We start from the raw sequence: 107,652 nt of genomic DNA, 5'->3' as shown, positions 1-107,652 counted from the left end.
GCCGACGGCGTTCACCGCCATGCCGATGTCGCTCTGCGTCGTGGCCAATTGGTCGCGGGCATTCTTGGCCTCTTCCCCGGCACGCATCGCAAGCGCCGACACCAAGTCGGCGACGACCGCGAAACCCCGCCCGGCATCGCCCGCACGACCGGCTTCCACGGCGGCGTTCATGGCGAGCACCCGCGTCTGGAATGCGATCTTGTCCGGCCCATCGATGACCGTGTCGATCCCCTTGGCGCTGGCCGAGACGCGCTCCATGGCCTGCACCGCCTGAGTGGCGCAGCCGCGGCCGTCGCGTACCGCGAGCAGGGCCGCGCCCGATCCGGCTGCCGAGCGTCGGGCGGCCTCGGGCGTCTGCTTCAGCCGCGCCTCGACCTGGCTGACCGCGCTCGATGTCCGTTCCAGGCTGGCGGCGGCGCTTTCGGTGCGCCGCGCCAGATCCTCGAAGGCCGGGGCGATCTCGTTGGAACTGCCGTTGATCGCCAGCGCGCCGTCGGACACTGCACCGATCAGGGCACGGAGTTGCGACAGGGTCTCGTGGAAATCCGCCTTCAGCTTGGCGTAGCGCGGCGGCATGGCGGTGGTGATCGCGCCGGTCAGGTCGCCTCCGGACACGTGCGACAGATGCGGGCTCAGCGTGTCGACTGCCCGCTTCTGCTCGGCATCGTGGCGCGCCTGCTCGGCCTCGGCAACCTGCTTCGCCACGGCGGCGTCGCGGAAGACCAGCACGGCGCGGCCATGTCGCCCAGCTCGTCGGAACGCGCCGCCCCCTGGATCTCGACATCGTGGCGGCCGATCGCCAGCTCCGCCATGGTGCCGGTCAGGCGGGTGATTAGACGGGCGATGGTGCGGCTGAGCAGCACCGCCAGCAGGATCGCGGTCGCGATCAGCGCGATGCCACCGATCACCAGCGTCTTCATCCCCGTATGGATGGCGGCGGCCTGGCGTTCCGCTTCCCGCACCAGCCGTTTCGACTCATAGTCGCGAACGGCGCGCAGCGGCAGCACCGCCTTGCTGGTCATCACCGTCTGGCGGGCATCGCGCATCATCTGCTGCGCCTGTTGCTGGCCACCGCGCTCGACCAGCGCGATCAGCCGATCGCCCCAGTCCCGCCGCCACGCCAGCGTTTCCCGCTGCGAAGTGTAGATGTTGCGGAGCATTTCCGGGTCCGACAGCATCGGCCGCACGGCGGCATAGGTACTGTCAAATTCCGCTCGCGCCTCCCGGTAGGATTTGAGGTAGGTCGGGTCGGCGGTCACCATGAAGCCGCGGAACCGGCTGTTCTGCCGCAGGATGGACGTCTCTAGCGTCTGCACTTTGCTCAGCACCGTCTGGCTGGCGTTGCTGCTATCGGTCGCCCGTCGGATCGCGTCGAAGCTGCTATAAAATACCAGCATCATCGCGGCGGCCGAGGCGCAGAGCACCAGGAAGGAGACGGCCAGCTTGTGCGGGATGGTCATCGCACGGAACATCGATACCGGCCTATCGGAGGGGAGGGCGCGCGGACGAAGCCGGTTAGAAGGCGAGACGGGCCGTGGCCGACACGGGCCGGCCATTCAATATGCGGGCCCGGACGATGCCGGTCGCCGGGATCGAAGGATCGTCGATCGCTCCGACCGCCAGCGGGTCGAACAGGTTGTTGGCGCTCGCCATCAGATCGGGTGTCCCGGTCACGCCGTCACCGACAAAGCCGTCCGGGAGATCGGGCGGCCCCGTGCATCGATCGTGTCGGCAGGTGTCGGGCCTTACGGTTCCGCCGACGTGAGGGCGTTGGGTCCAGCCACCAATCGCTCCGTCATCGCCACCGCGCCGGCATGGGCCGCAGCGGGGACGGCGCTACAGACGATCGTGATCGCGAGCAGATGATAACGATACCGCAAACTGGATGCTCCCGAACGGTCTTATCTTCCACAGCCTGTTCTAGGACGCTGCCCGGGCGGACCTTGGGCATGGGCACGACATTTTGCGGTTCGGACGCTCGGTCGGTCTGAAACCCGGTCGCAGGCGAACACGTTCAGGCTGGCAAATGACGATGGAGGCAGGTGTGATCGCAGCGTTCAAGATGGGACTGGTCGGCGGGCAACGGGCGATGACGCCGCTCGCCGCCGTGGCGATCGGGATCGCGCGCGGCGAACTGCCGGCGCGGGACGGCTTGTCGACGCTGCTCGGCCAGCCGCTGGTGGCGGCGGGAACATTGGCGCTGGCGATCGGCGAGATGGCCGGCGACAAGCAGAAGACCGCCCCGGACCGCATCGTGCCGATCGGCCTTGCCGCCCGGTTCCTGACCTCGGCGATCGCGGGGGCGATGCTGGTGCCGAAACGGGAGCGCTGGTGGGGCGCGGCCCTGGCCGGGACCACGGCGGTGGTCTCGGCCTATCCCGGCTGGCGCCTGCGCATGGCGGCGCTCCACCGGCATGGACAGACGCCGACCGGCTTTGCCGAGGATATCGCGGTCCTCACCTCCGCCGCACGCATCGTGCGAGGCCGCGCGGCGGAGGCGTGATCGGGAGCGGCGTTCAGCCGCGCAGCGCGGCGGCGGCGCGGGCCTTGGCCTCGACCTCCGCCATGGTGCCGCCCGTCACCCAGCTGCCGCCGACGCATTCGACCTGGCCGAAGGCCAGCCAGTCGGGCGCGGACGCTTCGGTGATCCCGCCGGTCGGGCAGAAGCGGCACTGGTAGAAGGGCGCGGAGAGCGCCTTCAGCGCCTTGATCCCGCCGCTGGTCTCGGCCGGGAAGAACTTGAATGCGGTCAGCCCCAGGTCCAGCCCGCGCATGATGTCGCCGGCATTGGCGATGCCGGGCAGATAGGGGACGCCGGCGCCGGTGATCGCGCTGCCCAGCCGGTCGGTCAGGCCGGGGGAGACGATGAACTCCGCGCCGACCTTCATTACCTGCTCGAACTGGTCGGTGTTGATCACCGTGCCCGCGCCGACGATCGCGCCCTCGACCTTCTTCATCTCGACGATCGCGTCGAGCGCGGCCGGGGTACGCATCGTCACCTCGAGCACCTTCAGGCCCCCGGCGACCAGCGCCTCGGCCAGCGGCAGCGCGGTCGCGGCGTCGTCGATCACCAGTACCGGGATGACCGCGCTGGTGCGCATGATGGAAAGTATATCGGTCACTGGCTATGCTCCTGGGCGAAGGCGGCGGCGGCACCGAACAGGCCGGGCTGCGGATGGGTGATGAGCTTGACGGGCATCGCCGCCATCATCGACTGGAACCGCCCCTTGGCGACGAAGCGCTGATCGAAGGCGGAGCGGATCAGCTTGTCCTTGATGCGCAGGCCCAGGCCGCCGGCGATCACCACCGCCTTCGCGCCATGCGCCAGCGCCAGGTCGCCTGCAACCGCGCCCAGCGACAAGCAGAAGCGGTCGAGCGCGGCGAGCGCGATCGAGTCCGTGCCCTCCAGCGCCTCCTGCCAGATCGTCTTGTCGTCGCGACTGACGACGGGGCGGCCTTCCAGTTCGGCCAGCGTTTCGTAGATGGCGACGATGCCGGGCCCGGCGACGATCCGCTCGGCGGATACGCGGGTGAAGATCTTGCGCAGGCGACGCAGCATCGCGTCCTCCAGCGCGTCGAGCGGGGCGAAATTTATATGGCCGCCCTCGGTCGACAGGACCTGATAGCCGCCATTCTGCTTCAGCACCTGCGCCACGCCCAGCCCGGTGCCGGGACCGCAGACCGTCGTCACGCCCTCGGCCGGCAGCGGCGCGTTCGGGCCGCAGAGATGCTGGAAATCCTCATCCGGCAGCTGCGCCACGGCATGGCCGACCGCGCCGAAGTCGTTGATGATCGTGTAGATATCGGCGTTGAGCCGCTCGCCGATCAGCGACGGGCGGATGATCCAGGGATTGTTGGTCAGGCGGATGATGTCGCCGGTGATCGGCGAGGCGACCGAGATGGCGGCGGCGCGGGGCAGGGGCTTGCCATAGGCCGCCTCAAACGCCTGCCACGCGGTCTGGAGCGAGGCGTGCTCGGCGGTCTTCTGGGTCATCGGCTCGGACAGGGCGACGACACGGCCCCCTTCCACCTCGGCGATGGCGAAGCGGGCGTGCGTTCCCCCGATATCGACTGCGACGACCTGCATTGTCCCTCCCTCAAACCTATGTTTTCTTGGCGGCGATCAGAGCCCGGCGGCGGCCAGGATCGCCGAGGCGCCCCGTTCGGCTTCGTCCGCGTCGTGGCGGAACAGGGCAAAGAGCTCGCGCCCCATGCCGGTCGCGGCGTCGCCGCCCTGGGCCAGCGGTCGGGCCTCCCATTCGGCCGGATCGACCAGCGCGTCGAGCGTGCCGTTCACCGCGTCCAGCCGGATCATGTCGCCGTCGCGGATCTTGCCGATCGGGCCGTTGCCCAGTGCCTCCGGGCTGCAATGGATGGCGCAGGGCACCTTGCCGCTCGCGCCCGACATGCGGCCATCGGTGACCAGCGCCACCTTGAACCCGCGATTCTGCAGCACGCCGAGCGGCGGCGTCAGCTTGTGCAGTTCGGGCATCCCGTTGGCGCGCGGGCCCTGGAAGCGGACCACGACGACCACGTCGCGCTCCAGTTCGCCGGCCTTGAACGCCTCCAGCACGTCGAGCTGGTCGGCAAAGACACGGGCGGGGGCCTCGATCACCCAGCGCTCGCGCTCGACCGCCGACACCTTGATGCAGGCCCGGCCGATATTGCCCTGGAGGATGCGCATCCCGCCATCGGGCGAGAAGGGATTGGCGACCGGGCGCAGGATCGTCTCGTCGCCGCTCGGCCCCGGATCGGTCCAGGTCAGTACGTCGCCCTCGATTACCGGCTTCTCGCCAAAGGCGGTCAGGTCGCCGCCGGCGATGGTCAGGAGATCGCGGTGCAGATAGCCGCCGTCCAGCAGTTCGCGGACGACGAAGGGCATCCCGCCCGCCGCCTCGAAGCCGTTCACATCGGCCGAGCCATTGGGATAGACCCGCGCGATCAGCGGCACCACCGCCGACAACCGGTCCATATCCTCCCAGTCGATGATGATCCCCGCCGCCCGGGCGATCGCCGGCAGGTGGAGCAGGTGGTTGGTCGAACCGCCCGTCGCCAGCAGGCCGACCGCCGCGTTGACGATCGCCTTCTCATCGACGCAATGGCCGAGCGGGCGATAGTCGTCGCCGCGCACGCCGATCCGCGCCAGCCGGTGGACGGCGGCGCGGGTCAGTTCCTGGCGCAGCTTGGTGCCCGGATTGACGAAGGCCGCGCCCGGCATGTGCAGGCCCATCACCTCCATCATCATCTGGTTGGTGTTGGCGGTGCCGTAGAAGGTGCAGGTGCCCTTGGTGTGATAGGCCTGGATCTCGGCTTCGAGCAGTTCCTCGCGGCCGCACTCGCCCTCGGCATAGCGTTCGCGCACCGCGGCCTTGGCCTTGTTGGGCAGGCCCGACGGCATCGGCCCGCCGGGGATCAGGATGGTCGGCAAATGGCCGAAGCGCAGCGCCCCCATCAGCAGCCCCGGCACGATCTTGTCGCAGATGCCGAGCAGCGCCGCGCCCTCGAACGTGCCATGGCTCAGCGCCACCGCCGTCGACAGCGCGATCGTGTCGCGGCTGAACAGCGACAGCTCCATGCCCGGATAGCCCTGGGTCACGCCGTCGCACATCGCCGGCACGCCGCCCGCCACCTGCGCGGTCGCGCCGACCTCGCGCGCCCAGACCTTCATCAGTTCCGGATAGCGGTAATAGACGGCATGGGCTGACAGCATGTCGTTATAGGCGGTGACGATGCCGATGTTCATGCCGGCATCGGCCTTCAGCTGCTCGCGATCCTCCTCGGTGCCGGCATAGGCATGGGCGAGGTTCGCGCAGCCCAGGGCCGGGCGGCGGACGGCGCGCTCGCGCTCTCGCTCGATCAGGTCGAGATAGGTGCCGCGCGACGCGCGCGAACGTGCAATGATACGGTCGGTGACCGCCTGGATGTCCGCCTTCATCGGATGGGTCGCTCGCAATCGGGAGAGGGGAAACGGGCGGTCAGGGCGCCCAGTGGATGTCGATCGGCAGTTCCACGTCCGCCAGCACGCGGCCGATCGGATAGGCGGAGGACGGACCCTGTTCGATCGCGCGTTCCAGCACGTCGCGCTTGGCCTGGCCGGTCACCGCGATCATCATCGCCTTGGCGGAGATGATGCCGGCGCGCGACAACGACACGCGGGCGACCGGTGCTTCCGGCGGCAGCGGATCGGGCATCACGCCCAGCGCGCGGCGTTCCTTGGGACCGTTCAAGGCCTCGTCGAAATCGGGACCGGGGAAGATCGACGCGGTATGGCCGTCGCCGCCCACGCCCAGCAGGCAGAAGTCGAGCGGCCAGTGCAGATCCTGCATCAGCGCATCGGCCGAACGACCGGCCGCCTTATAGTCGGCGGTGGCTTCGGGCACGATCGGCATCACGCGCGCGCCCTTGGGCAGGAAGATCTTGGCCAGCGCGGTGACGTTCGACAGCGCGTCGCCCAGCGGCACGATCCGTTCGTCGGTCGGGACGATCGTCACCTTCTTCCAGTCGAGCTTGGCCTTGGCCAGCTTCTCATAGGCGGGGAAGGGGGTCTTGCCCCCCGCCAGCGCGATCACCGCCGATCCACGCGCGTCGAGCGCGCTTTCGATCACGAACTGGATATCGCCCGCGATCGCGTCGGCCAGCTCGGCCGCGTCGTCATATTCCCACCATTCGATCTCGGTCATCACAATCTCCGTGGCGGACGCTACGGCATCCGCAATCCCGCCGGAAGCCCGACCGGCTCCGACGCATACGTAAGTATACGGCTTTTACCAGACGCTTCCGCGGGTCAATCGTCCTGCCACGTCACCCCATCGCGCTCCGTGAGCGCGATCGCCGCGGACGGACCCCAGCTTCCCGAGGGATAGCTTCGCGGCTTGACGTTGTTCGCGTCCCAGCCCTCGCGGATCGCGTCGATGAAACGCCATTGCGCCTCCACCTCGTCGCGGCGGACGAACAGGGTCTGGTCGCCCTCGATCAGGTCGAGCAGCAGCCGTTCATAGGCGATGCGACGACGGCTGCCCGCGAACTCGGCGTCGAGCGACAGGTTGAGCGGGACTTCGCGCAGGCGGACGCCATTGCGGTCCAGGCCCGGCTCCTTGGCCATCACCAGCAGCTGGATATATTCCTCCGGCTGGAGGCGGATGATCAGCATGTTGGGCTGGAGCAGGCCGCCGCGCGCGCCGAACATCGAATGCGGCACGGCCTTGAACTGGATGGCGATTTCCGATCGGCGGGTCGCCATGCGCTTGCCGGTGCGCAGGTAGAAGGGCACGCCCTGCCAGCGCCAATTGTCGATATGCGCCTTGATCGCGACGAACGTCTCGGTGTTGGACGGCTGCCCCAGTTCCTCGGCATAGCTCTTGACGAACTGGCCCTTGACCGCGCCCTCGCCATATTGGCCGGTGACCGTCATCTGCGGCACCTCCTCGGGCTTCATGATGCGCAGCGAGCGGAACACCTTCGACTTTTCGTCGCGCACATCGGTGCCGTCGAAATGGGCCGGCGGCTCCATCGCGACCAGGGCGAGCAGTTGCAGGATATGGTTCTGCACCATGTCGCGCAGCGCCCCCGCCGTCTCGTAATAGCCAGCGCGCTCCTCCAGGCCCACCGTCTCGGCGATGGTGATCTGGACGTTGTCGATGCCCTGTGCATTCCACACCGGCTCGAAGAAGCTGTTGCCGAAGCGCAGCGCCAGGATGTTCTGGACCGTTTCCTTGCCCAGATAATGGTCGATCCGGTAGGTCCGCTCCTCCGGAAAGGCCTTGGCGACCGCGTCGTTGATCTCGCGGCTGCTGCCCAGGTCATAGCCCAGCGGCTTTTCCAGGCCGACCCGCACCGTGGTGCCGGCCAGACCGACGCTTTGCAGGCCGCTGATCGCGCTTTCGAACAGGGAGGGCGCGGTCGACAGGTAGATGGCGAGGCCACCAGCGATGTCGCCCACCTTTTCCGCCAGGGGGGCGAAGCTGGCGGGATCGGACAGGTCGGTCGGCTGGTAGAAGACCCGCTCCAGGAAGCTGGCGATCGCGCCTTCGTCCTTGCGATCCTCCGGCAGGAACTGGTCCAGCGCCTTGCGCGCAAAGGCGCGGTAGCCCTCATCGTCATGATCGTGCCGGGCCGCACCGAAGATCTTCAACTCGGTCGGCAGCAGATTGTCGGCGTGGAGGCCATAGAGCGACGGCAGCAGCATCCGCTGCGCCAGGTCGCCGGTGGCGCCGAACAGGAGGAGCTTGGCGACGGGATCACGCGGCATGGCGGTTCCTTTCAGCGATGGAGGCCGGCGAGGGGATCGAGCCCCGCCATGATGTTGAGGTTCTGGACGGCGGCGCCGCCCGCGCCCTTGCCGAGATTGTCGAGCGTCGCGATCAGCCGCGCCTGGCCGGTGGCGTCGTTGCCCAGCACCCGGAGCGTCAGCCGGTCGGTGCCGGCATTCTCCTCGATCGCGATACCCGTCGGCTGGTCGATGGCGACGGCGACGAGGGGCTGGCCGTCATAGGCGACGGACAATGCGTCGGTGAGGGCGGCCAGGGTCGGACGGCCGGGCAGGACATGGAGCGGCAGGGGCACCTCGACCACCATGCCTTGGCGGACATTGGCGACGGCCGGCGCGAAGATCGGCGCATGGTCCAGGCCCGAGTGACGCGTCATCTCCGGCACATGCTTGTGCGCCAGCGAGAGGGCATAGGGCCGGAAGGCGGAAGCGTCGCCGGCCTCATAGTCCGCGATCATCGCCTTGCCGCCACCGGAATAGCCGGAGGTGGCGTTGACGCTGACCGGCCAGTCGGCGGGGATCAGCCCGGCGCGGACCAAAGGTCGGACCAGCGCCAGGAAACCGGTCGGGTAGCAGCCGGGATTGGAGACGCGGGTGGCCGCCGCGATGCGGGCGGCGCCGTCCGGCTCCAGCTCGGGGAAGCCATAGGTCCAGCCATCGGCGACGCGGTGTGCGCTCGACGCGTCGATCACGCGGGTCCGGTCGTTGTCGATCAGGGCGACCGCCTCGCGCGCCGCATCGTCGGGCAGGCAGAGGATGACGAAATCCGCATCGTTCAGCGCCTCGCGACGCGCCGACGCGTCCTTGCGGCGGGCTTCGTCGAGCAGCAGGATCTCGACATCGGTACGCTCGGCCAGCCGTTCGCGGATGTCGATCCCCGTAGTGCCGGCCGCGCCGTCGATGAACAGCCGTGCGGTCATGCCAGCGCCGCCAGGGGCAAATAGCCGACGAGATCGTGATTCGCCGCACGACCCCAGGCGGTATCGCCGATCAGGTCGAGCAATTCGAACCGCTCGCCGGGGGCCAGCGTGACCAGCGGCTCGGATTGGGGATCGCGAGCGCTGCGCAGCACGGCGGTCGATGCGACCGCGCGCTCCACCGATGCCGCGTAATGGGGAGCAAACACCTGATCCGCGAGACGAATATCCGCCAGATCGGGGCGCACGGCATGGCTGCGGGGATCGAGCATGACCGAACGCCCGGTCAAGGCGAACGCCCTACGCGAGGGCGCGCTGGGCGGTGCTGGGGTCCTGGTCGCCGATGAACTGCCCGAACTCTTCAAGAAACTCTGCCCCTTCGGATGTGCGCGCGACGAAGATGTTGCGCTTGTCGCTATCGTCGCGTTGGCGGCGCAGATAGCCGAGGGCACCCAATCTGTTCAAGGCGCGCGTCACGACGGGCTTCGAGACGTTCAGCGCGCGCGCCAAGCCGCGCACCGTATGCGGTCCGGGCTTGAGATAGACGAGGAGGAGCAGAGCCATCTGGCGATTGGTCAGGTCGGGTTCGCCCGAGCGGACGTAGTCGACCAAAGCGGTCATCCAGATGGACAGGGAATGAGGGTCACTCGTGGGCACAGGCGATATTCCGAATGATCCACGTCCCCCGCAGGCGGGAGATCGTTTCGTTTCGTTGCCATAACGCCCCGTAACGCGGCAGGTTTCCGCCAATTTTACCGCTTTGCAACGTAGGGCGAAACGCATGGGTGCGGCGCGGCGGGACGAGGCCGGTTGATCGATGCGGGCGGCTCGCCTATGTGCCCCACTTCATTCCCTTTCGGACTGCACCCAGCCCTATGTTCGCCTTCCTCCTCGTCGTCCACGCCATCATCGCCGCGGCGCTCGTCACCGTGATCCTGATGCAGCGGTCGGAAGGGGGCGGTCTGGGCATGGGCGGCAGCCCGTCGGGCCTGATGTCGGCGCGCGGCGCGGCCGATTTCCTCAGCCGCGCGACGGCGGTATTGGGCAGCGCCTTCGTCCTGTTCTCGATCGTCCTCGCGGTTCTCGCGGCGACGCATCGCGGCACCCAGACGATTGACACTTCGCTCGCCCGCCAGGTACCGGCCGCACCGGCCGCCGGTGTGCCTACCGCTCCGGCGGCGGGCCAGCCCGCGACCCAGCCGGGTGTGGCGCCGACGGCGGCCCCGACCGATGCGACCGGCAACGCGTCGGTCCCGCTCGCGAACTAAAACCCTCCATCCGTCGCAATACGCACCCGTGATCGATCACGGGTGCTTGTCGTGCGTCCCCATTCCAAGCTAGGCGATTCTTCCCATGGCGCGGTACATCTTCATCACCGGCGGCGTGGTCTCGTCGCTCGGCAAAGGCCTCATGGCGGCCTCTCTCGCAGCTCTCTTGCAGGCGCGCGGCTACAAGGTCCGCATCCGCAAGTTCGATCCCTATCTGAACGTCGATCCAGGGACGATGAGCCCCTATCAGCATGGCGAAGTCTATGTGACCGACGACGGGGCCGAGACCGACCTCGATCTCGGCCATTACGAGCGCTTCACCGGCGTCGCGGCGCATCAGTCGGACAATGTCACCTCCGGGCGCATCTATCACACGGTCATCACGCGCGAACGGCGCGGCGATTATCTGGGCGCGACGGTTCAGGTGATCCCGCACGTCACCGATGCGATCAAGGCCTTCGCCCGCGCCGACACGGTCGACGACAATGGCGAAGAGCTGGACTTCGTCCTGTGCGAGATCGGGGGCACGGTCGGCGATATCGAGTCGCTACCCTTCATCGAATCGATCCGCCAGCTCAAGAACGAGCTGGGCCGTGGCCGCTCGATCAGCATCCACGTCACGCTGGTGCCCTATATCGCGGCGGCGGGCGAGCTGAAGACCAAGCCGACCCAGCATTCGGTGCGCGAGATCGCGGCGCTGGGCGTCGCGCCCGACGTGTTGGTCTGCCGCTGCGAACAGCCGCTCCCGCCGTCGGAGCGGTCGAAGATCGCGCTGTTCTGCAACGTACCGGCGTCCGCCGTCATCCCGGCGCTGGATGCGAAGAGCATCTATGCGGTGCCGCTGCAATATCATGCCGAGGGGCTGGACGAAGAGGTGCTGCGCGCCTTCGGGATCGAGCCGCAGGGCGCGCCCGACCTGTCGCGCTGGTCGGAGATCGTCGATCGCTTGACGAACCCGCAGGGCGAGGTGACGATCGGCGTGGTCGGCAAATATGTCGGCCTGCAGGACGCGTACAAGTCGCTCAACGAGGCGCTGGTCCATGGCGGCATCGCCAACCGCGTGAAGGTCAATGTCCGCTGGATCGACGCCGAGCTGTTCGAGGGCGACGATGTCGAGACCCTCGCGCAGCTGGAGCCGTGCGACGCGATCCTGGTGCCCGGCGCATTCGGCGAGCGGGGAGCCGAGGGCAAGATCGCCGCGATCCGCTTCGCGCGTGAGCGTCGTATCCCCTATTTCGGCATCTGCTTCGGTATGCAGATGGCCTGTATCGAGGGGGCTCGGAACCTGGCGGGCATCGCCGATGCGTCGTCGACCGAGTTTGGCCCGACCGAGCAGCCGGTCGTCGGTCTCATCACCGAATGGATGGGCCGCGACGGGCTGGAGAAGCGCGAGGAGCAGGGCGATATGGGCGGCACGATGCGGCTCGGCGCCTATGAGGCGAAGCTGACCGGCAACAGCGTCGTCGCCGGCATCTATGGCGGTGAGACGATCTTCGAGCGGCATCGTCACCGTTACGAGGTCAACACCCATTACAAGGACGCGCTGGAAAAGGGCGGCCTGGTGTTCAGCGGCATGTCGCCCGACGGTACGCTGCCCGAGATCGTCGAGCGGCCGGACCATCCCTGGTTCGTCGCGGTGCAGTTCCACCCGGAACTGAAGTCCAAGCCCTTCGATCCGCACCCACTATTCGCCAGCTTCGTCGAAGCGGCGGTCAAGCAGAGCCGGCTGGTCTGATCCGGACCAGCCGTCGCCATCTCCACACGGGATGATGACGAGGTAAAAGGAAAGCGCCCGGGCCTTGCGGCCCGGACGCCCCTGCGACGCCGGGAAAAGGGAGCAACCGGCGTCGAGCGCTTCAGGCGGCCTGAGCCTCGCTGCCCGAGTCCGTGCGGTTCTCGACAGCGGAGAGCGGCGCGCCGGTCTTGATCGCGATCTGCTTCGGCTTCATCGCTTCGGGAACCTCGCGCACCAGATCGACGACCAACAGGCCATCGTTCAGCCGCGCATCCTCGACGAACACGAAGTCCGCCAGTTCGAAGCGACGCTCGAAGGAGCGGTTCGCGATACCGACATGGACGAAGGTCGCGCTGGGCTTCTCGTCCTTCTTGCCGGTCACGAGCAGCAAGTTCTGCTGCGCCGTGATCTCGATCTCATCCCGAGAGAAACCGGCCACCGCCAAGGTGATGCGGTAGCGATCGTCGGCGAGACGCTCGAGGTTGAAGGGGGGATAATTCTCCGCCGACGCGTTGCGCGCGTTGGTCTCGAGAAGATCAAACAGACGGTCGAAACCGATGGTCGAACGTCGATAGGGAGTCAGGTCGAGGCGCATTTCAAATCCTCCGATGAGCGAGTTGACTACGACCGAAGCCCGCCTGTGCGCGGCTCCGGCATACGGCCCGTTTGGCACCGTATGCCGCATAGATGGTTCGCCATCGCCCTCTTTCAAGAGGATTTTACATCCAGCTAAAGTACTGAAATATCAGAATAAATAGAGAAACTTTCCTGGCGCGAACATTTTGCTTGGTTCATATCCCAGCAATATGGTGGAGTTTGGGCGCAAAGCGAAAACACGCACCAGGGAGCCTCCTTCATGACCCCCACTTTGACGCTGCTGCTCGCGCTGCAGATCGCCGCGCCGGCCACCGACGCGCAGACTGCGCCGTTCACTGCGGAGGCGTCGCCCCAGGCGGAGGATGCTTCGACCGGTCGCACCGGTCCCGCGGTCGCGACATCGGGCGGCGATATCGTGGTGACGGCGCGCCGCCGCACCGAGTCGGTGCAGACCGTGCCGATCGCCGTGTCGGTGATCGGCGGGACCGCCCTGGCGGAGACGGGCACCTATAATGTCAGCCGCCTGACCCAGATCCAGCCGACGCTGCAATTCTATTCGACTAATCCGCGCAACTCGGCCGCGAACATCCGTGGCCTCGGCGCGCCGTTCGGCCTGACCAATGACGGGATCGAGCAGGGGGTCGGCATCTATGTCGACCAGGTCTATTACAGCCGCATCGCCTCCGCGACGTTCGACTTCACCGATACCGAGCGGATCGAGGTGCTGCGCGGGCCGCAGGGTACGCTCTATGGCAAGAACACCACCGCCGGCGCGATCAACATCATCACCCGCAAGCCCAGCTTCACGCCCGAGGCTCGGGTGGAACTGACCGGCGGCAATCTCGACTTCTTCCAGGGCAAGGCATCGGCCTCCGGGCCGCTGGTCGACGACAAGGTCGCGATCCGTCTCTCGGCCTCGGTGACGACACGGCGGGGCACGATCTACAATGTCCGGCAGAACGAGTGGCAGAACAGCCAGGACAATAAAGGTGTCCGTGGCCAGATCCTGTGGAAGGCCACGCCCAATCTCGACCTGACGCTGAGCGGCGATTATGCGCGCCAGAACCCCAATTGCTGCGTGCAATATTATGCGCGGGTCGGCGCGACGCAGCGTCCGACCAACCGGCAATACGCCGAGCTGGCTGCCGCGCAGGGCTATCAGGTGCCCTCGACCGATGCCTTCGATCGATTGACCGATGTCGATACCGACCTGCGCGCCAAGCAGGAACTCGGCGGCCTGTCGCTGCTCGCCAATTGGGACCTGGGCGGGTCGACGCTGACCTCGGTCAGCGCCTGGCGTTTCTGGCACTGGGACCCGTCGAACGACCGCGACTTCATCGGCCTGCCGATCACCACCGTCTCGGCCAATCCGTCGCAGCAGAGCCAGGTCAGCCAGGAACTGCGCATCGCTTCGAACGGCAAACGCACGCTCGATTATGTGCTGGGCGCGTTCTATTTCTATCAGACGATCGACACGCAGGGTTTGCAGGTGCAGGGGCCGGCCGCCAGCGCCTTCCTGCTCAATCCGACCAGCGCGGCGGGGCGTAATCCCGCGACGCTGAACGGCCTGACTGCGCGCAACACGATAGGCTTCAAGAACACCTCCGCGGCGCTGTTCGGCAAGCTGACCTGGCATGTCGACGATCGCCTGTCGATCGCGCCCGGCCTGCGGCTCAATTACGACCAGAAGAGCGGGTCCTATCTGTCGGTGGTGACGACGGGCAGTGGTTCGACCAACCTGACCAGCGATCAGCGCGGCGTCCTCGCGCCGCAGCGCTACGACCCGGACTTCCACAACTGGAACCTGTCGGGCGACCTGACCGTGTCCTATCAGTTCACGCCGGACGTCTTCTATTACGCCACCTATGCGCGCTCCTATAAGTCGGGTGGCATCAACCTGTCGGGCCTGCCGCTCGACGCGGCGAACCAGCCGATCCTGGCGTCGGCGACGGTGAAGCCGGAGAAGGTCAATCATTTCGAACTCGGCTTGAAGACGCGGCTTGCGGACCGGCGGGTGACGCTGAACCTGGCCGGCTTCTGGACGGTGATCGACGATTATCAGGCGACCGTCACCAACGGCCAGCTTGGCGTGCTGCGCGGCTATCTGGCCAATGCCGGCCGGGTACGGACGCGCGGCATCGAACTCGACTCGGCCGTCCGCCCGACCGATCGACTGAACGTCTATGCCAATGCGGCCTTCACCGACGCCAAATATGTCCGCTTCACCGACGCGCCATGCCCGCCCGAACTTTCCGGCGGCAGCGCCGCGTCGGCCACCAATCCGGCGAGCCCGGCCGGACGCCCCGGCACAAGCACGCAACCGTCCTACAGCCCGGCCAATTGCGACATTTCCGGTCAGTGGCTGCCGGGCGTGTCCAAATGGGCCTTCTCTTACGGCGCGGAGTATCAGCTCCCCGCGACCGCCGTGGGGTTGGAGGGCGATTTCTACGCGGGATACGACGGCAGCTACCGGTCAAAATTCTCGTCCAATCCGTCCCGGTCGCGCTATACCGATATCGCCGGCTATGCGCTGAGCAACATCCGGGTCGGTTACCGCGAGGGCGGGACGTGGAACGCCTTCGCCTGGGTGCGCAACGTCTTCGACAAGGATTATTACGAGTTGCTCGCCACCCAGTCGGGGAGCACCGGCCTGATCGTCGGCCAGCCCGGCGACCCGCGCACCTACGGCGTGACCGTATCGCGCAGCTTCTGACCGATTGACGCGCATCCTGCCCGGACCGGCAGGATGCGCGGATCGGGGGAGGAATACACCCGCCGCTCATTCGCGGTTAATCTCGATCGTGTCATAGGAACGATGCCGACGGGAAGTGGCAGTCCGGAAGCTCCCGACTTTCCGCCGGCCTAGGGCGTTCGACGGTCCGGGCCGAGCCGCAATGGCAAACGCCCGGACCGTTTCCGATCCGGGCGCCTGCGTGACGATCGCTCGTCAGCCCCCATTTCTGTTGCTTCCGCTCCAGCCTCGTTGGGCGGGCGTTGAAGCTGTTCCCCGAACCACGGCCATTGCCTGTGTCTCAGCACGAGTGTTGCTATGCCTTTCCGTTGGGTCTGTCACCAGCCGCCGCAACCCTCCGTTACGATTGAGTAACCGTTGTGGATTTGATGCAACAGCACCGATCTGGTTGCACCCGGCCCCAGTGCCGCCTAGAGCCGACCCGACATGATCCTCTCGTCCTATGAACGCATGATCGCCCGCCGCTATCTGCTGCCGGGCAAGGGCGAGGCCTTCATCTTCCTCGTCGCCTCGATCAGTCTCGTCGCCGTGATGCTCGGCGTCGCGGCGCTGGTGATCGTGATGAGCGTGATGAACGGCTTCCGCGCCGAACTTTTCGACAAGATCGTCGGGCTGAACGGCCATGCGGTCGTGCAGGGCTATGGCGGCCAGCTGACCGACTGGCGCGAGATCGTCCGCGAGGCGAAGGCGACGCCGAACGTGACCTCCGCCGTGCCGCTGATCGAACAGCCGCTGATGGCCAGCTATAATGGCCGAGTCGAGGGCATATTGGTGCGCGGGATGCGGGTGGCCGACATCCGCAACAATTCTACGCTCCATGCCAAGGTCGTGATCGGGTCGCTGGATCGCCTGACGCCGGGCAGCGGCAATATCGCGATCGGCAGCCGGCTGGCGGAGGCGCTGGGCGCCCAGATCGGCAGCGACATCACGCTGATCAGCCCGCAAGGCCAGACGACACCGTTCGGCACGGTGCCGCGCATGGTCAGCTACAAGGTTGCGGCGATCTTCGAGATCGGCATCTACGACTATGACAAAGCGTATGTGATCATGCCGATCCAGGATGCGCAGACGCTGCTCCTGATGGGCGACTCGGTGGGGATGGTCGAGCTGACGACGATGAACGCGGACCGGGTCGGCGAAATCTTGCGCCCGCTTGCCGACAAGATCGGCAATGGCGCGGTGATCGCCGACTGGCGCAGCATGAACGCGCAACTGTTCGAGGCGCTGGCGGTCGAGCGGGTGGCGATGTTCACCGTCCTGTCGATCATCATCCTGGTGGCGGTGTTCAACATCCTGTCCTCGCTGATCATGCTGGTCCGCGCCAAGACGCGGGACATCGCCATCCTGCGCACCATGGGCGCGACGCGGGGCGGGCTGATGCGCATCTTCATGGTGGTCGGCACCACGATCGGCGCGCTCGGCACGATCGCGGGGCTGGGGCTGGGGGCGCTGTTCCTCTTCTACCGCCAGGGGGTGGTCAACTTCGTCCAGCTGGTGACGGGGCAGAACCTGTGGGACCCGTCGATCCGCTATCTCACCGAATTGCCGTCCAAGACCGATCCGGTCGAGGTGATCGTCATCACCTCGATGGCGCTGGTCTTCTCCTTCCTCGCGACGCTCTACCCGGCCTGGAAGGCGGCGAGCACCGATCCCGTGCAGGTGTTGCGTTATGAGTGAACCGGTCCTCCACCTCGCCGGCCTGGCGCGCAGCTTCGTGCAGGGCGACGCGCGGATCGACGTGCTGCGCGGCATCGACCTCAGCATCGCGCCCGGCGAGATCGTGGCGCTGCTCGGCCCGTCCGGCTCGGGCAAGTCGACCATGCTCCAGGCGGTGGGCCTGCTGGAGGGCGGGTTCGAGGGCTCGATCCGGATCGCCGGGCAGGAGGTGGCGCAGCTCGACGCGCATGGCCGCACGATCGTCCGGCGCGACCGGCTGGGCTTCGTCTATCAGTTCCACCATCTGCTGCCCGACTTCAACGCAACCGAGAATGTCGTGCTGCCGCAACTGGTGCATGGCGCGAACCGGCCGGACGCGGACGCGCGTGCGACCGCGCTGCTGACGGCGCTGGGTCTGGGCCATCGGCTGACGCACCGGCCGAGCCAGTTGTCCGGCGGCGAGCAGCAGCGGGTTGCGGTGGCGCGGGCGCTCGCCAATCGTCCGGCGCTGGTGCTGGCGGACGAGCCCACCGGCAATCTCGACGAACATACCGCCGATATCGTGCTGGCGGAGTTCCTGCGCCTGGTGCGCGAGGAGGGATCGGCCGCACTGGTCGCCACCCATAACGAGCGGTTGGCCGCGCGCATGGACCGGGTGGTGCGCCTGCACGAGGGCAGGTTGGCATGACCGTCTGGACGGAGACGCCGACGCTCGCCGGTCGGCATGTCCGGCTACGGCCGCTCGACCCGGCGGATGTCGACGAGCTGGTCGAGGTCGCGCGGGCGGGCGATCTGTGGGACCTGTTCTACGCCAATGTCTCGATGCTCAAGACGCCCGAGCGCTGGCTGACGGCGGTGGTGCGCGAGCGCGACTATGGTCGCGCGCTTCCCTTCACCGTGGAGACGCCGGACGGGCAGGTGGTCGGCGCGACCCGGCTGATGCGCCTCGCGCCCGCGCATCGCCGGCTGGAGATCGGCGGCACCTTCTACGCGAAGGCCGTGCAGCGCACCGGGGTCAATACCGAGGCGAAGCGGATGCTGCTCGCCCATGCCTTCGAGGTCATGGACTGCCAGTGCGTGCAGATCCGCACCGACCTGCTCAACTTGCGCAGCCAGCACGCGATCGAGCGGCTCGGCGCGCGGCGCGACGGCGTGTTGCGGGGGCACCAGGTCATGGCGGACGGCCGGTTGCGGGACACGGTGGTCTATTCGATCCTCGACCGCGAATGGCCGGGCGTACGGCAGAATCTCGACTATCTGTTGGGAAGGCATGATTGATGCGCGTCACCGATTTCGAGGTCCAGGCCGCGGATGGCACGTTCCGGTCCCTCGGCGACTTTGCCGGGCAGGTGCTGCTGATCGTCAACACGGCGTCGCGTTGCGGCTTCACCCCGCAATATGCCGGGCTGGAGCAGCTCCAGCGCCGCTACGGGGCGCAAGGCTTTTCGGTGCTCGCCTTCCCCTGCAACCAGTTCGGGGCGCAGGAGCCGGGCGACGCGGCGGAGATCGCGCACTTCTGCACCATCCGATATGATGTCAGCTTTCCCGTCTTCGCCAAGCTGGAGGTGAACGGCACCGGCGCTTCGCCACTGTTCGAGCATCTCAAGGCGGCCGCGCCGGGCCTGCTCGGGTCCAAGGGAATCAAGTGGAACTTCACCAAGTTCCTGGTCAACCGCGACGGCGCGGTGGTTAGCCGACATGCCCCGACCGCCAAGCCCGAGGACCTGGCGGCCGAGATCGAAGCCTTGTTGTAAGGATCAGCGCAGCGCGAAGGCCGGCGCGCCACGGCGATGATGCAGGGCGGAGACGATCGAGGTCACGCCGCTCATCAGGAAGCTGATGCCGAGGATGAAGCCCGGCAGGGTCAGCGCCGATACCGGCAGCGTCGCCAGCACGAAGATGGCGAGCAGGATGTTGATGACGCCGAGCGCCAGCATTAGCGCCTTGCCCTGGCGCAACCGGAAGCCGAAGCCGATCTCCATGGCGCCACGCACCGCCAGCCAGACGGCGACCATCAGCGTCAACGAGAAGGCGCCGGTCATCGGCTCGAACAGCATCAGGCCGCCAATGATCAGTGACACCAGGCCGAAGCCGATCGCATAGCCGCGCGTGCCATGGCCCTTGCCGAACAGCCCGGCGCCCAGTGACACCAGCCCGGCGGCCAGGAACAAGGCAGCGATCACCAGGGTCGCGGCGTAGGTGGCGGCGAACGGCCAGAGAAAGGCCAGGACGCCGAGCAGGAGGGACAGGATGCCCGATGCCAGGATCCACGCCCAGCCGGCACCGGCTGGCGGGACGTCGCGGGACAGGGCGGCGGCGGGGGAGCGTGCATAGTCTGTCATGATGCGCAAACTGACGCTTCCCGCGCGCTGTTCCCGCCACGCGCCGGCTTGCGGAAATTTAATCTAGTTTACACCTGCGGCATCGAGCACGGCGTCGATCCGCCCGACCGCCGCGTCGTAGCGGGGGTCGGCGATCCCGCCAAAGTGACGGACGAATTGCTGGTTGGTGAGCCCGTCCTGCTGCGCCATCAGCGCCGGCGGCAGGATCTGATCCTCGGTGACCCTGGACAGCGCCGTCGCGATACGCACGGCCTCGCTCGGCTCGACCGCGACGGTGGCGATACGGAAGCCGGATCGGTCGGCTGACAGGTCCAGAAAGGAGAAACCGGTCGGATCGCCGACCGCGAACTCGGATTGCTTGGACAGGCTGTCGGCCAATTCCTTCCACGTCCCCATCGCCTGCGCGATCTGGGTGCTCGACCCTGCCGTCAGCGCGGCGGACAGCGACCAGTGCATGGTCAGGTCGGCCCGGCCGTGCAGCGTCACGACCGGCACCGGGGCGCGGCAGGCATCGATCCGCTCGCGTGCATTGCCGGCCATCTCCCCGGCACTGGGGTCGACCAGGAACATGGCGAGCGCGACGAAGGTGGCACGGTTCCGCTCCGCCGTCGCGGTGGCCGGCGGTTGCAGCGCGAAGGCGCGGCGAACCTGGGCGGCCACATCGCCGAGCGGCGCGCTGCGTTGCAGGCGACCGAGCGTGCAATAGATTTGAGCGACTTGGGCCGGATCGATGCGATGCCCGTCGAGCCGCGTCAGCCCTTCGATCATCGACGGCGACAGGGTGATGTCGGCGACGACACCGCCCGGCACGACCGTGAAGCTGCGGACCAGCGTATCGAGCGGCGGAACCGGCACCTCGCGCTTCGCCAGCAGCCACCGCGCGGTGCGAATGACGAACCGCGTCATGCCCTCGCCGAGCGGGACTTGGCCGACCGTCATGCGGATCGACGGAAAGCCCTTGGGCTGCGAGCGGACGGCCAACGCGAGGTTCAGCCAACGGCCGAGCGGGAGCCTGTGCGCGGCCTCGATGCGGAGCGCCCCGTCCGCCAGATACGCGTCCAGCCGATCAGGCGCGAAGCCATGGCTGGCCAGGGTGCTGATCGCCCGGAGGTCCATGGCGCTGAACCGCACCGTACCGCTGGCCCCCGGCGTCGTGCGCAGGACGCGAAGCTGCATCGCGGCCGCTCGCGCGGCGCCGACCTGATCCGCCGTCGGTGCGGGCAGGGCACGACCGATCGGCGATCCCCCCGTCAGCAGCAGCACCGCGCCCACCAGCAAGGCTGCGAGGATCAGGAGCACCCGCCGCCAGCGATGACGGGCCGGGCGGACCCGGTCGGGCGTGGTTTCGGCGGTCGACATCAGCACAGCCAGGGTCCTTTGCCGCTCCGCCGCATAAAGGCAATGCGGCATCGTTCGACCGGGTCCGATGCGCGTTCGCCTACCCTCCGCCATTTTCCGGGTGTTCGAATCGTCGCCAGCGTCCATATGTAGGCGATGCATTCCGGGTTCGTGCCGCTTCGTATCTTTTCCTGTTTCACCATGCTCGACGGCGCGATCGAGCCCAAGGCGATCGCCGCCCAGGCCAAGGCGCGATCTTTTCCCGCTGCCGCACTGACCGATCGCAACGGCCTCTACGCGGCGATGGCCTATTCCGACGCGGCCAAGAAGAGCGGCGTGCAGCCGGTGATCGGCACGATGCTCGGCCTCGCGCGGCCGGACATGCCGGAGGGCACCGCGCCCGTGATCGACTGGATCGCGCTCTATGCGCAGGATACGACCGGTTACGACAACCTCTGTGCGCTGGTGTCGACCGCGCATCTGGAGCGGCCGCTGGAACTGGTGCCGCATGTCGGCATCGACTGGCTGGAGCGGCATTCCGCCGGCCTCATCGCACTGACCGCCGGGGGCGAGGGGACGCTCGCCCGCCTACTGGCGGAGGATCAGCCGGATCGCGCCGCCGGTTTCCTCGACCGGTTGCAGGCGATCTTCGGCGATCGGCTCTATATCGAGCTGTGCCGGCGCAACGATCCGGTCGAGATGGCAGCCGAGGAGGCGCTGGTCGAGCTGGCCTATGCGCGCGACCTGCCGCTGGTCGCGACCAACCCCTGCTGCTTCGCCGACAGCGCGTTCGGCGACGCGCATGACGCGATGCTGTGCATCGCCAACTCCACCTATGTCGAAACCGCCGACCGGCCGAGAAGCTCGCCCGATGCCTGGCTGAAGCCGGCCGACGAGATGAAGGCGCTGTTCGCCGACCTGCCCGAGGCGATCGCCAACACGCTGGTCGTCGCCCAGCGCTGCGCGGTGGCGGCTCCTTATCGCAAGCCGATCCTGCCCTCGCTGGCCGGCGACCGCGACGGCGAGGCGGCGATGCTGCGTGCCGATGCCGAGGCGGGGCTGGAGAAACGGCTCGACCGTATCGCCGAACTGCGGGCGATGAAGGGCGAGCCGGACGGGGAACCGGGCTGGCGCGACCTGTATCGCGAGCGGCTGAAGTTCGAGGTCGACATCATCATCCAGATGGGCTTCCCCGGATATTTCCTGATCGTCGCCGACTTCATCAAATGGGCGAAGGATCACGACATTCCGGTGGGGCCGGGCCGTGGTTCGGGCGCGGGCTCGGTCGTCGCCTGGGCGTTGACCATCACCGATCTCGATCCGCTCCAGCTCGGCCTGCTGTTCGAACGCTTCCTCAACCCGGAACGCGTGTCGATGCCCGACTTCGACATCGACTTCTGCGAAACCCGGCGCGGCGAGGTGATCCGCTACGTGCAGGAGAAATACGGCCGCGACCAGGTGGCGCAGATCATCACCTTCGGAAAGCTGAAGGCGCGCGCGGTGCTGAAGGATACCGGCCGCGTGCTCCAGATGAGCTATGGCCAGGTCGATCGCCTCGCCAAGCTGGTGCCCAACCATCCGACCGATCCCTGGGACTTGAAGCGGGCGCTGAACGGCGTGCCCGAACTGGCCAAGGAATATGCCAACGACAACCAAATCCGTAAATTATGGGATCTGGCCTCGAAGCTGGAGGGCCTGCCGCGCCATTCCTCGACCCATGCCGCCGGCGTGGTGATCGGCGACCGGCCGCTGGCGAAGCTCGTGCCGCTCTATCGCGACCCCCGGTCCGACATGCCGGTGACGCAGTTCGACATGAAATATGTCGAGGGCGCGGGGCTGGTGAAGTTCGACTTCCTCGGCCTGAAAACCCTGTCGGTGTTGCAGAAGGCGGTGCAGCTGCTCGCCAAGCGCGGCATCTCGGTGCAGCTCGACGCGCTGGAATGGGATGACGAGGGCACCTACGCCCTGCTCCAGCGCGGCGACACGGTGGGCGTGTTCCAGCTCGAATCCGAGGGAATGCGCCGCACGCTGTCGGCGGTGCGGCCGACCAATTTCGGCGACATCATCGCGCTCGTGTCGCTCTACCGGCCGGGACCGATGGACAATATCCCGACCTTCGGCCGCCGCAAGCAGGGGACGGAGGAGATCGTCTATCCCCATGCGCTGCTGGAGCCGATCCTGAAGGAGACTTATGGGATCTTCGTCTATCAGGAGCAGGTGATGCAGGCGGCGCAGATCCTGGCCGGCTACAGCCTGGGCGGCGCGGATCTGCTGCGTCGTGCGATGGGCAAGAAGATCAAGGCGGAGATGGACGCGCAGCGGGCCATCTTCGTCGAGGGATGTGCCAAGGTGAACGGCATCCCCAAGCAGAAGGCCAACGAGCTGTTCGACTTGATCGACAAGTTCGCCGGCTATGGCTTCAACAAGAGCCACGCCGCCGCCTATGCGCTGCTCGCCTATCAGACCGCGTGGCTGAAGGCGCATTATCCGCATGAATTCTACGCCGCGTCGATGTGCTTCGACATGGCGCTGACCGACAAGCTGGGTCTGTTCGTCGAGGATGCGCGCCGCGCCAAGGTCGAGGTGCTCGGGCCGTGCATCAATGCCAGTCTCGCGGATTTCGACGTGCAACCCCGCGATGGCGAGGGCGTGGCGATCCGCTATGCGCTCGGCGCGCTCAAGTCGGTGGGCGAGGGGGCGATGGAGAAGCTCGTCGTCGAACGCGCCAAGGGGCCGTTCAAGAGCCTGGACGACATCGCCACCCGCGTCGACCCGCGCCTGATCAACAAGCGCCAGCTGGAGACGCTGGCGGCGGCGGGCGCGTTCGACGCGCTGGAGCCGAACCGTGCCGGCGTCCATGGGGCGGCGGAAGTCGTGCTGGCGGTCGCGGCGCGCAACCACGAGCAGAAGGTCAGTGGGCAGGGCGGCCTGTTCGGCGATACCAGCCATGCCGGCGACACGATCCGCCTGCCCCAGGGCGCGCGCTGGTCGCTGGCGCAGCGGATGGAGCAGGAGAAGGACGCGTTCGGCTTCTACTTCTCCGCGCATCCGGTCGACCGGCACGCACATCTCGCCAAGATGCATGGCGCGCGCACCTATGCCTCGCTGTCCGAACTCAATATCCCCGACGACGGCAACCGGGTCGGCGCGACGCTGGCGGTGTTGGTCGAAGATGCGCGCTGGCGTACCTCGGCGCGGGGCAAGCGCTACATGATGGCGCAACTGTCCGATGCCTCGGGCCAGTTCCTGGCGACCTGTTTCGACGACTCGGTCGCGGCCGATCTGGAGGAAGCGGCGAAGAATGGCGGCTGCGGCCTCGTCACCGCCGAACTCGACCGCCGGCCGGGGGAAGAAACGCCGCGCGTGTCGATCAAACGCATCCAGCCTTTCGAGGGGCTGGCCAATAATGCGCGCTTCGTGATCGAGGTGACGGTCATCGCGCCGGCGACATTTACCCTTTTGGCAGAACTGCTTGCGGACCATCGCGGCGCGCGGGGCGAGATCCGGGCCAAGCTGTCGACCAGCGAGGGCGAGGCGATGGTGCTGCTGGGCCGCGATTTCCGGCTGGACGCCGAGCTTGCCGAACATATCGAAGCGTTGCACGGTGTCACCGCCGTCGCGCTCCGGACCTCCGAAACGAGGCTGGCGCTCGTCGGCTAGGCAGCCGGGAGAGGGTCGTGCTGGATACCATGCAAGAGGTCGAGCTGCGCGTGCCGCGCATCCTCGACCATGCCGCGCGCGAACATGCGCGGCGCGAGATCGTCACGCGCTGGGCGGACGGTCGCGAGACACGGAGCGACTGGGCGCGGATCGCGCACGATGCCCGGCGGCTGGCCCAGGCGCTGGAGCGGCTGGGGGTCCGGCCCGGCGACCGGGTCGCGACGCTGGCGATGAACCACGCCAACCATCTGGTCGCCTGGTACGGCGCGATCGGAATGGGCGGCATCATCCACACGATCAATCCGCGCCTGTTCGACGATCAGCTCGCCTTCATCGCCAACCATGCCGAGGACCGCGTGCTGCTCTACGATCGCTGCTTCCAGCCGATCGTCGACCGGATGCGCGACCGCTGGCCGACCATCGCCCATTATGTCGTACTCGACGGCGAGGGGTCGGATACGCTCGCCGCCCTGATCGCGGACGAGGATGGCGATTATGCCTGGGTCGAGGGCTCGGAGCGCGAGCCCTGCATGCTCGCCTATACCAGCGGTACGACCGGTGACCCGAAGGGCGTGCTCTACACGCATCGATCGTCTCTCCTCCATGCGCTGACCGTCATCACCCCGGCGGTGTTCGACCTGTCGTCGCGGGGCGTCGTGCTGCCGGTGGTGCCGATGTTCCATGCGGCCGGTTGGGGCCTGCCCCTGGCGGTACCGATCGCGGGGGCGAAGTTCGTCTTTTCCGCGGTCAACGAGCCGGCGGTCCTGTGTGACCTGATGACACGAGAGCGGGTGACTCATTCGGCGGGCGTGCCGACCGTGTGGCTCGGCCTGTTCGCGCATATCGATGCCGGCAACCCGCCGCCGGCCGACCTGAAACTGGTGACGATCGGCGGCTCGGCCGCGCCGCGCGCGATGATAGAGCGTTTATGGGCCATGGGCTATGAGGTCGCGCATCTCTGGGGGATGACCGAGACGTCGCCGGTCGGCACGGCCGGCCAGCGGCCGCCCGAATGGGACGCGATGCGCCTGGAGGAACGGCTCGACCTGGTGTCGAAGCAGGGCCAGATCCCGTTCGGCATCGAACTCCGCATCGTCGACGACGAGGGACGGGAACTGCCCCGCGACGGCGCCACGTCCGGCCGGTTGCAGGTGCGCGGTGCCTGGGTGATCCGTCGCTACTACCGGGCGGAAGCCGATGCGCTGGACGGGGAGGGCTGGTTCGATACGGGCGATGTCGGGATCCTGCATCCCGACGGTACGATGCAGATCACCGACCGGGCCAAGGACGTGATCAAATCGGGTGGCGAGTGGATCAGCTCGGTCGATCTGGAGAATGCGGCGGTCGGCTGCTCCGGGGTCGCCGAGGCGGCGGCGATCGGCGTCGTCCATCCGCGCTGGGACGAACGACCGCTTCTGCTGGTCGTCGCCAAGCCGGGATCGAGCGTGACGGCGGAGACAATTCGGGCCTATTTGGCGACCAAGGTCGCGAAATGGTGGCTGCCCGACGAAATCCTGTTCGTCGACAGCCTGCCCCATACCGCCACCGGCAAGCTGCTCAAGACCGAATTGCGCACGCGCTATCGACACCACCAACTGGCGGGCAGCGAACTGCCCGCCTGACCGGATCAGGCGGTGGCGGGGTCGATCCGGTAATGGATCGGCTTGAAGCTGCCGCCGTTCGAGTCCGGCGCGGAACAGGCGGTCAGGCCGATCACCAGGTCCATGGCGGCGCGGAAGCGGATATGGTCGCCCGCCTTGCTGATCGGCGGCAGGACACGCAGCTTGCCCGTATCACCGTCGATCGGCACGTTCATGAAGCAGTTGAACGCCACCGGTATCCGGTCCGGCACCACGCCATAGGGCTCCAGCGCCGCCGCCAGATTACCAAAGCAGCCGCGATGCACCGGCAGATTCGGGTAGAAATGGTGGAAGGTATCGACCGAACAGGGCGTCAGCAGGAAGTCGTGCCGACCGACCATATCCTCCACAATCTCCAGCATCATGTTCGAACGGTTCGAATAGAGATGATGGCCGGTGGTCAGGTAGATCGTTTCGGCATAATCCAGCGTTCGGCCCGAGGAGATCACCTCGTCCAAGTCATGCGCGTTGAACGCCAGCAGATCGGCGACCTGCTCTCCCCGTGGGTCGATCACCGTCAGGATTTCGCCGGCCTTGAGCGGGAAGGCGGTGCCGCTGCGCTCCGGGATCTCGTGCACGCCGGCGCTCATGCCTCGTCACCACCCTTATAATGGAACGGGCATTTCCAATCCGACCCGACCATCCGGCCGCTATATTGCCGCGCCTCGCTCGACTGGCCGTGCCGGGCAAGCATCGGGTTGCGCGATCCGGCGACGGCTTCGTCGCGGACCATGATCTTCTCGCGCATCGTCTCATACTTGCCCTGGGCGCGCAGCACCTCGAACTGGTCGTGCAGGTTGAAGACCAGCACCGGCCTCGAGAAGCGGCGGGCGGGGCGGTTGGAGGCAGGGTGCAGGCCGACGACGAAAAAGGCCTCGCCGCCGAAGCTGAGGGAGAAATGCGGACTGTCGGGATCAGCGCTGACCGTCCGGTCATAGGGCAGGCCACGCCACACATCCTTGTCCGACAGCGACTGGACGCGTGTCCAGAGCAGCCGCTCGAACTCGGCTTCCGACAGGCCGCCGGGACCGTCGAAGATCACCGCCAGGCTACGGAACAGGCTCGGATCGGCGCGATAGGCGGTTGCGAAGGCGAGCAGCCGTTCGTGGATGCGGACATCGTCCCAGGCGCTGTCGAGGCTGCGGCAGCCGACCGTCTCCAGCGTGCCCTTCGCCATGGCCGCCTTGGCCCCGACACAGGGGAAGGCCGCGTCCGCAATCCGGTCGAACAATTCGGCGCGTGCCGGTTCGGCGGCGGGTGCGCCCCAATCGAACATCGGTCGGATAGGGGGGAGGGGCGGCATTGCTCGGTCAACGATCATGACCCTTCCAAAACCGCAAGACCGGCTTCGTTCCGGGCGCGTCGGGACCATAGGAGGGCGGGTTGATCCATATCATGACGTTTTGCCCGGGCCAGCCACCCTCTTCCGCACGGTAAAAAGTTCCATGCCAAGTTCGGGCGATAACCCGTGATGCCGCCACTTGGCCTGGTTTGATCGACGACCGAGGCTTGTCAGCGGCCATGTGCATCCGCAAAGCCGCCGGCTTCAACCGCACAGGAGGTCCCATGCAGGACGAAGACTATGTCTATGACGAGGCAAGCGGCGAGTGGCTGCCGGCATCGCAAGTAGCCGCCCAGGTCGCAGCCGGCGAACAGGTCGAGGTCCGCGATGCGGTCGGCAACCTGCTCTCGGATGGGGATCAGGTGACGCTGATCAAGGATCTGGACGTGAAGGGCGCGGGCCAGACGCTGAAGCGCGGCACGCTGATCAAGTCGATCCGCCTGACCGGCGACGCGCAGGAGATCGACTGCAAGTTCGACGGGATCAAGGGACTGGTGCTGCGCGCCGAGTTCGTCCGCAAGCGCTGATCCCGCTCGCCGTCAGTGGGAGTCGTAATATCCCGCCCAGCCGGGCTTGGGCCGCCGATTGCGCGTCGTCCAGGCCCAGCCGGCCAGGCCCAGGCCGACCAGCGCGAACAGGCCGATCAGCGCCAGGGCCATCGGTCGCATCTCGGCCAGATAGCCGAGCACGATCGCGCCGCCGAGACCGACGACATAGGCCATCGCCGCCAGCGCCACGCGGACCCGCGCGGCGCGGGTCTTCGCCATGAACGGGGCGGGGGCCGCCAGCACCAACGCGGCTATCGTCATCGCCGCCGACACGATCGCGGACCCGCCCGACAACAGGAACAGAAGGAACGACAGGATGATCGTCGTCATCGCCCATAATGCGGCACAAAGCCTGATCTTCGACATGCATTTCCCTCTTTGATGGGGCGCTTACCCTTTGACACCGGCGGTTGCCAAGGGATGGCTTGATCCACTTCGCTCAGTGATCCCCATGGCCGGCTTCATACGACTCCGGACCTTCTGGTCCATGCGCCTGCAGATAACCTATTTCTCCGTCCATGATCCGCGCCGCCGTCAACACGCCGGTGCGATAGGCGCCGGTGTCGACGCCGATCCGGTTCGCCCCGAAGAACGGCTCGTCCGAATCCCAGCTATGGCCGTGGACGATCATCTTCTTGAAGCCGCGCCGGGCATTCAGGAAATCGTCGCGAATCCAGAGCAGGTCTCGCTCCAACTGACGGTGGAGCGAGACGCCCGGCCGCACTCCGGCATGGGCGAAGGCATAGTCGCCGATCAGCAGCAGCGTCTCCAGCGTCTGGAGCAGGCGCAAGTGGCGCGCCGACATGGCGTCGAGCAACTGGTCACGGGCGCGATAATGCTCCTCCGGCACGGCATCCCAGGCGGGTGCGGTGATGCCATAGGAGGCCAGCGTCTCCGCACCCCCAACGCGCAGCCAACCGGCGGCGGCGGGCGGCTGCTCGATATAGGTGAGCATCATCTGCTCGTGATTGCCCTTCAAACACCGCGTCTCGAAGGCGGTGCCGGCGCGCATCCAGGCGATGGTGGACAGGACCTTGGCGGAATCGGGACCGCGATCGACATAGTCGCCGCAAAAGATCAGCAGGGGGCGTCGCCCGGCGACCTCGTGGCGCCTGGCGTCCCGGGCGATCTGTTCCAGCAGAATGAGCAGCAGGTCGTAGCGGCCATGGATGTCGCCGACCGCATAGACGAGCTGGCCGTCGATCCGTCTCTTGGTGCGGTGGTTCCGATCCTCCTCGGTCACTCCTGGCAGCGACACCGGTTCAGCGGTCACGAAGCGCGACCTGGGTAGCGGCATGGAGTTCGTCGGCGAGCGCGTCGTAGCGGCGGATCGTGCCGTCGGGATCGTCGAGCGAACGGTCGAGCGCGCGGTTCCAGGCCTTGGTCGTCCGGACCAGCGTCTCGCGCGGCACGCCGGCGCGGACCGCCTGGCGATAGACCTGGACCAGGCGGCGGTCGGCGTCGCGCACGTCGCGATAGATGCACGCATCCTCGTTACTGCCCGGGCGGCAGTTGGACGACAGGTCGCCGGTCGCCAGCCAGGACGGACGCGCCGGCGAAGCGTCGGCCGCACCCGCGCGCGCCGGAGCGGCAGCGACCCGTGCGACACGCTGACTGACGGGGGCCGAGGCGGGGCCGGGGGCGGGCGTCTCGGCCGGTGCGACACCGCCGCCGGAAGGGGGCGTCGCCATCGGAGTGGCGGGCGCGACGGCCGTGAAGGCGACCGGGGGCGGGGCGGGGGCGATAGCCGCCTTCGCGCCGGTGACGGAATGGGGCACGGGCCGCTGCGCGACCTGCGCCTCGGTCAGGAAGAAGGCGATCGAGCCGAGAGCGGCGACCGGCACCAGCCCGATCAGCCAGCGCGACCGGGTGACGGGCTTGCCGGTCGGGACGATCGAGCGGCCGGTGCCGGTCTGGCCGCCGCCATTGGCCTGCGCGCCGAAGATACGTTCCAGGTCGGGCGAGATGTCCCGCGGGTCACCCGGCCGGGCCATGGCGTGTCCTTTGCGAAAATCCGGTATCATATCAGCATCCTGCCCGTGAACGGATGCTGTATCGAACGGCCAGCGATTGAGTTCACGCACGGGTCAGGAACACCACGCCGGGCACCGCCGCGCTCGCCCCCGTCGCCCGCAGCCGTCCATCGGCCATCAGGTCGAACGTGGCGACATTGCCGGAGCGTTCATTGGCGACGAGCAACCGGCGTTCCCGCTCCAGCAGCAGGAACTGGCGCGGCCAGTTGCCGCCGGAGGCGATGTGCTGGAGCAGCGTCGGCGTGCCGCGATCGTCAAGCGCGAAGCTGGCGAGGCTGTTGTCGCCCCGCACCGACACATAGAGGCGACGACCGGCCGCATCGATCGCGATGTGCGCGCCATAGGCCGCCCCTTGCGCGCCAGCCGCCCGGATCGACTGGACGCCGAGCGTGGCGAATCGTCCGTCCGGTTCCGCTGCCAGGCTGAACAGCTGGTTCGACAATTCGCTGACGAGATAGGCGCGCGGCAGGCGCGGATGGCGCACCAGGTGGCGCGGGCCGGTGCCGGGCGGTGCCTGCCATGCGATCGCGGTCGTGCCGGCCATGCCGGTCGTTGGATCGATCGGAGTGGCGAAAATCGCGTCCGCGCCCAGGTCGACCGAATGCAGCCAGCGTCCGTCGCCGGTAAAGCCGACCCAATGGGCATGGGGCCCGGCCTGGCGCGCCGTGTCGGGGCCATGGCCATGATGGAGCAGCATCTGCACGCCGTCCGGCCGGCCATCGGCGTCGAGCCGATAGAGCGCGACCGTACCGCTGCTGTAATTCGCCACCGCCAGTCGCCGATCGGCCGGGTCGAGCGCGACATGGCAGGGGGCAGCGCCACCGCTGACCGCGAGCGTGATCCGCGACCAGTCGGGGGCGTAGACGCCGAGCCAATTCTCCGCCTCGTCGACAGCATACCAGCGTCCCGCGCGGCTTCGCACGGCGAAGGAGGCATTGGCGATGCGGCTATTGGCCGCGCCGACCGTCCAGGGCTTGGCCCCCGTCCGCAGCGTCAACGGATAGAGGCCCGCTCCGCCTTCATTGGTATAGGTGCCCGCGACCAGCGTCGTTCCGAATGAAACACGGCCCCATGCGGGCGCGGCGAGACCGGCGGCGATGCCGGCAAGCGCCGAGCGACGCGTGAGCATCATCCCCGACATGATTGGATCCTATAGCACATGGGGCGACATTTGCCGCGCCGCCGCGCAAGTGCAAGGGCGGTTCACCACCGGTTCGGAATTTCCGTGTCAGAAAAGGGGACGAATGGACAGGCGATGGTTCCGGCCGGCCGCGATCGGGCTGGCGATGATGATGATGGGTGGTGGCGCGGTGGCGGGTGCGAACGCGGCCGAGCCGCCGCGCATCCAGTCGCCTGAGGAGGCGCTGGCGCAGGATGCGGGCGAATATGCCACCGCCTTCCACCTGCCGCTCGACGTGGCGATGCGTCATCTCCTGGCGCAGGACGAGACGTTGGCGACGACGGACGCGATCGAGCGGGCGTTCGCCGACCGGCTGGCCGGCATCGCCGTGGCGCCGGGGCCGGACTTTGCCATCGACGTCCTGCTGACGGGCGATGCGCCGGTGACGGACCGCTTCGTCACGGCGGCCGGATCGGTCGTCCTGATCCGTTTCCACACCGGCGCGGCGGCGACCCGTGCGCAGATGGCGGAGTCGATCCGGCTGCACCAGGCCGAAATCCGCGCCTCGCTGCTGCGCCCGCCCGCTTTCGGGGTCGACCAGCGCACCGGCACGATCGTCGCGGTGGTCGGTGACAGCGACATCGCGCGGGAGGGCGTGCAGTCGCTCCGCACGCGGCTCGCGGCGCTTCTCGGCGCGCCGGTCCGGCTGCGCACCGTCGAGCGTCCCTCGGTCGACACGGCGGCGGAGGGTGGCGCGCGCGTCGTCGGCATCGATCCGGCGGACGGGCGGCGCTATGCCTGCACGACCGGCTTTGTGGTGACCGATGGCCAGCGGACCGGTATCGCCACCGCCGCGCATTGCCCGGACGAACTGGACTATGTCGATGGCGAGGGACAGCGCCAGCCGCTCGCCTTTGTCGGGCAATGGGGCTGGGGCTATCAGGACGTGCAGGTCAATGTCAGCGCCGAGCCGCTTGCGCCGCTCTTCTTCGCCGATACGAGCAAGACGGTGGCACGGGCGGTTCGCAATGCACGGTCGCTGGCGGGCACGCGCGCGGGCGACTATGTCTGCCACCGGGGCGAGCGGACCGGCTATAGCTGCGCGTCGGTGGAGCTGACCGATTTCGCGCCCGCCGGCGATCTGTGCGGCGGCGCCTGCCTGCCGAGCTGGGTGACGGTCGTCGGCCCCAATTGCCGCGCGGGCGACAGCGGCGCGCCGGTGTTCAGCGGTACGCGGGCCTATGGCATCGTCAAGGGTGGCAGCTATCGCCGCGACGGCGCCTGCGCCTTCTATTTCTACATGTCGACCGACTATCTGCCGACCGGCTGGGCGCTGCTCGGCGCACCCTCGCCGATGGTAAATTCTGTCACCAGCATTGCCCCATCGCCCGAGACCGGGCAGAGATGAACCGGCCGATGCTGATGACGGCCTGAGCCAATCCTGCCGAATTTCCTAGCGAACAAGGACCTTCATGACGCGCTCGCTGCTTCTCCGTTCCTGTGCCGCCGCCTGCCTGCTCGCGGCATGCATCACTGCCGCCGCGGCGGACGCCCAGTCGGCGCGCGTCAACCCGCTGACCGTCCAGAGCGACCTGCCGTTCCAGGCCCCGCGCTTCGACCGCATCCAGGACAGCGACTACCAGCCCGCGATCGAACGCGGCATCGCCGAGCAGGCGGCCGAGATGACGCGGATCGCCAATGATCCGGCTGCCCCGACCTTCGACAACACGATCGTCGCGATGGAGCGGTCCGGCCGCATCCTCGACCGCGCGGCCCAAGCCTTTTCGGCCGTGGTCGGCGCCAACACCAACCCGACGCTGGACAAGGTGCAGGAAGCGGTCGCCCCCAAGCTGGCGGCGCATTCGGACTCGATCTTCCTCAACCCGCGCCTGTTCGCGCGGGTCAAGTCGCTCTACGATCGGCGCGCCGCGCTGAAGCTGACGCCCGAGCAGGCGCAGGTGCTCGACATCACCTACAACAACTTCATCCATGCCGGCGCGAAGCTGTCGGCCGCCGACCAGGCCAAGCTGCGCGTGCTGAACGGCAAGCTGTCGACGCTGGAGACGGCGTTCCAGCAGAAGCTGCTGGCGGCGGCGAAGGGCGGCGCGCTGGTGGTCGACGACAAGGCACGGCTGGCCGGGTTGGACGAAGCCCAGATCGCGGCGGCGGGACAGGCGGCACAGGAGCGCGGACTGACCGGCAAGTACCTGCTGCCGCTCCAGAACACCACGCAGCAGCCGATGCTCCAGTCGCTGACCGACCGCGCCACGCGCCAGGCGCTGTTCGATGCGAGCTGGAACCGGGCGGAGCACGGCGACGCCAACGACACGCGCGCGACCATCGTCCAGCTCGCCGACCTGCGCGCGCAGAAGGCGCAACTGCTCGGCTATCCCAACTATGCGGCCTATGTGCTTTACGACCAGATGGCCAAGACGCCGCAGGCGGCCAAGGCGTTCATGCAGCGGCTGATCCCGGCGACGGCGGCCGAGCAGAAGCGCGAGGCGGCCGAGATCCAGAAGGTCATCACCGCCAATGGCGGCGATTTCGCGCTGAAGCCCTGGGACTGGGATCGCTATGCGGAGATGGTCCGCAAGGCGAAGTACGACCTCGACGAGAATGAGGTGAAGCCCTATTTCGAGATCGACCGGGTCTTGCGGGACGGTGTCTTCTACGCCGCCAACCAGCTCTATGGTCTGACGTTCAAGGAGCGGAAGGACCTGCCGGTCTATCAGCCCGACGTGCGCGTCTTCACCGTCTATGACCAGGACGGGTCCGAGCTGGGCGTGATGTATTTCGACTATTGGAAGCGCGACAACAAGAATGGCGGCGCGTGGATGTCGAACTTCGTCGGCCAGTCGAAGCTGCTCGGCACCAAGCCGGTGATCTACAACGTCGCCAACTTCACCAAGCCGGCGCCGGGCCAGCCCGCGCTGATCAGCTTCGACGACGTGACGACGATGTTCCATGAATTCGGCCACGCGTTGCACGGCCTGTTCGCCAACCAGACCTATCCGACCGTGTCGGGCACCAACACCGCGCGTGACTGGGTCGAGTTCCCGTCGCAGTTCAACGAGCATTGGGCGCTCGACCCGAAGGTGCTGGCGAACTACGCCAAGGATTATCGTACCGGCGCACCGATGCCGGCGGCGCTGGTCACCAAGGTGAAGAATGCGGCGAAGTTCAACCAGGGCTATGCTTTGGGCGAGCTGATCGCCTCGGCGATGCTGGACCAGGACTGGCATTCGCTGCCGGCGTCGGCCGGGCCGCAGGATGTCGATGCGTTCGAGGCCAAGTCGCTGGCGGCGATGGGGCTGGACACCGCCGACGTGCCGCCGCGCTACCGCTCCAGCTATTTCCTGCATATCTGGGCGAACGGCTATTCCGCCGGCTATTATGCCTATTTGTGGACCCAGATGCTCGACAACGACGCCTATGCCTGGTTCGAGAAGCATGGCGGCATGACCCGCGCCAATGGCCAGCGTTTCCGCGACATGATCCTGTCCAAGGGGCATAGCGAGGATTACGGCCCCATGTTCCGCGCCTTCTACGGCAAGGACCCGGACATCGGTCCAATGCTGGAGGATCGCGGCCTGGCCAGCTCCGCCAATTGACGGCTGCGCCTCCATCACGCTTCTGAAAAGGCCGCCGCACCGCTCCATCCAGGCCGGTGCGGCGGCCTTTCGCCTATAAAGGACCGTGGGGGTGGAACTCAGGTCCGGGCATGACGTATGCCTAAAGTAGCCATTGAACGAAGGAGACGACCGGTTTGGAGATCGTGACGCTGTGCCTGTTCCTGCTGGTCGCCGTGGTGGTGAGTGGCATCGTTTCGCGAATACTCCCCTCCGCCTTGCCCCGGCCCATCGTCCAGATCGCTCTGGGCGCGGCGATCGGCATGGTTGCGCATGTCCGGGTCGAACTCGATCCCGAGCTGTTCCTGCTGCTGCTCGTTCCGCCGCTGCTGTTCCTGGATGGCTGGCGCATCCCGAAGGAAGCGCTGTTCAAGGATCGCGGTGCGATCCTGGGCCTGGCGCTGGGCCTCGTCTTCCTCACCGTGCTCGGCATGGGGCTGTTCATCCACTGGCTGATCCCGGCCATGCCGCTGGCGGTCGCCTTCGCCCTGGCGGCGGTGGTGTCGCCGACCGACCCGATCGCGGTGTCGGCGGTGGCGCAGAAGGTAACGATTCCGCCCAGGATGATGCACATACTGGAGGGGGAGTCGCTGCTGAACGACGCGTCCGGCCTGGTCTGCCTGCGCTTCGCGATCGCGGCGGCGCTGACCGGGTCCTTCTCCATCTGGACGGCGGCGACGACCTTCGCCTGGATGGCGGTGGCGGGCGTGGCGATCGGCGCCGGGCTGGCCTGGGGCATCGTCAGCGCCAAGAGCGCCTTTTCGCGCCGCTTCGGCGACGATGTCGGGTCGAACATCCTGGTCAGCCTGCTGATCCCCTTCGCCGCCTATCTGGGGGCGGAGCATCTCCATGCCTCGGGCGTGCTGGCGGCGGCGGCGGCGGGCATCACCATGACCTTCACCAATGTCTCGACCGGGGTGGCGGCCGCGACGCGGATCCGGCGGCGCGCGGTGTGGGACATGCTGCAATTCACGCTGAACGGGGTGATCTTCGTGCTGCTCGGCGAGCAATTGCCCGATGTGGTGGCGCGCGCCCGCGATACGGTGGCGGCGACCGGGCATCAGAGCGTCTGGTGGCTGGGCCTGTACGTGCTGGCGATCGTCGCCGGCCTGTGCGCGCTGCGCTTCGGCTGGGTGTGGGTGTCGCTGCAGTTCACCGTCTACCGCTCCCGCTGGCGGCAGGGCGACGCGGAGAAGACCAGCCCGCCGCGCCGGGTGATCGCGGCCATGACCACTGCAGGCGCGCGCGGCGCGATCACGCTGGCGGGCGCGCTCACCCTGCCGCTCACCATGACCGATGGCCGCGAGTTTCCGGCCCGCGATCTCGCGATCTTCCTGGCATCGGGTGTGATCCTGTCGTCGCTGATGATCGCGGCGATCGGACTGCCGCTGCTGCTGCGCAACCTGCGCCTGCCGGCCGACCAGGGCGTGGAAGCAGAACGTGCAAGAGCCCGCCGGGCCGGGGCGAAGGCAGCGATCGCCGAGCTCGAACGCGTCCAGCATCGCATGGCCGATGGGCGCGACGATGCCGACCGCTTCGTCGATGTGGCCGGCCGGCTGATGGACCAATATCGCGAGCGCCTCGATGCGCTGGCGGATGACGACGACAGCAAGATCGCCGCCAAGGCCGATGAGCGGCTGGAGCGTGAGATGCGCCTGGCGGCGATCCGCGCGGAGCGGCGCGCGATCTTCAACCTGGCGCATCGTCGCGAGATCACCACCGGCGTCGCCGAACAGCTGGGTCGCGAACTCGACCTGGTGGATGCTCGCCTGACCCGGTTTGGGACGAGCGGCTAGCTAATAATTACAAGGCGTTGGCAAAGGTTGACACAGGGGCGCCAGCTTTGCATCCGAATTGGCATGACTGGCCGCCAGACTCGCAACGTTTCGCTCAGCCCCGAGCTCGAAACCTTCATCGGTGACTGCATCGCCTCGGGCAATTATTGCAATGCGAGCGAGGTGGTGCGTGCCGCTCTGCGTTCGCTGCGCGACACCCCGGCATCCTCCCCGCCGACCGACGCACGCGCCGGAGACTGGCTGAAGGGGGGCGGCCATTGCGGCGCATTGATCCGGCAGCGGGACTGGTCGGCAACGCCCCTCGGTCCGATCGAACGCTGGTCGCCGACCTTGCGCGCCACGGTCGGGAACATTGTCAACTCCCCCGTAGCCAAGGTCCTGATGTGGGGGCCGGACCATGTCCTGCTCTACAACGATGCCTATAGCGCCATTGCCGGCGGCAACCATCCCGAGGCGCTTGGCGGCCGTACGGCGGAGGTATGGCCGGAAATCTGGGACTGGAACCGCGAGATGCTGGCCTCGGCGATGCGGGGCGAGCTTCTCTCCTTTCGCGATCAGCCGCTGACGCTCTACCGGGACGGGCAGGCCGAGACCATCATCCTCGACCTGTTCTACACGCCGGTCTATGATGGCGACGGGGATGTCGGCGGGGTCATGTGCACCTGTGTCGACAACAGCGCCCGCGTTGCCGCCGAACGGCGCAGCGCGGTGAGCGAGGCGGAACTGCGCACCGTCACCGACGCGCTGCCGGTGCTGATCTCCTTCGTCGATCGCGATCTGATCTTCCGGTTCGCCAATCGCTATTACGTCAACTGGTTCGGTCTGACGCCGCAGCAGGTGGTAGGGCGCCATGCGCGCGACGTGATCGGCGAGGCCAATTTCGCCGAGCGCGAGGCGCTGATGCGCCGGGCGCTGGCCGGCGAGACGATCGAGACGGACTCGATCCTGCGCGACAGCAACGGGGATCCCCGCCGCGCCAATGTCCGCTACCTGCCCCGGACCGAGGCGGATGGCCGCGTCTCCGGCTTCCACGTGCTGGTCTTGGACATCGAGGAGCGGATGCGGCACGAGGAGGAACTGGTGGCCAGCAACGGCCGCTTCCGGGCGGCGATGGATGCGGTGCACGGGGTGCTCTGGACCAACAGCGCCGATGGCCGGATGATCGGCGAGCAACCGGGCTGGTCCGCGCTGACCGGGCAATCGCTGGACGATTATGCCGGCTTCGGCTGGTCCAAGGCCGTCCACCCGGACGATGCGGCGGCGACGGTGGAGGCCTGGAACGCGGCCGTCGCCGGCAAGACGATGTTCGTCCACGAGCATCGCGTCCGGCGGCATTGCGGTACCTGGCGGACCTTCGCCGTCCGGGCGCTGCCGACCTTCGACGATCGCGGCGAGATCAATGAATGGGTCGGCGTCCACACCGATATCTCGCACCAGCGGGCGGCCGAGGCGGCGCTGCGCGACCATGCCGAGGCGCTTGCCCGTCAGGTGCGCCACCGCGAGCGCGCCGAGGACCAGCTCCGCCAGTTGAACGAGACGCTGGAAGCGCGCGTCATCGCCGAGATCGAGAGCCGTCGAGCGGCCGAGGCGAAGCTCGCCCAATCGCAGAAGATGGAAACGGTCGGCAAGCTGACCGGCGGCGTGGCGCACGACTTCAACAATCTGCTCCAGGTCGTGTCCGGCAATCTCCAGCTGCTCGCCAAGGATGTGGCGGGCAACCACCGCGCGGAGCAGCGCGTCGCCAATGCGATGGGCGGCGTCTCGCGCGGGGCTCGGCTGGCGTCGCAGCTGCTGGCCTTCGGTCGGCGCCAGGCGCTGGAGCCCAAGGTCGTCAATCCCAGCCGCTTCGTCCGGGGCATGGACGACATGCTGCGCCGCGCGATCGGCGAGGGGATCGAGGTCGAGACGATCGTCGCCGGCGGCCTGTGGAACAGCTTCATCGATCCGGCGCAGATCGAGAATGCGCTGCTCAACCTGGCGATCAACGCCCGAGACGCGATGGACGGACAGGGCAAGCTGACGATCGAGCTGGCCAATGCGCATCTCGACGACGATTACGCCCGCACGCATGACGAGGTGACGGCGGGCCAATATGTGATGCTGGCGGTCAGCGACACCGGCAGCGGCATGTCGCCCGAGATCATCGAAAAGGTGTTCGAACCCTTCTTCTCCACCAAGGCGGAGGGCAAGGGATCGGGCCTGGGCCTGTCGATGGTCTATGGCTTCGTCAAGCAATCCGGCGGCCATGTGAAGATCTATTCGGAGGTGGGCGAGGGGACGACGATCAAGCTCTATCTGCCGCGCGCCTATGAGAGCGAGGATGTCGAGGTCGCGACCGATACGGGCCCGGTCACCGGCGGCACCGAGACGGTGCTGGTGGTCGAGGACGACGCCGAGGTGCGGGCGACGGTGGTCGAGCTCCTGTCCGACCTGGGCTATCGGGTGTTGAAGGCGGTGGACGCGGCGAGTGCCTTGGCCATCGTCGAGAGCGGGATGCCGATCGACCTGCTCTTCACCGACGTGGTGATGCCGGGCACCCTCAAGAGCCCGGAGCTGGCGCGCAAAGCCCGTGAGCGGCTGCCGGAGATCGCGGTGCTGTTCACCTCCGGCTATACCGAGAATTCGATCGTTCATGGCGGCAAGCTGGACGCGGGCGTCGAGCTGTTGTCCAAGCCCTATACGCGTGAGGCGCTGGCACGGAAGGTCCGCCACGTCCTGGCCAATCAGGGCCAGCGGCGGATGGCCGGCGTCCGGCCGGTGCCGGTCCCGGCCCCGACGGTCGTGCCGGAACCCGAGCTGGAGATCGCCATGCCGCCGGCCCCGGTCACGGCCCGTGCGACGCTGCTGCTGGTCGAGGACGACGCGCTGATCCGCGCGAATACGGCGGAAATCCTGGAGGATGCCGGTTATGTCGTGGTCGAGGCGGGCAGCGCCGAGGAAGCGATGGCAGCGATCCAGACCGTGCCGGTCGATATTCTGGTGACCGACGTCAACCTGCCGGGGGCGTCGGGACCGATCCTCGCCGAGCGGACCCGCGCGCTCCATCCCCTGGCGCGGATCATATTCGCGACCGGCGATCCGTCGGCGGTCGGGACGATCGACAATGCGGCGGTGCTGGCCAAGCCCTATGGGGCCGGCCGATTGCTGGAGCTGATTGCCATGGGGCCCGCGAAGACCCGGCAACTCGAAGGCGAGGCCTGATGCGGCGGGGCGATCCGCTCGCCCCGCCGGTCCGGTTCAGTTCAGGCCACCACCCAGCGTGCGATAGAGCGTGACCAGGTTGCTGGCGCGGGTCAGGCGCGTCGTCACCAGGCTCTGTTCGGCGGCATAAGCCGTCCGCTGCGCGTCGAGCGTCGTCAGGAACGAGTCCACTCCGGCCCGGAACCGCGCGTCCGACAGGCGCGCTGCGCCACGCGCGGCCGCAGCCCGTGCGGTTTGCGCGGCGACCTGCTCGCCGATCGTGCCGCGTTGCGCCAGCGCGTCGGCCACCTCGCGGAACGCGGTCTGGATCGTCTGCTCATAGGTGGCGGCCGCCGCCTGTTCGGAGGCCCGGGCATAGTCGAGATTGCCCTTGCGCCGCCCCGCATCGAACAGGGGCAGCGAGACGGCGGGCGTGCCGGTATAGGTGAAGCTGCCCCCGGCGAACAGGCCGGACAGCGCCGTGCTGATCGTCCCCAGCGTCGCGGTCAGCGAGATGCTGGGAAAGAAGGCCGCCCGCGCCGCGCCGATATTGGCGTTCTGCGCGATCAATTGATGCTCGGCTTGGAGCACGTCGGGCCGGCGGAGCAGCGCCGCCGAAGAGAGGTTCGACGGTAGCGAGTCGAGCGTATAGTTCGCCGTGCCCAAATCACCCGGCAGCAGGCCGGCGGCGACCGTGGTGCCGACCAGCAGGTTGAGCGCATTCTGGTCCTGCGCGATCCGGGTCCGGAGCGCGGCGATGTCGTTGCGGGCGGACTGATAGTTGGTTTCCGCCTGCCGGACCTCCAGCTCGGAACCGACGCCGATGCGGAACTGCGCGGTCGTCAGGTCCAGCGTCTGCTTGAACGTGGCCAGCGTGCTTTGCGACAGGCGTAGCTGCTCCTGGTCGGACGCCATGGTCAGCCAGGCGCTGGCGATTTCCGCGATCAGGCTGATGCGGGTCGAACGCTGCGCCTCCTCCGATGCCAGCACCTGCTCCTGCGCGGCGCGGGTCAGGTTACGGATGCGGCCGAACAGGTCGAGCTCGAACTGCGAGAAGCCGGCATTGACCGAATAGGCCTCGATATTGGTCGTGCCGCCACCGGTGGTGACGCCGCCGCCCGTGCCGCCGCCGGTATTGCCAGTACCCGTGCCGGCCCCACCGGCGCTACCACCGCCGGCCGCTCCGGCCGCGCCGAAGATGTTGTTGGTGTAGGTGCCGGAACCACTGACACTGGTCGTCGGCACCAGGTCCGAACGCTGCACGCGGTATTGTGCCCGCGCCTGAAGCACGTTCGCGGCCGCCACACGCAGATCGCGGCTGTTGGCCAGGCCCAGCTCGATCACGGAACGCAGGCGCGGGTCGGTGAAGAAGTCGCGCCAGCCGATCGTGCTGACATCCGGCGCGTCGGTGGACGCGGCGGGATAGGGACCACCCTGCGGCAGGGTGGCAGGCACCGCGCCGCCCGGGCGGACATAGGTGGGGGCGAGATTGCAGCCCGCCAGCGTCGTCGTCGCCGCCAGCAGGGCGGCCAGCATCTTCATCTTCACAGGTCAGGCTCCCTGCGGCTGGGCGCCGCGATCGGACAGGTTGGGGTGGTCGGCATGATCCTGGCGACGGTCGGTCTGGCCATGCTTGAACAGCCGGCTGACCACGACGAAGAACATCGGCACGAAGAAGATCGCGAGGACCGTCGCGGAGATCATGCCGCCGACCACCGCGCGGCCGATCGCATTCTGTCCACCCGCACCCGCGCCCGTCGTCACCGCCAGCGGCAGCACGCCGAACACGAACGCCAGGCTGGTCATCAGGATCGGACGGAGACGCAGCTTGGCCGCCTCCACCGCCGCATCGAAGGCGGGCCAGCCGTCGCGCACCCGCTCCTCGGCGAACTCGACGATCAGGATCGCGTTCTTCGCGGACACGCCGATCGTGGTGATCAGGCCGACCTGCAGATAGATGTCGTTGTTCAACCCGGTCAGCAGCGCCGCGAGCAGCGCACCGACCACGCCCAGCGGCACGACCAGCATGACCGCGATCGGCACCGACCAGCTTTCGTAGAGCGCGGCCAAGCAGAGGAACACGATCAGCAGCGACAGCGCGTAGAGTGCCGGGGCCTGCCCGCCCGACAGACGCTCCTCATAGGACAGGCCGGTCCATTCCAGGGCGGTGCCCGGCGGCAGCTTGGCATGGATCGCCTCCATCGCCGCCATCGCGTCGCCGGTGCTGACGCCGGGGGCGGGGGCGCCCTGAAGCTCCATTGCCGGCTGGCCGTTATAGCGGGTCAACTGCACCGGCGCCTGGGCCCAGCTCAGCGTCGAGAAGGCCGTATAAGGGGCCATCGCGCCGCTGTCGCCGCGGACGTAGAAGTCGCCGATATCGTCCGGCGCCAGGCGATAGGGCTGGTCCGCCTGGATATAGACACGCTTCACCCGGCCCCGATCGATGAAGTCGTTGACATAGGCACCGCCCCAGGCCGTCGCGATGGTCGAGTTGACCGTCGCCAGGTCAAGCCCCAGCGCGCGCGCCTTGTCCTCGTCGATATTGACCTTGAGCTGCGGCGCATCGTCCAGGCTGAGCGGGCGGACCTGCGTCACGCTCTTGTCCTGCATCGACATGCCCAGCATCATGTTGCGGGCCATCAGCAGCTTTTCATGTCCGATCCCGCCGGTATCGACGAGCTGGAGGTCGAAGCCGGTGGCGTTGCCCAGTTCCTGCACCGCCGGCGGCACCAGCGCGAAGATCATCGCGTCGTGGAACTGCGAGAAGGGCCCCATGGCGCGGCCGGCAATCGCCTGCGCCTTGTTCGCCGCGCCGGAGCGATCCTCCCATGGCTTCAGGTTGACGAAGGCGAGGCCGGCATTCTGGCCCTGGCCGGCGAAGGAGAAGCCGCTGATCGTGAACACGCCCGCGACATTCGCCTTCTCAGCGGTGAGGAAATGGTCGCGGACCAGCGCCAGCGCCTTGTCGGTGCGCACGGTGGTCGCGCCCGAGGGCCCCTGGACCAGCGCGATGACCGTGCCCTGGTCCTCGTCGGGCAGGAAGCCCGAGGGCAGTCGCCAGAACATCACGCCCATCACCAGCGCGATCAGCAGATAGAGTAGCGCCGAACGCTTCCAGTTGCGCGCGGTGCGGGTCACGCCGCCCTCGTACTTGTGCGTGCCGCGATCGAAGGTCGCGTTGAACCAACGGAAGAAGCGGGCGAGGGGGCCATGCCCCTCATGCTTGGTCGGGTCGTGCGGTTTGAGGATGGTGGCGCAGAGTGCCGGGGTCAGGATCAGCGCGACCGCGATCGACAGCACCATGGCCGAGACGATGGTGATCGAGAACTGGCGATAGATGACGCCTGTCGACCCGCCGAAGAAGGCCATGGGCAGGAACACCGCCGACAGCACCAGGCCGATGCCGACCAGCGCGCTGGTGATCTCGTCCATCGACTTGCGCGCCGCCTCCTTGGGGCTCAGCCCTTCGGTCTGGATCAGGCGCTCGACATTCTCGACCACGACGATGGCGTCGTCGACCAGCAGGCCGATGGCCAGCACCATGCCGAACAGCGTCAGCGTGTTGATCGAGTAACCGGCGATCGCCATCACCGCGAAGGTGCCGAGCAGCACCACCGGCACCGCGATCGTCGGGATCACCGTCGCGCGCCAGTTCTGGAGGAACAGGAACATGACGAGGAAGACGAGGACGACCGCCTCGATCAGCGTGTGCACCACCTGCTCGACCGACAGGCGGACGAAGGGCGTGGTGTCATAGGGATAGACGACCTTGACGTCGGCCGGGAAGGTCTTGGAGATGTCCGCGACGCGCTGCTTGACCAGCTCGACCGTGGTCAGGGCGTTGGCCCCAGGGGCCAGCTTGACGCCGAAGCCCGAGGCGGGGCGGCCGTTATATTGCAGATCGAAGCCGTAATTCTCCGCGCCCAGCTCGACGCGCGCCACGTCACGCAGGCGCACGATCGCGCCGCCCGCACTGCTTTTCAGGCGGATGTTGCCGAACTGCTCGGGCGTCTGCAGCCGCGACTGGACCGACACGGTGGCGTTGAGCATCTGCTCCTTGGGCGCGGGCTGCGCACCCAGCTGGCCGGCCGAAACCTGGGCGTTCTGCGCCTGCACCGCCGCCGTCACGTCGGCGACCGTCAGCTGATAGCTGTTGAGCTTGATCGGGTCGACCCAGATGCGCATCGCATATTGCGCGCCGAACACCTGAAGTTCGCCGACGCCGTTGACGCGGCTGATCGGGTCCTGGAGCCGCGACACGACATAGTCGGACAGGTCGCTGCCCGAATGGCTGCCATCGGTCGAATAGAGGCCGATGATGAGCAGGAAGTTGGCCGACGACTTGGCGACCTGAAGCCCCTGACGCTGCACCTCCTGCGGCAGCAGCGAGGTCGCCGCCTGCAGCTTGTTCTGCACCTGCACCTGCGCGATGTCGGGATCGGTGCCCTGTTCGAACGTGAGGGTGATCGTCACCGTGCCCGCCGACGACGACGAGGAGGCGAAATAGCGCAGATGGTCGATGCCCTTGAGCTGCTGCTCGATGATCTGCGTGGTGGTCCGCTCCAGCGTTTCCGCGTCCGCGCCCGGATAGGTGGCGGTGACGGAAACGGCGGGCGGGGCGATGGTCGGGAACTGGGCGATCGGCAGGCTGCGGATCGCCAGCACGCCGGCCAGCATCAGGATGAGCGCGATGACCCATGCGAAGATGGGCCGGTCGATGAAATAGCGGGACATGGGGCTTACTTCGCCTGTGCCTGAGCGGGGGGCTGGCCTTGGGCGGGCCGGGCCTTTTCGGAGAAGGGCACCGCCTTCACCGGCGTGCCGGGCTGGAGGTTCTGTGCGCCCTCGACCACCACCTTGTCGCCCGGCTTCAGCCCGGCGGTGACCAGCCAATCCTGGCCGACCGTGCGCGGCGCCGTCAGGATCCGTGGCTGGAGCTTGCCGTCATTGCCGACCACCATGACCAGCGGCTGGCCCTTCTCGTCCCGCGTCACGGCACGCTGCGGCACCAGGATCGCGTTCGACCGCGTGCCCTCGACCAGCTCGGCGCGGACGAACATGCCCGGCAGCAACAGGCCGCGCGGGTTCGGGAAAACGGCGCGGATCGTCTGGCTGCCGGTCGCGGGGTCGACCGTCACATCGGTGAACTTCAGCGTGCCCTCGGGACCATAGCTGGTGCCGTCCTCCAGCTTCAGGCGCACCCGCGCATCGGTCCTGTCGCGGGAGACCTGCCCGGCCAGGACCTGCTGGCGCAGCTTGAGCAGGTCGGCGCTCGACTGCTGGATGTCGACATAGATGGGGTCGAGCCGCTGGATGACGGAGAGCGGTTCGGTCTGGGCGGCGGTGACGAGCGCGCCGGTGGTGAAGGTCGAGCGGCCGATCCGGCCGGTGATCGGCGCCTTCACTGTAGTGCGGCCGAGATCGATCTGCGCGGTGCGGAGGGCGGCGGCCTGGGCGGCGACATCTGCCTGCGCCTGCTGCGCCGAGGTCGTCGCGTTCTCGAAATCCTGGCGCGAGATGGCGTTGATCTTGACCAGCTCGCCATAGCGACGGGCCAGCGCATTGGACGACGCGATCGCGGCGCGCGCGCGGGTCAACGCGGCGCGCGCGCTGGCGACCTGCGCCTCATAGGGGGACGAATCGATACGATAGAGCGGTTGGCCCTGGCGGACCATGTCGCCCTCCTGGAACAGGCGCGCGAGCACCAAGCCATTGACCTGCGGGCGGACGTCCGATGTTTCATAGGCGCTGGTACGGCCCGGCAGTTCGCTGCTGAGCGTCACCGGCTTCTCGGCCACGGTGACGTAGGCCACTTGCGGAGGCCCCGCCTGTGGCTGCTGCTGCGCTTGCCCGCAGGCCGCGAGAAACAGGGTAAAACCCAATACAGGAGCGATATTTTTCATGGCGTCGACCGCGATCCCCGGTTATGTGTGAGTGATCGATCACTCACATTTACGGGTGCCTCTAATCCCCGGTCGGGGTCGTTGGCAACCCGTCACGAAGGCCAGGCGATTGAATTTGTTGCAATGCGGTAATGCGAAGCGTGCAAGTCGGGTCGACGAACGGCGGCGGCACCTGCTGGACGTCAGCCGCGCGCTCTTCGTGGAACATGGCTTTCACCAGACCGGGGTGGCGCAGATCGCCGCCGCGTCGGGCATCAAGGTCGGCCAAATCTACCGCGACTTCGCGAGCAAGGAGGATATCATCGCGGCGATGGCCGAGGTCGATATCGCCGACTTCCTGGACGAAGCATCGTTGCGTGTCGCGGTGGAGAGCAAGGATGCGCTCGCGATCCGCGCCTGGGTCGACCGGTTCGTCTCGATCGACGACACGGTCGAGGAATGCCGGATGTTCACGGAAATCCTGGCGGAGGTCGGGCGCAACCCGCGCATCGCCGACATCCATCGGCGGATCGATTGCCGGATTCGCCAGTGTCTGGCCGCTGCGCTGGAGGCGCTCGCGCCGGCCAGCCCGGCGAGCGAGCAGGAAGCGCTCAGCGACCTGATCATGGTGCTGGGCATGGGCATGATGATCCGGCGCGTCATCGATCCCGCGCGGGACTGGGCGGTGATATCGCGGCGGATCGGCGGGATCGTCGACGCGACGCTGGACAGTCTGCGACAGGATGGGGTGACGGCCGGCGGGCCTGCGCTATGATGCTGTAATGACATAGCGCCGCAATATGGTGCGCCTGACAGGCCGACCGGGTTCGTCGCGCCCCGCTCCCAACATGACTCGAAGGTGAAGCGAGAAAGTCCCCCGCCTTCACAAAAGCGAAACACAGCCGCCACAGCCCCCGCCTATCGGCCACTCGAGAGGCACAAGCCGATACGAGTGGGGAATGACGATAATGACGATGGTAACGGTCAGCCGGACGCGGCTGTTGGCCGGCGTGGCGCTCAGCCTGATCGCGACGACGCCGGCCTGGGCCGGTACGGTGCCCGCCAGCGCACCGGTCGCCAGCGGCGATCCGGCACCGACGCCGGTGGCCGGGGAAGCGCCGCCCGCGGACCAGGGGCTGGGTGAGATCGTCGTCACCGCCACCAAGCGAGAAACCAACCTGCAGAAGACGCCGATCGCCATATCGGTGCTCGGCACCGAAGCGCTCAAGGATCGGCATGTCCAGAGCTTGCTCGACCTGGCGGACGGCACCGTGCCGAGCTTGCGCGTCGCCACCTTCGAGGCGCGCCAGTCGGCGCTGACCATCGGCATTCGCGGCATCGTGCCGTTCGACCAGAACCAGACCGCGCGCGATACCGGCGTCGGCGTCTATATCGACGGCGTCTATCTCGGCCGATCGCAGGGTCTGAACGCCGCGCTGTTCGACATCCAGCGCGTCGAGGTGCTGCGCGGACCGCAGGGCACGCTGTTCGGCCGCAATACCGAGGGCGGCGCGCTGTCGATCGTCACCGCACGACCGACCGGCAAGTTCGGCGCGTCGCTGACCGCCGGCGTCGGCAACTATGGCGCCTATAACAGCGCGGTCCACCTGAACTTGCCGGAATATCACAATATCTCGGTCAAGCTGGACGGCGTGCTCCAGCACCAGAATGCCTTCGTCACCAACCCGCTGCCGGGGTCGGCCGGCTGGGGCTATTTCAACCGCGTCGGCGGCCATGCGGCGGCGCTGTGGAAGCCGGTCGACGGTTTCTCGGTCGAATTGTCGTACGACCAGGCGAAGGACCAGAACACGCCCTTCTACAGCCAGCTGGTCAATTACAATCCGACCGGCCTGCCGGTCGCGACGCTGGCGCAGATCTCCGCCAATGGCGGCAAGCTGCCCGCCGGCACCATCGCGCCGCTGTCGCCGCTGGTCGTCGTATCGGGCGACACCCGCATGAAGCACGCCGATATCGGCGTGCCGCAGCAGCTCAGCGTCGACCAGACGCATGGTTTCTCGACCAAGCTCAACTATCAGGTCACGCCGAACCTCGAACTCCGCTCGATCACCGCCTGGCGCGGCGTCACCACCGACCAGTGGGACAATTCGGGCGGCGCGCATCGCACCGTGTTCCTGCCGAACAGCAAGTTCAGCCGCTACAGCCTGTCGTTCATGCAGCAGCACCAGTTCAGCCAGGAGTTCCAGGCGGTCGGTAGCCTGCCCCAGTTCGACTATGTGGCCGGCCTCTATTATTTCACCGAAGACGCCCGCGAGACGGCGGCAACGCCCTCGACCAACCAGTGGAATGCGGACGGCACCGGCTATACCATCCTGTCGCAGGTCGCGCTCGGCACCATCACGTCGAACAACCAGGGCTGGGCACCGGGCTCCTTCTTCTTCCAGCGCGGCAGCTTCGCGCGCGCCTATAGCTATGCGGCCTTCGCTCAGGGCACCTATACGCCGGCGGGCTTCGACGCCTTCCACCTGACGGTCGGCGGCCGCTACACCCGCGACAAGCGCAACGGCACGCTGTTCCTGGTGCAGGGCAAGTCGACCAACTTCCCGTTCACCTTCAACAACAACCGGTTCGATCCGATGGTCACGGCGGCATTCGACGCTACCGATGCGATCCACCTCTATGCCAAATACGCGACCGGCTACCGCGCCGGCGGCGCCAATGCCCGGTCGCAGACCTTCACCGCCTTCGGCCCCGAAGCGGTCAAGTCCTACGAGATCGGGTCGAAGATGGACCTGTTCGACAGGCGCGTCCGCCTGAACCTCGCCGGCTATATCATGGATCGGACGGGCACGCAGATCGACTTCGACAATGTCGACACCAATCCGTCGAGCCCGACCTACAATCTGCATACCGAGGAAACCCGCAATGCGCCGGGCACCTCCAAGATCCGCGGGATCGAGGCGGACGTCACGACCAACCCGGTCGAGGGGATGACGGTCGGCGCCAGCTACGCCTATACCTATACCAAGGTGCCGGCGACGCCGAACCCTTTCCTGAACAATGCGCCGACCCAGGTCTTCGTGGTGTTCACGCCACGCAACGCCGCCTCGGCCTATGTCGATTACGAGACGCCGCTGACGGGCTCGGACGCCAAGCTGCGCTTCCATCTGGACGGCAATTATGCCGATCCGGTGTACAGCTTCCAGAACGAGACGACGCACACCGACAAGAGCTTCGTGATGAACGGCCGTATCGCGCTGGCGGACATTCCGCTGACGGGGGCGGGCACGACGATGACCGTGTCGCTGTGGAGCCGCAACCTGCTCAACAACAGCTTCATCTATCGCCGCTCGGCCGCCAATGCGAAGACGCTGGGCGACTATGCCAACTTCAACCCGCCCCGGACCATCGGCCTGGAAGCGAACGTGCGCTTCTGATCCCGGCATGGCCGGTGGGCGACCACCGGCCGACCGGCACAGGCAGAAGGGGCCGGGACCATTATCGGTGCCGGCCCCTTTTTGTCGCTCGACTTTGGCAGGCTCAGCTCCGGGTGAGCAGCCCGTGATGCTTCTTGCCGGCGGAGAGACGCAGCGGCGCGTCGCCGACGGTCAGCACCGCCGCCTCGTCCGCGATCTTCTCGCCATCGACGCGCGCACCGCCTCCGGCGATCAGCCGTCGGGCCTCGCCCTTCGACTTGGCGAAGCCGAGGCCGACCAGCGCATCGACCAGCGCCACCGGCCCATCGACCGCGAAACGGGGCAGCGAGTCGCCGCCCTGGCCTTCCTCGAAGGTCCGGCGTGCCGTCTCGGCCGCCTCCTCGGCGGCGGCGGGGCCGCGGCACATGGCGGTCGCCTCATTGGCCAGGATCTTCTTGGCCTCGTTGATCTCCGCGCCGGGCAGCGCTTCCAGTCGGCGGATGTCGTCGAGCGGTAGGTCGGTGAAGAGGCGCAGGAAGCGGCCGACATCGCGATCATCGGTATTGCGCCAGAACTGCCAATAATCGAAATGCGGCAATTGATCCTCGTGCAGCCACACCGCGCCCGACATGGTCTTGCCCATCTTGCCGCCATCGGCCGTGGTGATCAGCGGCGTGGTGACGCCGAACACCTCGGTCCCGTCCATCCGGCGGGCCAGTTCGATGCCGTTGACGATATTGCCCCACTGGTCCGACCCGCCCATCTGCAGGCGACAGCCGGCGCGGCGCGACAGCTCCAGGAAATCATAGGCCTGGAGGATCATATAGTTGAATTCAAGGAAGCTGAGCGACTGCTCGCGATCCAGCCGCAGCTTGACCGAGTCGAAGGACAGCATCCGGTTGACCGAGAAATGCTGGCCGACATCGCGCAGGAAGGGGATATATTCAAGCTTGTCGAGCCAGTCGGCATTGTCGACCATCACCGCATCCGTGGGCCCGTCGCCAAAGGTCAGGAAGCGTTCGAAGATGCGGCGGATCGAGGCGACGTTGGCGCGGATGCCGTCCTCGCCTAACAGCTTGCGCGCCTCGTCCTTGAAGCTCGGGTCGCCGATCTTGCCGGTGCCGCCGCCCATCAGTACGATCGGCTTGTGCCCGGTCTGCTGCATCCGGCGCAGCAGCATGATCTGCACCAGGCTGCCGACATGCAGCGACGGGGCCGTCGGGTCGAAGCCGATATAGCCCGGCACCACGCCCTTGACGGCCAGCGCATCGAGCGCGGTCGCGTCGGTCATCTGGTGGATATAGCCGCGCTGCGACAGGACGGTCAGAAGGTCGGACTGGTAGGACATGAGCGCCGGTTAGCAAGCGCAGGCGCGCTCGTCACTATCGCGACGGGAATGAAACGGGACAGGCGGCTCAGACCGTCATTCGCGCAAAGCCCAGGAAAACGGCCTTGAGCGCGATGTCGTCGACGGCCGCCACGTCCATCGCGACGTGCCGGCTGAAGGCTTCGGGCGACATGGCGGTCTGGTCGCGATGGATCATCGCCCAATGACCGAATTGCCTGGCAGGGATGGGGCCCTCGGCGATGATGGCGATATGCGAATGGCGACGATCGGTGCGGATCAGCGCCATTCGCCGGGCGACCGCGTCCACCGGCCCTTCCAAAGCCTGGAGATAGCTGGTCGGATCGGCGAGCAGCAGTCCCGAGAGTTCTTCGGCAGGATTGTTGCGGTCGCACTGCGCAAGCAGGCTGGCGATGTCGGAACGCCGTGATCCGGTACGCGCCCGGCTGATATAGACGACACGTGAAAGCTGCCTTGGCGCCGGACATTCCATACTTGACACGCGCGCCCTCCCGATGCCGAACAACACCAGAAAGACTTTGTGTTTTCAAGGAAGAAAGGCCCCATTTCCGATGCTTCTTCTATTCACCTGAGTAATGCGACCAGCGCCGAGATCAGTGTCGCCCCCCCAATCGGCGCCAGCAACAGCAGCAGTAGATTGACGCCGATGATGCCGCCCAAAATGTCCTGTTCCCGGCGGCTGAGCTTTCGAGAGCGGCGCGGCGGTTGCCATGGTGGGGGCGGGGGCTGATCCTTGAAGTCGACGAACATGCGGGTTCCCGCCGGGCGGCATTCCGAGGTCGATGGGTTCGCCCGAAACCCAAGGTCGTCATGCAACGTTCGGGGCTCGCCGTCGCTCCCGGATATTCCGATCGATGACCGTTATGCTTTACCGTGGCCAGCGAGATCAGGCCGACAGCGCCGGCGATGCAGCCGCCGCCCGGCCGGTCAGCAAGGTTACGCGGCGACCGATCCGATCGATCATCCCCTCGGCCTGCAACGCCATCAGCGTACGGTTGACATGGACCGAGGTCAGACCGGTCGCATCGCCGATCTCCTCCTGGGTGAGGGGCAGCATCAGCGAGTCCCGGATCGTCAGACCCGCCTCGCGGCTGCGGATGGTCAGATCCTGGAGCAGCGCGAGCACCCGGCCGCGCGCATCGCGCCGACCCAGGCTGACGATCCAGTCACAGGCGGCATTCGCATCAAGGATGGTCTCGTTCCACAAGGCTCGGGCGATCGCCACACGGTCCTCCGCCAAATCCATGATCGCCGCATGGGGGATCTTGGCCACGTCCGCATCCGACAGGGTCGAAACCGTCTGCGAAGCGGCGGGCACGTCGCCGCTCCGCAGGCCGATCAGATCACCGGCAACGTACACACCGGTGATCTGCCGCTGCCCGTCGGACAACAGGCCATAGCGGCAGGCATAGCCACTGTGCAGTTGCAGGAGGGCGTGATCCTGCTGCCCCTCGTCGATCAGGCGGCGGCCGCGACCGATCCGTTCGATCTGCACCGGCAAGGCCAGGATGGCGTGGCGATCGGCGGCCGGCAGCGGTGCAAAGCGTTCCAGCCGGCGGACCAATCGGGTCAGGTGTGTCGTGCCGTCCATCATCCATCCACCGATCGTGACAATATGGTTTACCTGTCCCGATACGTGCCGCTTGCCCTGCGAGTTGCAATTACCTGTGTTAACTCAAATCGATAGGCCGGTTTTTTACGCAGGCATCACAGGCCCAGGGGACGGCATTCGCGGATCAGATCGATCAGCAGACGCAGCCCCGTGGGCACCTGCCGGCGGCTTGAATAATAGATGTGATAGCCCGAACCAGTCGTCGACCAGGCGCCCAACACCGGCACCAGCGCGCCCGATGCGAGATGGGGCGCGACATTATGCTCCATGGCATACATCAGGCCGACCCCCGCCAGCGCCAGGGCGATCATCGCCCGGCCATCGTCGACGATGATGCGGCTGGGCACCGCAATGGCGAACTCCCCCTCCGGTCCCTCGAACTCCCAGCGATAGATGCGATCGTCGCCCAGCCGGACGCCTAGGCAATGATGGTCCCGCAAGGCGTCCGGGTGAGATGGTGCGCCGTGCCGCTCGATATAGCTCGGCGCCGCGACCACCATCCATCGCAGGTCGGCGGACAGGCGTTGCGCCACCATATCCTCCGGCACGGTGCCGCCATGGCGGATGCCGGCATCGAAGCCGCCGTCGATCACATCGACCATCCGGTCGCGCGCGGCGATATCGACCTGGATGCCCGGATAGCGTTCGGCGAAGACCGGCAGCACCGGCGCCAGCAGCAGCGATGCCGCGTCCGCCAGAACGTTCAGACGGATACGTCCGGTCGGCGCGTCGCGATAGCGGTTGAGATCATCGATCGCCTGGTCGATCCGCGCGAACGGCTCGGTCACGGCGTCACGAAGGGCGGTACCGGCTTCGGTCAGCGTGACGCTGCGATTGGTCCGATGGAGCAGACGCACGCCCAGTCGCGCCTCCAGGCCCTTCAACGCATGGCTGAGCGCCGAAGCGCTGACCCCCATCTCGATCCCGGCCAGGCGGAAGCTGCGATGCCGGGCGATGGCGAGGAAATAGGTCAGGTCGGCAAGATCGGAGCGGCGGGTTGACATGCGCCAATGTGCGCATCGCCGACCCGCCGGGCAAGGTCGCGGTCAGGCGACGGCCGGCAGCTTCTCCAGATGCTTGTCGAGCGTGATCGGATAGTCGCGAACCCGCACGCCGGTAGCGTTGTAGATGGCGTTCGCCACGGCCGCGCCGACGCCGCACAGGCCCAGTTCGCCGACACCCTTGGCCTTCATCGGATTGGCCTTGTCATCGGCTTCCTCCAGGAACACGACCTCCTGATGCGGAATGTCGGCATGGACTGGCACCTCATAGGTGGCGAGGTCGTGATTGACGAAGAGGCCAAAGCGGGGATCAACCGCCAGTTCCTCCATCAGGGCGGAGCCGACGCCCATCGTCATCGCACCGATCACTTGGCTGCGCGCCGATTTCGGATTGATGATCCGGCCTGCCGCGCACACCGCCAGCATCCGCCGCAACCGCGTCGCGCCCGTATAGGCGTCGACCCCAACCTCCACGAAATGCGCACCGAAGGTGGAGAGCTGCCACTGCTTTTCCAGATCGCCGAACTCGATCTTGTCCTGCGCGACCAGTTCGCCAGCCGAGGCGGCTTGCGCGAGATCGGCGGACCGGTTGCCGCTGGTCACCTTGCCGCCCGCAAAGGCGACATCGGCCGAGTTGTATCCGAGCCGCTGCGCCACCTGCTCCCGCAGCTTGACGCAGGCGGCATAGACGCCCGCCGTGGCGTTCGCCGCGCCGAACTGGCCGCCCGACCCGGCCGAGACGGGATAGGCGGAGTTGCCGAGACGCACCACCACCGCCTCCAGGGGCACGCCCATCATCTCGGCGGCGGTCTGGGCGATGATCGTGTAGCTGCCGGTGCCGATATCCGTCATGTCGGTTTCGACCGTCACCACGCCCTTGCCATCCAGCCGCACACGTGCGCCCGACGCCATGTTCATATGGTTGCGGAAGGCGGAGGCGACGCCCATCCCGACCAGCCAGCGCCCGTCACGGACCGAGCCGGGCTTGGCCTGTCGGCGCGACCAGCCGAACTGGTCCGCGCCCTCGGTCAGGCACCGGACCAGCTGACGCTGCGAGAAGCGGCGCGTCGGCTTTTCCGGATCGACCTGCGTGTCGTTCTTCACGCGAAAGGCGATCGGGTCCATGCCCAGCTTCTCGGCCATTTCGTCCATGGCGATTTCCAGCGCCATCATGCCCGGCGCTTCGCCCGGCGCGCGCATCGCATTGCCCTCGGGCAGGTCGAGCACGGCCAGACGCATCGCGGTCAGTCGGTTCGCGCCGGCATAGAGCAGCTTGGTCTGGTTGACCGCCGTCTCCGGCGAGCCGTTCGGCTGGTCGCCCGATCCGCTCTCATGCGCGATGGCGGTGATCGTGCCGTCCTTCGCCGCGCCGATCCGGATGTGCTGGCGCGTGGCCGGACGGTGGGTGGTATTGTTGGCGATCATCGGGCGGGACAGGGCGACCTTGACCGGCCGGCCCGCCGCCTTCGCGCCCAATGCGGCCATGACCGCATCGGTCCGCAAGAACAGCTTGCCGCCGAAGCCGCCGCCGACATAGGCGGACTGGAAGCTGATCTTATCCTTAGGGATACCCAGGGTCCGCGCCAGATCGCCATGCCCCCAGGCGATCATCTGGTTCGAGGTCCAGAGCGTCAGCTCGTCGCCCGTCCAGGATGCGATCGAGGCGAAGGGCTCCATCATCGCATGGCTGTGGTCGGGCGTGGTGTAGCGCGCGTCGAGCGTGACCGGCGCGGCAGCGAAGGCGGCTTCGAAGTCACCGACCCGGTCCATGCCGGGCGCGGCGCTGCCCTCGTCGCTGGAGCCGCCGGTCAGCGGCGCGGTCTTCAGTGCCTCGTCCAGGTCGAATCGGCCCTGGCTGCGGGCATAGTCGATCCGCACCAGGTTTGCGGCGGCGCGCGCCTGTTCGAACGTCTCGGCGACGACGATCGCCAGGGCCTGATGGTAATGGTCGACCGCCGGACCGCCGAGCAGCTTGACGGTGTTGAACTTGCCCTTGCCGAACTTGCCGAAGCCCAGCTTCGCCAGGTCGGTGGCGGTGACGATCGCCAGCACGCCCGGCGCGGCGCGTGCCTCGTCGAGGTCGATCGAGCGGATCATCCCCTTGGCGACGGCGGCACCGACGACCTGGCCATAGGCGGCGTTCGGCGCCTCGCGATGATGCTCATAGGCATAGGGCGCGTGGCCGGTGGTCTTGAGCGGACCGTCGATCCGGTCATGGGCGCGGCCGACCACGGTCATGCGGTCGATCGGGTTGGGGCCGGCGGGTGTGTCGAACTTCATGGCGGTCAGCCCTTGCTCTCGGCGATCACGGCGGCCAGCGCGCGGGTAGCGAGCGGCAGCTTGAACGCATTGTCCTTGGTCGGTGTCGCACCCTGGAAGGCACGTCCGGTAACGGCGGCGGCGCCTTGCGGCAGCAGCGCTTCCGCCGCCTCCACGCGCCATGGCCTGGGGGCGACGCCGCCAAAGGCGACGCGACCCGTGCCGTCGGGCTGGATCACCGCCGCGACCGACACCAGCGCATAGGCATAGGAGGCACGGTCCCGCACCTTCTCGTAGAAATGCTTGCCGCCGATCGGCTTGGGCAGGGTCACGGCCGTGATCAGCTCGCCTGGCTTCAGCACCGTGTCCTGTTCGGGATGGTCGCCCCACAGCCGGTGGAAATCAGCGATCGGAATGGAGCGGCGCTGTCCGCTGCCGTCCACCGTCTCGATCACCGCGTCCAGCACGCGCATCGCCACCGCCATGTCGCCGGGGAAGGTCGCGATGCAGGCATTGCTGACCCCGATCACGCCCAGCTGGCGCGAATAGCCGCCGATCGCCGCGCAGCCCGACCCCGGCTTGCGCTTGTTGCACGCCATGTTGGTGTCGTAGAAATAGGGGCAGCGGGTCCGTTGCAGCAGGTTGCCGGCGGTCGAGGCCTTGTTGCGCAACTGGCCGCTCGCGCCCGCGACGATCGCACGCGTCAGGACCGCATAGTCGCGGCGCACACGCTCGTCCGCGGCCAGATCGGTATTGGTGACCAGCGCGCCGATGCGCAGGCCGCCTGCCTTCGTCTTCTCGATCTTGTCGAAGCCGAGATCCTGGACATCGACCAGATGGGTGGGCGTCTCCACCTCGATCTTCATCAGGTCGAGCAGGTTGGTGCCGCCGGCGATGAACTTGGCCCCGGGCTGACCGGCGACCGCGCGGGCCGCGGCGACCGCATCGGTCGCGCGCTCATAGGTGAAGGCCTTCATGCCCGATCCTCCTTGGCGGCACCGCCCGCGACCTCGGCCATGGCCTCGGCGATATTGGAATAGGCGCCGCAACGACAGATATTGCCGCTCATCCGCTCGCGCATCTCGATGTTGCTGACCTGCGGGCGGGCGGCGACGTCGGCCTGGACGTGGCTGGGCACGCCGCGCTTGATCTCGTCCAGCACCGCCACCGCCGAGCAGATCTGCCCCGGCGTGCAATAGCCGCACTGATAGCCATCATGCTTGATGAAGGCGGCCTGCATCGGGTGCAGCGCCTCGGTCGTGCCGAGCCCCTCGATCGTGGTGATGGCGTCGCCTTCGTGCATCACCGCGAGCGACAAGCAGGAATTGATGCGGACGCCGTCGACCAGCACGGTGCAGGCGCCGCACTGGCCATGGTCGCAGCCCTTCTTCGTGCCGGTCAGGTGCAGATGCTCGCGCAATGCGTCGAGCAGGGTGGTGCGGGGGTCGAGGGTCAGCGATTGGCTTTCGCCATTCACCGTGAAGCGGACCGGCATCATCGGTTTGGCCTTTACGGGACGGGGAGGGAGCGGCGCGGCGCCAACCGGAGCGGCGACGACGACGGCGGTCGCCGCGCCACCGGTCAGCACGCCGCGACGCGAGACGGCCGGATCAGACCTGTCGGACATGGATCGATCTTCCTTTGCGACCGGCTCTGACCCGGTAGAGATGGTGGAACGGCAAATCGGTGTTAGCGTCTTGAACGCGCGTGCGCGACCAAAGAACCCGCGATAATCCTCAATGCGACAATGAACCCCGCTCAACATCAATCCAGTCGGCCGTTACGACCGTTTTGGTGACGAAATTGTCGGATCGGCGTCTCCCCTTCGTCACGCCAGGCGGGCTATGGTGGCATGTATCGGGGTGGGGGATGGCGATGCGTGGTCGGCGACGGTGGACGATCGGAACGGGAAGCGCGGCGCTGGCCTTGACCCTCGCCAGTCCGGCGCTGGCGGCGTGCAAGGTCGGCAAGATCGCGGAAATTCCAGTGACGCTGATCGGGCAGCGCGCGATGGTGCAGGCCAAATTCGGCGACCGGCCGACGCAGTTCATCCTCGACAGCGGCGCTTTCTACAGCACGATTTCCCGCGCGACGGCGGCCGAGTTCAAGCTGGAGGATGAGGCCCTGCCGCCCTGGTTCCGCGTCAAGGGGGTGAATGGGGACGCGACCGCCAGCGCGGCGGTGGCGCGCAACTTCTCGCTGGCGGGCATCGCCTTGCCCAAGGTCGACTTCATCGTCGCCGGGACCGACACCGGCAGCGCCGGATTGATCGGTCAGAACATCCTCGGCCTGGCGGACGTGGAATATGACCTGCCGCACGGCATGGTCCGACTGATGAAGGTCCAGGGCTGCAACGACATGGCGCTGGCCTATTGGGCCAATGGGAAGCCCTTCTCGACGCTGAAGCTGGAAACCGGCGATACCGGCCCCTGGAAGCCGCACACGATCGCGACCGTGCTGGTCAATGGGGTGAAGCTGCGCGCCGCGTTCGACACCGGTGCGCAGACGAGCGTCATGACGCTGTCGGCCGCCAAGCGCGCCGGCATCACGCCGCAGAGTCCCGGCGTCGTGGCGGTCGGGCGGAGCAGCGGCCTGGGGTCGAAGGAGGTTTCGACCTGGCTCGCGCCCTTCGACCGGATCGATCTGGGCGGCGAGATCGTGCCGCGGCCCAAGTTGCGCATTTCCGACATCCACATGGATGTCGACATGCTGATCGGCTTCGACTTCTTCCTGACGCACCGGGTGTTCGTCTCGAACGTGCAGCACAGGCTCTACATGACCTATGAGGGCGGGGCCGTGTTCGGCCTCCGTCCGTCCGGCGCGCGAACCACCACGGGCGAGGCGCTGGACCTGACCGATAAGGCAGCCGAACCGACCGATGCCGAGGGTTTCGCCCGGCGGGGCGCGGTCCATATGTCCGCGCACCGGATGCAGGAGGGGCTGGCCGATTTCGACAAGGCGGTGGCGATGGCGCCGAGCGAGGGCCGCTTCCTGGTGCTGCGCGCACAGGCGCGGCTGGCGAACCGGCAATTGCTGCTGGCGGCGGCTGACCTCGACAAGGCGGCGACGCTGATGCCGAACGACCCGGACATCCGCTTGAGCCGTGCGTCGCTCCGCCTCGCCAATCGCGATCCGCAAGGGGCGGCGGAGGACGTGGCGGCGGCGGACAAGCTGCTGGCGCCGGGATCGGACCGGCGGCTTCGCCTGGCGGGATTCTACAACAGCCTCGACAAGCCCGAAGCCGCGATCGTGAATTACGACGCATGGCTCAAGCTGCATGGCGAGGATGCCGATCGCGCGGTCGCCTATAACGGGCGATGCTGGGCGCGGGCGATCCTCGGCCGCGATCTGGAAAAGGCGCTGTCCGACTGCAACACCGCGATAAGGCTGCGGCCGGCCATGGCCAACTATCTCGACAGCCGGGGATTGGTGAACCTGAAGCTCAATCGGCTGGACACGGCGCTGACGGATTACGACGCGGCGGTGAAGGCCAGCCCGCATAACGCCTGGATGCTCTATTCCCGGTCCATCGCCGCGGAGCGGGCCGGGCGGACCGAACAGGCCGCTGCCGACCGCACGGCGGCGCTGGCCATCGACCCGCACATCGGCAAGCGGGCGGTGCGCTACGGCCTGGAGAAATAGGACCGGCGATCGGAGACGCGACCGTACAGGCGGAACCCCGCTTTCGCCGCATATGACGGGAGAGGTGGAAACGTCAGCGTCATGGCCCTAAGTGGCGGCCATGCCGTCTTCCGCAATCAAGTCCCCGATGCACCGCCATGAATTCGTCGCCTTCGTCGCGGCGCTGATGGCGGTGAATGCGCTGGGCGTCGACCTGATGCTGCCCGCGCTCGCCGATATCGGTCGCCAGCTCGGCGTCGCCACGGCCAATCACCGGCAATGGATCATCACCGTCTATATGCTCGGGTTCGGCACGGGCCAGCTCGTCTATGGCCCGTTGGCGGATCGCTACGGACGACGACCGATCCTGCTGGTCACGCTCGCCGGCTTCGTCTGCGCCAGCATCTTCGCGGCGAGTTCGCAGACCTTCGCGGCGCTGCTCGGCGCGCGGATGCTGCAGGGCCTGATGTCCGCGTCGACCCGTGTGCTGGCGGTCGCGATCGTGCGCGATCAGTTCACCGGACGCCAGATGGCGCGGACCCTGTCGGTCGCGCAGATGATCTTCTTCCTGGTGCCGATCCTGGCACCGACGCTGGGACAGGGCTTGCTGGCGTTCGGCCCCTGGCGCTTCATCTTCTATGCGTTGGCTGGATTTGCGGCCTTCGTCCTCGCCTGGTCGGCTGCGCGCCTGCCGGAGTCGTTGCCGGTCGAGCGTCGCTCGGCGCTGTCGTTCGCCAATATCGGCGCGGCCTATCGCCTGACCCTGACCAACCGCTTCTCGCTCGGCTATGCGGTGGCGGCGGCGATCACCTTTGGCGGCATCATCGCCTTCGTCTCTTCGGCGCAGCAGATCTTCGTCGACGAGTTCGGCGCGGGCGAGCGGTTCACCCTCCTGTTCGCGGCCTGCGCCTTCTCGATGGGATGCGCGTCCTTCGCCAACAGCCGGCTGGTCGAGCGACTGGGGACGCGGCTGATCTCGCAGTCGGCGGTGCTGGCGCTGATCACCTTGTCGGTGCTGCACTTGATGGTGATCGGCGTGGGCCAGGAGACTCTCTGGACCTATATGGTCTTCCAGGCGCTCAGCATGACCTGCATCGGCCTGTGCGGCTCCAATTTCGGCGCGATGGCGATGGAGCCGGTCGGCCATATCGCCGGCACCGCCTCCTCGATCCAGGGGTTCATCGGCAGCGTCGGCGCGGTGATCGTCGGCTCGCTGATCGGCCAATCCTATAACGGCACCACCACGCCGCTGGCGCTCGGCTATCTGGCGATCGGCGTCGCGGTGCTGGGCGTGGTGCTATGGACCGAAGGCGGCCGGCTCTTCCAGGCGCGGCATCAGCGCGTCGAACCGGCGAGATAGCGGGCCAGGGGATCGATCATCTCCTCCGGGATGCGGCGGGCAATGACCGGCATGGTCGCCTGGCTCTTGCGTGCATCCACCACCGTCTCGTCGCCGTGCCAATGGCGCAGGCGTTGGGCGATATAGGCGGCACGCTGGCCGGCGATGACCGGATAGGGCTTGCCCGGCGCATGGCAGCTGGCGCAGGCCGGCAGCTGGCGCTCGGGCATTCCTCGCGCCACGATCCGTGCCGCGGCGGCATCGCCGCCGGCGGGTGGGGTGTCCAGGCCGGGCATCGCGGCGAAGCGGCGGGCGGCGGCGACCATCTCCGCCGGCTCCATCCGCATCGCGACCTGCTGCATCACCGCGCTGGAGCGCCGGCCGCTGGCATAGCCTTGCAGCGCGGCGAGCAGATAGGCGGGGTCCTGGCCGCCCAGCACCGGGACGTCCGGCGCGCCGCGTCCGCGTCCATCCGCGCCGTGACAGCCGGTGCAGGTGCCCAGATCGGTCGCTGGCTCCGCCTCATTGACCAGCGCGCGATATTGCGCGGGCGTCATGCCGGGCAGGCGACGGACGAAGGCGACCATGCGCCGCACCTCGTCCTGCCGGTCCCGCACCGCCCAGGCGGGCATGCCGGTATATTTGACGCCGTGCTGGAGGATCCAGAACAGCTGCTTGTCGGTCCACTCCCGGGCATTGACCGCCAGATCAGGGGCAGGCGGGGTTGCGGCCTGCATGACGGACGCGGGCTTCACCCCGGGCGCGCCGTGGCAGACGGCGCAGGCATTGGCGAAGTGACCGGCGGCGCTGACCAGCCCAGTGGCGTCCGCCGGATCGCTCGGCGAGGAGAAGGCAGCATGCGTGCGCACGGAATTGCGCATCGTCCAGTGCAGGAACCAGTCGGTGATCGGCCAATGCCCGCTGGACGCCGCGATGTTCATCACCCCGGACCAGGCGAAGAGCAGGCCGGCGACCACCACGCCCAGCAGGGCGGCGATCGCGCGCGCCCAGGTGATGCGGATCGTCATGCGGGCACCTCGCTTCGCGTCTGGAGCAGTCGGCCGAGCATCGCCAGTCCGCCGAGTAGATAGGCGACACCGCCGACCAGCAGCATGACCACGCCGGAAACCTGCTGGTCGGTGAGGGCGTCCACCCCGTGATGGCTGTAGAGCGGGCGGGGGGCCAAGCCGATCAATGCCCCGAGCAGGGTCATGTGCATGGAGGTGACCAGCAGCGCCGCCACCCCGGCCGCACGGTGGCGGGGGGCGAGGACGGCGGACCAGAGCAGCAGGCCCGCGGCCAGGAAACTCGCCTGCTCGACCACCAGCCAGAGCGGGTGATGATCGGCCAGCCGGCGAAGGGCGGGAACATGCCAGCCCCAGACGATGACCGCCTCCGCCAATGCGGCGGGCAGGGGCGATGCTAGCCGAGGCCAGCGCGTTGCCGGATCGAAGCGACTGTCCCGGACGCCGATCGCCAGCAGCGGCGCGGCGACGGCGACGGCGATCATATGGGCGGCCATATGGCCGGTCATGCCCGAGCCGCTGACCGCCCAGCCCAGGGGTAGCAGGGCGAGCCCGGCGAGAAGCGCCGGCTGCGTCATCGACAATCCCCCAGCATCAGGACGGGCAGCGACGTGAACAACACCGCGACGAAGCTCAGTGCCGAGAGCAGCAGGGTCGAGAAGGCGAGGAAGCGCAGCCGGTCGATATCCGTGCCCTCGCTGTGCGGCGGCGGATCGCCCGGCGTGCGCGACTGTTGCCAGGCGATCAGTCCGGCAACGAGGATCACCACCAGCGCCACGACCGTCCCGATCGCGAAGACCGTCGGGAAGCGCGCCCAGTGGCCGATTTTCGCGCAGGACACCGCCGCCCAGAGATAGGAGAACAGGAAATGCACCGCCCAGACCGATGGCGGCACGATCAGCGTCCACAGCGTGACGCGCAGACTATGCACCCGCTTCAGCCAGCGCCTCACAGCCCCGCCTCCGGAAAGAGGCCGATCGTCAGATAGGTGACCAGGGCGGTGAGCGCGAGGAAATGATGATAGACGGTGATGTTGCGCAGATCGGCATCATGGGTGGGCGTCATCCGTCCGGCCAGGCTGCGCGCCAACGTATAGAGCTGCATGATCGCGCCGATCGCGGCATGGACGACCGTCCAGATCGTCAGCACCCAGACGATCGCCGGATAGACATTGGCCTCGGGATCGAGCCCGTCCAGGCAGCGGAGCCCGGCGAACAGGCTGGCGATCGCCAGGCCGGCACCGGTGACCAGCAGTCCCCGCGCGATCGTCACCCGCCCGCGCGCATGGACCTCGCGCGCGACGAGCGTCGCCGCCCATCCGCCAAGCGACAGGGCGAGGGCCACCAGCGGGGCGGCGACCCCGGGTCCGTCGAAGCCCGCGCCGAAATCGGGATGGATCGTCCAGTAGAAATAATAGCCGAACACCAGCCCCGAAAAGGCGGTCGCGTCCGCCATCATCGTGATGAACATCGCCCACCAGCCGGGGGCCGCCGGTCCGGATAGGTAGAGCGGCATGTGCATCCCATGGCCGATCGGCTTTTCCGGCTTCTCCGGGATTTCCGCCGTATCCCACAGCCACCACAGCACGCAGGCGAGCGTTACCACGCCACTGACGGCGGCAAGCAGATAGAGGTGGTAGGTGGTCAGGATGAACACCGCACCCAGCGCCACGGCGGTGATCATCGGCTTGACGCTCGGCGTACCCAGCCGGATCACCGATATCGGTCGGGCATCGAGCACCGAGGTGATGATCGTCTCGCGCCGACCTTCTTCGGCGTCGGGCAGGAAGAAGCGGCCCTCATCGACCTTGGCGACGAAATCCTCCTGGTCCCAGATCGGATAGCGGCTCTCGATCAGCGGGACCGAGCGGATGCCCCAATCCTCGTCGTCCGGATGCGCCAGCCATTCGAGCGTGCCGGCGTTCCAGGGATTGCGCACCGCCTTGGGCCGTGTGGGCGACAGCGCGAGGTCGACGACCAGCACCAATACGCCCGCCGCAAAAAGATAGGAGCCGGCGGTCGAGGCGAGGTTGAGCCATCCGATGCCCAGCTCCGCTGGATAGGTGAAGACCCGGCGCGGCATCCCCTCCAGCCCCGACAGGTGCATCGGGAAGAAGGTCAGGTTGACGCCGACGAACATGATCCAGAAGGCGATGCGCCCCATCCGGTCGGACAGCTTCTTGCCGGTGATCAGCGGCCAGTAATAATAGAGCCCGCCGAACAGCGGCAGGAGCGTGCCGCCGATCAGCACATAATGGAGGTGCGCGACGATGAAATAGGTGTCGTGCGCCTGCCAGTCGAACGGCGCGATCGCGACCATCACCCCGGTCAGGCCACCGATCACGAAGATGGCGAGGCTTCCTGACGCGTAGAGCAGGGGCGTCGACCATTTAACCTTGCCTGCCCATAGCGTGGCGATGAAGGCGAAGATCTGCACACCGGTCGGGATGGCGACGGCCTCGGACGCGGCGGAGAAGAAGGCGAGGCTGATCTTGGGCAGGCCGGTCGCGAACATGTGGTGGACCCACAGGCCGAACGACAGGAAGGCGGTGCCGACCGCCGCCAGTACGATCCAGGGATAGCCGAGCAGGTGCCGCTGCGCGAAGGTCGGGATCAGCATCGCGAACAGCGCGATCGACGGCAGGAAGACGATATAGACCTCCGGATGGCCGAAGATCCAGAACAGGTGCTGCCACAGGAGCGGATCGCCGCCGCGCGCCGCGTCGAAGAAGGGCCATTCGAGCAGTCGCTCCATCTCGAACAGCAGGTCGCCGGCGATCAGCGGCGGGAAGGCGAACAGGATCATCACCGCCACGACCAGGATGTACCAGGCATAAAGCGGCATCAGGTTGAGCCGCATTCCCGGCGGCCGGCATTTCAGCACGCCGACGATCAGTTCGACGGCGGCGGCCACCGAGGATACCTCGATGAAGGAGAGGCCGAGCATCCAGATGTCCGCGCCCAGCCCCGACAGGTCGGTGCGGGTCGTCAGCGGCGGATACATGAACCAGCCGCCGTCCGGCGCGGCATTGAAGAAGATCGATCCCGAGACGAAGACCCCGCCGATCAGGAAGCTCCAATAGCCGAAGGCCGACAGGCGCGGGAAGGGCAGGTCGCGTGCGCCGAGCAGCTGGGGCAGCAGGATGATCGACACCGCCTCGAACATCGGCACGGCGAACAGGAACATCATCATCGAGCCGTGCAGCGTGAACAGCTGGTTGAACGTGTTCGCCGACACCAGGTCGTTGTTCGGCACCGCGAGCTGCGTGCGCATGATTAGCGCCAGCACGCCCGCGAACAGCATGAAGCCGAACGCGGTCAGCGTGTACCACACCCCGATGCGGTTGTTGTTGACGTCGGTCCAGCGGAAGAACCAGCCCGATGGCGGCTTCCATACCTCGCGCAGACGCTCCTCCTGCGCGGCGCGGAGCTGGGGATCGTCCTGGGCGTGGAGGCTCATTTCAGGCCTTGCAGATAGCGGGCGATGGCGACGGCCTCGTCTTCCGACAATTGGGGGAAAGCCGGCATCCGCACGCCGGGCTTGGTGGCTTGCGGGTGGCGGATGAAGCCGGCGACATGGGCGGTCGTCATCGGCAGGATGCCGGCTGCCAGCGTCGTCCGCTGTCCGAAGCGGGACAGGTCCGGGCCGATCCGGCTGACGGCATCGGTGCCGCGAATGGCGTGGCAGCCGCCACAGCCCTGTTCGGTGAACAGGCGGGCGCCGATCGGGTCGGCGACCGCATGACGGCTGGCGCCTCGCTGACCGTCCAGCCAGGCGTCGAACGCCGCCGGCTCCATCGCCACGACGTCCAGCGCCATCAGCGCGTGGCTCAGCCCGCAGAATTCGGCGCATTGCCCGCGATAGCGACCGGCGCGCTCGGCGCGGACCACCAGCGTGTTGGTGCGGCCGGGGATCATGTCCATCTTGCCGGCAAGGCCGGGGATCCAGAAGCTGTGCACCACGTCGCCGGCCGTCAGGCGGAAGGCGACGGTGCGGCCCGTCGGGATACGGATTTCGTTGGCGCTCTCGACCGGGGGGGCTCCGGACGACCGATAGGCGACCCTCCACCAGAATTGCTCGCCGTCGACGGCGATCTGGAGATCGGCCGGTGCCACCGGACGCGGGCGCATATAGGGAAGCGAATAGGCCAGAAGGCCCAGCAGGACGATGGTGGGCACGATACCGCCCAGCCACAGCACCAGCCGCATCCCCTTGCGGTGCGTCATCTCGCCGACCGGGGCCCGGACGGCACGGTGCATCAGCCAGGCCACACCCCCGGCGATCACCACCGCGCCGACCAGCATGACGATGAGCAGATGGCGGATCGCCATCGCATCCTCGCCAAAGGGGGCAAGGGTCGACTGATGGCGATTGCAGCCGGCGACCAGCCAGCCCAAGCCGGAAATGATGACGAACTTTTCCCCCCGCATCGGCCCTGAACGGTTCAGGGCCGAAACGGTTCAATTCCGAATGACGAATAGTTCATGCTATCTGGTCGGGTCAGCCTCCGAAGGTGCGTTTCAGAAAGCCCTGGATCATGCCTGTCCGCTCCGGCGTGGGCGGTCCCAATATGCCGCGGGCATGGGGCAGCAGATGCGCACCCGCCGCCGCCGGATCGTCGTCGAAGATATAATGGTCGAACCACGCCTTCACCGCCTGCCGCTCCGCCGGCGGCAGGTCGCGCACCGTCAGCAGGGCGTGGATCAGCGCGGGAAAGGCCGATCCGCCCTCCCGCTCGCCCCACCAATAGTTCACCAGCACGTTGAGCGGCCCGCTGGCCCGGACATCGTGCCACCAGAGCGGGGGCATGAACAGCGCGTCGCCTGGCTCCAGTTCGGCGACCTGCATCGTCGCCAGCGCGGCCGCGAACCGGGGGTATCGGTCGAGATCGGGATGTTCCAGATCGACCATGCTGCTCGGCTGGCCCGCCATCGTCGTCTCCAACGGCCCGACATAGAGGTTGCCGACCTGATCGGGCGGGAAGATCGCGAAACGCCGCCGTCCGGCCACGACCACGGCGATATTGGCTGACATGTCGTAATGCGTCGACACCCGCGTCGCATTGCCCAGCCACAGACGGGGGGTGGCGGCGGGGATCGCCAGCGGCAACGGATTGTCCTGCATCCAGCCGGGGAAATGATCCGGCGCGGCATTGGCCCCGGCATAGAGCGCGGGCGGCGTCGGACTGTCGGCTTCGGCCAGCAGCGCGTCGAGCAGCGGGCTCAACAGCACCTGCCCACGGTCGAAATTGAAGCCGTGCATGTCGTCACGGTAGAAGAACCGTCCCCCGATCGTCGGCGGCCCGGCGAAGATGCCCATCGGCCGACCGCTGTCGAACCGACGGAGATAGGCGGCGGTGGCGGCCGGCCCCTGGCGTCCGAACGCCACCGAGGGCCACGCACCGGCCAGGCCCCGCAGCACCATGGGACGATCCCCGGCCAGGATATCGGTCGTGACGCGCGCGGGGTCGGAGGCATCCATCTCCGCGACACGCTTCGCCTGTGCGACAGGATCGGTCATCGCTGTTCTCCCTGGTCTTCCCGCGCCAGCCGGCGCTCGAGCGCGGTTCGTCCATCGGCCGCGTAGCGCACGCAGCCACGACGGTCGGTAAGTGGTTTCTTGCCCGCCAGGCGCGGGTAGAGATCGCTGGCCTGGGGATGCGGGGTTATCAGCAGGTCGCACGGCAGGCGCGCGATCCGGTCGATGCTGTGTCGCAGGGTTGCGACATAGGCCGGGTGATCGCGGAAGCGATAGCCGTCGGTCGAGACGGGGCTGACGCTGTCCGCATAGACGATCGTCCGACAGGTCGTGCCCGCGCAGGACCGCCACGTCCAGGAGGTGCCGCCGGGTGAATGGCCGGGCGTGGCGAGGGCGGTCAGGCGAAGCGACCCGAGCACCACGGTCTCGCCGTCGCGGACGACCCGGTCGACGGGCACGCCGGGATAGGCTGGTCGGTCTCCCTCGCGCTGCGGATCGCCCGGCGCGGTCACGCCGCTCTCCAATACGGGGCGGGCGGCGGCGCGGGCCGCCATCCTGGCACCCGTGGCTTTGCGCAACGCGCCAAGACCCCCTGCATGATCCTGATGCTCGTGCGAGGAGAGCAGCAGCTTCACGTCGGCGGGCCGAAGCCCCAGGCGCCGGAGGTTGGCGAGGATCGATGGTGGTGCCTGGGCGGTCGCGCCATCGATGACGATCGAGCCCCGGTCCCCGACGATCAGCAGCACGGTGATCCCGCAGGTGCCGATGTCATAGACATTGGCGAAGATCCGGATCGGCGGCGCGGGATCGCTCCAGCCGTCTCTACCGGCGCACCGCGCCTGATGCTCGGCGATGGTGGCCGGGGTCAGGCCTGGTGCCCCCGCCGCGATCGCCAGCGCGGCGCCGGGCACGGTCGCGATCAAGGCGGAGGCCAATCTCGTCCACATTATCATTGCTTCGGCTTTCCTGCCACGAGCGCCAGCGCTTAGACCCGTACCGCCGCGCCCGCCAGCGCCGTTGTCGATCGTCGGTCCAGCACCGCCGCGCCTGGGAACGTCGTCCGATCTCTTTGCGCCACCGCGACCAAGGTCCGGATGGCATAGGGTCTCACTGCAGGCGACGATGCCGCGCTTGTTCAGGAAGGGCCGATCGGATGAAGCGCGGAATTTGGGGCGTCATGGCCTTGGCGGTGGCGGCACTCCCGACGATGGCGGCCGCGGAGGATCAGTTCCGCGTGCTGGTGATCGCCACGCCCAGCACCTACCACTATGAATATATCCCGGTCGCGCGGGACAATCTGGAGCGGGTGGCGCGGCTGCACAGCTTCGCGCTGGAATGGACGAGCGATCCGGCGCGGTTCGATGGCGACTTATCGGGGTACGCCGCCATCCTGTTCCTCAATACCCCGCCCGAGCGGTTGAGCGCGAGCCAACGCACGCGGTTCGAGGCCTATATGCGCGCCGGCGGCAATGCGATGGTCGTCCACCGCGCCGCCATCGTGCCCAAGGATGAATGGCCCTGGTTCGAGAAGCTGGTCGGCCGCAGCTTCGTCAACCATCCCAAGGTGCAGACCGGCGTCGTCACTGTCGCCGATCCGGGCTTTCCCGCCGCCTTCGGCCTACCGTCGCGCTGGATCTGGAGCGATGAATTCTATGTCACCGTCAATCCCTATCGGATTGCCATCGATCCGGTACTGCGCGTCGACGAGAGCAGCTATGATCCGACGCTGATCTGGCCGGGACAGGTGGGACACCGCATGGGGCCGGACCATCCCGAGGCCTGGCATCATCGCTACGAGCAGGGGCGCGTGTTCGTCACGTTGCTCGGCCATCAGGCGGACATGTACCGGGACGAACGCTACCTCCAGCACATGCTCGGCGGGCTCTATTGGACCGCGACCGGCCGGGGGCAGGCGGCGAACCCTGCACCGTGAGACGTCTTTCTGCGGAACTCCCGGTGCCGCGCCGCGCTGTGCCGGGATGCAGCAGGACGATGATGCCCCGAACGCGCGCCACCGCGCCATCCCCAGCGGCCGCGCCGCACGGCTCGGCGTGTTCGGGCGACTGGCGGGCGGTGTCGCGGGTGGCATGATCGCCGAGGGTGCGCGGCGTCTGGCGGCCGGCGAGCGTCCGCGGATGAGCGATCTGGTCCTGACCCCAGCCAATGCCACCCGCGTCGCCGATCGCCTGTCGCATCTGCGCGGCGCGGCGATGAAATTGGGCCAGATGATCTCGATGGACGCGGGCGACATGCTGCCCGCCGAGCTTTCAACGATCCTCGCCCGGCTGCGCAACCAGGCCTATCGGATGCCACCGACGCAGCTCGACCAGGTGCTAACCCGCGAATGGGGCGCGGGCTGGCGGCGGCGTTTCCGCCATTTCGAGGCCGCGCCGATCGCGGCGGCCTCGATCGGGCAGGTACACCGAGCGACGCTGCCGGACGGCCGGGTGCTGGCGATCAAGGTGCAATATCCCGGTGTCGCCGACAGTATCGACGCCGATGTCGACAATGTCGCGACGCTGCTTCGTGTCTCGAACCTGCTGCCGTCGACGCTCGATCTCAAGCCGCTCCTCGCCGAGGCGAAGCGGCAGCTCGCGGAGGAAGCGGACTATATCCGCGAAGGCGAGCAGATGCGGCACTATGGCGCGCGGTTGGCGGGCGATCAGCGCTATGTCGTGCCGACGTTGGAGGAGGGGCTGACCACCGGTCGCGTCCTGGCCATGTCGTTCGTCGAGGGACGCCCGATCGAGGCGCTGGCCGACGCCGAGCAGGGAGTGCGCGATGCGGCGATGACGGCGCTCGTGTCGCTGGTGCTGCGCGAGCTGTTCGACTTCGCGACGATGCAGACCGATCCGAACTTCGCCAATTACCGCTGGCAGCCGGAATCGGGCGCCTTGGTCCTGCTCGATTTCGGCGCGACGCGGGCGGTCCCGGCGGAGACGGCCGACGGGTATCGCCGATTGATCGTCGCCGGCCTGGCGCGTGATCGCGATGCGATACGCGACGTGGCGGTGGAGACGGGCTTTCTGGGCGCGGTGGCGGCCGATACCTACCGCCCGGCGATCGACCGGATCATCGCGGCGATCGACGATGCGCTCAATCGGCCCGGCTCGTTCGACTTCGGCGACCGCGCCTTCGTGCCGGTGGTTCGCGAGGAGGCCAAGGCGCTGATCGCCGATCGCGCCACCTGGCACGTCCCGCATGTCGAGACGCTGTTCGTGCAGCGCAAGGTCAGCGGCACCGCGTTGCTGGCGGCTCGGCTGAAGGCGCGGGTCGATGTACGCGGGCTGGCCGCCGGTGCGATCGGCGCGGCCTAGGTGTTTGATCCCAGGGTTTGATGGTGCGATCCTTTCGTTGGAATGGAAGGATGCGGTATGGGACAGGTACGTCACGGGTGCGCCACGACCACGCACGCCGTCCGAGCAGCAATACAGCGATCGCAAGCTTCGCTCGCGACGCTGAGCCGCGAGCTGGGGATCAACCCCAAGACAGTCGCGAAGTGGCGCAAACGGGCGACCGTGGAGGATTTGAAGACCGGGCCGAAGGCCCCTCATTCAACGACCCTCACCGAGGCAGAGGAGGCGATGGCTGTGGCGTTCCGACGCCACACACTGCTGCCGCTCGACGACTGCCTTTATGCGTTGCAGCCGTCGCTCCCCCATCTGACGCGCTCAGCGCTACACCGATGCCTGCAGCGGCACGGCATCTCCCGCCTGCCGGACATCGAAGGCGACAAACCGAAGCGGCAACGCTTCAAGCGCTACCCGATCGGTTTCTTCCACATGGACATCGCCGAGGTGCAGACCGCCGAAGGCAAGCTCTACCTGTTCGTCGGCATCGACCGCACGAGCAAGTTCGCCGTCACGCAGCTGGTCGACAAGGCTGATCGACGGACAGCATGGGAGTTCCTGGAATACCTGCTGAAAGCCGTGCCGTATCGCATCCACACGATCCTGACGGACAATGGCATCCAGTTCGCCGAGCAGCCGCGCAACCGGAACACCGCCTGGTCGCGTCAGATGCGCTTCGACATGATCTGCGAGGCAAACGACATCGAGCACCGGCTTACCAAACCGAACCACCCGTGGACCAACGGCCAGGTCGAGCGGATGAACCGGACGATCAAGGAAGCGACCGTCAAGCGCTTCCATTACGAGAGCCACGACCAGCTCCGAACGCACCTCGCCGACTTCATGGCCGCCTACAACTTTGCCCGCCGGCTCAAGACGCTCAGTGGGCTCACACCCTACGAATACATCACCAGGATCTGGACGTCAGAGCCAGACCGGTTCATCGTCGATCCGATCCACCAGATGCCGGGACTGAACACCTAGGCGGCCATCCGATCGTCGCCGCGCCGCGCCTCGGCGTACAGCGCCTCGCAGCGATCCAGCCAGAGGTCGTGCGTGAAGTGCGACAATACGCGTTGGCGGGGCACGTCGCGCGGAATGGCGAGAGCGGCGCTGATCGCATCGGCCAGCCCCGCGACATCGCCGCATTCGGCATAGGCACCGGCCTCGCCTACGATCTCTCGCGCCGCCCCCATGGCGAAGGCGGCGACCGGCAGTCCGCAGCTCATCGCCTCCACGGCGACCAGCCCGAACGGTTCGTCCCAGCAGGGGGTGAAGAGAAAGACGGAGGCCTGCCCGATGGCCCGGGCGAGCGCGTCGCCCTCCAGATGACCGGCATAGCGGATGTCGCTGCCGAGTAGCGGCGCGACCTCCGCTTCGAAATATTCGGGGTCTTCGATCGGGCCGCACAGCGTCAGGCCGATGCCGGCACGGCGGGCCGCCTGCACCGCGAAATGCGGGCCCTTGTTCGGCGTAATCCGTCCGCACCAGGCGGCGGTGCCGTCACCTTCGGCATGAAAAGGCCATCGAGCGGGATCGATGCCGTTATGCAGGATCGACGCCTCGGCCGGCGCGCCCTCCGGCCACCACGCATCGTGCTGCCGTGCCGAGGTCACGGTCAGGCGATGATGCGGCGATCGGCTGCTCCGCACGAACCAATGGAGCGCGTCATAGGGCGGCACATGCAACGAGGTGACGGTCGGCGTAACCATCGTCCGCGCCGGCTCCAGCGCGAAGCGATGCAGGCTGTTGTTATGGACCACATCGAATCCGCCGGCCGCGATCCGGTCGCAGGCGGCGGCATAGCCCGCGTCCAGATGCGCGATCAGCGGGGCGGAGCCGCGATGCTCCGCCCAGGGGAAGGTGCGCTCGTAATGCTGCTCGACCACCGGATCGATCGGGAACCGCGGATCACTGTCGCCCGAGGCGAACAGCACGACGTCGTGCCCGCGATCCTGGAGGCCGGCGGCGAGGTGCCAGCAATGCGACTCCATGCCCCCGGCGAACGGCTGGGCAATCCGCTGCCGGACATGTCCCAATATGGCGATCCTCATGCCGCCGCCGCGACCTCCAGCCGGGGCGATACCAGTTTGGACGAGCGGCTCGCGGCCTCTTCCAGTTGCCGCAGCACGCGCGCGGTATTGGCATAGGGCTGATGGCTCTGCTGACCGGTCAGCGCCAGATCGGCGGCCTCGGGCCGGCGGAGGATACGGATCGGGCGGCCCGGCGCGTCGTCGATCAGTCCCATCAGCCGGAAGGCGTGCAGCCAGTGGCCCATGGTGCGATAGCCCCATTTCTCTTCGAACAGCTGCGCGTTGCGGACGACGCTGTCGAGATGATGGACCGGCGGCATGTGGTGAGGGTGATATTGGTGATAGGCCAGGCCGCCCTTGATCCAGGCGATGGAGATATCGGCTTCGTCGAGCGTCTTGCCGAAATCCGTGTCCTCGCCGCCATACCCGATATAGCGTTCGTCGAACCCGCCGGACGACAGGAACGTCTCGCGCCGCATGGCGAAGTTGAGCGACCAGAAGCAGCGGTAATCCTCGCACAGCTCCAGGCCATGGGCGGGCGGCCCACGTCGATCGGAATGCTTCTCCGCCACCTTGGCGAAATCCTCGTAGCGCCAGTCGCCCCGCGTCGCGCCGCCGGGCAGGTACATGACCTCCCCCATCAGCAATCCGTTGAAGGCATCGGCGAACTTGGCGTAATCGGCGACCAGATCGGGCGTCGGGATACAATCCATGTCGAGGAAGACCAGCACCTCGCCCGACGCGGCCATCGCCGCCGCATTGCGAGCGGCCGCCAGGGGAAGCGCGTCCGTCGACATCTGCATCTGGCGCACCGGAAAGGGCGCATCGGGCAAATCATAGGGCTGGTGCTGCATCACCGCGACGATCAGTTCCACCGGGCGCTGCGTCTGCTTGGCAAGGCCATGGACGACATTGACCAGATGGTCGGGGCGACCCTTCGCCAGGGTGATGACGGAAACATGGGTCATAGGATGGGCGGCTCCATGGTCGATAGGGGGGCGCTGAGCGTCCTCGGGGTCCACAAACGCGCGGAAAGGGTTTCGAGCCACAGGGCGACGCGATCGGCGGGATGGTCGTCGATCATCGCGCGCTGGGCGATGGGGTGATGGTCGGCCAGCGTCTCGGCGAAAGCGGCGGTCCAGCCCTGCGCCGAGGAGGGCAGATGCGGTCGAACCGTCGCCACGCCTGCCCGCGCCAGGGCTTCCGCCTTGCGGTGCTGCTCGTCGAAATAGCGCCATTCCGGCACGGCCAGCCATGGCCGACCGGCGGCCAGGATCTGCTGGCAGGTGGTGTTGCCGGTGGAGGCGATGACGATGTCGGCGGCGGCGATATGGTCGGCGGCGTTGTCCACCCAGCCGCGATGCTCGATATTGGCGGGCTCGGTCGCATGCCAGTCGCGCTGCACCGTCCCGATCGTGATCCAGCGCGCATCGGGCCGCGACCGGGCGCCCACCCCCAACGGGGCCTGGGCGAACCCCTGACCCCCACCGCCCGAGACGACCAGTATCAGTTCCGCGTCCGCATCGACCCCGATGCGCTGACGCGCCACCTCGCGCTCGACGACGCGGGTGTCGACCCCCAGGCCGCCGGCGAAGCAGGTCTTGCCCCGCATCGCCGCATCCCATTCCGGCTGGGCGAGATCGGCATGGAAGGGGGCGAGCAGGCCGGCCGCGCCGTCATAGGCGGCGACATGGCCGGGATCGCCCCGGTCGCCATGTTGCAGCACCTTGACGTGCGGCACCGAACAGATCCGGGCAAGCTGCGCGATCTCGGCGGAGACGTCGCAGATCATCAGGGCGGGTTCGGCGCTGGCGAACCAGCCACTGATCGTCGCCATCGCCTGGCGGATGCCGGGCCAGCCGAGCGGCGCGCAATGCAGGGTCCGGGGCGTCGGCACCCAGTCCATCGAGTCGCTTTCCCCGCCCGAGGGCTCGAACAGGGACGGGATGCGGACGACCTCGACCTGGGGCGGCAGGGGGCCGAAGATATCGTCGCGCGCGCTGAACACGGTCATGGGCCGCGACGACGGTAGCGCCCGCGCAATTGCCGCGCAGCGCTCGGCATGGCCGCGTCCCTGATGATGGACGAAATAGCCGAAGGGACGCGTCATGCCGCCACCGCCGCGTCGGCCGTCAGGGCCCTGGCCAGTCCCAATCGGGTCAAGCCTTCCAGCACCCCGCCGGCATGATGGGCGGCACTCCGATACAGGCCGGGCCTGGATGGCAGATGGGCGAGTTCGTCGCTGGCGTTCCCCACCAATATGGCGTGGCCGCACGCCGCCAGCATGTCGCTGTCGTTGCCGCTGTCCCCGGCCGCGACACAATGCGCCAGCGACCAGCCATAGCGGCCGGCATAGGCGGCGACCGCCTCCGCTTTGCCGCCATGGGGTGCGATCACGTCGATCAGGCGCCCATGCGAGAAGATCACCCGCGCCGGGAGGCCGGCTTCGGTCAAGGCGCAATCGATGCGCGCGGCGTCCTCCGCCTTGCCGAAGAAGCTGATCTTGTGGGGACCGGCGGTCGCCGCCGGCTGCGGCGTCAGGTTCAGGCCGGCAAGCACGTCCGCCACCGCCGCCTGGTCCCAGTCCTGGTCGAGCGCGCGAGCATAGACGCGGCATTCGCGCCACTTGCCGCTGGTGTCCGCCAGCATCATCCGGGTGCCCACATCGGTAATATAGGCGTCGGGCTGGGGCAGCCCCCAATCGTCCAGGATCGCTTGCGCCGCCGCAAAGTCCCGTCCGGTCGCGACCACGAAGGGCAGGGGAGAGCCCGAGCGCCAGTCGGCGAACGCCCGCGCACCGGTCGGACAGCCGGTCAGCGTGTTGTCGATATCGCACACCAGCAGTCGGGGCTGCCCGACCGATCGATAGATCGCCGTCGAGTCCTGGGCATAGCGCCTCCAGTCATAGGCGGCCACGCCCTGTCGCCCCGCAGCGGAAAGCGCGGCATGACGGGCGGGATCGTCGATGATCCCCTTGATAGCCTGTGCGATCCCGGCAGGATCGCGCGGATCGATCAGCACGCCGTGACCGATCGTCGAAACGATCTCCGCCGGGCCGCCGTTGCAGGTGGCGACCACCGGCACGCCGGCGGCAGCGGCCTCGATCAGGGTGAGGCCGAAAGGTTCATGAAGGGCGGGATTGACGAACACGCCGCCTGCGGCTGCCCGCTCGTACAGCGCCGCGACGTCCGTTCCGTCATGCGCCGGGGGCAAGGCGATGCGGCCTTGGAGGCGGCTATCCGCCGCCAGCGCATGAAGTTCGCTCAGGACGCCTTGCTCCTCCGGTCCGGCGCGGTCGTGTTGTCCGGCCAGGATCAGCAGATTGGCGCCCTGGCGCAGACCGGGATCGTCGACAAAGGCACGGACCAACGCCGCCAGGTTCTTCTTCGCGACCGGCCGGGCCACCGCGAAGATCAGCGGCTTCTCGGGTCGGTCGAACCAGTCCCCCAGCCGATCGGCCATCGTGTCCGATCGCGCGGCCTGATGAAGGGTGGTCACGCCCGGCGGCACGCACCGGACGCGGTCGCCGACCGGCACGCGATAGCCACCGACCTGGCGGCTGGCTTCTTCGCGGGTGGAGACGATGATGGCCGCTGCGGCCTTGATCGCGCATCGTTCCGCCTCGATCCGGGCCTCCAGCCCGTCGCACTGGATTTGATGCGCGCGCTTGTCGATGCCGAGCGCATGCGGCGTGTAGACGAAGGGAATGCCGAAGCGACGCTGCACGGCCATCGCGACCGCCGCCGCATCGGCGAAATGCGCATGGATCACATCCGGGCGTTCGTCCTGCGAGGCCAGATGCTCACAGAAGGCGTGGATGAAGTCCGGAAGGTCGGCCGCCAGGGCTTCCTTCTCCAGATAACGACTCCGCCCCGTACCGATGCGGACGATGGTCAGTCCGGGCGCGACGTCTTCGCGCGACTCCGCGTGCACCGGGTCGAAACGCTCATCGTCGAACCGGCGAGTGACGATCTCCACTCGATCGATATCCGGGCGGCATGCCTGGTATGAGGCCGCATCCAATACATAGGCGATATGCCCGCCCGTATCCGCTGTTACTCCGAACTGGACGGGAGGGGCCTTCAGGCAGCCGCCAAGCGCGAGATGCAGGATATACAAGGCGGCTCCCTTTTGTTGCCGCTTCGTAACGTATTAACCAGGTACAAAGGTCCAAGCGCTTGTTTACCCGCGTTACTTTTTCGTGCGATCAGGCTTGGACCGAGCCGAAATCCGACTGTCGCCGACGCGCGCGCCCTTCACCACCGCGATTGAGCGCCTGACGCACGCGATCGAGAAGTTCCGAACGGCGATAGGGCTTGCTCAGCACGTCATTCGCGCGGGCGCGTGCACCGTCCGCCACCAGTTCCTCGTTATAGCCGGTCGTCATCAGCACCGACACGCTGGCATCCCGCTTGGAAACGGCGTCACCCAGGGAAAGACCGTTCATGCCACCCGGCATGACCAGGTCGGTGAACAGCAGGTCGATCCTCTTCGTGTCATGCGTCTCCTCGAAGAAGCGAAGCGCCTCGTCACCGCTCAGCGCCGTCGACACGACATAGCCGGCTCCCTTCAATATCTCCTGCGCGACCGCAAGCACCTCTTCATTGTCCTCCACGACCAGGACATGGGGCGGGGTACCGTCATCCGCCGGCAGGGCGACCGCCGGCACATGGCGCGGCGTATCGGCCGAGCGGTGATGCGCCGGCATGGCCGGGAACAGCAGCCGGATCGTCGTGCCATCGCCGATCGCGCTCTGGATTTCCAAACGGCCGCCGGACTGGCGCGCGAAACCGCTCGCCATGGCCAGGCCGAGCCCGGTGCCCTTGCCGACACCCTTGGTGGTGAAGAAGGGCTCGGTCGAGCGTTCCAGCGTCGCGGCCGACATGCCGTGCCCCTGGTCGGCGATGCTCAGCACGACATAATCGCCTGGGGTCAGGTCGCCCGCGGTCTCCTCCTCCAGCGTGCGCCGCTCCGTGGCGATCGTCACCGGACCGCCATCGGGCATCGCGTCGCGCGCATTGTTGACGATGTTGAGCAAGGCCATTTCGAGCTGGTCCGGATCGACGACCACATTGGGCAGATCGGGGTTCAAATGAAGATGGATATCGACCTGCCCGTTGACCGAGGTCTCGATCAGGTCGGAGAACTCGCCCACCAGCGTCGCGAGATCGAGCGGACGCGGCTCCAACCGGGTCTTGCGCGCGAAGGCCAGCAGCTGGCGGGTCAGCTTCGCCCCGCGCTCGGCGGCCGACTGGGCGGCGGCGGCGTAGCGCTTCACCCGCTCGGGATTGTCGGCGACCGCCGAGACGAGCTCGAGATTGCCGTTCACCACCTGCAACAGATTGTTGAAGTCATGCGCCAGACCAGCGGTGAGCTGGCCGATCGACTCCATCTTCTGCGCCTGGCGATAGCTCTGCTCGGAATTGCGGCGGCGGGTGACGTCGAGCTGGCTGGCGAAGAAATAGCGCAGGTCGCCGGCCCTGTCATATACCGGACCGATGAACACGGCGTTCCAGAATGGCGACCCGTCGCGGCGATAATTGAGCAGTTCCAAGGCGATCGCCGACCGTGCATCGACGGCATCGCGCAGTTCCGCCACGGCGTTGCGATCGGTCTGCGCACCCTGGAGGAAACGGCAATTGCGTCCCAGCACCTCCGCTTCCTCATAGCCGGTGAGGTCGAGGAACGCCTTGTTGGCGAAGACGATCGGATTGTCGTCCTGGTTCGGATCGGTCAGGATCATCGGCATCCGCGTCATCTCGATCGCGGCGAAGAACACGCCGCCGCGATCGTTCAGATCGGCATCGGTGATCGTGCTCTCGCGCCAATGGTGCAGGCCGGGCCGCTCGATGGGCTCGCTGTCGCCCGTGTCCATCGCGCCATCCGCCGGCCGGCCGGCCGCAAGACCGGTCGGATCACGATCGACATGTGTATCCGGACCCTGAGCAGCACCATCATTCGCCATGGAGGCTGGGTTGGCGGGACTGTCCGGCTTCTGCAAGGGGTTCCCTTCGCCTTGTTAATCTAGGATTATTGCGCTGGGGGAACGACGCATAGGCCCTCGATCGGGTTCCACTTGGAGGACGCCCACGTCATGGTCGCCAATGTCTTCCAACCGTCGCACACTTTCCCTACATCAGGATCATGAGTCAGGCCGAGCGGGTCCGCCGCATCATCTATTCCAGTCGCGCGACGGGTAGCAACCTGCGCGACGATCACCAGTCGATCCTGGCCGCGTCACGCCGAAACAACGGCCTGGACGGCGTTTCCGGCATCTTGTGGATACAGGGCGACCGATATCTGCAACTGCTCGAAGGGCCGCCGGACAGCGTCGCGGGTACGTTCGACCGGATCGCCGGCGATCCGCGCCATGCCGGGATTACCATCCTGGAAGACGAGCCGGCGGCGGAACGCCAGTTCGGCGACTGGGCGATGGCGGGGGAGCCGGGGGACCGGCCGGAGGACGCGCTGCTGCGGCTGCGCGGCCTGTTGCGCAACACGGACGGCGAGGTCGCCCGGTTCTTCGACCCCGCCTGACCGGATCGATCAATAACCGGCGGCGACCGCCAGCCGGTCGGCATGGAAACCGGCATCGCCCCACAGCTCCGCCAGCACCCGCGCCCGCTTCATGTAGAAGCCGATGTCATAGGCGTCGGTCATGCCGATGCCGCCGTGCATCTGCACGCCCTCGTTGACCGCCAGCGTGGTCGCCATCGCGGTCATCGCCTTGGCCACCGACACCGCCGCCTCCGCCCCATCGGCGTCGGCATCGAGCAGTTGCTGCGCCTTCAGCACGGCGGCGCGCGCCACTTCCATTTCGGCATAGAGATGCGCGGCACGGTGCTGGAGCGCCTGGAAGCTCCCGATCGGTGCGCCGAATTGCTTGCGATCCTTTAGATAGCCGATCGTCATCGCCATGGCGCCAGTGCCGACCCCCAGCGATTCCGCCGCGACCCCGGTCCGCCCGGCACGCAGCAGTCGGTCGAGGATCGCCCGTCCGCCATCCACCTCCCCCAGCACCGCATCGCCGTCCAGCGTCGCATCCGCGAAGGTCACGGTCGCGGCGAAGCCGGCATCCGCCAGCCGTTCGGGCCGGACGGTCATTCCGCTCATGTCGCGGGGCACGGCGAAGAGGGTGACGCCCTCCCGATCGTCCGGTGCGCCGGCGGTGCGGGCCGCCACGATCAGCAGGTCGGCGACATGGCCGTGGGCGACGAAACGCTTGGTGCCGGACAGCCGAAAGCCGTTTCCAGCCCGTTCCGCGCGCAGGCCGATGGCATCGCGATGCTTGGCCGTCTCATCGATCGCCAGCGCGGCGACCGTTTCGCCCGAGAGAATGCCGGGAAACCAGCGATCGGCCTGCGCCGTGCCGCGCAGCACCTCGACCGCCGCAACCGCCGTGGTCAGGAAGGGGGAGGGGGTCAGGTTGCGGCCGATCTCCTCCAGCACGATCCCCGCCTCGACATGGCCGAGGCCCAGACCGCCCTGGTCTTCACCGATCAGGATGCCGGTGAAGCCCATCTCGGCGAACTGTTTCCACAGGACTCGGGAAAAGCCGGTGGAGTCATCCGTGTCCCGAAGGGTCCGCATGTGCGCCACGGGCGCGGTGTCGGCGATGAAGTCGCGCGCTGTGTCGCGCAACATGGTCTGTTCGTCGTCGAGGAAGAGCGGCATGGCGATACTCGCTGAAGAAAGGGGTCAGGCGCCGGGCAGGTCGAGAATGCGCTTGGCGATGATGTTGAGCTGGATTTCAGACGTACCGCCCTCGATCGAGTTGGCCTTGGTCCGCAACCAGGCGCGGGCGGACGCGCCGCCCCGCGACGCCTCGCTTTCCCATTCCAGCGCGTCCGAGCCGCCGGCGGCCATGTGCAGTTCGTGGCGGTCCTTGTTGAGCTCCGTGCCGTAATATTTCATCATCGATGGCTGGGCGGGGTGCGCGCGTCCCGCCTTCAGTTCGTCGAGGAAGCGTTCCGACATGGCGGCGAAGGCGCGAGCGCGTATCTGGAACCGGGCCATGTCGCTGCGCAGCAGCGGATCGGCGAGGCGGCCAGTCGCATCCGTCCCGATCGTCGCCAGCGCATCCGCGACCAGCGTGTCGCGGCCGCCCTCGCCAAGGCCCATGCCGGAGATCATCTCGCGCTCATGGCCGAGGAGATATTTGGCGACGTCCCAGCCCTTGTTCTCGTCATGCACCCGGTTGGCCTTGGGCACCTTCACCTGGTCGAAGAAGGTTTCGCAGAACGGGCTATTGCCGGAAATCAGCAGGATCGGCCGGGTCGAAACACCCTCCGACGCCATGTCGAACAAGACGAAGCTGATCCCGCCCTGCTTCGACTGTTTCGAGGTACGGACCAGGCAGAAGATCCAGTCGGCCTGGTCGGCATAGCTGGTCCAGACCTTCTGCCCGCTGACGACATAATGATCGCCGCCATCCTCCGCCCAGGCCGCGAGGCTGGCGAGATCGGACCCGGCATTGGGCTCCGAATAGCCTTGGCACCAGCGGATTTCGCCGCGGGCGATGCGGGGAAGATGCTCCAGCTTCTGCGCCTCGCTGCCATATTTGAGAAGCGCCGGGCCGAGCATCGAGATGCCGAAGCTGTTGAGCGGCGACCGTGCGCCGATCGCCTTCATCTCCTCGCGCAGGATCTTGGTTTCGGCGGGCGACAGACCGCCGCCCCCATAGTCGGTCGGCCAATCGGGTACCGTCCAGCCGCGCTCCGCCATCCGGTCGAGCCACAGCTTCTGCTCGGGGCAGGAGGGGACGTAGCGCCGCCCGCCCCAGCAGACATCCGATTCCGACCGGATCGGCCGACGCATCGCAGCCGGGCAATTCTCCTCCAGCCATGCGCGCGTTTCCTGGCGGAAGTCCGCCGCTGCCTGATCGGCCATCCTCTCTCTCCTCTTATCGGGTGCTGGCGGTCGGGTTACTTGAAACGTCCGCCGGTCTCGGCCGCGCGCTTCAGCGTGGGCGCGACGGTGAAGCCGTGGCGCTCCAGGCCATCCACGACCGTGTCCAGCCCCTCGCTCTGCGCCCAGAACATCGGGCCGCCGCGATAGACCGGCCAGCCATAGCCGTAGATCCATACCACATCGATATCGGACGCGCGTTGCGCCTTGCCCTCCGCCAGGATCAGCGCGCCCTCGTTCACCATGGTGTAGAGGGTACGCGCGACGATCTCCTCGTCGCTGATGGTCCGAGGCGTGACGCCCGACTGGCGGCGGAAGTCCTCGATGATCGCCGCGACGCGCGGACTGTTCGACGGGCGACGCTGGTCGTCATAATCGTAGAAGCCGGCCTTGGTCTTCTGGCCCCAGCGATTTTCGGCGGCCAGCGCGTCGCGGATACTCTCGATCCGGCTGGGATCGCGGTGCCAGCCGATATCGACGCCGGCCAGATCGGCCATTTGGAACGGCCCCATCGGCATCCCGAACTCGACATGGACGCGGTCGATCTGCTCGGGCGTGGCGCCCTCCAGCAGCAGCTTGGTCGCCTCGACCTGGCGGGGCATCAGCATCCGGTTGCCGATAAAGCCATAGGTGACGCCCGCCACCACCGCGACCTTGCGGATCGTCTTGGCGAGCGCCATCACCGTCGCCAGCACATCAGGCGCGGTCCTCGCGCCGCGCACCACCTCCAGCAGCTTCATGACATTGGCTGGCGAGAAGAAGTGCATCCCCACCACGTCGCCCGGCCGCTGCGTCACCGCGGCGATCTCGTCGATGTCGAGATAGGAGGTGTTGGAGGCGAGGATCGCACCCGGCTTGGCGAGCCGGTCGAGCCGGGTGAAGATATCCTTCTTCACGTCCATATTCTCGTACACCGCCTCGATGATCAGGTCGCAATCGGCCAGATCGTCAAAGGCCAGCGTCGGCGTCAGCAGCCCCATGGCGCGTTCGACCTGGTCGGCCGTCATCCGTCCCTTGGCCGCGCTCGCCTCATAGTTGCGACGCATGACGCCGGTGCCGCGATCAAGCGCCTCCTGCTGCATCTCGACGATACGGACCGGGATGCCCGCCGACAGGAAGTTCATGGCGATGCCGCCGCCCATCGTCCCCGCGCCGATCACGCCGACCCGGGCGATCGGGCGAAGCTGCACATCGGCGGGCAGGTCGTCGATCTTGGCGGCCTGACGTTCGGCAAAGAAGATGTGCCGCTGCGCCGCCGATTGCGTGCCGGCCATCAACCGCATGAACTCCTGGCGTTCAAAGGCGATGCCATCGGCGAAGCTGGCGCCCGACGCGGCCTTCTCGACACAGGCGATATTGGCGGCCGGCGCATCGAAGCCGCGGAAGCGGCGGCCATTCGCCTTCCGGAACGCCTCGACGGCGGCGGCGTCCGGCTGGACCTCGCGTTCGGAGGCGCGGGGGATCGGCCGCCGGGCGGCCACCTCCTTGGCAAAGGCGATGGCATCGGCGGCAAGGGTATCCTCGCCGACGATCCGGTCGATCAGGCCCGCTTCCTGTGCCTGTTTTGCGGAGATGGGATCGCCCTTCGCCGTCATCTCCAGGGCGAGGCGGACGCCCGCGATACGTGGCAGTCGCTGCGTGCCGCCGGCCCCCGGCAACAGTCCCAGCTTGACCTCGGGCGTGCCGAGCTTCGCGGAGGGCGTCGCCACTCGGTAATGGCAGCCAAGGGCGACCTCGCATCCGCCACCCAGCGCTGTGCCGTGGATCGCCGCCACCACCGGCTTGCTCGACGCCTCGATCATGTCGACCAGCACCGGCAGCATCGGCTCGACCGGCGGTTTGCCGAACTCGGTGATGTCGGCTCCCGCGAAGAAGGTGCGGCCGTCGCAGCGGATCACCATCGCGCTCACGGCCGTATCGGCCACGCCCTGCTTGACCGCGGCCTCCAACCCCTGTCGCACGGCGGCGCCCAGCGCGTTCACCGGCGGATTGTCGGAGACGATGACGAGGATGTCGTCGTGATGCTCGATGCGGATCGGAGATGTCATGGGCGGACTCCTGTTCGGATCGGATGGGGCAGGGGGGTGGCGAACCCATATGCGGTCGTCATGGACGTGTCACGATGGGCGCCATACCCTTGCTTCGAATACGTCGCCAGCTATGGCTTACGTCGCACCGTTGATCAAGCGCTAAGCGTTGGCTACAAGCCTTGACCGACAAACCCGACCTTCAATCGAAAGGGATGCCGCGATGGCTGGCCTTGCTCCCGACCTGACCCATATACATTGGCCGGCCCTGTCGCTTGCCGAGGTGGAGGCGCGCCTCACCGCGCCGGGAATGCCGTTCGAGATGGCGGTCGAAACGATCCGGGGCACGACCCTGCGGGTCTGGAGGAACATACCGCCGACGCTCGCGCACCTGCTGACGGCGGCGCGGATCTATGGCGACCGCCCCTTCACCATCCATGAGGAGGAGCGGATCAGCTACAAGGCCAATCATCGCGCCGTCGTGGCGCTGGCCCGTCACTTGCAGGCGATGGGGATCGGTCCAGGCGACCGGGTGGCCCTGGCGATGCGCAACCTGCCCGAATGGCCGATGGCGTTCTTCGCGATCACGGTGCTGGGGGCGATCTGTGTGCCGCTCAATGCCTGGTGGACCGGCGGCGAGCTGGCATATGGCCTGGCGGACTCAGGCGCGCGATTGCTGATCGCCGACGGCGAACGGCATGAGCGGATCGCGCCGCACCGGGCCATGCTGCCGGCGCTGGAGGCGGTGCTGGTCGCCCGTGCGACGACGCCCGTGGCGGAGACGGAGCGGCTGGAGACGGTGATCGGGACTCCGGCGGACTGGGCTCACCTGCCCGATGCGGCGCTGCCCGATGCGACGATCGCGCCGGATGACGACGCGACCATCTTCTACACCAGCGGCACGACCGGCTCGCCCAAGGGGGCGGTCGGCACGCATCGCAGCCTGCTGACCAACATCCTGTCCTCGGCCTACTCCGCTGCCCGGATCGCGTTGCGGCGGGGCGAGGCGCCGCCCGCCCCCAGGCCACGCGTCGCGCTGACGGTCATTCCGATGTTCCATGTCACCGCTTGTTCGGCGCATCTGATGGGCGCGGTGGCGGGTGGTTCGACCACCATCTTCATGCGGCGCTGGGACACGGTACGGGCGATGGAGATCATCGAGCGCGAGCGGGTGACGGTGACCGGCGGCGTTCCGACCATCGCCTGCCAGTTGCTCGACCATCCCGAGCGCGAACGCTACGACCTGTCCTCGCTGGAGGCGATCGCCTATGGCGGCGCACCGGCCGCGCCCGACCTGGCGGAGCGTATCCAGCAGACCTTAGGCGCATTGCCCGCCTGTGGCTGGGGCATGACCGAGACCACCGCGACCGTCACCCATCATGGTGGCGAGGATTATCTGAACCAGCCGACCAGCGCGGGACCACCGGTCGCGGTCGCCGATCTGAAGATCATGGATGCCGATGGCCTGGTCGAATGCCCATGCGGGACGGTGGGCGAACTCTGGTCGCGCGGGCCGATGAACGCGCGCGGCTATTGGAACAAGCCGGAGGCGACGGCCGAAACCTTCGTCGACGGCTGGGTCCGCACCGGCGACCTGGCACGGCTCGATGAGGAGGGCTTTCTCTACATCGTCGATCGCGCCAAGGACATGGTGATCCGGGGCGGCGAGAATATCTATTCGATCGAGGTCGAGAACGCGCTCTACGATCATCCGGCCGTGGCGGAGGCGGCTTTGCTCGGGCGACCCCATCGCGTGCTCGGCGAGGAACCGGTCGCCGTCATTCATCTCGCATCCGATATGGCGGCCACCGAGGCGGAGTTGCAGGCCTTTCTCCGCACGCGGCTGGCGGCGTTCAAGGTGCCGGTGGCGATCCGCTTCCTGGCCGAGCCTTTGCCCCGCAACGCCAATGGCAAGATCATCAAGCGCGACCTTCGCGCCTTGTTCGAGCCGGCGGCCTGACCGTTCCCGCCGTCGAGGGGCGGGAACGGCCCGGTATCAGCGGCAGCGTACCTGGCTGTTCTGGTCGATCGACCGGCCCGCCAATGCACCCGCGGCACCGCCCAGTAGCGTGCCGAGGATGCGGCTGCGGCCGCCATCGATCACATTGCCGAGAATGCCGCCGGCCGCACCGCCGATGATCAGACCGGTTGTGCCGTCCGACCGCTTGCAATAGTAACGGCCGTCATAGCCAGCATAGACCCGCTCGTCCGGCGTCACGACGCGTTCGCGATATTGAGTGCCGTCGCGATAATCGCGGGCGGGATCGTAGACCGGCGCATCGTCGCGCGTATAGACATCGGGCGCACGGCGGTAGCCATTGTCATAGGCGGGGGGCGGCGGCGGCGCATAGCTACGGTCGCGCGCCGCCTGATAGCGATCGACCTCCTGCCGGAAGACCTGATATTCACGGTCGAAACGGTCCTGCGCCGCCCGGAATCGTGCCTCGTCCGCACTGCTCTGCGCGGCGGCGGGCATGGCGGTGGCCAGCATTGCGACGGCAAGGCCGGCAGTCAGGAAACGGGCAAGCATGATCGACATCCTCCGACCCGCGTATCGGGCCTGGAGCCCGGATACGATCCGTCGCCCGACTGGTTCCTGAACAAGCCTGTACCGGCGCGTCCTGAACCGGATCGACTCTGCCGCGTTATCGCCCGACCTACAGGAGTAACGTCATGAAATCCAAGCTGATCGCCGCCGCCCTGGTCGCTGCCTTGACCGCGCCCGTCGCCACCGCGCCGGTGCTCGCCCAGGGACGTGACCGTGGCGATTACCGCTGGCAGGGCGACCAGGACCGCGATTGGGATGCGTCGCGCAGCTATCGTCGCGACTCCCGCGCGCGCGAGCGCCGCTTGAGCCGCGAGGACCGCATCTATCGCGGGCAGGACGGCCGCGCCTATTGCAAGCGTTCGGACGGCACGACCGGCTTGGTGATCGGCGGCGTCGGTGGCGGCCTGCTCGCCAATCTGATCGGTGGCGGCACGCTCGGCACGCTGGCGGGCGCAGGCGGCGGCGCGCTGCTCGGCCGCTCGCTCGATCGCGGCAAGGTCAAGTGCCGCTGATACGGTAACAAGGGGGCGGCGGTTTCGATCGCCGCCCCTGTTCTCTGGCGTCAGGGGATGGTGACGAAGCTGTCCATCACTCGCTTGCGCCCGGATTGTTCGAAGTCGATCTCCAGCTTGTTGCCCTCGATCTCCGCGATCGCGCCATAGCCGAACTTCTGGTGGAACACGCGCTGACCGACCGACAGGTCCGTTCGGCCCTTATTGCCCAGGCTGACCGCACTGGCCCGGCTTTCGACCACCCGCTTGGGCGTCGTGGTGAAGCTGGACTGGCCCATCTGACCCGCCGCCCGCTGCCAGCCCGGCCCCCGTCCGGTGCCCCGCCCGACATTGGCGAAGGGGTCGGCATGTTCGGACCAATTGGCGCGCCACAGGCTTTCGCCCCCGCTCATCGTGGTTTCACTGTCGATATGCTCTGCGGGCAACTCCCCTACGAAGCGGCTCGGGATGCTCGACGTCCACTGGCCGTAGATACGCCGGTTGGCTGCATGCAGGATGATCGCCAGCCGCCGGGCACGGGTGATCGCGACATAGGCCAGCCGCCGTTCCTCCTCCAGGCTCTTGGTCCCGCCCTCATCGATCGCGCGCTGCGAGGGAAACAGGCCTTCCTCCCAGCCGGCGAGGAAGACCGTGTCGAACTCCAGCCCCTTGGCGGCGTGGATGGTCATGATCGTGACCTGCGGGTCCTGCCGCCCGCCGTCATTGTCCATCACCAGCGAGACATGCTCCAGGAACGCGCCGAGCGACTCATACTCCTCCATCGCGCGGACCAGTTCCGACAGATTCTCCAGCCGCCCGGCCGCGTCGGCCGATTTCTCGGCCTGGTACATGGCGGTATAGCCGCTCTCGTCCAGCAACTGCCGCGCCAGTTCGGCATGGGGCAGGTCGCGCGCCATGTCGCGCCAGCGGTGGACGTCGCCGATTAGATTGCCCAGGCTGCGACGCGCCTGCGCGGTCAGCTCGTCGGTGTCAAGGATGCGGGCCGCAGCCGTGGTCAGCGGCACGCCTTCGCCGCGCGCCAGTTGGTGGATCTTCGCCAGCGCCTTGTCGCCCAGGCCGCGCTTTGGGACATTGACGATCCGCTCGAACGCCAGATCGTCGGCCGGCTGGTTGACCACTCGCAGATAGGCCAGCGCATCGCGGATCTCCGCGCGCTCGTAGAAGCGGAAGCCGCCGACGATGCGATAGGGCAGACCGATCGCGATGAACCGGTCCTCGAACTCCCGCGTCTGGTGCGAGGCGCGAACGAGGATGGCGACCTCGTCCAGGCTCTTGCCCGCGCGTCGGCAATTCTCGATCTCGTCGCCGACCCGTCGCGCTTCCTCCGGCCCGTCCCAGACGCCGAGCACGCGCACCTTCTCGCCCGCGTCGAGCTCGGTCCAGAGCTGCTTGCCGAGCCGGCCGCTATTGTGGGCGATGACGCCCCCTGCCGCCCCCAGGATGTGCGGCGTGGATCGGTAATTCTGCTCCAGCCGGATCACCACCGCGCCGGGAAAGTCCTTCTCGAAGCGGAGGATATTCTCCACCTGCGCGCCGCGCCAGGAGTAGATCGACTGGTCGTCGTCGCCGACGCAGGCGATGTTCTTGCGCGCCTGGGCCAGCAACCGCAGCCACAGATACTGGACGCTGTTGGTGTCCTGATACTCGTCCACCATGATGTAGCGGAAGCGTTCCTGATAGCTCTCCAGCACGTCGCGGTGCGTCTTCAGGATGACCAGCATGTGGAGCAGCAGGTCGCCGAAGTCGCAGGCGTTCACCGCCTTCAACCGGTCCTGGTATTGCTGATAGAGTTCGCCGCCACGGCCGTTGGCGAAGCGCTCCGACTCGCCGGCGTCGATATCGGCGGGCACGAGTCCCTTGTTCTTCCACTCGTCGATCAGGCCGGCCAGACTGCGCGCGGGGAAGCGCTTCTCGTCGATGTCCGCCGCGACGATAAGCTGCTTGAGCAGGCGCAACTGGTCGTCGGTGTCCAGGATGGTGAAGTTGGATTGCAGTCCGACCAGCTCGGCGTGGCGACGCAGCATCTTCGCCCCGATCGCGTGGAAGGTGCCGAGCCACGGCATCCCCTCCACCGCCTCGCCGACCAGTCGACCGACCCGCTCGCGCATCTCGCGCGCGGCGCGGTTGGTGAAGGTCACGGCCAGGATCTCGCTCGGCCAGGCCTTGCGCGTGTAGAGCAGGTGCGCGAGCCGCGCGGTCAGGGCCGCCGTCTTGCCGGTGCCCGCGCCCGCGAGCATCAGCACCGGGCCATCGGTGGTCAGGACCGCCTCTCGCTGAGGCGGATTGAGGCCGCGCAGATAGGGCGGATCGGCAAGCTGGATATCGGTCACCCTTGAACAGGTAGGGAACGGCGATGCGGGGGGCAAGCATCGGTCTCTACCGGACCGCCGCTCCGATGATTGGTGAGGGGCGGAATCGCATGTTCGCCGCTTCCCCGCCGACCCGTTACCCCTCCTATTGTGCAGCCGCCTGAGCGTTGCTTCCGGCAACACCAGAGGTATCCGGCGCAGGCGCGTCCGGCAGCGCGATCGCGATTTCGACGCGCCGGTTACGCGCTCGGGCGGCAGGATCGTCCGAGCCATCCGGATGGGCGTTCGGCACCAGAGGACGCGTCTCGCCGAGCGCGACGACGGTGATCCGTGTCGGGGCGACGCCCTTCTCGACCAGATAGTCGCGCACCGCCTCGGCCCGCTGGCGCGAGACTCGCAGATTGGCGCGATCCTCGCCCTTGCTGTCCGAATGGCCGCTGAGCGTGATCGCGCCGCCTGCTTTCATGATCGGGTCGGTCAGCAGGCTATCCAGCAGCTTGCGACCCTCGTCGTCGAGCTGATGGCCGGGTTGCGGAAAGGGAATGACCCGGTCTAGTGGTTCGAGCGCGGGCGGCTCGGGTTCGGGTGCGACGATCTCCGGACGCAGGATCGATCGGACCGGTGCCGCTTCGTTGCCGCTCGTGTTGCCGGCGACATCGTTGCCGGGCGCATTTTCGGCAGCCGCATTGTCTGCCGGTTGCGCCGCCGCGCCATTGCCGGTCGTATCGGCCGCCGGCGTGCAGGCGGCCAGGATCAACGCGATCGGGCCGATCGCTCCCAACGTACGTATCATGATGCCACTCCCTCCGTCATGCGCCGCGCGGTCATCGGTGCCGGCGGTCCATAGCTGATGATCGTATCGCCGCTCTGCGGCGTCGGACGGCTGGCATGCGAGAAGAAGCGCAGCGGCGCGCCCTTGCGCCACAGCAGCAGCATGTCCGCCTCGTCCGCCATGCCCGCGCGCGCGGTGTCGAAGTCGAACTTCTCGGTGATCCGCGTCTTACGGAAGGTCCAACCCTGTTGCTGGCGTTCCATCACCGCCTCGACGCCGTGGCCGCTGCTGAACAGCGCGCGACCGCGCAGCGATGCGGGTAGGGCCCGGTCGTCCTCTTCGCCGGCGCTGCCGTCGCCACCCAGCTGATAGACCTTGTCACGGCCGATCTCATGCGCGAATTCGCTGCATACCAGGGCATTATAAGCTTCGTTGTCGCTGGTGGCGACCAGCACCTCAAACTGCGACAGGTCGAGCCGGTCCTCGGTCGCCTCGGCCAGGATCTCGCCATGATAGGCGGGGATGCCGGCGTGACGGGCCGGGGCCAGTCGCTGCCAGCTGGTGTCGGCGATCGTGACCAGCACATCCAACTGGCGCAGCATCCGTGCCAGCTCCAGGCTCCAGGGCGTGCAGCCGACCAGCAGCAGGCCCCGTTCGGTCGGCCCGGTGACCTTGAGCAGCTTCGCGACCGGGCCGATCGAGAAGCCGTGCGCGATGATCGTCGCGACCACCACCGCGAAGGACAGGGTGACCAGGATCGAGCCGTCCGCATAGCCGAGTTGGTCAAGCCGAAGCGCGAACAGGCCGGAGATGGCGACGGCGACGATACCGCGCGGCGCGATCCAGGCGATCAGCAATCGCTCGTTCCAGGGCACGCGGGTGAAGGCCAGGCTGAGCAGCACCGTCGCCGGCCGAACCAGGAAAAGCAGCGCCACCAGGAAGGCCAGGAACCGCCACTCGAACCGCTCCAGCACCGTCAGGTTGAGCGTCGCCGACAGCAGCACGAACACGCCGGAGATCAGCAGGACGGTGACGTTTTCCTTGAAGGGGTGAATGTCGCGGAGCGAATCCAGCCGCATATTGGCCAGCGCCACGCCCATTACCGTGACGGCCAGCAGACCGGTTTCCTGCTGCACCAGATTGGACAGCACGAACGCGCCGAGCACCGCGACCAACAATACGGGCGCTTTCAGATATTCCGGCACATGCCCGCGTGGAAAGGCCCAGCCGATCGCCCGTGCGCTTCCCCAGCCGATCAGCCCCGCGACGACGCTGGCCGCGACCAGCGAGCCGAGCAGCGAGGGAAGGGTGACGCCCTCGCCGGCGCGGCGCAGATATTCATAGGTGATCACCCCGCAAAGCGCGCCGATCGGGTCGTTGACGATCGCTTCCCATTTCAGGATCGCGCGGGGGCGGGTGGCGATATTGCTCTGGCGAAGCAGCGGCAGCACGACCGTGGGGCCCGTCACCACCAAGATGCCCGAGAACAGGATCGCGACCGGCCAGACCAGGCCGCCGATATAATAGCAGGCGAGCGCTCCGAACAGCCAGCCGAGCGGCACGCCGAGCAGCAACAGCCGCGCGACCGCGCCGTCGGTGCGTCGCAGCTCGCGAACATTGAGGCTCAGCCCGCCCTCGAACAGGATCAGGGCGACGGCCAGCGACACCAGAGGTTCGAGCAGGTCGCCGAAGATATGATGGGGATCGATCAACCCGGTGACGGGGCCCGCGACCACCCCCGCGACCAGCATCAGCGCGATCGCCGGCCAGCCAGTCCGCCAGGCGATCCATTGCGCACCGATGCCGAGCGCACCGATCAGCGCGATAACCAAAGCCTGTTGTTCCATGCCCGGGGACATAGCGGGTATTGACCGGGATCGTAACCCGACGCGGGCGCATGGCCTTACTTCACCCCGAAGGTCCACCCCTCCGTCGCCGCGATCTGCGGCGTCAGTCGTCCCGGAGTCCAGAGCGCACGATCATCCGCGTGACGACGGAGCCAGGCGGCGGTCAGGATCGCGTCGGTGGCGTGATCGTCATAGGCGGGCAGGGGGTAATGCGCCGCACTGCCCAGCTGCGCCAGTGCCATGTCGAGCCCGGCCGCGTCGCGGATCTTGCTGCGTCCCTTGCGTATCCCGGCCGCGCGTGCGGCGATGGCGGTATAGATTTCGACCAATACCAGACCGGTTTCGGGCATGGGATCGAACGGCCAGATCGCCACCTTGCCCGACAGGCGATAGAGCAAGCGCATACCGGCGAAACTCGCCTTGCTGACTTGGGCCGCGCCGATCGCATCATAGACGGTCGAGGGCTTGCGCTCGCCCGGCGACGTCATCTCGCATTGTCGCCAGTGGAGGAAATCACGCTTAACCCCATCGGCCGCACCCAGATAGAAATGGCGGCCGCGCCGTTGCTGTATAAAGTCGGCGGCGCCCAGGTCCGGGTCTTCGCTTTCCGCCTCGACCAGCGCCCAGAGCGCACGAGCGTCGGCGGTGCGACTCTCTCCGGGCAGATGCGCCCCCCGCTCGACAAAGGGGGCGGAGAAGCTGAAATCCATTCCGACCAGCATCGGCGCGTCCCGATGCGCGACGATCCAATCGGCGATGGCGGTGCGCGACCAGGGCCGGGCATCGGGCGCGTGAACGAGGGAAGGGGGCCCATCCCCCGCCTCGCACAGGCCGAGCGCGATCCCGCGATGTCGGGTTCCCCGCGCGCCGGACCAGTCGATCGCGGCGAACCGTTCGAACCGGCTCACGCCACCGGCTTCGACTCTTGCGCCTTGGCGGCGTCCCAGAGTTCCTCCATCGCGTCGAGCGGCCGGCCGTCGAGCGGGCCAGCCATCGCCTCCATGCTGCGGAAACGACGTTCGAACTTGGCATTGGCGGCGCGCAGCGCGACTTCCGGATCGATCTGCAGATGCCGCGCCCAATTGACCACCGCGAACAACAGATCGCCGATTTCCTCGGCGCGGTCTTCGGGCGCGGCCGTCTCGACCTCGGCGATCTCTTCGTCGATCTTGGCGCGCGGCCCATCGGTATCGGGCCAGTCGAAACCGACCCTGGCGGCGCGTTTCTGCAACTTCTCGGCCCGCATCAGCGCCGGCAGGGCCAGCGCGACACCGGCCAGCGCGCTGTCGTCCGCCTTGATGCGGCGTTCGTCGGCTTTGATCGCCTCCCAACCGGGGGACGCGGCGGCGTCAGCAAAAATATGCGGATGACGCCGCTCCATCTTGTCCGCGATCGAACCGACCACATCCGGCAAAGCGAAGCGGCCGGCCTCTTCGTTGATCCGGGCGTGGAAGACGACCTGCAGCAACAGGTCACCCAGTTCGTCGCGCAGGTCGGCGGCATCGTCGCGCGCGATGGCGTCGACGACCTCATGCGCTTCCTCAATCGCATAGGGCGCGATCGAGGCGGAGGTCTGCGCGCGATCCCATTCGCAGCCGGACACCGGATCGCGCAGCCGCGCCATGATGGTGACCAGACGTTCGATCACAGCGCGATCCTCATGCCAGAGCTTGCTCGATAATAAACATTATGTAAAATCCGTGGTTATTCCGCCGAGGTTCTGCGGGTGGCGTCGGTGGCCGTCATCACCAGCGTCTGACCATCGACATGCCAAGACGCCAGCCGCGACAGGAAGTTCATGCCCAACACGTCCGTATCGCCGAACGCCGGCGACACCACGACGCCCAGGTCGCGCATCCGGATCGAACCGACGCTGAGCGCCTTCACCCGCGCCGTATCAGCGGCGACGCGACCATTGGCCGTCTGGATCAGCGCCGCGAACGGACTCCCGTTCAGGCTCAGCCCCAGCGCCTTGACGGTCCCGACCGACAAGGCGGTGGTCGTGGCGCCGCTGTCGATCAGCATCCGTCGCTTCACGCCGTCGATTTCGGCGTCGGCGTAGAAATGCCCGTCGGCGTCCTGCCGTATCCGCGTCTCGCCGCCGCTGACCCGCTGGTCGGAGAACAGATTGGGCAATCGGTCGCGTTGGCTGACCGCCAGCAGGCCGACCGCGAAAATGCCAATCCAGGCCAATGCCATCTTCAGCATCTGCGCCAAGGGCGGCCGACGGGCGATCAGGCCCGCGAGCGGCAGGATCAGCAGCAGCGCATAGAATAGCATGTCCGCGCCGCGATCGCTCATCGCCCCACTGTCAGCCCGTCATAGCCCGGCTCGACACCGGCTGGCAGCGCCGCCGCCAATGTCCGATAGTCGAGGCTCTGGTCCATATGGATCAGCGCCGCCCGCCCCGGCTTGAACGCCTCGATCCAGCCGAGCACCTGCTCCACGGTCGGGTGCGACGGATGCGGCTTGTGGCGAAGCGCATCGACGATCCACACGTCCAACTCTTGGTAGAGCGCCCGCATCGCATCGGTCATCACGTTGAAATCCGTGGCGTAGCCGATGCTATACCCCTCTGCCTCGAAGCGCAGCCCGGCGCTGGTTACATTACCATGCGGCTGATCCGTGACGGTGACGGTGATGTCGCCGATGGTGATCCGGTCCGGCAGGATGTCGGCCGCGATCGTCGGTGGATACCCCGGACGCCCGTTAAAGGCATAGGCGAAGCGCGTCCGGAGGGCGTCGAGCGTCGCCGGTCGGGCCAATCCGCGCACCGGCCGGCCCAGCGCGTGGAACACCTGCCGCAGGTCGTCGATGCCATGGCAATGATCGGCATGATCGTGGGTCCAGATCACCGCGTCGAAGGTCCCCACCTCGGCCGCGAGCAGTTGCTCGCGCATATCGGGGCCGCTGTCGATCAGGATGCGCGTATCGCCATGTTCGACGAGCAGCGAGGCACGGGTGCGGCGATTGCGCGGCTCGGCCGGATCGCATGCGCCCCAGTCATTGCCGATCCGCGGCACCCCCGACGAAGTGCCCGCGCCGAGGATGCGCGCCCTCATCCGCGCGTCTTGCCGAACAGGGTGTGGAAGTTGGTGGCGGTGCGCTCCGCCAGCGCCTCCGGGGCCTCGCCACGCAATTGCGCTAGAAAGGCCAGCGTGTCCGCGACGAAGCCGGGTTCGCCCGGCTTGCCTCGATGCGGCACCGGCGCAAGGAAGGGCGCGTCGGTTTCGATCAGCAGACGGTCGGCGGGGATGATGCGCGCCGTATCCTGGATTTCCTTGGCGTTCTTGAACGTCACGATCCCGGAGATGGAGATATAAAGGCCGAGTTCCAGTGCCTTATCGGCAAAATCTCGGCTCGCCGTGAAACAGTGGATGACGCCGGGATAGGCGCCCCTGTCCATTTCGTCGCGCAGGATCGCGATCGTGTCCGCTTCCGCATCTCGGGTGTGGACGATCAGGGGAAGGCCGGTCTTGCGACAGGCGGCGATATGGGCGCGGAAACTGGCCTGTTGCTGCTCGGGACCGCTATGGTCGTAGTGATAGTCGAGCCCGGACTCGCCGATGCCGACGACCCGCGGATGCGCGGCGCGGGCGACCAGCTTGGCGGTATCGACATGCGGGTGGGCGTCCGCCTCATTGGGGTGAATACCGACCGTCGCCCAGACATCGGCCTCGCGCTCAGCGGTGGCGAGCACCGCATCCCACTCGCTCTCCCGCGTGGCGATGTTGAGCATCGCGGTGACCCCCCTCGCCCGCGCGCGCTCCAGCACCGTCTGCTGATGCTCGACCAGTCCTGGATAGTTTAGGTGGCAGTGGCTGTCGGCAAGCATCAGGCGGACTCTACAGGAGCTTCCAGGCGGGGAAAAGCGGGCATGGGCGTGCCCAGGCGAAAGCCCGCCTCCATTTGGCGCGCATACCAGCCATCATCGTCGATCGCCGCATGGTCACGCTGCTCCACACCTAGCAGGTCGAGCACCCTGCCCGCGCCGTCCGGTACGACGGGAAGAATGGCGATGGCGAGCATGCGGATCGCGCGGACCAGCGTGCCGAGCACCGCATGCATCCGTTCGGGATCGGTCTTGCGCAGCGCCCAGGGTGCCTGCACGTCGATATACTGGTTGCAGGCATAGACGCCGCGAATCCAGCTTTCAATCCCCTGGCTGAGCATCAGGTCGGAAAAGCCCGACTTCAACCCGGCGCAGGCGACGACGACCTCCTCGATCAGCATCGCATCGGCCGGATCGCTCCGCCCCGCCTCGGGCAGCGCGCCGCCCAAATTCTTGGCGATGAACGACAGGGTCCGCTGCGCCAGATTGCCGAACGCATTGGCCAGCTCGGCATTGACGCGCGTCACGATCGCCTCGGCCGAATAGCTGCCATCCTGCCCGAAGCTGACCTCGCGCAGGAAGAAGTAGCGCAGGGCATCGATACCGAACAGATCGGCCAGCTCCATCGGATCGACGACATTGCCCAGCGACTTGGACATCTTCTCGCCCCGGCTGAGCAGGAAGCCGTGGCCGAACACGCTCTTGGGCAACGGGATCTTCGCCGACATCAGGAAGGCGGGCCAGTAGACGGCGTGGAACCGCACGATGTCCTTGCCGATCAGGTGCAGGTCCGCGGGCCAGAAACGGGCTTTGTCCGCATCCGGGTTCGGATAGCCGGTGCCGGTCAGGTAGTTGGTCAGGGCATCGACCCAGACATACATGACATGGCCCGGGCTTCCCGGCGCCGGCACGCCCCAGTCAAAGCTGGTGCGCGACACCGACAGGTCGGAGAGTCCGCCCTCCACGAAGCGCATCACCTCGTTGCGCCGGCTCTCGGGCCGGATGAAGTCGGGATTGGCGGCGTAGAGATTGAGCAGAGGCTGCTGGTACTTGGACAAGCGGAAGAACCAGGTCTCCTCCGCCGTCCATTCGACCGGCGTACCCTGGGGCGAGAGCTTGGCGCCCCCTTCCCCTTCGACCAGCTCCTTCTCGTCGTAAAAGGCCTCGTCGCGAACCGAATACCAGCCCTCATACCGGTCGAGATACAGATCGCCCGCCTCGACCATTGCCTGCCAGATCGCCTGGCTGGCGGCATAATGGTCGGTGTCGACGGTCCGGATGAACCGGTCGTAGGAAATCTGGAAGCGATCCGCCATCACGCTGAAATGCGATGACATCTCGTCGGCGAAGGCGCGCGTCTCCAGCCCGCGTGCGCGGGCCGCCTGCGCCATCTTCAGCCCGTGTTCGTCGGTGCCGGTCTGGAACAGCACGTCTCGCCCCGCCTGACGCTGGAAACGCGCGATGACGTCGGCCGCGACCATTTCATAGGCATGTCCGATATGCGGACGCCCATTGGGATAATGGATGGCGGTGGTGATGTAATAGGGTTCGGCCATGCGCGCCGGTTACGCGGCGTGGAGCCGCGCGACAAGTCCGGCCATTTCGAAGATCGTGCCCGAAGCGTCGAGCGACAGGCCCCGCGCCGCGCCGGCCAGGTCGCGCGCGGCGGCATGGGCGTCGAGCGCGGTCTTGAGCGCCGCGCCCTGCCGCGTGCGGGCCTGATGCGCGATGAAACTCGGCGCGCGGTCGAGGAACGCCTCATAGCGTTCCTGTGCCGCCTTGCCCGCGAGCTGCCTGGCCAGTGCCGCGCGGCGCATATTGTCGGGATCGCCATCCGCCGCGATCGCCGCGATCGCCGCATCGACCCTGGCCAGGTCGAGCCCGGCGAAACGCAGCCCCCGCCCCGGCGCGCCATCCGCCGCCGCGACCAGGGCCGCGATCTCGCCTTCGTCCGCCTCGGGCAGCAGGTCGCGCAGCACCGTCCCGGTCAGGGCATCGTCCAGCCGTTCGAACCGCAACAGGCGACAGCGCGACCGGATCGTCGGCAGCAGCTTGCCCGGCGCGTGGCTGACCAGCAGGAAGATGGTGCCGGCGGGCGGCTCTTCGAGATTCTTGAGCAGCGCATTGGCTCCGCTCCGCTCCAGATCGTCGATCGAATCGATGATGACCACGCGACGCGCCGACAGCGCCGGCATCGTCGCGAACATCGGCTGGAGCGTGCGGACCTGGGCGATGGTGATCGACCGGGCCAGGTCCGAGTCCGGCTTGTCCGCATCCTTGGGCAGGCGGCGCAGGATGCGGAAATCGGGATGCGCCCCCGCCTCCGCCAGGGCCCGCGTCCGACTCCCCTCGCCCACCGCCAGTCCGGGCGCCAGCGGCTCGGCCGCGCCAAGCGCCAGCATCCGCCAGGCCGCCTCGCGCGCGAAGCCGGCCTTGCCGACCCCCTCCGGCCCGGCGAGCAGCCAGGCATGATGAAGGACGCCGGTGTCCAGGGCCGCCAGGAACGCCGTCCTGGCCGCGTCATGCCCCCGGATCGTCATGCGCTCGCGATCACGCGAAAAAGGACATCAGCCCGTTCCACGCGCGGCGGAAGAAACCCGCCTCGCCCACGTCGCTGGCGGCGACCAGCGGCAGATGCTGTTCCGGCATATCGGGCGCGGTGATGACCAGGTCGGCGATATGCTGGCCCGCCTTGATCGGCGCCTTGACCGGTCCCTGATAGACGATCTTCGCCGCCATCTCGGGTGCCATCCCCCCGGGCAACGTCACCTTCAGCGTATCGCCCGCGACCAGACCCACCGTGGTCGCATCGCCCAGCTGCACCTGCGCGGAGCCGACCTGCTTGCCCTTGGCGGCGATCGGCTTGGCCTGCCAGGCGCGGAAGCCCCAGTTCATGAACTTGACCGATTCCTCGACCCGCTGACCGGCACTGCCGAGGCCTGCCATGACCATGACCAGCCGGCGGCCATTCTGCTCGGCCGAACCGGTGAAGCCATAGCCCGCCTCCTCGGTATGGCCGGTCTTCAGCCCGTCCGCCCCGGCGACGCGGCCCAGCAGGGGATCGCGATTCGCCTGGGTGATCTCGTTGCCGCCCATGGTCTTGCCCCAGGTGAAGTCGCGGCGGCTGTAGAACTGCTTGTAGAGTTGCGGGAAATTGGTGATCGTCGCCTCGGCCAGCGTCGCCAGGTCACGCGCGGTGACATAGGTGACGCCGCCGTCCGGCCAGCCGTTCGACGTGCCGAAATGACTGTTCTTCAGGCCGATCTTCTGCGCGTCGCGGTTCATCCGCTCGGTGAAGGAGGGTTCCGTCCCGGCGATATGCTCGGCGAGCACGACGCACGCGTCGTTACCCGACAGCGTGACGATGCCGTAGAGCAGGTTGGCGACGCTCACCTGCTCGCCCGGCGACAGGAACATGGTCGATCCGGCGGCGGGACCGTGCCACTTCTTCCACGTTTCCGGCTGCACGGTGACCATGTCGTTCAGCTTCAGATCGCCGCGCTTGATCAGGTCGAAGGCGACATAGACGGTCATCATCTTCGCCATTGAGGCGGGCGGCATCCGTCGGTCCGCATCGCGCGCGAACAGCACCGCGCCGGTCGACATGTCCTGGAGGAAGGCGATCGGGGCCGGCGTATCGAACTGCGGCGCCGCGGCGGTCGAGGGCACCGCCAGCGCGACGATGGCGAGCGGGGCGGCGAGCGGTCCGAACAGGGTCTTCATGAATTTTTGGTCCGTCATTCAGTCGGTGGCGAGAAGATGGGCATCGGCATAGCCGCGCGCGACGGCGGCGTCACGCGCTTGCTGCGCGTCCGCGAAATCGAATGGCCCCTGCTGCACGCGCCACAGCGTGCCGGCTGGCACCACCATACCGACAATCTGCGCGGCAAGCGCCATGGCCCGTTCGTGGCTGGCGAAGGTGGCGACCTGGACCAGATAATGGCCGGTCGTCGGGCCCGGCGCGACCACCGGCGCGGTGACGGGGGTTCCGCCACGACCCTGGGCGATGATCGTGCCGGGTTTCCCCCGGGAAACCGCGTGCACCCGTACCTTCGCCACGGCGCGACGGTCGGTGCCGAGCAGTTGCGCAGAGCCCCGCGACAGATCGATCAGCCGGCCGTGGCGATATGGCCCGCGATCGTTGATCCGGACCAGGATCGATCGGCCGGTCGACAGGTCGGTGACCTGCGCCAGGCTGCCGAGTGGCAATCGGCGGTGCGCGGCGGTGAAGCCAGTCGGGTCGAACCGCTCGCCACTGGCGGTGGGGCGGCCCGCCAGCTCCTCGCCATACCAGCTTGCCAGTCCCGTCTTCGCATAACGACCGCCGCAGCCCGACAGCGCCAGGAGCGCGGCGAGCGCCGCCGCCTCAGCCCGCCACCGCATCGGCCAGCAATCCCACCGACAGGGCGTAGAAGTTGGAGCAATTGTAATCGAGGATGACGCGGTAGTTGCCGGTCAGCAGATAGGCGGTATTGCCCGGCCCGTCCGGCTCGATCAGCGTCGCCTGCACGTCGTCGGCGGGCCAGGCGCGGCCCATTGGCGTCAGGCCCAGCGCGCGCCACTCCGCCATGCTGCGCCAGGCGCTATGCCGCTGAAAGACGCGGGGGCAGCGCGGCGACACCAGCCGGTTGGCGATCGTGCTGCGGTCGAAGCCGGCCGGCACGCCCACCGCGACGCCCCAGGGCTGGCCTGGTCGCCATCCGGCATTGGCGAAATAGTTGGCGATGGAGGCGAGCGTGTCCGCCTGGCTGTTCCAGATATCCGCCCGGCCATCGCCGTCGCCGTCTCGCGCCAGACGCAGATAGATGGACGGCAGGAACTGCGGATTGCCGGTCGCCCCCGCCCAGCTTCCCTTGAGCTGTGCCCGCGTCACTCCCTTGTCGATCATCTTCAGCGCCGCGATCAGTTCCGGCTCGAACAGGCTGCGCCGACGGCCCTCATAGGCGAGCGAGGCGAGCGAGCGGATCAGGTCGAAATTGCCGGTATAGCTGCCGTAATTCGTCTCATGCCCCCAGATCGCGACCATGATCGCCTCCGGCACGCCGGTGTCACGCTCGATGGCCTGGAGCCGCGCCCGCTGCGCCTGATAGACGCTGCGGCCGCGACCGATGCGCTGCGCATCCACATGCTCGATCCGGTAGGGCGCGAAGGGCGAGATGCTGGTATTGCCCGGATTGCCCGGCTGCCCCCGATCCAGTTCGATGACGCGTGGATTGACGGTTAGCCCCGCCAGTTCGCGCGTCGCCGTGTCGGGGCGCACGCCCTCCGCAATCGCGCGGGTGCGAACCTGCGCCAGATAGGCCTGGAACGCATCGTTGCCGGCTGCATCCTGGGCGCTGGCCGGATCGACGGCAAGGCCGAGACCCAGCATGGCGAGCGTGAAAATCTTCCCCCACATGCCGGCGCTTGTCGCCGCAAAGGGGGCAAAGGGGCAAGCTCCGGTCATCGCCGGGGTTGCACGGACGGCCGCGCACGCTATCGAGGCGTCAGCAACCGTGGCGCGGAAGAGTGGCCGAGCGGTTTAAGGCACCGGTCTTGAAAACCGGCGAACGGGCAACCGTTCCGTGGGTTCGAATCCCACCTCTTCCGCCAAGGCATCATTTCAGAGCTTCTCAAGACAGCCGAAAAGTGGCCAAAATCCGCCATTTTTAGTCTTGCTGATTAACCCACATTGTCCCAAACCATCCCCGTGCAGCGCGCACGATTTGGGGGCATTTTGGGGGCATCAGAAATGGGAGTTGGGGGCATCGGCAAACTGGAGGCTTCCAGGTGCTGACCGACTTGGCGTGCCGCCGCGCGAAGGCGGAGGAGAAGCCGTACAAGCTTCGCGACGGTCAGGGCCTCTATCTGGAGGTGCTGCCGAGTGGCGCGAAATCCTGGCGTTGGAAATATCGAATCGGCGGAAAGGAGAAGAGGCTGACGTTCGGCCTCTATCCTGGCGTCACTGCAGCGGAGGCCCGCGAGAAGCGTGCGATCGCGGCTCGCGCTCTGCAGAATGGGCAAGATCCAGCCTTGGAGAAGCGGCAGCGCAAGGCTGCAGCGACAGCCCAGGCGGGCGCATCTTTCGAGGCGATGGCGGTCGAGTGGATGCAAAGCCAGGAACCGGTCTGGTCCCAACGGCACGCCGCCTTGGTGAAGAGCAGCCTGGAGAAGGATGTCTTCCCTCACCTAGGATCGCTGCCGATCGATTCGATCACTACGCCCCTGGTGCTGGAAGTCCTGCGACCGATCGAGGCGCGCGGCGCGATCGAGACAGCGCATCGGACGCGTCAACGTTTGTCAGAGATTTTCGCACGTGCGATCGGCAGCGGCATCGCTACCACCGACCCGGCGGCCGTTGCCGGCCGGGCGCTGGGCAAGGTGGCGAAGGGCAAGTTCCCGGCCGTACGCACCATCGAGGCCGCACGCGACGTGTTGCGGAAAGTGGAAGCTCAGCCGGCGCACCCGCTGACGAAGCTCGGCTCGCGCCTTCTGGCCCTTACCGCGGTTCGCTCCGCCGTTCTGAGGCTGACAACGGCGGAAGAGTTCGAGGAGCTGGACGGCCCCAATCCGATCTGGCGCATTCCGGCCCCCAAGATGAAACTGGCAGTCGAGCGAAAGCGCGATCAGGATTTCGCCTTTGTCGTCCCCCTCTCTCGACAAGCCGTCGCGACGGTGAAGGTGGCGATGGGGTTCTCAGGCAAAGCCGCGCTCATCTTCCGCAGCGTGCGCCATCCACGCCGGCCGATCAGCGACAGCACGATCAGCAAAGCCTATCGCGACGCGGGCTTTGCCGGCGTGCATGTTCCTCATGGCTGGCGGTCGACCTTCTCGACCGTGATGAACGAGCGTGCTGCTGTCGCAGACCGGATCAGCGACCGCGCAATAATCGACCTTATGCTGGCGCACATACCCGAGGGTGTGGAGGCAGCTTACAATCGGGCGTCCTACATGCCTCGGCGTCGCCAATTGGCGCAGGAGTGGGCGGACCTGCTCACCCAAGACCTGGTCGACCCAGTGGAATTGTTGACCGGGCCGCGCCGCATCTGAGCGGTCGGGGAGCAGCGGCATGACCGCGCGCTCCCCTCGCCCACGCGGCCTGAGCCGCGTTCGCCGGCACACCTACGATATCGACAGCCGCGAAGGTGCGATCCACGCGCCGCTCGGCGGCGACGGGACGCTGGAAAGCGCGCGTCTGGCGATCAAGGCGTTGTTGTTGATGATCGACGAGGTGCAAGTCGCGACCGCGAACGCGGTCCAGTACAGCCAGGGTCTGTTCGGCCGCGCTGGTGTGGCGGCGCTGAAGGTGCTGTTCGACCCGAAGCACGGCTTCGACCATTTCTCGGGCACCAACGACTTGGCCAACAGCCAGATCGCTGAACGGGTGGGCTGCAACCCGCGCCATTGGCAGCGCCTGAAGAAGCGGTTCGCCGAACTGGGCATCATCACCTATGTCCACCGATCGATGAAGACCGGGTTGGCGACGGCGCCGGGCGTCGACCAGGATATCCAGATCAGCGACCTCTACTATTTCTCGCCGGACGATCTGGCACGGCGGGCGCCGTGGCTCCGTGAAATCTATGATCAGACGCTCGGCCGGCTGAAGCGCGAACGCTACGCCCGCGAAACGCGCGAGGAGAGCCGAGGCAAGCCGCCCAGTCGCACACCGCTGGTGAAGCGCGCCAGGCCCAAATGTCGCATCCCTGCCCTGCTCAATCCGGTCGGATGGGCGCGCTGCATGGCCGCCATCGCGGCCGCCCAGGTCAAGCCGCCGGAGGATTATGCGACCCGCGAAGCGGCAGCCATCGCCTTCGCCACCCGCCTCGCCTCGAAAGCCCCACCGGGGTGACATTTTGTCGAAGCCCGATGGGTTCCAAGGTTTAAGGAGATAAGGAAGCGAGCTTCGCTCGGACAGTTTGAGATCCCCCCACGCCGAAATGGCGCCCCCCCCTCACCCGACCGCCAAGACCCGGCTGTCGGTGCGTGGCGGCTTGCGCCGCCCCGGGCTGCCCAGGGGGGATTGGCGGAGAAATCCGTCCTCTCAATCCAGCGTCGCGCCGGCGGGGCCGTCGACCAGGATCGCCGCCCAGGCATCGAACAGCGCCCGACGCGGGCCAAGGTGTGTCGAGCGGTTGTACGCCCCCTCGACCGCGACATTGATCTTCAGCTCGGCCGCCTCCTTGCCGCCGCCGGCATGGCCCAGCGCCCGGTCGATCGTGCCGCGCTGGTCCGGCATCTGCTCGTTCAGGATCGTCGAGAAGCTGGCCCGCCAGCCGTGCGGCACATGGCGACCGGCATAGCCGGCGCGGCGATACAGGTCGCCGATCGCGCGTTCGGCGATCGGCGCGGTGCCGCTGCCGGCCGGGAAGATCAGCGGCGAAGCGTCCGCGATAGCACGAACACGCCGCAGCACCGCGACGGCCGCCGGCGACAGCGGGACCAGGTGATCGTTCGCCGGGTCAAGCTTCTTCTCGGCCGAGAGCTTCATCCGCGCCGCCGGCACGCGCCAGACTGGCTCGGCACCGTCGAGATCCTCGATCTCGTCCCAGCGCGCGCCGCGCAGCGATCCAAGGCGGACGGCGGTCAGCGCCAGGAATCGCGACGCCAGCACGACGACGGGCGCGGCGCGCAGCGCGTCGACCGCCGCGAGCAGGCCGCGCAGCTCGGCCGCATCGACGATCGCCGGATGCCGGCCGCCCGCGCGGGCCTTGGCCAGGCCCTCCGTCACCTCGCCGGCCGGGTTGATGTCGCACCAGCCCTCCGACATCGCCAGCTTGAAGACGCAGGAGATGCGCTGCTGGATGCGCCGCGCCGTCTCCTTCGCGCCGCGCGCCTCGATCGCGCGCAGCAGCGCCAGCACCTGCGGCCGCGTCACCTCGCCGAGCGGCAGCGCGCCGATCGCCGGAAAGACGTCGCGCTCCAGGCTCACCATCACGTCGCTGGCATGGATCGGCGTCCAGTCGGCAACGCGCAGCGCGTGCCAGGCGCGCGCCGCCTGGTCGAAGGTCCGGGCGCCGGCCGACGTGCGATCGGCCGCGCGCGGGTCTTCGCCGCGCGCGATCTGCTCATGCGCCGCATCGCGCCGATCGCGCGCCTGGTCCAAAGTCACCTCGGGATGGCTGCCGATGACGAGCAGCTGTTCCTTGCCGCCGAAGCGGAAGCGCAGCCGATAGGATTTCAGGCCGGACGGCGCGACGAACAGGAACAGCCCGCGCTCGTCGTAGATCTTGTAGGCGCGCGGCTTCGTCCGCGCTGCCTTCACGGCCGCGATGGTCAGCATCGATACCTCATGGGATGGGCGCACCGATCGCGGCGCGCTTGGCTGGCGGCATACCCAGCGGAGCGCTGGGGCCGAGACACGTCCTGGTCCGCTCGCGAGGCCCCAGGCCGGCGGTTATAGGGCCGCCTTACCGGCCCCTTTCATCGTCGGCGGGTGGCGCCGCCCGCCGACGAATTCCTACTCGAAAGCACGAATTGTTCTCGGGCTCGGTGGGTGATCCCCCGACGTTTTCCGCCCGAAAGCACGAGTGCGCGGCGGAGATACCCTCCGCCGCAGCGGCGCAATTCCGCACTTTTCTGAGGCGATGTACCCCAAATAGCAGCAGGCATACCCCGTGTCCGCTAACGCCCAAACCCGGTCGCTTGAGGCAGGCTTGGTGCTTCCCAATTGCCGCCTCTCGTTTAGCAAGGCATCATATGGTAATGACGATCACGCCAGCCGTCCTTGCTCAGTTACCGCTGCCCGATGTCTGCGCGGTGGTCTTTTACAAACGGGATGAAATTACGACGGATTTGATCTGCTGCGATGTCGAGATCGCTGGGCATGTATGGTCGTTCCACGAGGAAGCGGTTGGCTGGCCAGACCTGATCGCGCATCTATCCGCACTGCCGGGCTTCCGTGCCGATTGGTATAAAGCCGTGGTCAGCCCGCCGTTCGCTACAGCCGAGACGATTGCGTTCGACCGGCGGTGATCGCCCACTTGCGGACCTCCTTTGGTATCGCATGGCGCCCTAATTGCAGTTGCTCGTTCATCTGGTAAGCTAATCTTGGCCCTGACGCTGTTGGAGCGGGCGCTGCTAGCAGGTGAAGCGCTCGGTGGCTTCGAGTCCCGCTCATAGTTCCGCTTACCTCACTTGCGGAACTTGTGGCAGTTTCCGATAAGTGCCTAATGCGCTTCCTCGTTCTTGTATTAGCCCTGTTCGCGATAAGCTCATGCGGACGAGCACTTCCTAAGCGGCTTCCCCAATGTTGGAGAGCTCAAGATTTCCGCGATCAACAAACGGTTATTGGTCAGGTTACCATCCTAGTCACGTTGCCCCCGCCTGAGCTTGTAAATGGAGATACCTTGGTCGGCGCTTCGCCGACCCAATGCGAGAAAGGTTCTTTTGCGGTAGAAGGTCCCTTCCGAGGTCAGCTTCTGCGCGAAGCAGCTAAGCGACCAGCCATTGGACAGTCATGGGATCGAGCATCCCTTGCCGATGTGCGAGGGACAGTCAGGTTGGATCGCTCCCAACTCGAAGGAAGCCACCCCCAAGCGCCAGAGCGCCTCGTCTTGTCTCGCGTTACGAATTTGAAAGCGATCTCTAAACCTCATTGGGAACGTTGGTGAAGCGCCGCACCCGCAATGTCCGCTAACCACCGATTGTGTTGAAAAACTCGCGCAGCCCTGATGGCGCACCCCGACCGTAAAACTATAGACCATTGGAGATTGCGAGCCGAAACAAACTGCGCAGGGTCGGGTGATTTGTGCAACATAGTTGCGCGAGGTCGGGGAGGTTCGATCCTCGGCGGAGTTTTTCAACACAATCGCCCAATTGCAGACACTCGGACGTTCCTGCGGCTCGTCCTTTAGCGGACGATCGTAGGATCCGATGGCCAGCATCCCGCCTGAATTATCTCTGCTAACCCTGACACGGTGAGCGGCCGCAACTCGGCACCAACCAGCGTGAGAAGAGCCATGAGGCGGCAAAGAAGACTGTCACTGCTGAGCCGTAGGCGATGATTTTTGGCCAACCATAACGACCAACAATGATGCCAGCCGCGCCGCCGCATACTAGGAGCAAAGGGATGTCGAGGAGAATCGACCGCCAACCCGGCCCCTCGGAGTTGAAAAACAGCTTCCATTGTTTGTCTAAGGCTTCAAAGTCAGTGCCGAAATCGACGTGTAGCCGCTGCAAAAGTTCTGCCGCATCATCGCCATCGACACCAAGATCGTGGACGATACGGGCGTCATTGGTCACGTCCGCGGCAGGAATGCCGTGCTCCTCGATCAGCAGCCTGCGCAGCTGGGCGATAGGCTCTTCGTTCATCGTATCAAACTAGCATGCCGCTGAACGTCCGCAATCCTCCCGATTGTGTTGAAAAACTCGCGCAGCCCTGATGGCGCACCCCGACCGTAAAACTATAGACCATTGGGAGATTGCGAGCCGAAACAAACTGCGCAGGGTCGGGTGATTTGTGCAACATAGTTGCGCGAGGTCGGGGAGGTTCGATCCTCGGCGGAGTTTTTCAACACAATCCTCCCAATTCCGGTCATCGGCGGATCGCGGATTGCATTCTGAAAACGGGCATTCCGCTATCGCCCGATAGCGGGCCTTCGCTATCAGTCGTATGACCGGCGTATGACCGAACCAGCGAACACGTGCTGCTGCTCATCCTTGTCCGACTTGGCAGCCGTTCCCATGGGCGGCTACGCACTTGACGAGCGGGTGTTCGCGACGATCGAGAACGTGCGTGACCACGGGGGAGACGCATGGTGGCTGTACCTCTCGCGATGTCGCGTATGCGGCCAAGACTGGATGATCGCGCAAGAGGAGCGCATTTTCGACGAGCATTTCTTGAGGCGGCTGGATGCCGATGAAGCCACCCGCATACTGACGGAGAACGAATGGCCTTCAGAGTTCCTCACTTATGAGCAGGTGTTGGAGACGGGACACGCGTTGGGCGTTCGCCCCTGCGTCTTTCTCGATCAAACTGACGGATCGCTGGTCTGGACTGTAGAGGACTTGAAGAAAACGCGGCCTGACATTTCAGCCCAGCGGATTGCCCAACTCCTCGGCGTTCCGGTCGGGCAAGCCGAACGCATTCTGGCGAAAACCTAATGTCCGCTTTCCACCGATTGTGTTGAAAAACTCGCGCAGCCCTGATGGCGCACCCCGACCGTAAAACTATAGACCATTGGGAGATTGCGAGCCGAAACAAACTGCGCAGGGTCGGGTGATTTGTGCAACATAGTTGCGCGAGGTCGGGGAGGTTCGATCCTCGGCGGAGTTTTTCAACACAATCCACCAATTGCAGCCTTTCTGCTCCGGGTGCAGGATAGCGCGATGATTTTCATTTTAGCGTCATTGCTGGTAGCCGGTCATACTCAATACCTTAGGGCTTTTCCATTCGCCGAAGGCCCTGCTGCAGGGGTCAGCGCGATCAAAGCGGCCATCGCACAGTGCAAGGCATCTGCGAAAATCGTTCAATCAGGTGATAGGGCGACTGTGACACTCGCAATCGCCCGATCGGACCGCGCATTCGACTGCTTGTCCGCTTGGATCGCTAAACACCCTGATGTTGGCTTCGCCAAATTTGGCTTTATCGGTCGCGAACGGCAGTAAGGCTGCACCCTCGAGTCTCCGCAATCGCCCGATTGTGTTGAAAAAGGCTGGCTTGCAGTAGTGTCGGTGGTCTGATTCAATTGCCTTGAGGCGAGCGGAGACGGGCCGATGATGGGCGAGCGGACGGTGGCGCAGGAGGCGCTGTTCTACAGCT

General features: G+C 67.1%; 92 protein-coding genes and 1 tRNA gene. 31 read left to right on the top strand and 62 right to left on the bottom strand.

Going from position 1 to position 107,652, the window contains the following annotated elements:
- From BRX43_RS11820 to BRX43_RS20300, 3 genes are all read right to left on the bottom strand, one after another.
- The coding region (locus BRX43_RS11820) for a methyl-accepting chemotaxis protein (RefSeq protein ID WP_241214919.1) at nucleotides 1-705 on the bottom strand (705 nt) is incomplete at its 3' end.
- Entirely contained in the window at nucleotides 633-1,460 is an 828-nt protein-coding gene (locus BRX43_RS11815; protein WP_206433192.1) for a CHASE3 domain-containing protein, read from the bottom strand. The genes BRX43_RS11815 and BRX43_RS11820, both read right to left, overlap by 73 nt.
- A 55-nt stretch (nucleotides 1,461-1,515) precedes the next feature.
- Nucleotides 1,516-1,674: a hypothetical protein gene (locus tag BRX43_RS20300; protein WP_164523591.1), complete on the bottom strand. Its 159-nt coding sequence runs from the start codon at nucleotides 1,672-1,674 to the stop codon at nucleotides 1,516-1,518.
- Between the two features lie 352 nt (nucleotides 1,675-2,026).
- Here BRX43_RS20300 and BRX43_RS11810 point away from each other — a divergent pair, with 352 nt between their 5' ends.
- Nucleotides 2,027-2,503, top strand: coding sequence for a DUF4126 domain-containing protein (locus BRX43_RS11810; RefSeq protein ID WP_206433191.1), 477 nt, complete (start codon nucleotides 2,027-2,029; stop codon nucleotides 2,501-2,503).
- A 13-nt stretch (nucleotides 2,504-2,516) separates the two neighbouring features.
- Here the strand turns inward: BRX43_RS11810 and eda are convergent, their stop codons facing one another.
- From eda to BRX43_RS11770, 8 genes are all read right to left on the bottom strand, one after another.
- Nucleotides 2,517-3,101: a bifunctional 4-hydroxy-2-oxoglutarate aldolase/2-dehydro-3-deoxy-phosphogluconate aldolase gene (eda, locus tag BRX43_RS11805; protein WP_125995095.1), complete on the bottom strand. Its 585-nt coding sequence runs from the start codon at nucleotides 3,099-3,101 to the stop codon at nucleotides 2,517-2,519.
- 17 nt (nucleotides 3,102-3,118) lie between these two features.
- Nucleotides 3,119-4,087 carry a glucokinase gene (glk, locus tag BRX43_RS11800; RefSeq protein ID WP_125995084.1) on the bottom strand — a complete coding sequence of 323 codons (969 nt, stop codon included), beginning with the start codon at nucleotides 4,085-4,087 and terminating at the stop codon, nucleotides 3,119-3,121.
- A gap of 36 nt (nucleotides 4,088-4,123) precedes the next feature.
- Entirely contained in the window at nucleotides 4,124-5,935 is a 1,812-nt protein-coding gene (edd, locus tag BRX43_RS11795; protein ID WP_125995083.1) for a phosphogluconate dehydratase, read from the bottom strand.
- Nucleotides 5,936-5,975: 40 nt separating this feature from the next.
- Nucleotides 5,976-6,680 carry a 6-phosphogluconolactonase gene (gene pgl, locus BRX43_RS11790; protein ID WP_125995082.1) on the bottom strand — a complete coding sequence of 235 codons (705 nt, stop codon included), beginning with the start codon at nucleotides 6,678-6,680 and terminating at the stop codon, nucleotides 5,976-5,978.
- Nucleotides 6,681-6,784: 104 nt separating this feature from the next.
- Nucleotides 6,785-8,248 (bottom strand): glucose-6-phosphate dehydrogenase, encoded by a 1,464-nt coding sequence (gene zwf, locus BRX43_RS11785; protein ID WP_125995081.1) that lies wholly within the window; start codon nucleotides 8,246-8,248, stop codon nucleotides 6,785-6,787.
- 11 nt (nucleotides 8,249-8,259) lie between these two features.
- Nucleotides 8,260-9,186, bottom strand: a complete 927-nt coding sequence (gene argC / locus BRX43_RS11780; RefSeq protein ID WP_125995080.1) for an N-acetyl-gamma-glutamyl-phosphate reductase — start codon at nucleotides 9,184-9,186, stop codon at nucleotides 8,260-8,262.
- On the bottom strand, nucleotides 9,183-9,455 hold the full coding sequence (locus tag BRX43_RS11775) for an SH3 domain-containing protein (protein WP_125995079.1): 273 nt from the start codon (nucleotides 9,453-9,455) through the stop codon (nucleotides 9,183-9,185). Before BRX43_RS11775 ends, argC begins: the two co-directional genes overlap by 4 nt.
- A 28-nt stretch (nucleotides 9,456-9,483) precedes the next feature.
- Nucleotides 9,484-9,804, bottom strand: a complete 321-nt coding sequence (locus BRX43_RS11770; protein WP_125995078.1) for a MarR family transcriptional regulator — start codon at nucleotides 9,802-9,804, stop codon at nucleotides 9,484-9,486.
- A gap of 254 nt (nucleotides 9,805-10,058) precedes the next feature.
- Here BRX43_RS11770 and secG point away from each other — a divergent pair, with 254 nt between their 5' ends.
- The gene (gene secG / locus BRX43_RS11765) at nucleotides 10,059-10,451 is read left to right on the top strand and encodes a preprotein translocase subunit SecG (protein ID WP_125995077.1); all 393 of its coding nucleotides are present in this window, start codon (nucleotides 10,059-10,061) and stop codon (nucleotides 10,449-10,451) included.
- Nucleotides 10,452-10,536: 85 nt separating this feature from the next.
- On the top strand, nucleotides 10,537-12,186 hold the full coding sequence (locus BRX43_RS11760; protein WP_125995076.1) for a CTP synthase: 1,650 nt from the start codon (nucleotides 10,537-10,539) through the stop codon (nucleotides 12,184-12,186).
- 121 nt (nucleotides 12,187-12,307) lie between these two features.
- Here the strand turns inward: BRX43_RS11760 and BRX43_RS11755 are convergent, their stop codons facing one another.
- The gene (locus BRX43_RS11755; protein ID WP_125995075.1) at nucleotides 12,308-12,781 is read right to left on the bottom strand and encodes an Hsp20 family protein; all 474 of its coding nucleotides are present in this window, start codon (nucleotides 12,779-12,781) and stop codon (nucleotides 12,308-12,310) included.
- Between the two features lie 261 nt (nucleotides 12,782-13,042).
- Here BRX43_RS11755 and BRX43_RS11750 point away from each other — a divergent pair, with 261 nt between their 5' ends.
- From BRX43_RS11750 to BRX43_RS11730, 5 genes are all read left to right on the top strand, one after another.
- Nucleotides 13,043-15,496 (top strand): TonB-dependent receptor, encoded by a 2,454-nt coding sequence (locus BRX43_RS11750; RefSeq protein ID WP_125995073.1) that lies wholly within the window; start codon nucleotides 13,043-13,045, stop codon nucleotides 15,494-15,496.
- A gap of 465 nt (nucleotides 15,497-15,961) precedes the next feature.
- A complete protein-coding gene (locus tag BRX43_RS11745; protein WP_125995071.1) occupies nucleotides 15,962-17,212 on the top strand; it encodes a lipoprotein-releasing ABC transporter permease subunit in 1,251 nt (416 codons plus the stop codon).
- The gene (locus BRX43_RS11740; RefSeq protein ID WP_125995069.1) at nucleotides 17,205-17,879 is read left to right on the top strand and encodes an ABC transporter ATP-binding protein; all 675 of its coding nucleotides are present in this window, start codon (nucleotides 17,205-17,207) and stop codon (nucleotides 17,877-17,879) included. The genes BRX43_RS11745 and BRX43_RS11740 overlap by 8 nt, the downstream gene beginning before the upstream one ends.
- On the top strand, nucleotides 17,876-18,469 hold the full coding sequence (locus BRX43_RS11735) for a GNAT family protein (protein ID WP_125995067.1): 594 nt from the start codon (nucleotides 17,876-17,878) through the stop codon (nucleotides 18,467-18,469). Before BRX43_RS11740 ends, BRX43_RS11735 begins: the two co-directional genes overlap by 4 nt.
- Complete coding sequence (locus BRX43_RS11730; protein WP_125995065.1) at nucleotides 18,466-18,945, top strand: glutathione peroxidase; 480 nt, start codon at nucleotides 18,466-18,468, stop codon at nucleotides 18,943-18,945. The genes BRX43_RS11735 and BRX43_RS11730 overlap by 4 nt, the downstream gene beginning before the upstream one ends.
- Nucleotides 18,946-18,948: 3 nt before the next feature.
- Here the strand turns inward: BRX43_RS11730 and BRX43_RS11725 are convergent, their stop codons facing one another.
- Both BRX43_RS11725 and BRX43_RS11720 read right to left on the bottom strand, forming a co-directional pair.
- Nucleotides 18,949-19,533, bottom strand: coding sequence for a DUF308 domain-containing protein (locus tag BRX43_RS11725; protein WP_125995063.1), 585 nt, complete (start codon nucleotides 19,531-19,533; stop codon nucleotides 18,949-18,951).
- Between the two features lie 63 nt (nucleotides 19,534-19,596).
- A complete protein-coding gene (locus BRX43_RS11720) occupies nucleotides 19,597-20,898 on the bottom strand; it encodes a hypothetical protein (RefSeq protein ID WP_125995062.1) in 1,302 nt (433 codons plus the stop codon).
- Nucleotides 20,899-21,027: 129 nt separating this feature from the next.
- Here BRX43_RS11720 and dnaE point away from each other — a divergent pair, with 129 nt between their 5' ends.
- Nucleotides 21,028-24,531, top strand: coding sequence for a DNA polymerase III subunit alpha (gene dnaE, locus BRX43_RS11715; RefSeq protein WP_125995060.1), 3,504 nt, complete (start codon nucleotides 21,028-21,030; stop codon nucleotides 24,529-24,531).
- 29 nt (nucleotides 24,532-24,560) lie between these two features.
- A complete protein-coding gene (locus BRX43_RS11710) occupies nucleotides 24,561-26,153 on the top strand; it encodes a long-chain fatty acid--CoA ligase (RefSeq protein WP_125995093.1) in 1,593 nt (530 codons plus the stop codon).
- A 5-nt stretch (nucleotides 26,154-26,158) separates the two neighbouring features.
- Here the strand turns inward: BRX43_RS11710 and BRX43_RS11705 are convergent, their stop codons facing one another.
- Both BRX43_RS11705 and gntA read right to left on the bottom strand, forming a co-directional pair.
- Nucleotides 26,159-26,761 (bottom strand): urea carboxylase-associated family protein, encoded by a 603-nt coding sequence (locus BRX43_RS11705; RefSeq protein WP_125995058.1) that lies wholly within the window; start codon nucleotides 26,759-26,761, stop codon nucleotides 26,159-26,161.
- The gene (gene gntA / locus BRX43_RS11700; protein WP_241214918.1) at nucleotides 26,758-27,447 is read right to left on the bottom strand and encodes a guanitoxin biosynthesis heme-dependent pre-guanitoxin N-hydroxylase GntA; all 690 of its coding nucleotides are present in this window, start codon (nucleotides 27,445-27,447) and stop codon (nucleotides 26,758-26,760) included. Before gntA ends, BRX43_RS11705 begins: the two co-directional genes overlap by 4 nt.
- Before the next feature lie 290 nt (nucleotides 27,448-27,737).
- Here gntA and BRX43_RS11695 point away from each other — a divergent pair, with 290 nt between their 5' ends.
- Complete coding sequence (locus BRX43_RS11695; protein WP_125995055.1) at nucleotides 27,738-28,040, top strand: alkylphosphonate utilization protein; 303 nt, start codon at nucleotides 27,738-27,740, stop codon at nucleotides 28,038-28,040.
- A 12-nt stretch (nucleotides 28,041-28,052) separates the two neighbouring features.
- Here BRX43_RS11695 and BRX43_RS11690 read toward each other — a convergent pair whose 3' ends face one another.
- The 4 genes from BRX43_RS11690 to BRX43_RS11675 all read right to left on the bottom strand — a co-directional run bounded on the left by BRX43_RS11690 (nucleotide 28,053) and on the right by BRX43_RS11675 (nucleotide 31,226).
- Nucleotides 28,053-28,427: a hypothetical protein gene (locus BRX43_RS11690; protein ID WP_125995053.1), complete on the bottom strand. Its 375-nt coding sequence runs from the start codon at nucleotides 28,425-28,427 to the stop codon at nucleotides 28,053-28,055.
- Between the two features lie 73 nt (nucleotides 28,428-28,500).
- Nucleotides 28,501-29,334 (bottom strand): metallophosphoesterase family protein, encoded by an 834-nt coding sequence (locus BRX43_RS11685; RefSeq protein WP_241214917.1) that lies wholly within the window; start codon nucleotides 29,332-29,334, stop codon nucleotides 28,501-28,503.
- Nucleotides 29,324-30,055, bottom strand: coding sequence for a hypothetical protein (locus BRX43_RS11680; protein WP_125995050.1), 732 nt, complete (start codon nucleotides 30,053-30,055; stop codon nucleotides 29,324-29,326). Before BRX43_RS11680 ends, BRX43_RS11685 begins: the two co-directional genes overlap by 11 nt.
- 82 nt (nucleotides 30,056-30,137) lie before the next feature.
- The gene (locus BRX43_RS11675; RefSeq protein ID WP_164523589.1) at nucleotides 30,138-31,226 is read right to left on the bottom strand and encodes a beta-propeller fold lactonase family protein; all 1,089 of its coding nucleotides are present in this window, start codon (nucleotides 31,224-31,226) and stop codon (nucleotides 30,138-30,140) included.
- Between the two features lie 112 nt (nucleotides 31,227-31,338).
- On the opposite strand from BRX43_RS11675, the gene BRX43_RS11670 reads away from it, so the two are divergent.
- From BRX43_RS11670 to BRX43_RS11655, 4 genes are all read left to right on the top strand, one after another.
- Nucleotides 31,339-32,622 (top strand): hypothetical protein, encoded by a 1,284-nt coding sequence (locus tag BRX43_RS11670; RefSeq protein WP_125995047.1) that lies wholly within the window; start codon nucleotides 31,339-31,341, stop codon nucleotides 32,620-32,622.
- Nucleotides 32,623-32,686: 64 nt separating this feature from the next.
- The gene (locus BRX43_RS11665; protein ID WP_125995045.1) at nucleotides 32,687-34,825 is read left to right on the top strand and encodes a M3 family metallopeptidase; all 2,139 of its coding nucleotides are present in this window, start codon (nucleotides 32,687-32,689) and stop codon (nucleotides 34,823-34,825) included.
- Nucleotides 34,826-34,980: 155 nt separating this feature from the next.
- The gene (locus BRX43_RS11660) at nucleotides 34,981-36,639 is read left to right on the top strand and encodes a Na+/H+ antiporter (RefSeq protein WP_125995044.1); all 1,659 of its coding nucleotides are present in this window, start codon (nucleotides 34,981-34,983) and stop codon (nucleotides 36,637-36,639) included.
- Nucleotides 36,640-36,702: 63 nt separating this feature from the next.
- Entirely contained in the window at nucleotides 36,703-39,840 is a 3,138-nt protein-coding gene (locus tag BRX43_RS11655; RefSeq protein ID WP_125995042.1) for a type II toxin-antitoxin system ParD family antitoxin, read from the top strand.
- Nucleotides 39,841-39,876: 36 nt separating this feature from the next.
- Here the strand turns inward: BRX43_RS11655 and BRX43_RS11650 are convergent, their stop codons facing one another.
- From BRX43_RS11650 to BRX43_RS11640, 3 genes are read right to left on the bottom strand one after another with little or no spacing between them, the layout of a single operon-like run.
- Nucleotides 39,877-41,361 (bottom strand): efflux transporter outer membrane subunit, encoded by a 1,485-nt coding sequence (locus tag BRX43_RS11650; protein WP_125995091.1) that lies wholly within the window; start codon nucleotides 41,359-41,361, stop codon nucleotides 39,877-39,879.
- Between the two features lie 9 nt (nucleotides 41,362-41,370).
- Complete coding sequence (locus tag BRX43_RS11645; RefSeq protein WP_125995041.1) at nucleotides 41,371-44,553, bottom strand: efflux RND transporter permease subunit; 3,183 nt, start codon at nucleotides 44,551-44,553, stop codon at nucleotides 41,371-41,373.
- A gap of 5 nt (nucleotides 44,554-44,558) precedes the next feature.
- On the bottom strand, nucleotides 44,559-45,722 hold the full coding sequence (locus tag BRX43_RS11640; RefSeq protein ID WP_125995040.1) for an efflux RND transporter periplasmic adaptor subunit: 1,164 nt from the start codon (nucleotides 45,720-45,722) through the stop codon (nucleotides 44,559-44,561).
- 115 nt (nucleotides 45,723-45,837) lie between these two features.
- Here BRX43_RS11640 and BRX43_RS11635 point away from each other — a divergent pair, with 115 nt between their 5' ends.
- The gene (locus BRX43_RS11635) at nucleotides 45,838-46,476 is read left to right on the top strand and encodes a TetR/AcrR family transcriptional regulator (protein ID WP_164523588.1); all 639 of its coding nucleotides are present in this window, start codon (nucleotides 45,838-45,840) and stop codon (nucleotides 46,474-46,476) included.
- 193 nt (nucleotides 46,477-46,669) lie between these two features.
- Entirely contained in the window at nucleotides 46,670-49,096 is a 2,427-nt protein-coding gene (locus BRX43_RS11630) for a TonB-dependent receptor (RefSeq protein ID WP_125995038.1), read from the top strand.
- 103 nt (nucleotides 49,097-49,199) lie between these two features.
- Here BRX43_RS11630 and tyrS read toward each other — a convergent pair whose 3' ends face one another.
- From tyrS to paoA, 8 genes are all read right to left on the bottom strand, one after another.
- Entirely contained in the window at nucleotides 49,200-50,423 is a 1,224-nt protein-coding gene (gene tyrS / locus BRX43_RS11625; RefSeq protein WP_125995037.1) for a tyrosine--tRNA ligase, read from the bottom strand.
- A gap of 67 nt (nucleotides 50,424-50,490) precedes the next feature.
- Nucleotides 50,491-50,949, bottom strand: coding sequence for a BLUF domain-containing protein (locus tag BRX43_RS11620; protein ID WP_125995036.1), 459 nt, complete (start codon nucleotides 50,947-50,949; stop codon nucleotides 50,491-50,493).
- A gap of 56 nt (nucleotides 50,950-51,005) precedes the next feature.
- Nucleotides 51,006-51,191 carry a hypothetical protein gene (locus BRX43_RS11615; protein WP_125995035.1) on the bottom strand — a complete coding sequence of 62 codons (186 nt, stop codon included), beginning with the start codon at nucleotides 51,189-51,191 and terminating at the stop codon, nucleotides 51,006-51,008.
- 136 nt (nucleotides 51,192-51,327) lie between these two features.
- Nucleotides 51,328-52,032: a helix-turn-helix domain-containing protein gene (locus BRX43_RS11610; RefSeq protein ID WP_206433190.1), complete on the bottom strand. Its 705-nt coding sequence runs from the start codon at nucleotides 52,030-52,032 to the stop codon at nucleotides 51,328-51,330.
- A 116-nt stretch (nucleotides 52,033-52,148) separates the two neighbouring features.
- Nucleotides 52,149-53,057 (bottom strand): LysR family transcriptional regulator, encoded by a 909-nt coding sequence (locus tag BRX43_RS11605; protein ID WP_125995032.1) that lies wholly within the window; start codon nucleotides 53,055-53,057, stop codon nucleotides 52,149-52,151.
- Nucleotides 53,058-53,099: 42 nt separating this feature from the next.
- Nucleotides 53,100-55,334, bottom strand: coding sequence for an aldehyde oxidoreductase molybdenum-binding subunit PaoC (gene paoC, locus BRX43_RS11600; RefSeq protein ID WP_125995031.1), 2,235 nt, complete (start codon nucleotides 55,332-55,334; stop codon nucleotides 53,100-53,102).
- 5 nt (nucleotides 55,335-55,339) lie between these two features.
- Nucleotides 55,340-56,290, bottom strand: a complete 951-nt coding sequence (locus BRX43_RS11595) for a xanthine dehydrogenase family protein subunit M (protein WP_125995030.1) — start codon at nucleotides 56,288-56,290, stop codon at nucleotides 55,340-55,342.
- A complete protein-coding gene (gene paoA, locus BRX43_RS11590) occupies nucleotides 56,287-56,940 on the bottom strand; it encodes an aldehyde dehydrogenase iron-sulfur subunit PaoA (RefSeq protein WP_125995029.1) in 654 nt (217 codons plus the stop codon). The genes BRX43_RS11595 and paoA overlap by 4 nt, the downstream gene beginning before the upstream one ends.
- Before the next feature lie 242 nt (nucleotides 56,941-57,182).
- Between paoA and BRX43_RS11585 the strand changes: the two genes are divergently transcribed.
- Together BRX43_RS11585 and BRX43_RS11580 are read left to right on the top strand one after the other, a co-directional pair.
- Nucleotides 57,183-58,955: an aspartyl protease family protein gene (locus BRX43_RS11585; protein WP_241214916.1), complete on the top strand. Its 1,773-nt coding sequence runs from the start codon at nucleotides 57,183-57,185 to the stop codon at nucleotides 58,953-58,955.
- Between the two features lie 100 nt (nucleotides 58,956-59,055).
- Entirely contained in the window at nucleotides 59,056-60,294 is a 1,239-nt protein-coding gene (locus BRX43_RS11580) for a multidrug effflux MFS transporter (RefSeq protein WP_125995028.1), read from the top strand.
- On the opposite strand, the gene BRX43_RS11575 is transcribed toward BRX43_RS11580, so the two are convergent.
- The 7 genes from BRX43_RS11575 to bla form a co-directional block, all read right to left on the bottom strand.
- Entirely contained in the window at nucleotides 60,270-61,301 is a 1,032-nt protein-coding gene (locus BRX43_RS11575) for a c-type cytochrome (RefSeq protein WP_125995027.1), read from the bottom strand. The two genes, BRX43_RS11580 and BRX43_RS11575, sit on opposite strands and share 25 nt — an antisense overlap.
- Nucleotides 61,298-61,876, bottom strand: a complete 579-nt coding sequence (locus tag BRX43_RS11570) for a cytochrome c oxidase assembly protein (RefSeq protein ID WP_125995026.1) — start codon at nucleotides 61,874-61,876, stop codon at nucleotides 61,298-61,300. Before BRX43_RS11570 ends, BRX43_RS11575 begins: the two co-directional genes overlap by 4 nt.
- Nucleotides 61,873-62,250, bottom strand: coding sequence for a hypothetical protein (locus tag BRX43_RS11565; RefSeq protein WP_125995025.1), 378 nt, complete (start codon nucleotides 62,248-62,250; stop codon nucleotides 61,873-61,875). The genes BRX43_RS11570 and BRX43_RS11565 overlap by 4 nt, the downstream gene beginning before the upstream one ends.
- Nucleotides 62,247-64,757 carry a cytochrome c oxidase subunit I gene (gene ctaD / locus BRX43_RS11560; protein ID WP_125995024.1) on the bottom strand — a complete coding sequence of 837 codons (2,511 nt, stop codon included), beginning with the start codon at nucleotides 64,755-64,757 and terminating at the stop codon, nucleotides 62,247-62,249. Before ctaD ends, BRX43_RS11565 begins: the two co-directional genes overlap by 4 nt.
- A complete protein-coding gene (gene coxB, locus BRX43_RS11555; RefSeq protein ID WP_125995023.1) occupies nucleotides 64,754-65,728 on the bottom strand; it encodes a cytochrome c oxidase subunit II in 975 nt (324 codons plus the stop codon). The genes ctaD and coxB overlap by 4 nt, the downstream gene beginning before the upstream one ends.
- A gap of 70 nt (nucleotides 65,729-65,798) precedes the next feature.
- On the bottom strand, nucleotides 65,799-66,818 hold the full coding sequence (locus tag BRX43_RS11550; protein ID WP_241214914.1) for a cupin-like domain-containing protein: 1,020 nt from the start codon (nucleotides 66,816-66,818) through the stop codon (nucleotides 65,799-65,801).
- Nucleotides 66,815-67,723, bottom strand: coding sequence for a subclass B3 metallo-beta-lactamase (gene bla, locus BRX43_RS11545; RefSeq protein WP_125995022.1), 909 nt, complete (start codon nucleotides 67,721-67,723; stop codon nucleotides 66,815-66,817). The genes BRX43_RS11550 and bla overlap by 4 nt, the downstream gene beginning before the upstream one ends.
- Before the next feature lie 206 nt (nucleotides 67,724-67,929).
- On the opposite strand from bla, the gene BRX43_RS11540 reads away from it, so the two are divergent.
- From BRX43_RS11540 to BRX43_RS11525, 3 genes are read left to right on the top strand one after another with little or no spacing between them, the layout of a single operon-like run.
- Nucleotides 67,930-68,709 (top strand): ThuA domain-containing protein, encoded by a 780-nt coding sequence (locus BRX43_RS11540; protein WP_125995021.1) that lies wholly within the window; start codon nucleotides 67,930-67,932, stop codon nucleotides 68,707-68,709.
- Between the two features lie 46 nt (nucleotides 68,710-68,755).
- A complete protein-coding gene (locus BRX43_RS11535) occupies nucleotides 68,756-70,093 on the top strand; it encodes an AarF/ABC1/UbiB kinase family protein (RefSeq protein ID WP_125995020.1) in 1,338 nt (445 codons plus the stop codon).
- A gap of 57 nt (nucleotides 70,094-70,150) precedes the next feature.
- The gene (locus BRX43_RS11525) at nucleotides 70,151-71,110 is read left to right on the top strand and encodes an IS481 family transposase (RefSeq protein ID WP_125995019.1); all 960 of its coding nucleotides are present in this window, start codon (nucleotides 70,151-70,153) and stop codon (nucleotides 71,108-71,110) included.
- Here BRX43_RS11525 and BRX43_RS11520 read toward each other — a convergent pair.
- From BRX43_RS11520 to BRX43_RS11500, 5 genes are all read right to left on the bottom strand, one after another.
- The gene (locus BRX43_RS11520) at nucleotides 71,107-72,180 is read right to left on the bottom strand and encodes a glycosyltransferase (protein ID WP_125995018.1); all 1,074 of its coding nucleotides are present in this window, start codon (nucleotides 72,178-72,180) and stop codon (nucleotides 71,107-71,109) included. The two genes, BRX43_RS11525 and BRX43_RS11520, sit on opposite strands and share 4 nt — an antisense overlap.
- Entirely contained in the window at nucleotides 72,177-73,127 is a 951-nt protein-coding gene (locus BRX43_RS11515) for a galactosyltransferase-related protein (protein WP_125995017.1), read from the bottom strand. The genes BRX43_RS11520 and BRX43_RS11515 overlap by 4 nt, the downstream gene beginning before the upstream one ends.
- Nucleotides 73,124-74,269 carry a glycosyltransferase gene (locus tag BRX43_RS11510; RefSeq protein WP_125995016.1) on the bottom strand — a complete coding sequence of 382 codons (1,146 nt, stop codon included), beginning with the start codon at nucleotides 74,267-74,269 and terminating at the stop codon, nucleotides 73,124-73,126. Before BRX43_RS11510 ends, BRX43_RS11515 begins: the two co-directional genes overlap by 4 nt.
- A complete protein-coding gene (locus BRX43_RS11505) occupies nucleotides 74,266-76,278 on the bottom strand; it encodes an HAD-IIB family hydrolase (protein ID WP_125995015.1) in 2,013 nt (670 codons plus the stop codon). Before BRX43_RS11505 ends, BRX43_RS11510 begins: the two co-directional genes overlap by 4 nt.
- Nucleotides 76,279-76,366: 88 nt before the next feature.
- Complete coding sequence (locus BRX43_RS11500) at nucleotides 76,367-78,124, bottom strand: histidine kinase famiy protein (protein WP_206433189.1); 1,758 nt, start codon at nucleotides 78,122-78,124, stop codon at nucleotides 76,367-76,369.
- 179 nt (nucleotides 78,125-78,303) lie between these two features.
- On the opposite strand from BRX43_RS11500, the gene BRX43_RS11495 reads away from it, so the two are divergent.
- A complete protein-coding gene (locus BRX43_RS11495) occupies nucleotides 78,304-78,696 on the top strand; it encodes a BLUF domain-containing protein (protein ID WP_125995014.1) in 393 nt (130 codons plus the stop codon).
- Between the two features lie 9 nt (nucleotides 78,697-78,705).
- Here BRX43_RS11495 and BRX43_RS11490 read toward each other — a convergent pair whose 3' ends face one another.
- Genes BRX43_RS11490 through BRX43_RS11480 form a run of 3 tightly spaced genes read right to left on the bottom strand, consistent with a single transcriptional unit; the run spans nucleotide 78,706 to nucleotide 83,114 of the window.
- Entirely contained in the window at nucleotides 78,706-79,833 is a 1,128-nt protein-coding gene (locus BRX43_RS11490) for an acyl-CoA dehydrogenase family protein (RefSeq protein ID WP_125995013.1), read from the bottom strand.
- 24 nt (nucleotides 79,834-79,857) lie between these two features.
- Complete coding sequence (locus BRX43_RS11485; RefSeq protein ID WP_125995012.1) at nucleotides 79,858-81,048, bottom strand: acyl-CoA dehydrogenase family protein; 1,191 nt, start codon at nucleotides 81,046-81,048, stop codon at nucleotides 79,858-79,860.
- A 35-nt stretch (nucleotides 81,049-81,083) separates the two neighbouring features.
- The gene (locus BRX43_RS11480; RefSeq protein ID WP_125995011.1) at nucleotides 81,084-83,114 is read right to left on the bottom strand and encodes a 3-hydroxyacyl-CoA dehydrogenase NAD-binding domain-containing protein; all 2,031 of its coding nucleotides are present in this window, start codon (nucleotides 83,112-83,114) and stop codon (nucleotides 81,084-81,086) included.
- A 202-nt stretch (nucleotides 83,115-83,316) separates the two neighbouring features.
- Between BRX43_RS11480 and BRX43_RS11475 the strand changes: the two genes are divergently transcribed.
- Complete coding sequence (locus BRX43_RS11475) at nucleotides 83,317-85,053, top strand: class I adenylate-forming enzyme family protein (RefSeq protein WP_125995010.1); 1,737 nt, start codon at nucleotides 83,317-83,319, stop codon at nucleotides 85,051-85,053.
- 36 nt (nucleotides 85,054-85,089) lie between these two features.
- Here the strand turns inward: BRX43_RS11475 and BRX43_RS11470 are convergent, their stop codons facing one another.
- A complete protein-coding gene (locus BRX43_RS11470; RefSeq protein ID WP_241214913.1) occupies nucleotides 85,090-85,623 on the bottom strand; it encodes a glycine zipper 2TM domain-containing protein in 534 nt (177 codons plus the stop codon).
- Nucleotides 85,624-85,766: 143 nt separating this feature from the next.
- Between BRX43_RS11470 and BRX43_RS11465 the strand changes: the two genes are divergently transcribed.
- A complete protein-coding gene (locus BRX43_RS11465) occupies nucleotides 85,767-86,153 on the top strand; it encodes a glycine zipper 2TM domain-containing protein (protein WP_125995008.1) in 387 nt (128 codons plus the stop codon).
- A gap of 50 nt (nucleotides 86,154-86,203) precedes the next feature.
- On the opposite strand, the gene BRX43_RS11460 is transcribed toward BRX43_RS11465, so the two are convergent.
- From BRX43_RS11460 to BRX43_RS11400, 13 genes are all read right to left on the bottom strand, one after another.
- Nucleotides 86,204-88,483, bottom strand: a complete 2,280-nt coding sequence (locus tag BRX43_RS11460) for a UvrD-helicase domain-containing protein (protein WP_125995007.1) — start codon at nucleotides 88,481-88,483, stop codon at nucleotides 86,204-86,206.
- Between the two features lie 124 nt (nucleotides 88,484-88,607).
- A complete protein-coding gene (locus BRX43_RS11455) occupies nucleotides 88,608-89,255 on the bottom strand; it encodes an OmpA family protein (RefSeq protein ID WP_125995006.1) in 648 nt (215 codons plus the stop codon).
- Complete coding sequence (locus BRX43_RS11450) at nucleotides 89,252-91,081, bottom strand: sodium:proton antiporter (RefSeq protein WP_125995005.1); 1,830 nt, start codon at nucleotides 91,079-91,081, stop codon at nucleotides 89,252-89,254. The genes BRX43_RS11455 and BRX43_RS11450 overlap by 4 nt, the downstream gene beginning before the upstream one ends.
- A 56-nt stretch (nucleotides 91,082-91,137) precedes the next feature.
- Nucleotides 91,138-91,989 carry a hypothetical protein gene (locus BRX43_RS11445; RefSeq protein ID WP_125995004.1) on the bottom strand — a complete coding sequence of 284 codons (852 nt, stop codon included), beginning with the start codon at nucleotides 91,987-91,989 and terminating at the stop codon, nucleotides 91,138-91,140.
- On the bottom strand, nucleotides 91,986-92,729 hold the full coding sequence (gene mazG, locus BRX43_RS11440; protein WP_125995003.1) for a nucleoside triphosphate pyrophosphohydrolase: 744 nt from the start codon (nucleotides 92,727-92,729) through the stop codon (nucleotides 91,986-91,988). The genes BRX43_RS11445 and mazG overlap by 4 nt, the downstream gene beginning before the upstream one ends.
- A 56-nt stretch (nucleotides 92,730-92,785) precedes the next feature.
- Nucleotides 92,786-93,382 (bottom strand): retropepsin-like aspartic protease, encoded by a 597-nt coding sequence (locus BRX43_RS11435; RefSeq protein WP_125995002.1) that lies wholly within the window; start codon nucleotides 93,380-93,382, stop codon nucleotides 92,786-92,788.
- Nucleotides 93,379-94,143 carry an MBL fold metallo-hydrolase gene (locus BRX43_RS11430; RefSeq protein ID WP_125995001.1) on the bottom strand — a complete coding sequence of 255 codons (765 nt, stop codon included), beginning with the start codon at nucleotides 94,141-94,143 and terminating at the stop codon, nucleotides 93,379-93,381. Before BRX43_RS11430 ends, BRX43_RS11435 begins: the two co-directional genes overlap by 4 nt.
- Nucleotides 94,140-94,916 carry a TatD family hydrolase gene (locus tag BRX43_RS11425; protein ID WP_125995000.1) on the bottom strand — a complete coding sequence of 259 codons (777 nt, stop codon included), beginning with the start codon at nucleotides 94,914-94,916 and terminating at the stop codon, nucleotides 94,140-94,142. Before BRX43_RS11425 ends, BRX43_RS11430 begins: the two co-directional genes overlap by 4 nt.
- Complete coding sequence (gene metG, locus BRX43_RS11420; RefSeq protein ID WP_125994999.1) at nucleotides 94,916-96,469, bottom strand: methionine--tRNA ligase; 1,554 nt, start codon at nucleotides 96,467-96,469, stop codon at nucleotides 94,916-94,918. Before metG ends, BRX43_RS11425 begins: the two co-directional genes overlap by 1 nt.
- 9 nt (nucleotides 96,470-96,478) lie before the next feature.
- Entirely contained in the window at nucleotides 96,479-97,453 is a 975-nt protein-coding gene (locus tag BRX43_RS11415; RefSeq protein WP_125994998.1) for an AAA family ATPase, read from the bottom strand.
- 10 nt (nucleotides 97,454-97,463) lie between these two features.
- Nucleotides 97,464-98,636: a D-alanyl-D-alanine carboxypeptidase family protein gene (locus BRX43_RS11410; protein ID WP_125994997.1), complete on the bottom strand. Its 1,173-nt coding sequence runs from the start codon at nucleotides 98,634-98,636 to the stop codon at nucleotides 97,464-97,466.
- 18 nt (nucleotides 98,637-98,654) lie between these two features.
- The gene (locus tag BRX43_RS20850) at nucleotides 98,655-99,296 is read right to left on the bottom strand and encodes an SPOR domain-containing protein (RefSeq protein WP_164523587.1); all 642 of its coding nucleotides are present in this window, start codon (nucleotides 99,294-99,296) and stop codon (nucleotides 98,655-98,657) included.
- Nucleotides 99,280-100,311 carry a lytic murein transglycosylase gene (locus BRX43_RS11400; protein ID WP_125994996.1) on the bottom strand — a complete coding sequence of 344 codons (1,032 nt, stop codon included), beginning with the start codon at nucleotides 100,309-100,311 and terminating at the stop codon, nucleotides 99,280-99,282. Before BRX43_RS11400 ends, BRX43_RS20850 begins: the two co-directional genes overlap by 17 nt.
- 104 nt (nucleotides 100,312-100,415) lie before the next feature.
- Between BRX43_RS11400 and BRX43_RS11395 the strand changes: the two genes are divergently transcribed.
- From BRX43_RS11395 to BRX43_RS11385, 3 genes are all read left to right on the top strand, one after another.
- Nucleotides 100,416-100,505: transfer RNA gene (locus tag BRX43_RS11395), tRNA-Ser, on the top strand.
- A 177-nt stretch (nucleotides 100,506-100,682) separates the two neighbouring features.
- Nucleotides 100,683-101,942, top strand: a complete 1,260-nt coding sequence (locus tag BRX43_RS11390; protein ID WP_125994995.1) for an integrase arm-type DNA-binding domain-containing protein — start codon at nucleotides 100,683-100,685, stop codon at nucleotides 101,940-101,942.
- 19 nt (nucleotides 101,943-101,961) lie between these two features.
- Nucleotides 101,962-102,741, top strand: coding sequence for a hypothetical protein (locus tag BRX43_RS11385; protein WP_125994994.1), 780 nt, complete (start codon nucleotides 101,962-101,964; stop codon nucleotides 102,739-102,741).
- A gap of 192 nt (nucleotides 102,742-102,933) precedes the next feature.
- Here BRX43_RS11385 and BRX43_RS11380 read toward each other — a convergent pair whose 3' ends face one another.
- Entirely contained in the window at nucleotides 102,934-104,172 is a 1,239-nt protein-coding gene (locus BRX43_RS11380) for an integrase arm-type DNA-binding domain-containing protein (RefSeq protein WP_125994993.1), read from the bottom strand.
- A gap of 422 nt (nucleotides 104,173-104,594) precedes the next feature.
- Between BRX43_RS11380 and BRX43_RS11375 the strand changes: the two genes are divergently transcribed.
- Nucleotides 104,595-104,864, top strand: coding sequence for a hypothetical protein (locus tag BRX43_RS11375; protein ID WP_125994992.1), 270 nt, complete (start codon nucleotides 104,595-104,597; stop codon nucleotides 104,862-104,864).
- Between the two features lie 930 nt (nucleotides 104,865-105,794).
- Here BRX43_RS11375 and BRX43_RS11370 read toward each other — a convergent pair.
- Nucleotides 105,795-106,202, bottom strand: coding sequence for a hypothetical protein (locus BRX43_RS11370; protein ID WP_125994991.1), 408 nt, complete (start codon nucleotides 106,200-106,202; stop codon nucleotides 105,795-105,797).
- Nucleotides 106,203-106,514: 312 nt separating this feature from the next.
- Here BRX43_RS11370 and BRX43_RS11365 point away from each other — a divergent pair, with 312 nt between their 5' ends.
- Both BRX43_RS11365 and BRX43_RS20290 read left to right on the top strand, forming a co-directional pair.
- Complete coding sequence (locus BRX43_RS11365; protein ID WP_125994990.1) at nucleotides 106,515-106,994, top strand: hypothetical protein; 480 nt, start codon at nucleotides 106,515-106,517, stop codon at nucleotides 106,992-106,994.
- A 225-nt stretch (nucleotides 106,995-107,219) separates the two neighbouring features.
- Entirely contained in the window at nucleotides 107,220-107,498 is a 279-nt protein-coding gene (locus BRX43_RS20290) for a hypothetical protein (RefSeq protein WP_164523586.1), read from the top strand.
- Nucleotides 107,499-107,652 lie beyond the last annotated feature (154 nt).

The sequence above is a fragment of the Sphingomonas sp. S-NIH.Pt15_0812 genome, assembly GCF_003951315.1.
In the GTDB taxonomy this organism is placed as follows: domain Bacteria; phylum Pseudomonadota; class Alphaproteobacteria; order Sphingomonadales; family Sphingomonadaceae; genus Sphingomonas.
This window is presented reverse-complemented; position numbering and strand designations above follow the sequence as displayed.

What these genes read in the sequence shown, in the direction of transcription:
- BRX43_RS11585 (WP_241214916.1), top strand. Translation starts at nt 57,183, where the DNA reads ATGGCGATGCGTGGTCGGCGACGGTGGACGATCGGAACGGGAAGCGCG.
- BRX43_RS11755 (WP_125995075.1), bottom strand. Translation starts at nt 12,781, where the DNA reads ATGCGCCTCGACCTGACTCCCTATCGACGTTCGACCATCGGTTTCGAC.
- BRX43_RS11735 (WP_125995067.1), top strand. Translation starts at nt 17,876, where the DNA reads ATGACCGTCTGGACGGAGACGCCGACGCTCGCCGGTCGGCATGTCCGG.
- BRX43_RS11380 (WP_125994993.1), bottom strand. Translation starts at nt 104,172, where the DNA reads ATGCTGACCATCGCGGCCGTGAAGGCAGCGCGGACGAAGCCGCGCGCC.
- BRX43_RS20850 (WP_164523587.1), bottom strand. Translation starts at nt 99,296, where the DNA reads ATGCGGTGGCGGGCTGAGGCGGCGGCGCTCGCCGCGCTCCTGGCGCTG.
- BRX43_RS11490 (WP_125995013.1), bottom strand. Translation starts at nt 79,833, where the DNA reads ATGCCGCTCTTCCTCGACGACGAACAGACCATGTTGCGCGACACAGCG.
- BRX43_RS11580 (WP_125995028.1), top strand. Translation starts at nt 59,056, where the DNA reads ATGCCGTCTTCCGCAATCAAGTCCCCGATGCACCGCCATGAATTCGTC.
- secG (WP_125995077.1), top strand. Translation starts at nt 10,059, where the DNA reads ATGTTCGCCTTCCTCCTCGTCGTCCACGCCATCATCGCCGCGGCGCTC.
- BRX43_RS11400 (WP_125994996.1), bottom strand. Translation starts at nt 100,311, where the DNA reads ATGTGGGGGAAGATTTTCACGCTCGCCATGCTGGGTCTCGGCCTTGCC.
- BRX43_RS11615 (WP_125995035.1), bottom strand. Translation starts at nt 51,191, where the DNA reads ATGTTCGTCGACTTCAAGGATCAGCCCCCGCCCCCACCATGGCAACCG.
- bla (WP_125995022.1), bottom strand. Translation starts at nt 67,723, where the DNA reads ATGTGGACGAGATTGGCCTCCGCCTTGATCGCGACCGTGCCCGGCGCC.
- BRX43_RS20290 (WP_164523586.1), top strand. Translation starts at nt 107,220, where the DNA reads ATGATTTTCATTTTAGCGTCATTGCTGGTAGCCGGTCATACTCAATAC.
- BRX43_RS11510 (WP_125995016.1), bottom strand. Translation starts at nt 74,269, where the DNA reads ATGACGCGTCCCTTCGGCTATTTCGTCCATCATCAGGGACGCGGCCAT.
- BRX43_RS11550 (WP_241214914.1), bottom strand. Translation starts at nt 66,818, where the DNA reads ATGACCGATCCTGTCGCACAGGCGAAGCGTGTCGCGGAGATGGATGCC.
- BRX43_RS11465 (WP_125995008.1), top strand. Translation starts at nt 85,767, where the DNA reads ATGAAATCCAAGCTGATCGCCGCCGCCCTGGTCGCTGCCTTGACCGCG.
- BRX43_RS11770 (WP_125995078.1), bottom strand. Translation starts at nt 9,804, where the DNA reads ATGACCGCTTTGGTCGACTACGTCCGCTCGGGCGAACCCGACCTGACC.
- BRX43_RS11365 (WP_125994990.1), top strand. Translation starts at nt 106,515, where the DNA reads ATGACCGAACCAGCGAACACGTGCTGCTGCTCATCCTTGTCCGACTTG.
- BRX43_RS11630 (WP_125995038.1), top strand. Translation starts at nt 46,670, where the DNA reads ATGACGATGGTAACGGTCAGCCGGACGCGGCTGTTGGCCGGCGTGGCG.
- BRX43_RS11375 (WP_125994992.1), top strand. Translation starts at nt 104,595, where the DNA reads ATGACGATCACGCCAGCCGTCCTTGCTCAGTTACCGCTGCCCGATGTC.
- BRX43_RS11815 (WP_206433192.1), bottom strand. Translation starts at nt 1,460, where the DNA reads ATGACCATCCCGCACAAGCTGGCCGTCTCCTTCCTGGTGCTCTGCGCC.
- tyrS (WP_125995037.1), bottom strand. Translation starts at nt 50,423, where the DNA reads ATGTCCTACCAGTCCGACCTTCTGACCGTCCTGTCGCAGCGCGGCTAT.
- BRX43_RS11645 (WP_125995041.1), bottom strand. Translation starts at nt 44,553, where the DNA reads ATGTCCCGCTATTTCATCGACCGGCCCATCTTCGCATGGGTCATCGCG.
- BRX43_RS11610 (WP_206433190.1), bottom strand. Translation starts at nt 52,032, where the DNA reads ATGGACGGCACGACACACCTGACCCGATTGGTCCGCCGGCTGGAACGC.
- BRX43_RS11740 (WP_125995069.1), top strand. Translation starts at nt 17,205, where the DNA reads ATGAGTGAACCGGTCCTCCACCTCGCCGGCCTGGCGCGCAGCTTCGTG.
- BRX43_RS11475 (WP_125995010.1), top strand. Translation starts at nt 83,317, where the DNA reads ATGGCTGGCCTTGCTCCCGACCTGACCCATATACATTGGCCGGCCCTG.
- coxB (WP_125995023.1), bottom strand. Translation starts at nt 65,728, where the DNA reads ATGCGGGGGGAAAAGTTCGTCATCATTTCCGGCTTGGGCTGGCTGGTC.
- glk (WP_125995084.1), bottom strand. Translation starts at nt 4,087, where the DNA reads ATGCAGGTCGTCGCAGTCGATATCGGGGGAACGCACGCCCGCTTCGCC.
- BRX43_RS11575 (WP_125995027.1), bottom strand. Translation starts at nt 61,301, where the DNA reads ATGACGATCCGCATCACCTGGGCGCGCGCGATCGCCGCCCTGCTGGGC.
- BRX43_RS11435 (WP_125995002.1), bottom strand. Translation starts at nt 93,382, where the DNA reads ATGAGCGATCGCGGCGCGGACATGCTATTCTATGCGCTGCTGCTGATC.
- BRX43_RS11525 (WP_125995019.1), top strand. Translation starts at nt 70,151, where the DNA reads ATGGGACAGGTACGTCACGGGTGCGCCACGACCACGCACGCCGTCCGA.
- BRX43_RS11495 (WP_125995014.1), top strand. Translation starts at nt 78,304, where the DNA reads ATGAGTCAGGCCGAGCGGGTCCGCCGCATCATCTATTCCAGTCGCGCG.
- BRX43_RS11750 (WP_125995073.1), top strand. Translation starts at nt 13,043, where the DNA reads ATGACCCCCACTTTGACGCTGCTGCTCGCGCTGCAGATCGCCGCGCCG.
- BRX43_RS11605 (WP_125995032.1), bottom strand. Translation starts at nt 53,057, where the DNA reads ATGTCAACCCGCCGCTCCGATCTTGCCGACCTGACCTATTTCCTCGCC.
- BRX43_RS11485 (WP_125995012.1), bottom strand. Translation starts at nt 81,048, where the DNA reads ATGGCCGATCAGGCAGCGGCGGACTTCCGCCAGGAAACGCGCGCATGG.
- BRX43_RS11425 (WP_125995000.1), bottom strand. Translation starts at nt 94,916, where the DNA reads ATGCTTGCCGACAGCCACTGCCACCTAAACTATCCAGGACTGGTCGAG.
- argC (WP_125995080.1), bottom strand. Translation starts at nt 9,186, where the DNA reads ATGACCGCACGGCTGTTCATCGACGGCGCGGCCGGCACTACGGGGATC.
- BRX43_RS11595 (WP_125995030.1), bottom strand. Translation starts at nt 56,290, where the DNA reads ATGAAGGCCTTCACCTATGAGCGCGCGACCGATGCGGTCGCCGCGGCC.
- BRX43_RS11540 (WP_125995021.1), top strand. Translation starts at nt 67,930, where the DNA reads ATGAAGCGCGGAATTTGGGGCGTCATGGCCTTGGCGGTGGCGGCACTC.
- ctaD (WP_125995024.1), bottom strand. Translation starts at nt 64,757, where the DNA reads ATGAGCCTCCACGCCCAGGACGATCCCCAGCTCCGCGCCGCGCAGGAG.
- BRX43_RS11480 (WP_125995011.1), bottom strand. Translation starts at nt 83,114, where the DNA reads ATGACATCTCCGATCCGCATCGAGCATCACGACGACATCCTCGTCATC.
- BRX43_RS11500 (WP_206433189.1), bottom strand. Translation starts at nt 78,124, where the DNA reads ATGGCGAATGATGGTGCTGCTCAGGGTCCGGATACACATGTCGATCGT.
- BRX43_RS11470 (WP_241214913.1), bottom strand. Translation starts at nt 85,623, where the DNA reads ATGCTTGCCCGTTTCCTGACTGCCGGCCTTGCCGTCGCAATGCTGGCC.
- BRX43_RS11370 (WP_125994991.1), bottom strand. Translation starts at nt 106,202, where the DNA reads ATGAACGAAGAGCCTATCGCCCAGCTGCGCAGGCTGCTGATCGAGGAG.
- BRX43_RS11515 (WP_125995017.1), bottom strand. Translation starts at nt 73,127, where the DNA reads ATGACCCATGTTTCCGTCATCACCCTGGCGAAGGGTCGCCCCGACCAT.
- metG (WP_125994999.1), bottom strand. Translation starts at nt 96,469, where the DNA reads ATGGCCGAACCCTATTACATCACCACCGCCATCCATTATCCCAATGGG.
- BRX43_RS11690 (WP_125995053.1), bottom strand. Translation starts at nt 28,427, where the DNA reads ATGTCGAAGATCAGGCTTTGTGCCGCATTATGGGCGATGACGACGATC.
- BRX43_RS11535 (WP_125995020.1), top strand. Translation starts at nt 68,756, where the DNA reads ATGCAGCAGGACGATGATGCCCCGAACGCGCGCCACCGCGCCATCCCC.
- BRX43_RS11415 (WP_125994998.1), bottom strand. Translation starts at nt 97,453, where the DNA reads ATGACGATCCGGGGGCATGACGCGGCCAGGACGGCGTTCCTGGCGGCC.
- BRX43_RS11695 (WP_125995055.1), top strand. Translation starts at nt 27,738, where the DNA reads ATGCAGGACGAAGACTATGTCTATGACGAGGCAAGCGGCGAGTGGCTG.
- BRX43_RS11725 (WP_125995063.1), bottom strand. Translation starts at nt 19,533, where the DNA reads ATGACAGACTATGCACGCTCCCCCGCCGCCGCCCTGTCCCGCGACGTC.
- gntA (WP_241214918.1), bottom strand. Translation starts at nt 27,447, where the DNA reads ATGTTCGATTGGGGCGCACCCGCCGCCGAACCGGCACGCGCCGAATTG.
- BRX43_RS11650 (WP_125995091.1), bottom strand. Translation starts at nt 41,361, where the DNA reads ATGAAGATGCTGGCCGCCCTGCTGGCGGCGACGACGACGCTGGCGGGC.
- pgl (WP_125995082.1), bottom strand. Translation starts at nt 6,680, where the DNA reads ATGACCGAGATCGAATGGTGGGAATATGACGACGCGGCCGAGCTGGCC.
- BRX43_RS11665 (WP_125995045.1), top strand. Translation starts at nt 32,687, where the DNA reads ATGACGCGCTCGCTGCTTCTCCGTTCCTGTGCCGCCGCCTGCCTGCTC.
- edd (WP_125995083.1), bottom strand. Translation starts at nt 5,935, where the DNA reads ATGAAGGCGGACATCCAGGCGGTCACCGACCGTATCATTGCACGTTCG.
- BRX43_RS11745 (WP_125995071.1), top strand. Translation starts at nt 15,962, where the DNA reads ATGATCCTCTCGTCCTATGAACGCATGATCGCCCGCCGCTATCTGCTG.
- BRX43_RS11680 (WP_125995050.1), bottom strand. Translation starts at nt 30,055, where the DNA reads ATGGCCCGGCCGGGTGACCCGCGGGACATCTCGCCCGACCTGGAACGT.
- BRX43_RS11450 (WP_125995005.1), bottom strand. Translation starts at nt 91,081, where the DNA reads ATGGAACAACAGGCTTTGGTTATCGCGCTGATCGGTGCGCTCGGCATC.
- BRX43_RS11710 (WP_125995093.1), top strand. Translation starts at nt 24,561, where the DNA reads ATGCAAGAGGTCGAGCTGCGCGTGCCGCGCATCCTCGACCATGCCGCG.
- eda (WP_125995095.1), bottom strand. Translation starts at nt 3,101, where the DNA reads ATGCGCACCAGCGCGGTCATCCCGGTACTGGTGATCGACGACGCCGCG.
- BRX43_RS11655 (WP_125995042.1), top strand. Translation starts at nt 36,703, where the DNA reads ATGACTGGCCGCCAGACTCGCAACGTTTCGCTCAGCCCCGAGCTCGAA.
- BRX43_RS11570 (WP_125995026.1), bottom strand. Translation starts at nt 61,876, where the DNA reads ATGACGCAGCCGGCGCTTCTCGCCGGGCTCGCCCTGCTACCCCTGGGC.
- BRX43_RS11520 (WP_125995018.1), bottom strand. Translation starts at nt 72,180, where the DNA reads ATGAGGATCGCCATATTGGGACATGTCCGGCAGCGGATTGCCCAGCCG.
- BRX43_RS11410 (WP_125994997.1), bottom strand. Translation starts at nt 98,636, where the DNA reads ATGAAGACCCTGTTCGGACCGCTCGCCGCCCCGCTCGCCATCGTCGCG.
- BRX43_RS11640 (WP_125995040.1), bottom strand. Translation starts at nt 45,722, where the DNA reads ATGAAAAATATCGCTCCTGTATTGGGTTTTACCCTGTTTCTCGCGGCC.
- dnaE (WP_125995060.1), top strand. Translation starts at nt 21,028, where the DNA reads ATGCATTCCGGGTTCGTGCCGCTTCGTATCTTTTCCTGTTTCACCATG.
- paoA (WP_125995029.1), bottom strand. Translation starts at nt 56,940, where the DNA reads ATGTCCGACAGGTCTGATCCGGCCGTCTCGCGTCGCGGCGTGCTGACC.
- BRX43_RS11705 (WP_125995058.1), bottom strand. Translation starts at nt 26,761, where the DNA reads ATGAGCGCCGGCGTGCACGAGATCCCGGAGCGCAGCGGCACCGCCTTC.
- paoC (WP_125995031.1), bottom strand. Translation starts at nt 55,334, where the DNA reads ATGAAGTTCGACACACCCGCCGGCCCCAACCCGATCGACCGCATGACC.
- BRX43_RS11670 (WP_125995047.1), top strand. Translation starts at nt 31,339, where the DNA reads ATGGACAGGCGATGGTTCCGGCCGGCCGCGATCGGGCTGGCGATGATG.
- BRX43_RS11810 (WP_206433191.1), top strand. Translation starts at nt 2,027, where the DNA reads ATGACGATGGAGGCAGGTGTGATCGCAGCGTTCAAGATGGGACTGGTC.
- BRX43_RS11760 (WP_125995076.1), top strand. Translation starts at nt 10,537, where the DNA reads ATGGCGCGGTACATCTTCATCACCGGCGGCGTGGTCTCGTCGCTCGGC.
- BRX43_RS11430 (WP_125995001.1), bottom strand. Translation starts at nt 94,143, where the DNA reads ATGAGGGCGCGCATCCTCGGCGCGGGCACTTCGTCGGGGGTGCCGCGG.
- BRX43_RS11675 (WP_164523589.1), bottom strand. Translation starts at nt 31,226, where the DNA reads ATGATGCTCACGCGTCGCTCGGCGCTTGCCGGCATCGCCGCCGGTCTC.
- zwf (WP_125995081.1), bottom strand. Translation starts at nt 8,248, where the DNA reads ATGCCGCGTGATCCCGTCGCCAAGCTCCTCCTGTTCGGCGCCACCGGC.
- BRX43_RS11775 (WP_125995079.1), bottom strand. Translation starts at nt 9,455, where the DNA reads ATGCTCGATCCCCGCAGCCATGCCGTGCGCCCCGATCTGGCGGATATT.
- BRX43_RS11385 (WP_125994994.1), top strand. Translation starts at nt 101,962, where the DNA reads ATGACCGCGCGCTCCCCTCGCCCACGCGGCCTGAGCCGCGTTCGCCGG.
- BRX43_RS11455 (WP_125995006.1), bottom strand. Translation starts at nt 89,255, where the DNA reads ATGATACGTACGTTGGGAGCGATCGGCCCGATCGCGTTGATCCTGGCC.